Genomic DNA, 107,205 nt, shown 5'->3' on the forward strand with positions numbered 1-107,205 from the left:
ACCCGCTGCGTGGGTTGACCCCATTCCCCACTACACGAACGGGCTGGGGAAGGGGGAGTGGGCATCACAGTTCGCGCTTCAGATCATAGAGCAGATCGAGCGCGGCGCGGGGGCTAAGCGAATCGATATCGATCGAAGCCAGCTTCTCGCGCAGCGTATCGACTTTCTCCTCTGCCGCCTCGATCGCTGCGGCAAACAGCGGCAGATCATCCAGCCCCGCCGCCAGCCCGCCGGTCGCAGCGCGGCCCTTTTCCAGCCGGTCGAGCACCGACTTTGCGCGCTTGACCACCGGCGCCGGAACGCCAGCCAGCCGCGCGACCGCAAGGCCGTAGCTCTTGTCGGCGGGCCCCTCCGCCAGCTCGTGCAGCAGCACCAGATCGCCCTTCCACTCCCGCGCGCGGACGTGGTGGAGCGAGAGCGCGTCGCAGGTTTCAGCAAGGCGGGCGAGCTCATGGTAATGCGTCGCGAAGAGGCAGCGCGAGCGGTTGACTTCGTGCACCGCCTCGGCAACCGCCCAGGCGAGTGCGAGGCCGTCGTAAGTCGAGGTGCCGCGCCCCACTTCGTCGAGAATCACGAAACTGCGCTCGCCCGCCTGCGCCAGGATCGCAGCGGTTTCCACCATCTCGACCATGAAAGTGGAGCGCCCGCGCGCCAGATTGTCCGCCGCGCCGACGCGGCTGAAGAGGCGGTCGACGATTCCGATGTCCGCCGCCTCTGCAGGAACGAACCCGCCCGCCTGCGCGAGGATCACGATCAGCGCGTTCTGCCGCAGGAAGGTGGACTTGCCGCCCATGTTCGGCCCGCCGATCAACCATAGCCGGTCTCGCACAGCGAGTTGGCAGTCATTGGCGACAAAGCGCTCGCCGCGCGCCGCCAGTGCTGCTTCGACAACCGGATGCCGCCCGCCGAGAATGGTCAGCGCGGTGTCCTCCGAAAGGTGCGGCAGGCACCAGCCGCCTTCCGCCGCGCGCTCGGCCTGCCCGGCGGCAACATCGATCCGCGCCAGCGCCGCTGCCGTCGTCGCAATCGCCTCGCGCGCCGCCACTGCGCGGGCGGTCAGGTCCTCGAAATGCGCTTCCTCGGCGGCCAGCGCGTGCCCGCCCGCCTCGGCAATCCGGCTCGCTTCCTCGTGCAGCGCCAGCGCGTTGAAACGCACCGCGCCTGCCATCGTCTGGCGGTGGGTGAAGCCGCTGTCCGGCGCCATCAGCCGGTCGGCATGGCGCGCCGGCACTTCGATGAAATAGCCGAGCACGCCGTTGTGCCGGATCTTGAGCGCGGGCGTGCCGGTCTCCTCGCGGTAGCGCGCCTCCAGCGCGGCAATGGCGCGGCGCGAATTGCCCGCCGCATCGCGCAAGGCATCCAGTGCCGCGTCATAGCCCGCCGCGATAAAGCCGCCGCTGGCGCGTTCGGTGGGCGGCGCTGGAACCAGTGCGCGGGCGAATAGATCAATCAGCGCGCCATGGCCGCTGAGCGCGGGGATCAGGCTGTCCGCCAGCGCAGGGCGGTCGGCGCGCGCGGCGAGCAGCGCCTGCACCCGCTGCGCCTCGCTCAGGCCGTCGCGCAATTGGCCCAGATCGCGGGGAGAGCCCCGGCCCGCCACGATCCGCCCCAGCGCGCGGCCCACATCGGGCGCCGCCCGCAGCACGGCGCGCAGATCACCGCGCAGCAGCGGATCATCGTGCAGCCAGCTGACGAGTTCGAGCCGCGCGCGGATCGCGCCCAGATCGGTGAGCGGTGCGGCGAGATCTTCGGCGAGCAGGCGCGCCCCCGCGCTTGTCACGCAGCGGTCGATCGCCTCGATCAGGCTGCCCTTGCGGCCTCCCCCGGACGCAGCGAGGATTTCAAGACTGGCGCGCGTCGCCTCGTCCATCGCCATGAAGGCGCCCGCCTCGCGCACCACCGGGGGCAGCAGCAGCGGCAGGCTGCCGCGCCCGACATGCTCGAGATAGTCGATCAGCCCCGCCGCCGCCGCCAGCATCGCGCGGCTGAACGTGCCGAAACCGTCGAGCGTGGCGACGCCGTGAAGCGCCATCAGCCGGTCCGCTCCGCGCTGCGAATCGAAGGCGCGGGCAGGGCGCTCGGCGGCTTCGGGCAGGTCGAGCCCGCTTTCCTCCGCGACCACCAGTTCGGTCGCGCCCAGCCGGGCAAGCGCGGCGCCGATGGTTTCGGGCGTGCACTCCTCCAGCTCCATCCGCCCGGTCGAGATGTCGCAGGCGGCAATCCCCGCCACGCCCCGCACCGTGCAGACTGCCGCCAGCACATTGGCGCGGCGCGGTTCGAGCAGGGCGTCCTCGGTCAGCGTCCCCGCCGTCACGAAGCGGACGATGTCCCGCGCCACGAGCGCCTTGGAACCGGCGCGTTTGCGCGCTTCCTCGGGCGTTTCGGTCTGCTCGGCAATCGCCACGCGGCACCCCGCACGGATCAGGCGAGCAAGGTAGCTTTCCGCCGAATGGACCGGCACGCCGCACATCGGGATCGGCGCACCGCCATGCTCGCCCCGGCTGGTGAGCGCGATGTCGAGCACGCTCGCCGCGATCTTCGCATCCTCGAAGAACAGCTCGAAGAAATCGCCCATGCGGTAGAACAGTAGGCAGCCTTCGGCCTGCTGCTTCAGCGCAAGATATTGCGCCATCATCGGAGTTGGGGCATGGGAGGTCACAGCAGCCGTGGCTAGACCACGCGCGCAGGTTTCTCAAACGATCGACACCGGATATCGACACATCAAGTCGTAAATGGTCCGGGCATGGGCTGGGCGGATGCTTCGAGGGTTCTTGGGAGGCGAGTGCTTCCGGGGGGCTGACGGGATGATCAATCCGATCATCGCGACCGGCACTGATGCGAAAGTGAGCTGGGTTTGATGCAGGTCCGCGAGAAAACTCTGGCCATGAGCCTGCGGGGGCTGTGGGAGCGCTTGCTGGCGCTGCCATGGCTCAGCGCGCCCGGGATCGTTGTCATCGTGATGCTGGTGTGCCTGCCCTTCGCGCTTGTCGAGGTGCCGCCGCTGATCGACGTGCCGGGCCACATGGGTGCCGCCGCGATCGAGGCCGCGCGGCCTGGCAATCCGCTGCTCAAGTATTTCTCGTGGAAGTGGGTCTTCACGCTCAACATCGGCGGCGATGTGCTGGCGAAGCTCATCGGCGCACAGTTCGGCATTCTTGCTGCGGGCTGGTGGAGCACCGTGCTCGCGACGGGCCTCTTCGCCGGCGGCTGCCTTGCCACCATCCGCGTGCTCAATCCCAAGGGCGGGCACGGCGCACCCTGGGCGCTGATGTTCGTGTTCAGCTTCCCGCTGCTGACGGGCTTCCTCAACTATATCCTCGCCACCGGCCTTTCGCTGATGGCCTTCGCCACGGCGGTCTGGTTGGAAGACAAGCCGAAGCAGCGCGCGGCGCTGCTGATCGTGGCGCAGCCGGTGGCCATGCTCTGCCATGCCATCGGCGGCCTGCTGCTGGGGCTCCTTGTCGGCGCCAATGCGCTGGGGCGCGAGATCGACCGCCTTCCCGCCGGCTGGTGGCACCCGTCGCAGTGGCGCCGCCTGCGCGACGAGCAGGACTGGCGCGCGATTGCCAAGCGCCTGTTCATCCTGTGCTGGCCGCTGATCGCCACGGTGGTGACGATCCTTCTGTGGAAGGTCTTCTCGCCCGAACCGGCGCATAGCATGAACCGCTGGCGGTGGGACCAGAAGGCCTGGTACTTCGTCCTCACGCTGCGCGATCAATCGCTGCTGCTCGATGGCGCGACGACAGTCGCCTGCTTCGCGCTGATCCTGTTCGGCTGGCTGCTGGGCGCCCGCTGGAAGTGGCAGCTCGGCCTGCCGGGCCTGCTCGTGTTCCTGCTGTTCGTCGCCATTCCCAGCGACATCAACGGCAGCAACTTCGTCGACGTGCGCCTGCTGCCGGTGGCCTGCATGCTCGCGCTCGGCCTGCAGGACTGGAGCGCGGTATCGGCCGACCGCGCGCGCAAGATCGCGGTGATCGGCGCGCTGCTGCTGGGCACGCGGCTTGTCGTGACCGCCGCCAGCTTTGCCGATTATGCCGACGATTACCGCAAGCAGCTCTCCGCGCTCCACCATGTCGAGCCGGGCAGCCGCGTGCTCGCCTTTGTCGAGCATTCCTGCGTCGAGGAATCGTGGCGCAACACGCGGCGTGACCATCTCGCCAGCCTCGCCAGCCTCTACCGGCAGGCCTGGGTCAACGACAACTGGGCGGTGCCGGGTCTCCACATGGTGATCCCGCGCTTCCGTCCGGGGCGGAATTTTTCGGCCGATCCATCCGAATTCGTGTGGTCGCGCGCCTGCCGCGGTGGCCGCCTGCGCAGCGTTGATACCGCGCTCAAATATGCGCCGATCGAGCGTGTCGACTACGTCTGGCTGATCGATACCGGCATGCCGCGCCATCCGGATTCGCGGCTCCAGCTCGTCTGGCAGGAAGGCCGCAGCCTGCTTTTCGCGGTCCGGCCCTTGGGTTTTCCGAACTGGCGCTCTAAGGACTTGTAACCAGTCCGTATCCGCGGCGCGTACCCCGTGGCGACGGTCTTGCCACGGGCTTCCCGCGGGGCCACAGACGCCGCGCGCGCCAAGGGGGAATGAATGACTGACGAGAGCAATGTCCGCTTCACCGAACGTGAGGCGCTGTTCTATCACAACACGATTCGCCCCGGAAAGATCGAGATCATCGCCTCCAAACCGATGGCGACGCAGCGCGATCTCAGCCTTGCCTATTCCCCCGGCGTCGCCGTGCCCGTGCGCGCCATCGCCGAGAACCCGGCGACCGCCTACGACTATACCGCCAAGGGCAACCTCGTTGCGGTGATTTCCAACGGCACGGCCATCCTCGGTCTCGGCAACCTTGGCGCGCTCGCCTCGAAGCCGGTGATGGAAGGCAAGGCGGTGCTGTTCAAGCGCTTCGCCGACGTCGATTCGATCGATATCGAACTCGCAACCGAGGACCCGCAGGCCTTCATCGACGCGGTAACGCTGATGGAGCCGAGCTTCGGCGGCATCAACCTCGAGGACATCAAGGCCCCCGAGTGCTTCATTATCGAGCAGGCGCTGAAGGAGCGCCTCAAGATCCCCGTGATGCACGATGACCAGCACGGCACGGCGATCATTTCCGCCGCCGGCCTGCTCAATGCCTGTTTCCTCACCGGGCGCAATCTGGCCGACGTCAAGGTTGTGGTGAACGGCGCGGGCGCTGCCGCCATTGCCTGCACCGAGCTGATCAAGGCCATGGGCGTGCGCCACACCAACGTCACCATGTGCGACAGTAAGGGCGTGATCTATATCGGCCGCGCCGGGATCGATCAGTTCAAGTCCGCCCATGCCATCGATACGCCGCACCGCACGCTGGAAGAAGCGATGGACGGGGCCGATATCTTCCTCGGCCTTTCGGTGCAGGGCGCGGTGACGGCAGAGATGGTCAAGAAGATGGCGCCGCAGCCGATCATCTTCGCCATGGCCAATCCGGATCCGGAAATCACCCCGCCCGAGGCCAAGGCCGCGCGCCCCGATTGCATCGTGGCGACGGGCCGTTCGGACTATCCGAACCAGGTCAACAACGTGCTCGGCTTCCCCTTCATCTTCCGCGGCGCGCTCGATGTGCAGGCCACCGCGATCAACGAGGAAATGAAGATCGCCGCCGCCCGCGCCATCGCCGAACTGGCGCGCGAATCCGTGCCCGAGGAAGTCGCCGCGGCCTATGGCCAGAAGCACGCGTTCGGTCTCGACTACATCATCCCCGCGCCGTTCGATCCGCGCCTGATGGAAGTGGTTTCGTCCGCCGTCGCCAAGGCGGCGATGGATTCGGGCGTGGCGCAGAAGCCGATCGAGGATTTCGACGCCTATCGCACCCAGCTCAAGGCCCGGCTCAATCCCACCACCGGCGCGCTCACCAGCGTGTACGAACAGGTCAAGGAAAACCCCCGCCGCGTCGTCTTCGCAGAGGCGGAGAACGAGGTCGTGCTGCGCGCGGCGATCCAGTACCGCGATTTCGGCTATGGCACGCCGGTGCTCGTCGGCCGCACGCAGGCCGTGCACAACCTGCTGACCGAACTCGGCGTCGGCGATCCGGACAGCTTCGAGATCCACAACTCGGCGGTCTCGCCGCTTGTGCCGGAAATGGTGACCTACCTCTACGAACGGCTGCAGCGGCGCGGCTTCATGGAGCGCGACGTTCGCCGCATGGTCAATCAGGACCGCAACGTGTTCGCCTCGCTGCTTGTCGCGCTCGGCCACGGCGATGCGATGATCTCGGGCATGACCCGCACTTTCGCGCAGACGATCAAGGAAGTGCGGCAGGTGCTCGATCCCAAGCCCGGCAGCCTGCCCTTCGGTATCCACATGATGATCGCGAAGAACTACACCGTGTTCCTCGCCGATACGACGGTGAACGAGCGCCCGAACGCGGCCGAGCTTGCCCATATCGCGACCGAAACCGCCGCCGTCGCCCGCCGCATGGGGCACGAACCGCGCGTCGCCTTCCTGTCCTACTCCACCTTCGGCAACCCCAGCGGCCGCTGGCTCGACGATATCCGCGAGGCGGTTTGCATCCTCGACGAGCAGAAGCCGAACTTCGAGTACGAAGGCGAGATGGCGCCCGATGCCGCGCTCAATCCCAAGGTCATGGCAAGCTATCCGTTCAGCCGCCTTTCGGGCCCGGCCAACGTGCTGATCATGCCCGGCCTGCAATCGGCCAACATCTCCGCCAAGCTTCTGCGCGAACTCGCCGGCAATGCGGTGATCGGCCCGATGCTGATCGGCATGGAAAAGCCCGTCCAGATCGCCGCAATGACCTCGCTCGCGCCGGATATCCTGACCCTGGCGGTGCTGGCGGCAGCAGGGGTCGCGGGTTGATCGCAAGTCTGGATTGAAGACGTCGCACGTTGTGTTACATTGTGTTCAGCCTGGAGGAGCGCGCACAATGAATGCCAGCACGACGATGACGATCCGGGTCTCGCCCGATCTCAAGGAGAAGCTGGGCCGGTTGGCGCAGGGCACCCGCCGCTCGCGGTCCTATCTCGCGGTCGAAGCGGTCGAGGCCTATGTGAACCGCGAACTCGCGATCATCGAGGGCATCCACGCGGGCCTTGCCGATATGGCGGCTGGCCGCGTGACCCCGCATGAGGAGGTGATGGCCGAAGCCTCTCGGATCATTGAGGAAGCACGGCAAGGGAAGCAGTCCTGATCCGGCGGCGCGTCGTCTGGGCCGACCGCGCCCGCGATGATTTTCTCGCCATCGTCCGCCATATTGCCGCCGATGATCCCGATGCTGCCGAACGGGTGCAAGGTGCGATCCAGAGCGCCGGCAACGCCCTCGCCGAATTCGCCACTGGTCACCCGGGCCGCGTTGCCGGAACATACGAAAAGTCGGTCAGCCGCTTGCCCTATATCATCGCCTATGCGCTGGGTGCGGACGGTCGCGACCTTGTGATCTTGCGCGTCATCCACACCTCGCGGAACTGGGTGGCTGATCAGTGGCCGGAATAAGGTAAGATCGTTCCGGGGCTTGCCCCGGCACGCTCGGTTCGATTCGGGATGCAATGGGTGGGCAGCGAAAGGGGCGAATGGCCTCAACCGGCGCGGCTGGAATTGGGTGGGAAGCGGACTTAGCTCTCGACTGTTTCCAACTTCGCAACCGCAAATCCGCAGTCATGAGACAGGCGGGCGTACACTTGATTGAGAGCCTGATCGACCTGCCGTCTCTCCTGTGACGTGATTGGATCGCCTCGCTTACCCCATCCCAGCGTAATCGCGATTTTGCGCGTGTCGACCCGGCGCCAGTCTAGTGAATAGTTCCGCATTTCAGGTTTGAGACCGAAACCGCCCTTCGCCAGGTCAAAAAATAGACGCTGGACCATTCCGTTCGCGGTGGTGTCTGCTCTTGCTTCAATCAGGGCATATCCCTTCGACACCGCTTGCTCGATGCATGTTGGGTTGCCTGCGACAACCACCTGTTCGCGAGTTTCAATCGAATAAGCGTAGGTCGTCGCGCACCCAGCCAAGGAAACGACAAGCACTCCTGTAACAAAGCGGAAGGCGTGGTTTTGAATGCCCATGGCAGGGAAGCTACCACGGCATCCAACGTCCGCAACTGGGCGAATTCGGACAAAAGTCTCTTGATCAAATCAACCCCGCCAGCGGGCTGCTCGGATCAGCATACTTGCGCGTCCCCATGCGCCCCGCCAGATAGGCATCGCGCCCGGCTTCCACGGCCGCCTTCATCGCGCGGGCCATGCGGATCGGGTCCTTGGCTTCGGCGATGGCGGTGTTCATCAGCACGCCGTCGCAGCCCAGTTCCAGCGCGACGGCGGCATCGCTCGCCGTGCCCACGCCCGCATCGACCAGCACCGGAACCGTGGCGCCCTCCACGATCAGGCGGATGGTCACGCGGTTCTGGATGCCGAGGCCGGAGCCAATTGGCGCGCCCAGCGGCATGACTGCAACCGCGCCCGCGTCTTCCAGCTGCTTCGCCGCGATGGGATCATCGACGCAGTAGACCATGGGAAGAAAACCTTCCTTGGCCAGCACTTCGGTCGCGCGGATCGTTTCGATCATGTTGGGATAGAGCGTGCGCGCCTCGCCCAGCACTTCGAGCTTCACCAGATCCCAGCCCCCCGCCTCGCGCGCCAGCCGCAGGGTGCGGATCGCGTCTTCGGCGGTGAAGCACCCGGCCGTGTTTGGCAGATAGGTTATCTTCTTCGGGTCGATGTAGTCCGTCAGCATCGGGGCCTTGGGATCGCTCACGTTCACCCGCCGCACCGCCACGGTGACGATCTCCGCGCCCGAGGCTTCGACCGCCGCCGCGTTCTGCGCGAAGTCCTTGTACTTGCCGGTGCCGACGATCAGGCGCGAGCGGAACGTCCGGCCCGCGACGGTCCAGGTATCGTCGTCCTGCCCGCCGCCCACGAAATGCACGATCTCCAGTACATCGCCTTCCGCGATCTGCACCGCCGCGAGCGTGGAACGGGGGACGATATCGCCGTTGCGCTCCACCGCGACCTTGGCGGGATCGAGATCAAGGCTGCGGACGAGATCGGCAATCGAACCGGGCGCAGCGCGGCGCGGTTCGCCATTGAGAGTGAGAGAGAGTTCGGTCGACATAGGCCGGGGCTTTAACGCCGCTTACGCCCCTTGCAAGCCACCATGCGGGCAAGCTGTCAGCAGGTGTTGCGACGCAGGTTCACAATATGCGCGGAGGCAACGAGCATCACGCCGCAGATCGTCAGCAGCGCTTCGCCCGTGCCATGGTCGCTGACAATCGCGGCCGCCATCAGCGCCAGACCGGTGGTGCCAAGCGCCAGCGGCAGGCGGTGGCCGTGGCGCAGCGCGCCTGCGCCGATCGTGAACATCCCGACGAGAAACGCGGCGATCAGCCCGAAGCGGTGGATTGCCGGATTGAGCAGCACGCCGCCGCCCAGACCGAGCACGCTGATGAGGAACAGCCCCGCCACGCAATGCACCATGCACAGGCCGCTGATCAGCACGCCGAGCCGGTCAAACCGGCCGCGCAGGATGTCAGGCGAAGAGTCGGGGCGGTCGGTCATGGCGGTCGATATATGTAATAGTATCACATAACGCAATGCTCAAGCGCGGCTCCGGCGCAACCCCTATGGCCATGCCCCCATTGGCGCTTGCGTTTCAGCGTCTTGGCGAGCAGAGGCGCGCCCATGGAAGCTGTTGCCATGGCCCCGGCCCGTTCCCGCTCCGCCGCTCCTGCGCCGCTAGCGCTGTCGCGCTGGCTGCTCGTCGTCGCGCTGATGATCATCGCCATCGTGGTGGTCGGCGGCATCACCCGGCTGACCGAATCGGGGGTCTCGATCACCGAGTGGAAACCCGTCTCGGGCACGCTGCCACCGCTGACCGAGGCGGACTGGCAGGCCGAGTTCGCCAAGTACCAGCAGACCCCGCAGTATGTGCTGGTCAATGGCCCGGCGGGCATGACGCTCGCGACTTACAAGTTCATCTTCTTCTGGGAATGGGTCCACCGCCTGCTGGCGCGCGCGATCGGCATGGCCTTTGCGCTGCCGCTCGTTTGGTTCTGGCTGCGCGGGCAAATTCCGGCTGGCTACAAGCCGCGCCTGCTCGCGCTCCTTGCGCTCGGTGCACTGCAGGGCGCGATCGGCTGGTGGATGGTGAAGTCCGGCATCGTGCATGATGTGAAGGTCAGCCACTTCCGCCTCGCCGCGCATCTGCTGGTCGCGCTGACAACTTTGGCCGGTGTGATCTGGACCATGCTCGACTTGCGTGCCCTGGCCCGCGGCGAGCCGCGCGCGCGGCTGACAGGCTTTGCCGCGCTGTCGCTCGCCATGCTGCTGGTGCAGCTGTTCTATGGCGCACTGCTGGCCGGCATGCGCGCTGGCACCGTGGCGGGCGGCGGCTGGTTCAACTGGGATGTCTGGCCGCTGATGCAGGGTGCTTTCTTCCCGGCGGGCATCGAATGGTCGCTGGGTGCAGCGCACGCCTTGTTCTCCGATCCCTATCTCGTCCACTTCATCCATCGTTGGTGGGCCTGGGCGGTGGTCGCCGTCCTCGTCGTGATGGGCCGCAAGTTGCGCCGCGCAGGCGCAAGGCCCGTCTCGGTCGCGATCCACACTGCCTTTGGCACCCAGATCGTGCTCGGTATCGCGACAGTGATGAGCGGTGTGACGATCTGGATCGCGGTCCTCCACCAGCTCACCGGCGCGCTGCTGGTGGTCACGACGGCATGGGGCGCACACCGGCTCGGAAAGCAGGTTTAGGAGAAGGTATTATTTTACCTCTCCGAAAACGCCCGGTTTGCTTGACTCTTGCGCCCTTTTGCAACAAAGGCGCGCTTCCTCGCCATCGGTCGGGCTTCGGCCTGTTCATGGCGTACCACTATCCTAGGATGGGTTTCAGCCATGAAGGCGCTCACGAAAGTCACCCGGTCGATCAAGCCGGCCGAGGTGGAGAAGAAGTGGCATCTCATTGATGCCGATGGCCTCGTTGTCGGCCGTCTCGCGGTGATCATCGCCAATCACCTGCGCGGCAAGCACAAGCCGAGCTACACCCCGCACGTCGATTGCGGCGATCATGTCGTCGTGATCAACGCCGACAAGGTGAAGCTGACGGGCAACAAGCTCAAGGACAAGATCTACTACAAGCACACCGGTTATGCCGGCGGCATCAAGGAAGTGACTGCGGACAAGGTCCTCAATGGTCGCTTCCCCGAGCGCGTGCTGGAAAAGGCGGTCGAGCGCATGATCCCGCGCGGCCCCCTCGGCCGTGCCCAGATGCGCGCGCTGCATCTCTATGCCGGTGCTGAACATCCCCACGCCGGGACCCAGCCCCAGCCGCTCGACGTCGCCTCGATGAACCGCAAGAACAAGGTGGGTGCGTAAGACATGTCTGAAACCGATACCGTCTCCAGCCTCGCGGATCTCAAGGATCTGACCTCGGCTGCTCCCGCTGCTCCCGTCTCGGCTTCGCCCGAAGCGCCCCGCGCCCCCTCGGCTCCTGCCGCGCCGCTGCGTGAGCGTGAAATCGATGCCCAGGGCCGTTCCTACGCCACCGGCCGCCGCAAGGATGCCGTCGCCCGCGTGTGGATCAAGCCCGGCTCGGGCAAGATCACCGTCAACGGCCGCGATCAGGAAGTCTACTTCGCGCGTCCCACGCTGCGTCTCGTCATCAACCAGCCGTTCGAAGTCGCTGACCGTTCGGGTCAGTACGACGTGATCGCCACCGTCAAGGGCGGCGGGCTTTCGGGCCAGGCCGGCGCGGTCAAGCACGGCATCTCGCAGGCGCTCTCGAAGTTCGAGCCCGCGCTGCGCAGCGCCGTTAAGGCCGCCGGGTTCCTCACCCGCGACCCGCGCGTCGTCGAACGCAAGAAGTACGGCCGGGCCAAGGCGCGCAAGAGCTTCCAGTTCTCGAAGCGCTAAGGACTTTCGGGCAACCGGAAACAGAAAAGGGCGTCGGGGTTATCCCGGCGCCCTTTTGCTTTGTCTGCCGTCAGTGCCCGGGAGCGTTGCGCTTCACGCTTTCGGCCATGCGGGCGAGCTGCTCCGGCGTCGCCTCGGTCTGGCAGCGCGTCTTCCATTCGTCCGCCGGCAGCCCATGGATCACTTCGCGCGCAGCCGCCTTGTCGAGCCCCGCGCCGGCATCGTTGATCCAGTCTGCCAGGCAGTTGCGGCAAAAGCCGGCAAGGCCCATCAATTCGATGTTCTGCGCATCATGCCGATGGCGCAAGTGCCTGACGAGACGGCGGAAGGCAGCAGCGGCCACGGCATCGGGAAGTTCATCGAGAGCATCGCTGGATGTCATTTCTGCATTCGTATCCATTGGGTTCGTCCTTGGGTTTTGCAGGTAGGTAGGCCATAGGGCCAGCGCATTCAATTCGAGGTGATGGACGTGGCAAAACTGGATCCCCGTGGCCGCAAGGTGAAAATCCTCGCCACTGTCGGCCCGGCCAGCCGGTCGCCCGAAATGCTCGAGAAGCTGTTTCGCGCCGGGGCCGATGCCTTCCGCGTCAACATGAGCCACGGCGAACATGCCGTCCACGCCGAGACGATTGCCGCGATTCGCGCGCTGGAACGCAAGACGGGCCGGCCGATCACGATCCTCTGCGATCTGCAGGGCCCCAAGCTGCGTGTCGGCAAGTTCAAGGATGGCCGCGCGGTCATCCGTCATTCGGGCCACTTCACGCTCGATCGCAATCCCGAGCCGGGCGACGAAAACCGCGTCCAGCTGCCCCATCCCGAGCTGTTCGGTATCCTGAAGCCGGGCCAGCGCCTGCTGATCGACGATGGCAAGCTGCGCCTGCGCGTGATCCGGGCGGACGACAACGAAATCCTCTGCTCTGCCGAAGTCGGCGGCGTCATTTCGGATCGCAAGGGCGTCAACGTGCCCGACGCGGTGATCCCGGTCCCGGCGATGACTGACAAGGATCGCCGCGACCTTGCTTTTGCCGTGGCCAATGGTGCCGACTGGATCGCGCTGTCCTTCGTGCAGCGCCCTGAAGACGTTGCCGAAGCCCGCCGCCTGATGGGCGGCTACGGCGCGCTGATGGCCAAGATCGAAAAGCCCGCGGCGATCTCGCGGCTCGACGAGATCCTCGAGCTTGCCGATGGCCTGATGGTCGCGCGCGGCGATCTCGGCGTCGAGCTCAATCCCGAACAGGTTCCCCCGCTGCAGAAGCGCATTGTCGAGAAAGCGCGGCGCGAGGGCAAGCCGGTCGTCGTCGCGACGCAGATGCTCGAATCGATGATCGAGAGCCCGACGCCGACCCGCGCCGAAGTCTCCGACGTTGCCAACGCGGTCTATGACGGTGCCGACGCGGTCATGCTCTCCGCCGAAACCGCCGCCGGCGCCTGGCCCGAGGAAGCGGTCACGATCATGGACCGCATCGCCAGCGAGGTGGAGAACGATCCCGGCTACGCCGCGCGCGTCCACTTCATCGAAACGCGGCCCGATCCCACCACCGCCGACGCGCTCGCCGAAGCCTGCGCGAGCATCGCCAAGGCCCTGCCGATTGCGGGCATCATCGTGTTCACCGGCTCCGGCTCGACCGCCCGCCGCGTCGCGCGCGAGCGTCCGGGCGTGCCGATGCTGGTGCTCACACCCTCGACCATGACCGCGCGCAAGCTCGGCCTGCTGTGGGGCGCGCACGCTGTTGCCACCAAGGATATCGGCAGCTTCGAGGAGATGATCGCCAAGGGCAAGCGCATGGCCCTGCGCCACGCCTTCGGCACCGCCGGATCGCGGCTCATCACCCTGGCGGGCGTGCCGTTCGGCACCCCGGGCTCGACCAATCTGCTGCATATGGTGACGCTGAGCGGCGACGAACTCGCCAAGCATCACGGCTGAACGCGGTCAACGCAGGCTGGTCGCCATGCCCAGCACGCCGGCCGGATGTCAGTCACACTGAAATCAACATAACACTTATCGCACGCCTCTGTGTAAATAGGCCACACTCTTATGAAACGTTTCGTGTCATCGGCCAAAACGTATTGAATTAATGCCGCCGGTTGTCATGGACAGCGCCCCAACGAAAAACGGGAGCTGTGAATGCCAACCAGAACAACCAAGGTCGCACCTCGAATTACATCCGGATCGAGTGCTATTGCGCTCGCCATCGCCATTTCCGTCTTTGGCGTCGGCCCTGCCCATGCGCAGGAAGCGGCGCAGGCGGAGGAGCAATCGTCGATCGACGTGCTCAATGCCGATATCATCGTCACGGCCACCAAGAAGAAGGACGTCGAGAACGTCCAGAACGTTCCGCTCGCCATCACGGCCTTCAACGCCAAGAGCCTGCAGGCGCTGCAGGTGCGCGATCTCCAGACGCTGACCTACAGCGCGCCCAACGTCTCGCTCGATCAGGTCGGCACCTCGCGCGGCACCGCCAACTTCTCGATCCGCGGGCTTGGTGTGAACAGCTCGATCCCCTCGATCGATCCTACGGTCGGCGTCTTCGTCGATGGCGTCTACATCGGCGTCAACAACGGGCTGGTGTTCGACGTGTTCGATCTCGGCTCGGTCGAAGTCGCGCGCGGGCCGCAGGGCATCCTTTATGGCCGCAACACCACGGGCGGCGCGGTGCTCATCAACACCGGCGATCCCACACCCGATCTGCGCGTCAACTTCCGCGCCTTCTATGAAGGTCCGGTCGATTCCGGACGCGGCAGCGGCAACTTCGCCATGCAGGGCGTGGTGTCGGGCCCGATCGTCAAGGACGTGCTGAATTTCAAGATCGGCGCTTACGTCAACAAGGACGAGGGGTACTTCAAGAACCTCTTCGATGGCCGCAACTTCGGCAGGGCGGAGACCCAGATCGTGCGCGGCGCGCTCGAATTCCTGCCGACCGACGGGGTCCGCATGGTCGCCAAGGTCGAATACTTCAACAGCGACGGTGATGGCCCGGCAGCCCAGAACCACGGTGTCTACCGGCGCGATACCTTCGATTTCTCGGTCGACAATCGCGGCTTCTACCGCAATCGCACCTGGTTCGCGACGCACAAGACCGAGATCGACGTCGGCAACGGCAAGATCACCAACATCTTCGGCTTCCGCGATTACGATGCGGCGACCGGCGGCGACATCGACGCCAAGCCGATCTTCGTCTTCAACTCGAACACCCTGTTCAAGCAGCGCCAGTACTCGGACGAGATCCGCTACAACAACCGTTTCGGGGCGCTGGATTTCACCGCTGGTGGCTTCTGGTTCACGCAGAACCTCAAGTATGATGAGCTGCGCTTTTTCCCGAGCTTCATCAGCCCGCTGACCCAGATCGGCGGCGGTCGGCAGGATCATGACGTGCTCGGCCTGTTCGCCTCGGGCGATTTCGCCGCGACCGACAAGCTGACCCTGACGGCGGGCATCCGCTGGTCGCGCGAAACCAAGGACGTGGCAGTAACCTACATTCGCCCCCGCGCCGCCTGCTCGGTCGTAGCCGGAACCTGCCCCACCTCGGGCACGAATTCGCTGATCCCGACCGAGAACAACGGCTTCAAGGACAAGCGCTCGTGGGAGAACTGGAGCCCCAAGCTCGGCTTCCAGTACAAGTTCAACAGCGATGCGCAGGTCTACGGAAACTGGACCCGCGGCTTCCGTTCGGGCGGCTACAACTTCCGCATCACCAATGCGCGCGCGTTCGAAGCGGTGGCCGCCACGCGCGGCCTCTCCTTCGACGAGGAGCGGGTCGACAGCTTCGAACTCGGCGCCAAGTACCGCTCGCCGGATCGCAAGCTGACGCTGAACCTCGCGGCCTTCCGCACCGAGGTTCGCAATATGCAGCGCGAGGTGAACGAAGGCTCGGCTGCGGGCGTCGCTCAATCGATCTTCAACACCGCCGATGCGCGCATCGACGGTATCGAAGGCGAGGGCCGCTATGCGCTGGGCAAGCACTTCCTGCTCACCGCCAACTTCGGCTACATCAACGCGCGCTACACCAATGTGCTGTTCGACATCTCGAGCGACGGCAGAGTCGATGCGGCTGACAGGGCGCTGCAATTGCCGCGCACGCCCAGGTGGACCTATGGCTTCGGCGTGGTCGGTGATTTCAAGCTGCCGAGCGGCAATGCCATCGTCGCGCGGACCAATTTCCAGCACCGCGACCGGTTTGCCTATACCGACAACAACTTCGGCTGGATCACGGCGTCAGACAATCTCGACGCCTCGCTCAGCTACAAGGTCGGCGGCCTGACTTTCACGGTCTATGGCCGCAACCTGCTCGATCAGGTCCAGCATGGCGGCGATACGCAGCTGGGCACGGCGGCGCAGATCCCGATCTTCGGCGGTCCGCTTTCGACGGGCGTAGACCAGCCGTTTGCCGAAAACCCCAAGGCAGGCACGTTCTCGCCGCTGGTGCGCGGACGTGTGCTCGGCATCGAAGTGAACGCCGACTTCTGATGCGCGGTGCTGCGCGGGGGGGTGCCCTCCCGCGCAGCGCTTCGCCCGGCTCAGCCGCGCGCGCCGAACAGCGCCGAGCCGACGCGGATATGTGTCGCGCCCAGCATCACGGCGGTCTCGAAATCATCGCTCATGCCCATCGAGCGCGCGGGCAGGCCATGGTCATCCGCCAGCTTGGCGAGCAGCGCGAAGAACGGTGCGGCTTCGATCCCGGCGGGCGGCACGCACATCAGGCCGATCACCGGCAGTTCCGCCATGCGCGCCTCACCCAGCAGCGCGGGCAAGTCCGCAACCGCGCAGCCGCCCTTCTGCGGCTCGTCCCCGATATTGACCTGCACGAACAGCGGCACACGGCGCCCGCTCTTGTCCATTGCGCGGGCCAGCGCCGTCAGCAGCGAAGGCCGGTCGAGCGAATGGATGCAATCGAACCGGCGCACCGCCTCTTCCGCCTTGTTCGACTGGAGCTGGCCGACAAGGTGCAACGCGATATCGGGATGGGCTTCCTGCAGCGCAGGCCATTTGGCCTCGGCTTCCTGCACGCGGTTCTCGCCGAACACGCGCTGACCTTCGGCAATCAGCGGCAGGATCGCCTCGGCCGGATGGGTCTTCGAGATCGCGATCAGCGTCACGTCCCCGGCCTTGCGGCGGGCAATCGCGGCGGTGCGGGCGATGCGCTCGCGGATGGCGGCGAGCGGGGTCATGGCGGCCAATGCGGCCTCTGGATCGGTCATGGGCGGGTGCTATAGGGCGGGGATGCACCGGTGTCATCCTGTCCCGCGGGTCGTCCTGCTGAGCGATGCGCGCAATGATCACCGGCTCGAATCCGCCATTTCCCGCCTGCCGCCGGGCAGCGCGCTGGTGTTCCGCCACTACCACCTGCCGCCGCCCGCCCGCCGCGCGCGGTTCGAGGTTCTGCGCCGGCTCTGCACGCGGCGCGGCGTGCTGATCCTCACCGCCGGGGCGGCGCGTGGTTGGCCCGCACACGGTCGCTACGGCGTGCCGCGTGATCTCGGGCGCGCCTCCGGCCTCCGTCTCGCCACCGCCCATTCGCTGGCAGAGATCGGCGCGGCGGTCCGCGCGCGGGCCAGCGCCGTGCTGCTCTCGCCGGTCTTCCCCACCCGCTCGCACCCCGGCGCGACCGTGCTCGGCGCGGTCCGCTTCATGGTTCTCGCCCGCCGTTCGCCGCTCCCGGTCATCGCGCTTGGCGGCATGACGAAACGCCGCGCCGCGCGCCTCCCTGTCTGGGGCTGGGCGGCCATCGATGGTCTTGCGTAGAACCCGCAGAAACCCGCGACTCGCCGGGATTCCTTGGATTCTGTGCTCCATGGATTCTTGACGCCATCCCCCTAACGGGCGCATGAAGGGCGCAGGAAGGGACAGATTCCATGGCATCTCGCGCACTCGTTTCGCCCGCTGCAGGGCGTGCCGCCAAGGCTGCCGACTGGCGCGCGATTCTCCGTCGCAGCTTCCGCCGCAGCGCGGAGCTGATCGGCGCGGCGCTGCTGTTCGCCGCGATGATTGCGCTCGGCCTCGCGCTGGCGACCTATACCCAGACCGATCCTTCTGGCAGCACCGCTTCGGGCAGCCCGGTCGAAAACTGGATGGGCCTGCCCGGCGCCTGGGCGGCAGAGCGCGTGCTGCTGTTCTTCGGCCTGCCCGGCGTGCTGCTGCTGCCGCTGCTCTATGTCTTCGCGCGGCGGCTGTGGGATGCCGCCGGCGATCTGATCGACATCGACGAGGAAGACGAGGAGCTCCAGCCACTGCCTGCCTGGTGGCGCCTCACGGCGATGCTCGTGCTCGCCATGGCGCTCGTCGGGACGGCCTTCGCGCTGATGCTGACCGGGCCGGGCGGCACGCTGCCAGCCGGCGCGGGCGGGCTCGGCGGGCTCCTCGGCGCGGCGCTGGTTCGCGGCGCGGCGCATTTCGTGCCGGCCGCCGAACTGTGGATCGTGCGCGGAGTCGCCGTCATCACCGGGATCGGCGGCCTCTTCGTCACTGCGCAAGTCTTCGCGTTCGATTGGCACCGCCTGCCCCGTATGCCCGCTTTCCTGCGCCGCGGCGAACGTCCGGCGCTTCCCGCTGCGGCCGGTGTCGCCACGCTCTTGCCCAAGCGCCAGCCCAAACCGCGCGCCGATGCGGGCGAGGACGCTGCGGTCTTCCCTGCCGAGACGCCGCCCGCGCGCCGCCGCCCGACCGAGATCACCGATCCTTCGCGCCCGCCCGCCCCGGCGCAGCTTGCGGGCAAGGCGCGGCAAGGCGATCTGTTCGATCAATACGAGCTGCCCGGTCTCGACATTCTCGAACCGCTGCCCGCCGCCACCGGCCCGAAGATCGACAAGCTCGCGCTCGAGCGCAATGCGCGCCTGCTCGAGAACGTGCTGGACGATTTCAACGTGAAGGGCGAAATCACTGCGGTCCGCACCGGCCCCGTCGTCACGATGTACGAGCTGGAACCAGCGCCGGGCATCAAAGCAAGCCGCGTCATCGGCCTTGCCGACGATATCGCCCGCAACATGAGCGCGATCTCGGCGCGCGTGTCCTCGATCCCCGGCCGCACCGTCATGGGCATCGAACTGCCCAACGCGGTCCGCGACATGGTCTCGTTCCGCGAGCTCGTCTCCTGCAGCAAGTTTGTCGATTCGAAGGGCATGCTCCCGATCATCCTCGGCAAGGATATCGCGGGCGAACCCATTGTGGCAGACCTCGCCACTATGCCGCACCTTCTGGTCGCGGGCACCACCGGCTCGGGCAAGTCCGTGGGCCTCAACTGCATTCTGCTCTCGCTGCTCTACCGGCTGACACCGCAGCAGTGCCGCCTGATCCTCGTCGATCCCAAGGTGCTCGAGCTCAAGTCCTACGACGATATTCCGCACCTGCTCTCACCCGTGGTGACGGAGCCTTCGAAGGCCGTGCGCGCGCTCAAGTGGGCGGTCGAGGAAATGGAGCGGCGCTACCGCATGATGTCCTCGGTCAGCGTGCGCAACATCTCGGGCTTCAACGAAAAAGTCCGCGCTGCCGCCAGCAAGGGCAAGCCGCTGGGCCGCCGCATCCAGGTCGGCTTCGATCCCGATACCGGCGAGGAACTGTTCGAGGAGCAGCAGCTCGATTATCAGGTCCTGCCGCAGATCGTGGTGATCGTCGACGAGCTGGCCGACCTCATGGTCACCGTCGGCAAGGAGATCGAAGTCCTCATCCAGCGCCTCTCGCAGAAGAGCCGCGCCGCGGGCATCCACCTCATCATGGCGACGCAGCGCCCCTCGGTCGATGTCATCACCGGCGTAATCAAGGCCAACCTGCCGACCCGGATCAGCTTCGCCGTCACCAGCCGCATCGACAGCCGCACGATCCTTGGCGAACAGGGTGCCGAGCAGCTGCTCGGCAAGGGCGACATGCTCTACAAGCCGAGTACCGGCGCCATCGCGCGCGTTCACGGCCCCTTCGTCAGCGACGAGGAAGTCGAGCGCGTGGCCGATCACTGGCGCGGGCAGGGTAGCCCGGACTACGTCGACAGCGTGACCGAAGAGCCCGAGGATGGCGGCTTCGGCTTCGACGACCTCGACGCGACCGCCTCGGACAACCCGGAAGAGCGCAAGTACCGCCAGGTCTGCCAGCTCGTGTTCGAAAGCCAGAAGGCCTCGGCCAGCTGGGTTCAGCGCCAGATGGGCGTGGGCTACAACACCGCCTCCAAATGGATCGAGCGCATGGAAGCGGATGGCTTCGTGGGCCCCGCCAATCACGTTGGCCGGCGGGAAATTTACCGCGATAAAGACGGCAATCCGCTGTGAAGGGAACTGCTGCGCCCGCAGACCCTTAATGCGTTTCGCCTGCGGCCGTTCTCACTTCATGACTGGCGGGCTCGTGCTTTGCCCTTAGCATTGCCGCTGGTCACCGGGTCTGCACCCGGGGTCGATGTGCAACCCTCGCGAGAAAGGTTATGGCGTGCCCTATATAGCGCTGTCCCAGTGCTGGTTCACGCGTCAGCATCAGCCGACGCCGTGGCGCGCGCACGAGGATGACGGCTCGATCTATAGCATTTGCCGCCATTGCGGCCGGCGCATTGTCACCCGGGGCAAACACCGCTGGTCGATTGCAGATGGGCTCGATGTGGCGCACCTTGCCGAGAAAGCTACGGGGCGCTTCCTCACCGTGCTCGACAGCGCCGACGAACTCGTCGTCCGCCGCTTCACCGTCGATCATCTGGCCGACGAGGCGGCGATCAATGCCTTCAAGCTCGAACTGCGGGCGCGATATGGCATGGACGAACCGGGCAGCGATCTGACCCTGCTCGACAGTGCGGACAAGAAGGCAGAACGTCCGCGAAAGGCTCCGCCTATGCCCGTCCGCCGGGAACCGGATAGCCCGCGAACCGCTTGATCTGGCGCAGCGAGAAGCTCGAGCGCATCGACGAGACTCCCGGCAGCCGCGCGAGGCAATCGCGGTGGATGCGGTCGTACTGGTCAAGGTCCGCCGCCGCCACGCGCAGCAGGTAGTCCGCCCCGCCGGACATCAGGTGGCATTCGAGAATATCATCGAAATCCCCCACCGCGCGCTCGAAACGGTCCATTGCCTCGCGGCTCTGGCTGGTCAGGGTGATCTCGACGAAGACGAGTGCGGCAAGCCCGATCCGGCGAGGATCGACGCGCGCGGCGTACCCGCTGATCACCCCGGCTTCCTCCAGTGCGCGGATGCGGCGGTGGCAGGCCGAGGGGGAGAGCGCGACCGCCTCGGCCAGCGTGGCAATGGGTCGCGCCGAGTCGTGCTGCAGTGCATCAATCAAAGCGGCGTCAATTCGATCCATGCAAGATTTTCCTGATTTTCTGGCAATGGCCAGGAAATATCACCAAATCAGGCCACGCGATATGGCCAATCAGGTGAAACAGCGCGCGCGCGTGGGTGTATCCTTTTGGCAGCAGCCAGCGAAAAGGATCCTGCCATGCGTGTCGGTACCGTCCGTGAGATCAAGAACCACGAATACCGCGTCGGTCTGACGCCCGAGAGCGCGCGCGAACTTGCCGCACATGGCCACGAAGTCTGGGTCGAAACCGGCGCCGGGCTCGGCATCGGCGCGGCGGACCGCGATTACGAAGCCGCCGGCGCGGTGATCAAGCCCGATGCCGCCACGATCTTCGCCGAGTGTGAAATGGTCGTGAAGGTCAAGGAACCGCAGGCCGTCGAGCGCGCCCAGCTGCGCGAAGGCCAGATTCTCTTCACCTATCTCCACCTCGCGCCCGATCCGGAGCAGACCGCCGATCTCGTGAAGTCCGGCGTCACCGCGATTGCCTATGAAACCGTGACCGGCCCCGGCAACCAGCTCCCGCTGCTCAAGCCGATGAGCCAGGTTGCGGGGCGCATGGCGATCCAGGCCGGCGCCACCGCGCTTGAAAAGGCGCACGGCGGCCGCGGCGTGCTGCTCGGCGGCGTGCCCGGCGTGCTGCCAGCCAAGGTCGCGGTGATCGGCGGCGGGGTCGTCGGCTTCAACGCGGCGCAAATGGCTGCCGGCCTCGGCGCTGACGTCACCATTCTCGACCGCGATCCCGAAGTGCTCGAGCGGCTCGGCACCCATTTCGAAAGCCGTGCCAAGACGCGCTTTTCCAACCGCGCGAACCTTGCCGATTGTGTCGCCGAGGCGGATCTCGTCATCGGCGCCGTGCTGATCCCCGGCGCCGCCGCGCCCAAGCTTGTCACGCGCGACATGCTCGCGACGATGAAGCCCGGCGCGGTGCTCGTCGACGTCGCGATCGATCAGGGCGGTTGTTTCGAAACCAGCCGCGCGACGACCCATGCCGAACCGACCTTCGTGGTCGATGGCATCGTCCACTATTGCGTGGCCAACATGCCCGGCGGCGTCGCGCGCACCAGCACTTATGCGCTCAACAACGTGACCTTGCCGCATGCCCTCAGAATAGCCGATCTCGGCTGGAAGGCGGCGCTCGCCGCCAACCCCCATCTCGCCGCGGGGCTCAACGTCCATGCCGGCGAAGTGACCTACGAAGCGGTCGCGCGCGAACTGGGTTATGTTTACCGGCCGGTCGCGGAACTACTTGCCTGACTCCGGGGCGGAGTTAACTCCGCTCTAAGCCCATTTCGATAGAACCGGTCCCATGGACTGGATGTGGCGCAGATTTGTGCTGTTCGGGCTGGTGGCTTTGCTATCTGGCCTGTTCGGCATGCCCGCTGCCGCAGCGCCCGTTGTCGCAAGCCAGACCTGCCATGCTTCAGCCGCAGCGGGCGAGCGCCTTGCCGACCTTGATCGTGCGCCGCAGCGCTGGATCTGTTCCGATGCCTCCTACGATATCGGGCCGGACAGCCTGTTCCTGCGCTTCCGGCTCGACAATCGCGAGGCTCCGCGGGCGCAGAGTTTTGTCACCCATGCCTCGCCGTTTGCCGCGATCACCATCCGAGTGATCGATGCCAGGGGCGCCGTGAGTACGGCCCGCTACACCAAGGCTGATTCGCGCCACCTCGTCGCGGGGCCGATGATGGTGCTACCCCTCCCGCGGACCTCCGACGCCCCGCGCGAGGTTGCCGTGCGCATCGACAAGGCATGGAACAAGACCATCGCCAGCGAGGCCCGGCTCGACAGCACGCTCGAAGGTTCGGGCTGGGATATGGGCGTGGTTGTCACCATGGCCGCCATCTGCGGCATGCTGATCGTGCCGCTGCTGCTCAATTTCGGGTTCTACATCGTGCTGCGGCGCGAATTCGTGCTTTGGCACATCGCGATGGTCGGCCTGATGCTGGTCCAGTCGGTGTTCGGCACGGGCTTCATCCATATCCTCGCCAGTCCCGATGCCGCGACCGAGATTTCGATCAACAGTCTGTGCTTCGGCGCGGTCGCTGCCTCCGGGCTGATGTTCGTCGTCACGTTCCTCGAGCCCGATGCCTTGTCGCCGGCGCTGCGCCGCCTGTTCTTGACTTGCGCGCCGCTGGTCATGGCCGGCGGCGTGTTCACGTCGTTGCAGATCGATGCGCTGCGGCCGTGGAGCGCGCTCGGCATCTACTGCGCGGTGTCTTTTGCCATCTGCCTCATCTTCGGCGCGCTCGTCACGGCATGGCGGCGCGGCAGCAAACTGGTGATCTTCCTCATGGTCGGCTGGGCGCCCACGCTCCTGGTCGGGGTCTACCGCATCGGCAGCTATGTTCTGCCCGGCACCCGCCCAACCGAATCGGTCGTAATCTTCCAGCTGGCGCTCGCTGCCGAAGTGCTCGCCAATTCGCTCGGCATCGTGATCCGCTTCCTTGAACTGCGGCGCGAGCGCGACCTTGCCAATGCCCGCGCGACCGAGCTGGAAGGTGTTGCCGGCCGCGATGCGCTCACCGGCCTGTGGAACCGCCACTCGATCGAGCGCCGCTTCAACGATCTGTTCCGCCTCGGCTATCGCACCATGGCGGTGATCGATCTCGATCACTTCAAGCGGATCAACGACCGGCATGGCCACGCCGTGGGCGATGCCGTGCTCAAGGTTGTCGCGGCCACGCTGGCCGAAGATCCCGAAGCCTGCGCGATCCGCATGGGCGGCGAGGAATTCCTCATGCTGCTGCGCGGGCCCGGCAGCGCCGAACGCGCCGAACGCTGCCGCCGCGCGCTCAGCACGCGGATCGCCGCAGCCGTTCCGGGGCTGGAGCATGTCGTCACGGCCAGCATGGGTCTGGTCGAGCACGATCTTTCCGGCAACCTCGATGTGGAATTCGCGGTGCTCTACAGCCACTGCGACCGCCTGCTCTATGAGGCCAAGCGCCTCGGCCGCAACCGCACCATGCGCGAGCGGCTGACCGGCTTCACGCCCGATTTGCAGGCGCGGACCGCCTAGTCCACGAACAGCGCCGCCATCTCCGCCGGCACGCGCTGGATGCGCCCGCTGGCCAGATCGATCAGCACCCACTGCGTCCGTGCGCTGACGATCACCTTGCCGTCGGCATTGCGGAAATCCACGCGCCGGTCGAACCGCGCGCCGCGTGGCGGATCGGGCACGAAGGTTTCGCCCGTCACGCTCTCGCCCAGCACAATATTGCCGCGATAGTCGATCTCGTGCCGCGTCACGACCCAGACATAGGCCGCCTGCCACTCCGCCGGCGCCAGCGCTTCCCAGTGCGAGGTGGCAAGGGCCTCCATCCACTGCACCCACACCGCGTTGTTCACGTGGCCCAGCACGTCGATATGCTCGGGCCCTGCGGTGAAGGTCTTGGTGTGCATGATCACACAGCAACGCCCAGCTGTGCGAGGATGAAGGCGAACTCCTCCGCCGTCTCGCGCAGGCCCTCGAACCGCCCCGACTTGCCGCCATGCCCTGCGCCCATGTTGGTCTTGAGCAGCAGCTCGTTGCTGTCGGTCTTCAGCTCGCGCAGCTTTGCGACCCACTTGGCCGGTTCCCAATAAGTCACGCGCGGATCGTTGAGGCCCGCCGTCACCAGCATCGGCGGGTAGTCCTGCGCGGAGACCTGATCATAGGGCGAGTACGAGCGGATCAGCTCGAACGCATCCTTGTCCTCGATCGGGTTGCCCCATTCCGGCCATTCGCCCGGCGTGAGCGGCAGGCTTTCGTCGAGCATGGTCGCCAGCACATCGACAAACGGCACATGCGCCGCCACTGCGCCCCACAGCGCGGGATCCGAATTGATCACCGCGCCCATCAGTTCGCCGCCCGCCGAGCCGCCCGCAATCGCGATCCGGCCCGCCGCGGTGAACCCTTCCGCAATCAGACCCTTCGCCACGTCGACGAAGTCGTGGAACGTATTCGTCCGCTGCTCCAGCTTCCCCGCCTTGTACCAGCGCCGCCCGAGATCATCACCGCCCCGGATATGCGCGATGGCATAGGCAAAGCCGCGGTCTATCAGGCTCAGCCGCGTCGTCGAGAAACCCGGCCCGATGGCAATGCCATAAGCGCCGTAGCCGTAGAGATAGAGGGGGCCGCCTTGTTCCCGGCCCTTGCGCCACACCAGCGAGACCGGCACTGCCGTGCCATCGCGCGCGGTGATCTCCAGCCGCGCCGTCTCATAGAGCGATGCGTCGTAGCCGCTCGGGATTTCCTGCGTCTTCAGCAGCTCCAGCCGCCCTTCGGCCACGTGATAGTCATAGACCGAAGCCGGGCTGGTCATGGACTCGTAGCTCACGCGCAGCTTGTCCATCGCCCATTCCGGATTGTCACCCAGCGAGGCTTCATAGCTCGCTTCCGGAAAGGCAATCGGCTCGATCCGCGCCGGATCATCGTAGTAACGCACCTCGATCCGGTCGAGCCCGCGCACCCGGCCTTCAACCACATAGAAATCGCGGAACAAGTCGAACCCGGTCAGGTAGAAGTCATCCGTCCCCTCGATCAGCGTGGACCATTCGCCGGGATTGCCTAGCGGCGCGGTGGCGAGGCGGAAGTTCTCGTGCGTGTCGTTGGTGTGGATGAACAGCGTCTCGCCCCGCACATCCACATCATACTCGACGCCAGTCTCCCGCGCCTTCACCAGCAGCGGCGCAGCCAGCGGATCGGCAGCAGGCACCAGCCGCACTTCGCTCGTCTCGTGGTCGCCGGTCGCAATCACCAGCCACTCGTCGTTCGCCGAAAGCCCGGCGGAAACGCGGAAGCCCTCGTCGTGCTCATGATAGAGCTCGACATCGCTTTCCACCGGCGTCCCCAGCCAGTGCAGCCGCGCATTGTCCGTCCGCCACTGCGCATTGGCGAGGCTGTAGACCAGCGCCTTGTCGCCCGCTGCCCAGACAAGCGCGGACAGTGTGCCCGGGATCACATCGGGCAGTTCCTCGCCTGTCGCGATCACCTTGATCCGCGCGGTGAAGCGCTCCGAGCCATTGTCATCGACAGCCCAGGCGAGCAGCCGCCCGTCGCTGGAAACCGAAAGCGCGCCGAGCCGGAAGTATTCCTTGCCCTCCGCCAGCGCCACCTCGTCGAGGATCAGCTCGTCCGGCCCTCCGGCGACCGGGCGCCGCCACCACTTCTTGTACTCGGCGCCGTCTTCGTATTCGATCCAGTAGAGCCAGTCGCCGTCCTTCTGTGGCACCGACTTGTCGGCTTCCTTGATCCGCCCGCGCATCTCAGCGAGCAATGTCTCGACAGTCGGCTGCAGCGGCGCCATCCGCGCCTCGAACCACGCGTTTTCCACTTCCAGATGCGCCAGCACCTCGGCGTCCTTCACCTCCGGATAACCGGGATCGCGCAGCCAGTTGTAGGGATCCTCGATCGTCACGCCGTGGTGGGTGAACGTGTGGGGTTTCTTCGCGGCGACCGGAGGCGCTGCAGGGGTGGTGTCCGTCATGCCCCGCATCTATGGTGCTATCCATGAGCCTGCAAGGCAGGCAGCACGCTTCAGGACAGAACGCCATGCTGATGAACACCCATGAGGCCCGCCTCGATGCGCTGCGCAAGGAACTCGCGCGCCAGCAGCTCGACGGCTTTGTTATCCCGATTTCCGATGAGCACATGAGCGAATATGTCGGCGCCTATGCCCAGCGCCTCGCCTGGCTGACCGGCTTCGGCGGTTCGGCCGGCACGGCCGTCGTGTTGAAGGACAAGGCCGCGATCTTCGTTGACGGGCGCTACACGCTGCAGGTGCGCGAACAGGTCGATGGCCGCCTTTATGAATACCAGTCCGTGCCGCAAACGTCGGTCGCCGCCTGGCTGGGTGAAAACGCACCCGAAGGCAGCCGCATCGGCTATGACGCATGGCTTCACGGCAAGGGCTGGGCAGACAGCACCGCCGCCGCACTGAAAGCCCGCAAGGCCTCGCTCGTCGCCGTCGAGCAGAACCCGATCGATGCGATCTGGCAGGACCGCCCCGCGCCCTCCGCCGCCCCCGCGCTGATCCACCCGGATGAGTACGCCGGTGCCTCCGCCCATGAAAAGCGCGCCGAAGTCGCCGCCTGGCTCACTGCGCGTGGGCTCGACGCCGCCGTCATTTCCGCGCTCGATTCGGTCGCGTGGCTGCTCAACATGCGCGGCAGCGACGTGGACTGCACCCCCGTCGCCCTCTCCTTCGTGCTCGCCCACGCAGACGGCACCGCAGACCTCTTCATCGCGCCCGAGAAGGTGACGCCCGAACTCGCCCAGCACCTCGGCAACGCCGTGCGCGTGCAGGACCGGGCCGCCTTCACCCCCGCGCTCGCCGCGCTGGCGGGCAAGAAAGTCGCGGTCGATCCCGAACGCGCGGTCGCCGCGATCTACCAGCAGCTTGCCGCCGCCGGGGCCGAAGCCGTCTCGCTCACCGATCCCACCGTGCTGCCAAAGGCCTGCAAGAACCCGGTCGAACAGGCCGGCCACCGCGCCGCGCAGGCGCGCGATGGCGCCGCGATCACCCGCTTCCTCCACTGGCTTTCCAATACCGCGCCGCAGGGCACCGAAACCGAACTCTCCGCCGCCGCCGCCCTGCGCGCCGAGCGCGAGAAGACCGGCCTCCTGCGCGACCTGTCGTTCGATACGATCTCTGCCGCCGGGCCCAATGGCGCCAGCCCGCACTACAAGGTGGACGAGCACAGCAACCGCCAGATCGAGCCCAACAGCGTCTATCTCGTCGATTCCGGCGGCCAGTACCTCGATGGCACGACCGACATCACCCGCACCGTCTGGATCGGCCCTGATGCCCCTCCGGCGGAGGTCAAGGACCGCTTCACCCGCGTGCTCAAGGGCCATATCGCGCTCGATCTCGCCGTCTTCCCCGAAGGCACCAATGGCAGCCAGCTTGACAGCTTCGCGCGCCAGTTCCTGTGGTCGGCGGGCCTCGACTACGCCCACGGCACCGGCCACGGCGTCGGCAGCTTCCTCAGCGTGCACGAAGGCCCGCAGCGCATCGCCAAGGCGGTGGGCGGGCAGGCCGGCACTGGGCAGGCCCTGCTCCCCGGCATGATCCTCTCGAACGAGCCCGGCTACTACAAGGCCGGCGAATACGGCATCCGCATCGAGAACCTCGTCCTCGTCGAGGAACGTGCGATCCCCGGCGCCGAAGGCAAGTTCATGGGCTTCGAGACGCTGACCTTCGCCCCCATCGACCGCACCTTGGTCGAGCCTGCGCTGCTGCTGCCGCACGAGCGCGACTGGTGGAACAGCTATCACGCGAAAGTCCGCGATCTGCTGGCACCGCAGCTTTCGGGTGCGGACCTCGATTGGCTCGAGGCTGCCTGCGCCCCGTTGTAAGCGTTTTTGTTCGTGTTATGTTCTAGCTATCGCGACTCGCGGAAGAGGAGAAGGACATGATCGGCTACGTCACTTTGGGAACCAACGATCTCGCGCGCGGCGCGGCATTCTATGATGCGCTGGCGGCGGAAATGGGCACCAAGCGCATGTACGAATGGGACGGCGCGATTGCCTGGGGCGAAGCGGACGGCGCGGCCGGGATCGGCCTGATGAAGCCCTACAACGGCGAGCCGGCCACCGTCGGCAACGGCGTGATGGTCGCGCTGGAAGCGAAGGACCCCGCACACGTCGACCGGCTTTATGCCGCCGCGCTCGCCAACGGCGGCACTTGCGAAGGTCGTCCGGGGCCGCGCGGCGAGGGCGGGTTCTATGCCGCCTATTTCCGCGATCCTGATGGCAACAAGCTCAATGCCTTCGTGATGGGGGGCTGACGGCCATGGCGCACCGGCTCGATACGAACCCCATTCATATCGGGCTCGGTGCGCGCGCCGTGCCGCAACCCGCTTTCACCGGAATGGCGTGGTACGCCGATTACGTCACCCGCCACGCCGCTGATGGTGCGGAGGGGCGGCTGGTCAGTGCCTATGATTTCACCGCGAGCTGGGACAGTTGGGAAATGCACCCGGCGGGCGATGAAGTCGTCTTGCTGATGCGCGGCGAGGTGGTGCTTCATCTGGAACATGCCGATGGCACCACAGCTGAAGTCCGGCTTGTGGCGGGCGAATATGAGGTCGTCCCGCCCGGCGCATGGCACACCATGGATCTCGTCTCGGCCGAGGCCAGCGCGCTGTTCATCACGGCAGGCGTGGGCACCGAGCACCGCCCGCGTTGAAACCTGCGCGACAAAGTGCGACAAAACTCTGCGTCGGCGGCATAACCCTGCGACAACCCCGGTCTAGACGGCAGACAGCGGAAAGCCCCCGTTCCGCCCGCAACAAGGACCGAGATTCATGAAAAAGACCACGCTCGCCGCTTCAGCGGCCATAGCCCTTACCGCCGCCACGGCGCTCTATGCTGCCTACCCGGCCTTTGCGCAGTCCGGCCGCGATCCCATGGGCGACAAGGACGTGACCTGGGCCGATGCCAAGGCCAAGATCGACATGATGTGGACGAAGCTGGACGTGAACAAGGATGGTGTGCTCAATGCCGCCGACCGCGAGGCCAAGATGGCCGAGATGTTCGACACGATCGATGCCAACCACGATGGCTCGGTCAGCAAGGCCGAGTTCATGGCGCACCACAAGGCAATGATGGAAGGCGGCTGGAAGGGCCGCGACGGCGCAACAGGCGCCATGCCGCCCCCGCCCCCGGGCGCCGGGATGGGCATGATGATGGGCCGCGGCGCACACATGCTCCATGAAATGGCCGAGAAGGCCGATACCAACCACGACAAGACGATCACCCGCGCCGAGTTCGACGCCGCCGCCAAGGCGCGCTTCGATGCGGCCGATACCAACCACGACGGCAAGCTGACCGCCGCCGAACGCCGCGCCGCGTGGATGTCCATGCGCAAGGAGCACGGCGGCTGGGGCAAGGGCCGCGGCATGCGCGGCCATCACGGCATGGGCGGTGATATGGGCGACATGCCGCCCCCGCCGCCTCCCGGTGCCTGATCCATGGCGGTAACTCCGGCATCCCTTCCTGCCACGACCCGTGTGCTGGTGGTCGATGACGAAGCTGCCCTGCGCGAGCCCCTGTCGGACTATCTGGTCCGGCAGGGGTTTGCCGCGGAGCAGGCCGCCAGCGCGGCCGAAGCCCGCGCGCGCCTCGCCGCGGAAGTCTACGACATCGTCCTCCTCGATATCATGATGCCCGGCGAGGACGGCCTCTCGCTGTGCCGTCACCTTGTCGAGGCACGCCAGCTGCCGGTGATCTTCCTCACCGCGCGCGGCGAATCGACCGACCGCATCGTCGGGCTCGAGATCGGCGCCGACGACTATGTGGTAAAGCCCTTCGATCCGCGCGAGCTCGTTGCCCGCATCCGCTCCGTGCTGCGCCGCGCCGCGCGCGCGCCGGGCGTGGCGGAAAGCGCCGCCGCCGATCAGTTCCACTACACCTTCGAAGGCTGGCGGCTCGATCCGCTGCGCCGCCGCCTGACGGACAGCGAAGGTGCGGTCGTCGCCATCTCTTCCGCCGAGTTCCGCCTGCTCGTCGCCTTCCTCGATCACCCCCGCCAGGTGCTCGACCGCGACCGCCTGCTCGATATGGTGCAGGGCCGCGAGGCGCACTTGTTCGACCGCGCGGTCGACAACCAGATCAGCCGCCTGCGCCGCAAGATCGAGCGCGACAGCCGCAATCCCGAACTGATCCAGACGGTGTGGGGGGGCGGCTACATGCTCGCCGCCGAAGTGCGCAAGGTTCCAGCCGATGGCTGAAGCTCAAGTAAGCTTCAGGTTCTGGCCGCGCAGTCTGCAAGGGCAGATGCTGCTCGCCATCGCGCTCGCGCTGATGGTCGCACAGGGGCTCTCGGCCGCGCTGATGTGGCGCATGCAGCACGAGCGGCACTTCGCCGGCCTCGTCAACTACGCAGCGTTCAGCCTGCTCGGCCGCAACCCGCGCGCGCAGTTCGGCCCGCCCCCGCCCGATGCGCCTCCGCTTCCCAGCGGCGAGGGGCCCGAAATCGGCTTCCGCATGCCGCGCCCGCTGCGCGTGCAGGAAGAAGCGCGCTTCCCCCAACTCGCCGGTGATCGCCGCCGCCCGGAGATCGAACAGGCCCTGCGGCAGGTGCTCGAAGCGCAAGGTGTCGATGCCTCGCGCCTCTACGTGGCCGAGCGCGATCCGGCGCGCGATCCGGCCATCACCGAATGGCTTGCCCACCGCAAGGCGCGCATGGGCCGCCCGTCCGGCGCGCCGCGTCCGCGCCTGATCGTCGCAGCGATCGGCCGCACGGAAGGCACTTGGCTCACCGCGCGCCTGCTCGCCCCGCGCACCGAACGCGCGATGCTGACCACGCTGATCCTGCAGACGCTTTTCATCTACATCGTGCTGGTCGGCGCGGTCGCGCTGATCCTGCGCCGCATCGCGCGGCCGCTGAAGGCGCTCACCGCGCAAGTCGAAGCCTTCGCCCGTTCGCGCGCGCTGGCCGGGCAGCTCGAGCCGGAAGGGCCGGACGACATCCGCCGCCTGATCGTCGCGCACAATGCGATGGAGCGGCGCGTCGGTGCGCTGCTGGATGAGAAGGACGTCATGCTCGGCGCGATCGGCCACGATCTCAAGACGCCGCTCGCCGCGCTGCGTGTCCGCATCGAAGCGGTGGAGGACGATACCGAGCGGGGCCGCATGGCCGCCACCATCGAGGATATCAATCGCTCGCTCGACGATATCCTGAGTCTTGCCCGCGTCGGTCGCCCGTCCGATCCGCTGGAATCGACCGAACTCAGCGCTCTCGTCGCCGATGTCGTCGGCGAATACGAGGACATGGGCGAGGACGTCACGCTGGGCGATGCGACCCGCATCGTCATGCCGCTGCGCGCGACCTGGCTGCGCCGCGCACTGCGCAATCTCGTCTCAAATGCACTGCGCTATGGCATCCGTGCCCGGATCACGCTGCGGCGCGAGGGCGGCGAGGCCGTGCTCACGGTCGAGGACGATGGCCCCGGCATTCCCGAGCACGAGATCGCCCGCATGCTCGAGCCGTTCACCCGGCTCGAAGCCTCGCGCAATTCATCGACCGGCGGCGCGGGCCTAGGCCTCACGCTCGCCCGCGCCATTGCCGATCAGCACGGCGGCTCGCTCACTCTCGCCAACCGGCGGGATGGCGGCGAGACCATGGGCCTCACCGCCACCTTGCGCCTGCCGCTTACTTGAGCTTCGCGATCGCCGCGGTCAGTTCGGCTCCGCGCGCGTCCTTCAGCTTGCCGCAGGCGCGCACGCGTTCGATCGTGCGCTCCAGCTCCAGCGCGCCCGATTTGCCCGCAAACTTCGCGCGCAGCCCGTCAAACTCGTCAGCCTGCGCCACCGAGCAGAAGCCCGAAAGAATCTGCGGCAGCCGCGCGCCGAAGAAGATGCCCGCGCCGCCGTTCAGCAGCTCGTCGAGATGCGCCTTCATCCAGCTGTAGCCCCAGTCGCGCGTCTCGGGCGTGTAGACCACATAGCGCACGAAATTGAGCTTTTCAGACTGGCGCAGGCGCTTGTCCTGAAACTCGTCGAGCAGCCACCTGGCGGTCGCCGTATCACCGCTCGAACCGATCGCGCCGAGCGCTGCGGGGCGGAACAGCGGATCTTCCGAGGCCAGCGCCTTGTCCATCAGCGCCTTCGCGCCATCCAGCTTGTGCGCACCCAGCCACGCGTCGAACGCCGCGCCGAACAGCGCGGGATCGAGCGCGCCCGCATCGCCGCCCAGATAGGCATCGACCGCGCTCGAAAGCTTCGTCCGCAGGGCCGCGTCGCGCGCGGTGCCGGCCAACAGTTCGACCAGCTGGACGCGGCGCTGCTGCTTCTCCGGATCATCCCCGGCATGCGCGCCCGCCTTCGGATCGAGCCCCAGCGCCTTGAGCTGCGGCGCATAGAGCGCATCAACAAAGGCACGGAACTTCGGCTTCGCGCTTTCCGCAATCACACCGCGGTCGGCCATGGCCTGCAGCAGACCCGTGGCATCACCGCTGGCGTAGCTGTCCGGATTGGCCGCCAGCGCGCGCGAACCGGCAATCAGCTGATCGGAGGTCAGCCGCCCGGCGTAGAAGCTGGCATTCATGCTATCCATCACGGCCAGCGCCTCGCCGCCGCTCAGCGCTGGCGTCGCGGCGATGAGCGCGTCCCATTCCTTCGCGGGCAGCTCGAAGCGGTAATAACCGGTGCCGCCCGCGTTGGGCATGATCGGCCCCATGCTCTTCAGCGTCACCGTCGTGGTCTTGCCGGTCATCAGCGTGCACTGGCGCACATCGCTCTGGCGCAGGCACAGCGGGATGCCCCAGGCCGTGTCGGGGCCCTTCATGCCATAGCGCACGAAGCGGCTCTGCGTCACCTTCCAGCTGTGCGGGCCTGAACGTGCCAGCGTTACCAGCGGCACGCCCTGCTGATCGGTGAAGCTCTGCATCGCGGGCAGGATGCGCGGATCGCCCGCCGCTTCGGCCATGGCTTTGAAGAACTCGGCGCTCGTCGCGTTGCCATACTTGTGCGCCGCCATGTAGCCGCGCACGCCATCGCGGAACTTGGTATCGCCCATGAAGGCCGCGATCATCGCGACGACATGGCCGCCCTTGCCATAGGTGATCGTGTCAAAGGCGGCGTCGATCTGGGCGTTCTTCTCGATCGGCTGATGGATCGGCCGGCCCGCGACGAGCGCGTCGATACCCATCGCGCTGAACCCTTCGGCCAGCGCGCCCGCGCCGATGTTGAGATCGGGCCGCCACTCGTTGCCGATGCGGAAGCCCATCCAGTTGGCGAAGCTTTCGTTGAGCCAGATGTCGTCCCACCATGCCGGGGTGACGAGATCGCCGAACCACTGGTGGGCCAACTCGTGCGAAACGACCATGCCGAAGGTGCGCTTCTGCGCGGTCGAGGCCTTGTCATCCATCACGAGAATGCTGTCGGCATAGAGGTCCGCGCCTGCGTTTTCCATGGCGCCCGGCAGGATCGGCGTCGTGATCTGGTCGAGCTTGGGGTAGGGAAAGCTCTGGCCGAAATAGGCCTCGAGGTGCTCGACGATGCCCTTGGTGCCTTCGAGCGCGAAATCGAGCTTGCCGGCATTCTGCCTGGTCGAGACGATGCGGATCGGCAGCGGCGTCGCGCGCTGCGGGGTGGGGGGCACCACGCCTTCCACCGTCACGAACGGGCCGACCATCATCGCCACGAGGTAGCTCGGCAGCGGCAATGTCTGCCCGAAAGTGTGGACGGTCACGCCGCCGGCGGTTTCGGTCTTGATCTCGGGCGCGTTGCTGACAGCCTTGAGGCCCTCGGGCGTGCGCAGGGTGACATTCCACGGCACCTTGAAGCCGGGCTCGTCAAACGAGGGGAAGCTCGCGCGCGCATCGATAGATTCGTGCTGGGTCCAGGAATACCAGTCGTCGCCCACCTTCACGCGGAACATGCCGGCGGGGCCTTCACCGAACGGCGCGTCGTAGTCGAAAGCGAACGTGGTCTTGCCCGCAGGCAGCGGCGCATCGAACGTCAGCAGCGCGACGCCGGTCGGATCGACCTGCCGGAAGGTGCCGGCAACCGGCTGGCCGCCGACCATCGCGGTGACCTTGCCGACCTTCAGATCACGCCCATGCATCCACACGTAGCGCCCGGCCTTCTTCACCTCGACGTCGATCTCGACGTGGCCGGAGAAGCGCTCCTTGGTGGGATCGACGGTGAGATCGAGCCGATAGACCTGCGGCACCACCGCGCCATCGAGCTTGCCTGCGGGCATCACGCCGGCTTCGGCGGGGATCGGAGCTTCGGCAGCCGGCTGCTGGGCCAGCGCGGGGGAAACGAGGAAAGTGCCGGCGAGCAGGGTCGCAGCCAGAAGTGCCGCCTTGGGCATGATCGAACGCATGGAAACCTTTCAGGTCAATCCGGGCAGGCCCGGGATGGAATGCCGCTTGCCTGCCCCGATCCTGTTGCTGTCGCAACCGGATTCGACGAACCGCGCCTCCCCGTCGTTGAACGACGGGGGCCGGAAGCGCCACCGTCCGCGATCACGGATCGGGATTGACCCTAGCGCAGCAGTCCGCCCAGCAATCCGCGAGCGAACCGCCCAAAGGCCGCGCCGCCGATCTGCGTCGCGATCGTGCCGACTATCGCGCTAGCGCCGGACTCGATCGGCGATGCGCGCGACTTCTTGCCGGTGATCTGCGCCGCGATCACCGATCCGGCGGACGCGGCAATCGCGCCGACTGCGGCCTTGCCCGCCTTGCCCCACATCGAGGGCGTCTGCCGTGCCGAAGCCTGCTGGGCGGCCGCGCCCTCGGCTTCGATCTGCTGCGCCGCCGCTGCGGCATCGGCGGCTTTCTGCGCCAGCACTTCCGCTGCGGATTCGCGGTTCACCGCGGCGTCGTACTTCCCGTCGAACGGGCTGACCGACTGGATCACCGCGCGTTCCTTGGGCTCGAGCGGCCCCAGCCGCGAGCGCGGCGGCGCCACCAGCGTGCGCTGCACGATCCCCGGCGCGCCATCGGCATCGAGCGTGGAAACCAGCGCCTCGCCCACCTTGAGTTCGGTAATCACCGTTTCGACATCGAGATCGGGGTTGATGCGGAAGGTCTCAGCCGCCGCGCGGATGGCCTTCTGGTCGCGCGGGGTGAAGGCGCGCAGCGCGTGCTGCACCCGGTTGCCCAACTGCCCGGCGATCTTCTCGGGAATGTCGATCGGATTCTGCGAGACGAAATAGACGCCGACGCCTTTGGAGCGGATCAGGCGCACGACCTGCTCCACCTTGTCGAACAGCGCGGGTGGTGCATCGTCGAACAGCAGGTGCGCCTCGTCGAAGAAGAACACCAGCTTGGGTTTTTCCGGATCGCCCACTTCGGGCAGCGCCTCGAACAGCTCGCTCAGCAGCCACAGCAGGAATGTGGCGTAAAGCTTGGGGCTCTGCATCAGTTTCTCGGCGCTGAGCACGTTGACGTACCCGCGTCCCTGCTCGTCGATCTTGATGAAGTCGTTGATTTCGAACGCCGGTTCGCCAAAGAACCGGTCCGCGCCCTGGCTTTCGAAGGCGAGCAACTGGCGCTGGATCGTGCCGACGCTGGCCTTGGAAACATTGCCGTACTTCCCGGCAAGCTCGCTCGCATTCTCGGCGCAGGCCATCAGCGTGGATTGCAGGTCGGGCAGATCGAGCAGCAGCAGGCCGTTGTCGTCGGCATAGCGGAAGGCGATGTTGAGCACACCTTCCTGCGTGTCGTTGAGGCCCATCAGCCGTGCCAGCAGCAGCGGGCCCATTTCCGAAATCGTCGTGCGGATGGGATGCCCAGCCTCGCCATAAAGGTCCCAGAACACCACCGGATTATCGGCATAAGTAAAGGGATCTATGCCCAGCTCCTTGGCGCGGCTCTCGATCTTGTCGGCATGCTTGAACGTCGGGCTGCCGGGCATCGCGATACCCGCAAGATCGCCCTTCACGTCGGCCAGGAACACCGGCACGCCGCGCGCGGAAAACTGCTCGGCCATGCCCTGAAGGGTGACAGTCTTGCCGGTGCCTGTGGCGCCCGCCACAAGTCCATGCCGGTTCGCGCGGTCCAGCCGCAGCACCTGGCGTTCACCGCTTGCACCAAGACCAATGTAGATGTCGTCCATATGCAGTACTTTCGCGCCTCTGCTGGTTTCGTCCTCGTCCCGGATTTCTTGTCCTCCGGAATGCCAGAGTAGGAAAGCGCTTTTTGCATCCGGACCAGTCCGCCGCTAAAGGCCGCCGACCAGCATGACACAGGCGCCCTTCATCCTGCTCGACGATGCCCGTGAGGAAGGGGCAGGTCCGGCGCGGCTCTACACCGCGCCGGAGGACATCGTTGTCGCGCGCCGGCCGGACGAAGTGGAAGCCGCGCTCGCCCGCATCGGCGATGCGCCCGGCCATTGGGCGGGGATGATCGCCTATGAAGCTGGCCTCGCGCTGGAGCCGCGTCTGGCATCGCGTCTCCCCGCCCGCACCGGCGCGGCGGGCCCGCTCGTCTGGTTCGCGCGCTTCGCCGAAATGCGCGAGATGAGCGAGGGCGAGGTGCAAAGCTGGCTTGATGCCGCTGCCGGAGGCACCGGGCGGCTTGGCCCGCTCGATCCGCAAGTCTCGCCGGGGGGCTATGCTCTGGGCTTCGATCGCCTCAAGTCCGCGATCACGGCGGGCGATATCTATCAGGCGAACTACACGTTCGAACTGGGCGGCGCGTGGGCGGGCGATCCGCTCGCCATCTACCGCGCGCTGCGTGCCGATGCCCGCTCCGGCTATGGCGCGGTCCTTTGGGACGGTGCGCATTGGCACCTTTCCGTCTCGCCCGAGCTGTTCTTCACGCTCAACGAAGGCCGCGCCGAAGTCCGCCCGATGAAGGGCACCGCCCCGCGCGGCCGCACGCCGGAGGAAGACGCCGCGTTCAAGGCCGCGCTCGCCGCCAGCGTCAAGGATCTCGCCGAAAACCTGATGATCGTCGATCTCATGCGCAACGATCTCGCCCGCGTGGCCGAACCGGGCAGCGTGCGCGTGGCTGAGCCTTTCGCGGTCGAGACATATCCCACCGTCCACCAGATGGTCACGACCGTCCACGCCCGGCTGCAGCCCGGCGCCGATGCGCGCGATCTGTTGCGCGCGATTTTCCCCTGCGGCTCGATCACCGGCGCGCCCAAGATCCGCGCGATGGAATTGATCGACGAAGTCGAGCGCGATGCCCGCGGTGCCTATTGCGGCGCCATCGGCCGGATCGACGTGCCCGAGAATCAACAGGCTGGCGAGGCTGCCTTCAATGTGGCAATCCGGACGGTGCGGCTGCTTCCGGACTATCCGGGGGCGGGCCGGGGGCGCGCCACGATGGGGGTCGGTTCTGCAATCGTTGCGGATTCGGCCGCGCTCGCAGAATGGCGCGAATGCCTGGTGAAAGGGGATGTCTTGCGTCTGGAGGCCAGCAGCGCCGATCTGATCGAGACGATGGCGTTCGATCCGGCCCAGGGCATCACGCTGCTCGAACTCCACCTCGAACGCATGAAGGCGAGCGCTGCGGAGCTCGGCTTCGAATTCGATCGCCACGCGCTGCGCAATGCGATCCACGTGCTCTGCTTTGATCTTGATGCGCCCTCGCGCGTGCGGCTCGTTGTCTCGCGAAGCGGCGCCCATGCGCTCGATGCGTCCCCGATGCCGCCTGCGCTCCCCGATCCCGCGATCTGCGCTGTCCTGCCGTTGCCGGTTGCCGAAGGCGACTGGCGTCTGCGCCACAAGACGAGCGACCGCCATTTCTACGAAGACGCCTTGCGCGCCGCCAAAGCCGCCGGAGCGCACGAGGCGCTGCTGCTGCGCGATGATGGCCGCCTCACCGAAGGCAGCTTCACCAACATCTTCGTGCCGCGCGGCGACGTGCTGGTGACGCCGCCCGCCGCGCTCGGCCTGCTCCCCGGCGTCCTGCGCCGCAGCCTCCTTGAAAGCGGCCGCGCGGTCGAAGGCGACGTGACCATGGACGATCTCGAACCCGGCTTCTTCATCGGCAACGCCTTGCGCGGCCTCATGCCCGCAAAGCTGCTCGGCGCATGAGCGAACCGCACTACAGCGCGGCGCTCAGCCGCATTGCCGCCTCGCGCACCACGGTGATGACCGACCGCGCCATCGCGCTGAGGGCGGAAGGTCGCGATATCATCTCGCTTTCGGTGGGCGAGCCCGATTTCCCCACGCCGCCGCACGTGATCGAAGCCGCCAAGGCCGCGCTCGATGCGGGCGATACGCGCTACACCGCCGTCCCCGGCACCGCCACCTTGCGCGAAGCCGCCGCGCTCCACTTCGCCCGCGATCTCGGCATTGAGGTTCCGCCCGCGCAAGTCATCGTCAGCGCGGGCGGCAAGCAGGCGATCTTCCTCGCGATCGCCGCCACCGCCGGCCCGGGTGACGAAGTTCTGATCCCCGCGCCGTGGTGGGTCAGCTACCCCGAAATCGTCCGCTTTGCAGGCGCCGAACCGGTCGCGATCCCCGCCACGCCCGCCACCGGCTACCGCATCAGCGCCGATCAGCTTGCCGCCGCGATCACGCCGCGCACGCGCTGGCTCCTCCTCAACAGCCCCGGCAACCCGACCGGCGCGGTCTATTCCGCCGAAGACCTCGCCGCGATGGGCGAAGTGCTACGCCGCCACCCCCAGGTGCTCGTCCTCAGCGACGATATCTACGCCCCGCTGCGCTATGGCGAAGGCGCCCATGCCACGCTCGCCGTGGTCTGCCCTGATCTTGCGGACCGCGTGCTCACCGTCTCCGGCGTCTCCAAAAGCCACGCAATGACCGGTTTCCGCATCGGCGTCTCCGCTGGCCCGCAATGGCTGATCGGCGCGATGGCCAAGCTGCAGTCGCACGCTTCAGGCAATCCCTGCTCGATCAGTCAGGCCGCTGCCGTGGCCGCTTTCACCGGCCCGCAGGCGTTCCTCCTCGATTGGCGTGAGCGCTTTCGCGTGCGGCGCGATGCCGCTGTCGCCGCGCTCAATGACGTGCCCGGCCTCTCCACCCCCGTGCCCGATGGCGCTTTCTACTGCCTCGTCGATGCCGGCCCGCTGATGGCGCGGTTCGGCGAGGACGAGGCGCTCGCGCTCCACCTCCTCGACCACGGCGTCGCAGTCGTCGCGGCCTCCGCGTTCGGCGGGCAAGACGGTTTCCGGATCAGCTTTGCGGCAGACGATGCCCGCCTTGCCGAAGCCCTTTCCCGCATCGCCAAGGCTCTTCAATGACCAAGCTTCCCATCCTGTTCGAGGACGCCGAAGCGCTCGTCATCGACAAGCTTGCGGGCCTCCCCATCGACCCGCCGCGCGCTGGTGGCACCAGCCTCGAAAACTACCTCGATGCCCTGCGTCTCGGCTTCCAGCGCCTGCCGCTGGCGGTCCACCGGCTCGATCAGGATACTTCGGGCTGCTTGCTGCTCGCGCGCAATGCCAAGGCGCACCGGCGCTTTGCCGCCGCGTTCGAGGCGCGGCAGGTGGAGAAAGTCTATCTCGGCGTCGTCGCCGGGCCGGTCGCGGAGGATGAGGGCACCATTTCGCTCAATCTCTCCAAGATCAGCAGCGCCGAGAAAGGCTGGCGGATGATCCCCGCGCGCGCGGGCAAGCCTGCCGTCACGCATTGGCGGGTGGTGACCCGCAAGGAGGGGATGACCCTCGTCGAGTTCCGCCCCGAGACCGGGCGCACCCACCAGATCCGCATCCATGCGCTGGCCGGCCTTGGCGCCGCGCTGCTCGGCGATCCGGTCTATGGCAGCGGAGAAGGCGCCCGCCGGACCATGCTCCATGCGGCCGCGCTCACCGTGCCGCGCGAAGGCAAGGCGCCGATTGCCGCCACCGCGCCATTGCCTGCCGATTTCGCGGCTCTCGGGTTCTCATGTCCACCGACGATCTGATCGCCCGCGCCCTGGGCCTGATCGAGGAGAGCTTCATCGCCTCGGCCGGCCCCGGCGGCCAGAACGTCAACAAGGTGGCGACGGCGGTGCAGATCCGCCTCGATGTCTTTGCGCTGCGGCTCGAACCGCAGGTGTTCCATCGGCTGAAGGAACTCGCCGGAAGCAAGATGACCGCGCGCGGCGAGATCGTGATGACCGCGCGCAGCTACCGCACGCAGGAGCAGAACCGCGAGGATGCGAGGGCCCGCCTCGCCGATCTGCTGCGCGAAGCGGCGACACTCCCCGCCCGCCGCGCCAAGACCCGCCTCAACCGCGTGGGCAAGACCGAACGTCTGGCAGGCAAGAAGAACCGCAGCGCGATCAAGGCCGGCCGCGGCAAGGTGCGGCTGGACTGACGCTCCTTCGCCGCCGTCCTGTCCCAACCCCCGTCATTTCCGCCCAAACTCCGTCATTCCAGCCCCACCTTCGTCATTCCCGCGCAGGCGGGAATCCAGGGCCAGCCGACCGACCTATGCGCAAACGCGCTCTGGCCCCCCGCCTGCGCGGGGGTGACGAAGAAGGATGGGCCGATTCGGTCGGTGAAAGTCCGTCTGGATTAGGGCTTCGCGCTCGCGTCGCTCGCCGCCTCGGAAGCCGGAATCGTCGCCAGATCCGCTGGCACCGTCGCATCCACCAGCGGCGGGGCAGGGCGCTTTTCCAGCATTCCCGCCGCCTCGTCGAGCGCGCGGGCTTCGCCGACCGTCACGCCGCCGGGCCCCGGGTCGGTGTCCTGCTGACAGCCGCCAAGGCACAGAGCGGCGGGGAGCAGCGCCGCCGCGGCAAGCGCCGTGCGCATGCTCCCCATGCCGGTCATTACTGCGGCTTCTGCTGCGATTCTTCCGCAGCGGCAGCCGCCGCAGCCTTGGCTTCCTCGGCAGCCGAAACCGCGCTGTCCGCAGCGCTCTTGGCAGCATCTTCGGCGCTGAGTGCGGCCTGCGAGGCATCGGCGGCAGGCGCCGGGGCTGCCGCCGAAGGCTCGGCCGAAGGCAGTTCATCCGCGGGCATCTCGACGTTGTCGGCAGTGGCGCCGGCCGAGGCATCATCGGTCTTGCCGCAGGCGCTCAGCGCGAAGGCGGCCGCGCAGGCCAGCACAGTGGCGAGGCGCTTGATCTCACTGGTCTTGGTCATGATAGTCCCTCAGGCTGATCGGTATGGTCTGTCTTGCGGCACCGGGCCGCATTGCCTGGGCGTTCTAGTGCGCCCTCCCGGCCATGGCAAATCTCAAACCGCCAGCCTGCAGCGTTATCCGACTGTTATACGACATAAGGAATTCCTTATATGGCTTGCATCATATAAAGAAGTCTTTATATGCCTCTTGTGATGCTCGTCCTCGAAACCCTCCGCGCTCTTGCCGATCCGACCCGGCTTCGCATCATGCGGCTTCTCGCCAGCATGGAGCTCGCGGTGGGAGAGCTTGCGCAAGTGCTCGGCCAAAGCCAGCCCCGCGTCTCGCGCCACATCAAGATCCTTTGCGATGCCGGCCTTGCCGAGCGCCGCCGCGAAGGTGGCTGGGTGTTTCTGCGCGCGGCGGTGAGCGAGACCGGCGCGCCCGATGCGCTCGGCACCGCGCTTGCCCGCGTGCTCGTCAGTGCCGAGACCGATGATGCCGCTTTCGGGGCGCAATGCGCCGAAGATCGCCAGCACCTCGGCGTGATCCGCTCCGCGCGTGAAGCCAGCGCGGCGGACTATTTCGCCCGTCACGCCGCGGAATGGGACGAACTGCGCAGCCTCCATATCGCCGATGGCCCGGTCGAAGCTGCGCTTGGTGAGATGCTGTCCGGCCAGATCGGCCGCTTGCTCGATGTCGGCACCGGCACGGGCCGCATTGCCGAACTCTTCGCCGCGCGCGCACAGCATGTCACCGCGCTCGACAAGAGCCCGGAAATGCTGCGTCTCGCGCGCACCCGGCTGCAGCATCTGCCCGCCGGGCACGTCAGCCTCGTCCAGGGCGATTTCGCACAGCTGCCCTTCCCGGACGCCGGAATCGACGGGGGTTTCGATACCGTACTGTTCCATCAGGTCCTGCACTATGCGCTCGCACCGCAGGCGGTTCTGGCAGAGGCCGCGCGCGTCACTGCGCCGGGTGGCCGCGTTGTGATCGTCGATTTCGCACCGCACGAGCGCGAGGAACTGCGCACCGCGCATGCCCATGCCCGCCTCGGTTTTTCCGATGCGCAAGTGGCCGCGCTGCTCACTGCTGCCGGGTTTGATCCGGCTGGCGACCGCGCGCTTCCGGGGCACGAGCTCATCGTCAAGATCTGGACCGGCGTGCGCCGCGAGGGCCGCGCTTCCGTAACCGAGTTTCCAAGACTGGCAGCACAATGACCACAACCTTCGATCAACTGCGTGAAGCCCGCACCGCACTCGATACCCCGCTCTTCGCCGGGCTTCCGGGCGATATCCGGGTCAGTTTCGAATTCTTCCCGCCGCGCACCGATCCGCTGATGGAGCAGCTGTGGGATGTCGTCACGACGCTCGCCCCGCTGCGCCCCAGCTTCGTCTCGGTCACGTATGGCGCGGGCGGCTCGACGCGGGATCGCACCCACGGCACCGTCGCCCGCATCATCAAGGAAGCGCGCCTCCCTGCTGCTGCCCACCTCACTTGCGTCGAGGCGAGCAAGGCGGAAATCCGCGAAGTGGCGGAAAGCTACTGGGAAGCGGGCGTGCGCCACATCGTCGCGCTGCGCGGCGACATGGGCGCGCCGGGCGTGCCGTTCACCCCGCACCCCGATGGCTATGCCAATGCGGCAGAGCTTGTCGCGGGCCTGAAGCAGATCGCCCCGTTCGAAATCTCGGTCGCCGCCTATCCCGAAAGCCACCCGGATTCGCCCAGCGTTGAAGCGGATGTCGACAACCTCAAGCGCAAGCTTGATGCCGGGGCCACCCGCGCGATCAGCCAGTTCTTCTTCGAGCCGGAAACCTTCTTCCGCTTCCGCGACCGGCTTGCCGCCGCCGGGATCACCGCGCCGGTGCTACCAGGCATCCTCCCCGTCTCCAACGTCGCGCAGACGCGCAAGTTCGCCGCGGCCTGCGGGGCGCACATCCCGGCGTGGATGGATGGCCTGTTCGAAGGGCTCGATCATCACCCGTCCTCGCGCCAGCTCGTCGCCGCCACCGTCTGCGCCGAATTCTGCCGCCGCCTCTATGCGGGCGGTGTGCGCGATTTCCACTTCTACACCCTGAACCGCGCCGAGCTGTCCTACGCGATCTGCCACCTGCTCGGCCTGCGCCCCGAACGCGCCCCGCTGGAGCAAGCTGCATGACGATTACCCCCTCCGCTGCCCGCGCCGCTCTGCTCGAGCAGGCCGGCCAGCGCATCCTGATCACCGATGGCGCTTTCGGCACCGAAATCCAGAACTGGAAGCTGTCCGAGGCCGACTATGCCGGCAATCTCGGCCTTTCGCGCGATCAGAAGGGCAACAACGACATCCTCGCGCTGACGGCACCTCACGTGCCCGAATCGATCCACCGCGCCTACTTCGCGGCGGGCGCGGACATCGCCGAGACCAACACCTTCTCCGCCAACCGGATCAGCCAGGCCGATTATGGTGCCGAGCATCTGGTGCGCGAGATCAATCTCGAAAGCGCGAAGCTCGCCCGCCGCGTGGCGGACGAGTTCCAGTCCGACGATGGCCGCCCCCGCTTCGTGGCCGGCGCCATCGGCCCGACCAACAAGACGCTCTCGCTCTCGCCCGACGTCAACGATCCCGGTTTCCGCGAAATCGACTGGGACTTCCTTGTCGAGGTCTACCGCGAACAGGCCGAAGCGCTCGTCGAAGGCGGCGCGGACTTCATCCTTGTCGAAACGGTGTTCGATACCCTGAACGCCAAGGCCGCGATCATGGCCGTCCGCCTGCTCGAACAGCAGCTTGGCCGCGAAGTGCCGATCATGCTCTCGATGACGCTGACGGATTTGTCCGGCCGCAACCTCTCGGGCCACACGGTCGAGGCGTTCTGGTATGCGGTGCGCCATGCGCGCCCCGTCACCATCGGCCTCAACTGCTCGTTCGGCGCCGCGCAGCTGCGCCCGCATGTCCGCGCGCTGTCGCAGATCGCGGACACGCTGATCATGGTCTACCCCAACGCGGGCCTGCCCAACGAACTTGGCCAGTACGACGAGATGCCTGCCACTACCGCCGGGCTCGTCCACGAATGGGCCGAACATGGTCAGGTCAACGTGCTCGGCGGCTGCTGCGGCTCGACCCCAGAGCACATCGCCGCGATCGCCCGCTCGGTGCAGGGCCTGCCGCCGCGCACGCTGCCGCAGCACCGGACGGCAACCGCCCTCGCCGGCCTCGAACCCTTCGTGATGGCCTGACCAACCTCCCCTCCCGCTCGCGGGAGGGGCCGGGGGAGGGCATGTTGCCTCTCGCCTAAGCCAAACACACCCTCCCCTAGCCCCTCCCGCCAGCGGGAGGGGAATCGGAAGCAGACATGACCACCGAAACCGCCACCCGCCCTTCCGGTTCCTCCTTCGTCAACGTCGGTGAACGCACCAACGTCACCGGCTCCGCTGCGTTCAAGAAGCTGATCCTCGCGGGCGACTACACCAAGGCGGTCGAAGTCGCGCGCCAGCAGGTCGAGAACGGCGCGCAGATCATCGACGTCAACATGGACGAGGGCCTGCTCGATGCGGTCCACGCCATGACCACGTTCCTCAAGCTGATCGCCGCCGAGCCCGATATCGCCCGCGTGCCGGTGATGATCGACAGCTCGAAGTGGGAAGTGATCGAAGCGGGCCTCAAGTGCGTCTCGGGCAAGCCCATCGTCAATTCGATCTCGATGAAGGAAGGCGAGGAAGCCTTCCTTGCCCACGCGCGCAAGTGCATGGATTATGGTGCCGCCGTCGTCGTCATGGCCTTCGACGAAAAGGGCCAGGCCGATACCAAGGTGCGCAAGGTCGAAATCTGCGAGCGCGCCTACAAGCTGCTCACCGGCATCGGCTTCCCCGCCGAAGACATCATCTTCGATCCCAACGTATTCGCGGTCGCCACCGGCATCGAGGAGCACGACCGCTACGCCCTCGATTTCATCGAAGCCGCGCGCGAGATCCGCGCCCGCTGCCCGCATGTCCATATCTCGGGCGGCCTTTCGAACCTTTCGTTCAGCTTCCGCGGCAACGAAACTGTCCGCCGCGCGATGCACTCGGTGTTCCTCTACCATGCGATTCCCGCCGGGATGGACATGGCCATCGTCAATGCAGGCCAGCTCGATATCTACGACCAGATCGACCCCGTGCTGCGCGAGGCCTGCGAGGATGTGCTCCTCATGCGCCATCCTGACGCGACGGAGCGCCTGATCACGCTGGCTGAAAGCTACAAGGGCAAGGACGCGGTCGCCGAAAAGGCCGCCGAGGAATGGCGCGGCTGGGACGTCGTCCGCCGCCTTGAACACGCTCTCGTCAAGGGCATCGACCTGTACGTGGTCGAGGACACCGAAGAAGCCCGCGCCGAAATCTTCGCGCGCGGCGGCAGGCCGATCGAGGTGATCGAAGGCCCGCTGATGCAGGGCATGAACACGGTCGGCGACCTGTTCGGCTCGGGCAAGATGTTCCTGCCGCAAGTCGTCAAGTCCGCGCGCGTGATGAAGAAGGCGGTCGCCCACCTCATTCCCTTCATCGAGGCGGAAAAGGAAGAAGGCGCGCGCCCCAAGGGCCGGATCATCATGGCCACCGTCAAGGGCGACGTCCACGATATCGGCAAGAACATCGTCGGCGTCGTGCTCCAGTGCAATGGCTACGAAGTGATCGACCTCGGCGTCATGGTGCCGTGGTCGAAGATCCTCGAAGTCGCCAAGGCCGAGGATGTCGACATGATCGGCCTCTCAGGTCTGATCACCCCCTCGCTTGACGAGATGGTGACCGTGGCCGAGGAAATGCAGCGCGCCGGCTTCACCATTCCGCTTCTGATCGGCGGGGCGACCACCAGCAAGGTCCACACCGCGCTGCGCATCGATCCGGCTTATGACGGCCCTGTCGTCCACGTGCTCGATGCCAGCCGCGCGGTCGGCGTCGCCAGCCAGCTCCTGTCAGACACCCAGCGCGACGGGTTCGTCGAGGCAACTGCGGGCGAATACCAGCACGTGCGCGATCTGCGCGCGGGCAAGGAAGCCTCGGTCCTCCTCAGCCTCGCCGATGCCCGCGCCAACGCCTATCTCCCGGATCTTTCGGAAAAGGCCCCGCCGCCGGAGCAGCCCGGCATCCACGTCTTCCCCGAATGGGACCTCGCGGACCTCGCCGAATGCATCGACTGGACCCCATTCTTCCGCGCCTGGGAACTGGCTGGAAACTACCCCGCCATCCTCGATGACGAGATCGTCGGCGAGAGCGCCCGAAGCCTCTACGCCGATGCCCGCAAGATGCTCGATCAGGTCATCGCGGAAAAGTGGTTCACCGCGAAGGGCGTCGCCGGCTTCTGGCCCTGCCACCGCGAGGAAGACGATGTCGTGCTCTACCTCCCCGAGGAAGAGCGCCACGTCCGCCTCCCCTTTCTGCGCCAACAGATCCGCAAGAGCCGCGATCGCAAGAACATGTGCCTCGCCGATTTCATCGATCCGCAGGGTGATTGGCTCGGCGGCTTCGCGGTCGGCATCCACGGCATTGAGCCGCACCTCGCCCGCTTCCAGGCAGCCCACGATGACTATAACGACATCCTCCTGAAGGCGCTGGCCGACCGCTTCGCCGAAGCTTTCGCCGAGCGTCTGCACCAGCACGTGCGCACCACGCTCTGGGCCTATGCGCCGGGCGAACAGCTCACCAACGAAGCGCTGATCAAGGAACAGTACCGCGGCATCCGCCCCGCGCCCGGCTATCCCGCTTGCCCCGATCACACGCTTAAGCCGATCCTGTTCGATCTCCTCAATGCAACCGAAAACACCGGGATCACGCTGACCGAATCGCAGGCCATGCTGCCCACCGCCGCCGTCTCGGGCTTCTACTTGGCGCATCCCGAAAGCGAGTATTTCGGCGTCGCGCGCATCGGCCGCGATCAGGTGGAAGACTATGCTGTCCGGCGCGGGTTCGATCTCGCCACCACCGAACGCTGGCTGCGCCCTAATCTGGATTGAGCCGGTCCTGACCCAACCCACCCTCGTCATTCCCGCGCAGGCGGGAAGCCAGAGCGGCAAACGCTAACGTCTGACTTTATCCCCAAACACCAGACGCTCGGGATGCAAGGGCAGTGGCCCTTGCCCGCCGGAGGCCCTAATCCTCCACCCATGCCCACCATGAGCACCTCCGAGATCTTCCTGATTGCGCTGACGATCATCCTCGCCGTGCCCTACGCTGTCTGGCGTCTGCTGCGGACGGACCACTATGCCCCGCTCGTCGTGGTGCAGATCGTCGGCGGCATCATCCTCGGCCCCGGCGTGCTGGGTGCCGTGTTCCCGGCCTACTACAGCTTCGTGTTCAACCCGCAGGTGATCGGCGCGCTCAATGGCGTCGCATGGTGGGCGGTGATGATGTTCGTCTTCGCCGCCGGGCTCGAACTCGATCTCGGCGATGCTCTTGGCAACTGGCGCGAGACCGCGATCACGGCCGGTTGCGCACTGATCTTCCCGCTCCTGCTCGGCGCGGCCGCGGCGGCAGTGCTGTTGCAGCAGCCCGGCTGGATCGGTCCCAAGGGCACTTACAGCCAGGCCGTGCTCGGCATCGGCATGGCCTGCGCCGTCACCGCGCTGCCGATCCTGGTGCTGCTGATGGAGAAGATGGAGTTCTTCCGCACTTCCTTCGGCCAGCGTCTGCTGCGCTATGCCAGCCTTGATGACGTGCTGATCTGGGGCGTACTCGCGCTGATCCTGCTCGATTGGGAACGGGTCGGGCGGCAGGGCCTGTTCCTCGTGATGTTCGCGCTCGCGGCCTGGGCGGTGCGTCAGCTTGTCGCTCGCATCAGCGAGAATGACCGCTGGTACGTCAGCCTCGTCTGGCTCTCCGCCTGCGGTTTCGCCGCAGACTGGTCGGGCCTGCACTTCATGGTCGGTGCGTTCCTTGCCGGTGCGGTGCTCGATGCCAAGTGGTACAGCCGCGAGCGGCTCGATGGCTTCCGCGAATTCCTGCTGCTCGCGGTCATGCCGGTGTTCTTCCTCTCGACCGGCCTGCGCACAAACTGGGGCGTCGGCGGGGCGGCCGTCTTCGGCGCGGCGGCGCTGTTCCTTGCAGCAGCGGTGATTGGCAAGCTCGCCGGCGTGCACCTCGCTGGCCACATTCTCGGCTGGAGCAAGGGCGAGGCCGCGGTGATCGGCTGGATGCTCCAGACCAAGGCGCTGATCATGATCATCTTCGTCAACGTGCTGCTCGACAAGCAGATCATCACCGCGGAAACCTTCACCGCCATGCTGCTGATGGCCGTCGCCAGCACCATGCTCACCGTGCCCAACGTCCGCCCGCGTCTGGCGAGGCTGGGGCTGGGGGCCGGTCAGGGGGCCGGGCAAGGGTGAGGGGCTTGCTGCGTCTCGGCGCGGCGCTGCTGCTGCTGCTTGCTTCGCCGGCGGTGCGCGCGCAGGGGCCGGTGATGTTTCCGGCCGCCGTTGCGGTCCAGTTCGATCGCCAGACCATCCGTCCGGCCTTGGCCGAAGGTACTGCCGATCTCATGTCCGGCCGCGCAGTTTCAGCCGATGATCCGGTGCGCGTCGCCTCGATTTCCAAGCTCGTCACCGCCATCGGCGTGCTGCGGCTGCTCGATGCCGGTGTCCTCGATCTCGATCGCGACGTATCGGACTATCTGCATTGGCAGCTGCGCCATCCGCAGTTTCCGGATCGCCCGATCACGTTGCGGCTGCTGCTCTCGCACCGCTCCGGGCTGACGGACGGCGCGGACTACATCATCCCCCTCGGCGAAACGATCCGCCAGCGCCTCGCCGATCCCCGCGCATGGGATTCGCAGCACGGGCCCGGCGACGACTGGTTCCACTACACCAATCTCAATTTCCCGGTCATCGCCTCGGTGATGGAGGCGGCGACCGGACAGCGCTTCGACCGGCTGATGCGCGAAGTGGTGCTGGCCCCGCTGGGGCTCTCCGCCTGCTACAACTGGTCCGGTTGTGATGCGGCAGTCGCTGCCAGTGCCGTGGTGCTCTATCGCGCTGACGGCAGTGTCGCCCGCGATGATCTGCGCGGGGTCCTGCCCGCCTGTCCGGTCGTGGTGATGGCGGGCAAACCCTGCGACCTTGATGGCTACGTGCCCGGCTGGAACGGCGCGCTGTTCTCGCCGCAGGGCGGCCTGCGCATTTCCATGATCGATCTTGCGCGCGTGGGCCAGATGCTCGCGCGCGGCGGACGCGGGTTTCTCTCCCCCGCCAGCTACGCCGCGCTCATCACCCCGGAGTGGCACTTCACCGGCCACAACGGGGTTGGCGAGAATGGCGATCCCGATGGCTTTTTCTGCGCTTATGGCCTCGGGCTCCAGCTGATCGGAAACAAGACGGCCGGCTGCCACGATGATCCCTTCGGCGATGGCGTCCCCCGCCTCGGCCATCCCGGCGAGGCCTACGCCTTGCGCTCCGGCCTCTGGTTCGATCCCCGGACCGGGCGCGGCATCGCCTTCTTCACCTCCGCCATTCCGGATGATGCCCCGAAAGGCGCGAGCGCTTTCACTGCGGCCGAGGAGGCGGTGATCGCGCGGGCACGCGGCCGATAAGCCGGGGATAATCCGGCGCGGAGCCAATAGGGCTTTTCCTTAGGCGGCGCGATCTGCCATGGCGTTCGGGTGTTGACGATCGGCTCCGAAACTCTGGACGACGCCCAGTCTGCGCCTTTGGCTGCGCTTGCTCGAATATTCGGCTTTGCAAGCTTCCGCGGCGTGCAGGATCAGGTTGTCAGCCGCGTGCTGGCGGGCCAGTCCACGCTCGCCGTCATGCCCACCGGTGCGGGCAAGTCGCTCACCTACCAGCTTCCCGCAGCGATGCTCCCGGGCACCTGCGTTGTCGTCTCCTCTCTGATCGCGCTGATGCACGATCAGCTGCGCGCCGCGAACGCCAATGGCCTTGCCGCCGCCGCGCTCACCAGCGTCGATATGGACCGTGAGCAGACGATCGAGCGCTTCCGCAATGGCCAGCTCGATCTGCTCTACGTCGCGCCCGAACGCGCCAGCCAGCCGCATTTCCGCGAACTGCTCACCCGCGCGCCCATTGCGCTCTTCGCGATCGACGAAGCGCATTGCGTCTCCGAATGGGGCCACGATTTCCGCCCCGACTACCGCCTGCTGCGTCCGCTGCTCGATTCCTTCCCGGACGTGCCGCGCCTTGCCCTCACCGCCACGGCAGACCGGCACACCCGTGCCGATATCCTGGCCCAGCTCGGCATTCCCGATGACGGCCTGATCATCGCCGGGTTCGATCGGCCCAATATCCGCTACCGCATCACCCCGCGCGACAACGCGCTGCGCCAGTTGAAGGCCCTGCTGGCCGAGCAGCGCGGCCCCGGCATCGTCTATGCGCCGACCCGCAATGGCGTGGAAAAGCTGGCCGCACAGCTGGCGGAAGGAGGACGCCGCGTGCTCCCCTATCACGCCGGCCTCCCCGCCGATGTGCGCGCCGCCAATCAGGCCGCGTTTGTCGCTTCGGAAGACATGGTCATGGTCGCCACGGTCGCGTTCGGCATGGGGATCGACAAGCCGGACGTGCGCTTCGTCGCCCACGCGGGCCTGCCCAAGTCGATCGAGGGCTACTATCAGGAAACCGGCCGCGCCGGCCGCGATGGCGACGATGCCGTGGCGCTCATGCTCTGGGGGGCTGACGATTTCGCCCGCGCCCGCATGCGCATCAGCGAAGTCGAGGAGCACCGCCAGCCGAGCGAACGCGCCCGGCTCGATGCCCTCGCCAATCTGGTCGAAACGCCCACTTGCCGCCGCGCGGTGCTGCTGCGCCATTTCGGCGAGCATCCCCCCGAAACCTGCGGCAATTGCGACAATTGCCTCCACGCGCCGGGGGTGACGGACGCGACGCAGCTCGCCCGCAAGCTGCTCTCCGCCGTTTATCGCACCGGGCAGATGTTCGGCCTCGGCTATCTCGAAAAGGTGCTCACCGGTGCCGCTGACGAACGCGTGACCGAGCGTGGGCACGATCAGCTCTCGGTCTTCGGCATTGTCCCCGGCGACGAGGCCCCGCTCCTGCGCCCGGTCGCCCGCGCTTTGCAGGCCCGCGGTACGCTCGTCACCAACGAACACGGCGGCTTCATGCTGGGCGGCGATGCCCGCGCGCTGCTCAAGGGCGAGGGCCGGCTTGATCTCGTCGTCGCGCCCAAGGCCGAGCGCACCAGCCGCCGCAGGCGCGGCGCAGAGACCGAGCCCAATCCCATCGGTGATCCCTTGTTCGAGGCTCTGCGCGCGCTCCGCCGCGAATTGGCGCAGGAGGCCGGGGTCCCGCCCTACGTGATCTTCCACGATTCGGTGCTGCGCGACATGGCCGCGCGGAGGCCGACATCACAGCTCGATCTTGGCCAGATCGGCGGCGTCGGCGCGCGCAAGCTGGAAGCCTACGGGGATCGTTTCCTTGAGGTGATCCGGCAATTCTGAAGGTCATTCAGAACGGCAGGCGCGCGCCATCCCAGGCAAACAGTCCCCCGCTGTCCGCAGGCGCCAGCCCCTCCAGAACCCTCAGCAGTGCTCCCGCTGAAAAGGCCGGCGTGAACAGCTTTCCCTCTGCCACTCCGCGCTGGAAGGGCGCGGATAGCCCGGTATCGACCGTGCCCGGATGCAAGGTCACCGCAATCGCTTGCGGGTGCGTCCGCGCCAGTTCCAGCGCAAGGTTCTTCACCAGCATGTTGAGCGCCGCCTTGCTGGCCCTGTAGGCATGCCAGCCGCCCAGCCGGTTGTCCGCAATCGAACCCACCCGCGCCGAAAGTGCGGCAAATACCGAGCGTCCGTCCCGCCGCAGCAGTGGCAGCGTGTGCTTCGCTATCAGCGCCGGGCCGATGGTGTTCACCGCAAACAGCTCGGCCATCCCCTCCGCGCTCAGCGCGCGGTACGATTTTTCGGGGCCGGCCCCGTCCGCCCGCGTTAGCCGGCCTGTTGCGATCAGCACCATGTCGAGCGGACCACCGATGCCGGTGCAGGCAGCGGCAATGCTCGCCTCGTCCTGCAAGTCGAAGGCAAACGGCCGCACCTTGCCCACGCCCGGCGTATCGCCCCGGCGCGATCCGGCATGGACTTCGGCCACATCGGCGCGCGCGGCCAGGGCTTCCGCCAGTGCGCCGCCAATGCCGCCGGAAGCTCCGAAAACCACACAGCGCAGCGCAGGGGAAAGATCGTTCATGCCGCCCGATTGGGCGCTCGGCCGTCCGCTGTCGAGCAGGTCGGAAGGGCAGTTGCTGTATTATCTTGCCAATACAGCTTGCGAAGCGGCCTTTGGCACGCCACATTGCCAGTACAAGCGCCCGCCGAATATCGCGGGGGCGGGAGTGAGACGTTACGCCATGGCCAGCAACTCGACCGATACCGTTTCCCCGATCACCCTGACCCCGCCCGATCCGGTGCCGGTCGTCGCGCCGACGCAGGCGGCCGGTCTCGTGCCGGTCGCGGACGATACCAAGTCGAAGCTCGAAGCCCGCGCGGAAGCCTTCGTCGCCGATCTCGTCGCGCAGGATGCGGCGAGCCCCGAATTCGGCAAGCGCGTCGATCAGCTGTCCAACATGGGCCGCAAGGAAATCGCGGCGGCGGCGGGCATGTCGAACCGCTTCCTCGACCGGCCCGTCCGCGCGATGGACAAGGACAGCGGCGTCGGCGCCGATCTCGCCGCGCTGCGCCGCACGGTGGAGGAGCTCGATCCCGGCCGGCAGGGCAATCTTTCCGCCCCGCGCAAGATCCTCGGCATCATCCCCTTCGGCAACAAGCTGAAGAACTACTTCGACAGCTACACATCCTCGCAAGGCCACATCAAGGCGATCCTCGACCGGCTTGCCTCGGGCAAGGACGAGCTCCTGATGGACAATGCCGCGATCGACGTGGAGCGCGGCAAGCTGTGGGAAGCCATGGGCAATCTCGAGCAGATGATCCACATCTCCAAGGTGCTCGATCAGAAGCTGGAAGATGCCGCGAACGATCTCGACCACACCGATCCCGCCAAGGCCAAGGCGATCCGCGAGACGGCGCTGTTCTACACCCGCCAGCGCACACAGGACCTGCTGACCCAGATGGCCGTCACCGTGCAGGGCTACCTCGCGCTCGATCTGGTCAAGAAGAACAACGTCGAGCTGGTGAAGGGCGTCGACCGTGCCGGCACCACCACCGTCGCCGCGCTGCGCACCGCGGTCACCGTCGCGCAGGCGATGACCAATCAGCGCCTCGTGCTCTCGCAGATCACCGCGCTCAACACGACGACCGCGAACATCATCGATTCCACCGGCAAGCTGCTGCGCGAACAGACCGGCAAGATCCACGAAATGGCGGCCTCGTCGACGATCCCGCTGGAAACGCTGCAACGCGCCTTCCAGAACATCTACGAGACGATGGACACCATCGACACGTTCAAGCTGAAAGCACTCGATGCGATGAAGCAGACGGTCGATACGCTTTCGGGCGAGGTCGAGAAGTCCAAGGGCTATATCGCCCGCGCCGAAGGGCAAGCACAGGCGAAGCTGGAAGGCGGTGCCACTTCGCCGCTGCTGAGCCTGGAGGGCTGACCCACTCATGGCGGAAAGCGCGAGCGAGAGCAGCCGCATCCTTGCCGAGGCGCGCGCCAGCCTGCAGCGCCAGCAGGCCGGCGGACGGCGCGTCGGCGGGCGTTCGATCGGGCGGCGCTCGGCGGAGCTGAAGCGGCTCCACATGGCGCGCAAGGCCGCGCGGATGGCCTTTGCGGTCATGGCGATCCTGCTCGGCGCGCTGGTCACGGGGCTGGCGATCGATGGCATCGGCTTCACCGGGATTGTCGTGACGTTCCTTGCCGTCGTCGCGGCGCTTGCCGTGCTCGGCACCTACCCCCGCATGAAAGTGCCCGAACTCGGCATGCTCAATCGCGGCGACGTCCGCTCGATGGTGGCGCGCACTGAGCTCTGGCTCGAAGCCCAGCGCCCGGCGCTCCCCGCGCCTGCCGTGAGCCTCATCGATCAGATCGGTGTGCAGCTCGATGGCCTTGGCCTCCAGCTCGAAGGCGTCGATCCCGCCGAACCCGCCGTTTCCGAAGTGCGCAAGCTGGTGGGCGAGCATTTGCCCGGCATGGTCGAAAGCTATCGCCGCATCCCGGCGAACCTGCGCCGCGAGACCCGCGACGGACGCAGTGCCGATCAGCAGCTGACCGACGGGCTCGGCAAGATCAGCCAGGAAATCGACGCGGTGACGCGCCAGCTCGCGGCAGGCGATCTCGATGCCCTCGCCGTGCGTGGGCGCTTCCTCGATTACAAATACGGGGATGGGCTGGAGCAGGTCGCCCCGCAGCTTGCGGCCCCCAAAGCGGAAAGCTGATGCGCGTCTCGATCCCCCACACCCTTGGCAAGGACGAACTGCGCCGCCGCATCGCCGCGCGGCTGGGGCAGGCGGAAGACAAGGCCAAGGGCATGCTCGGCAGCCTCGCCACGGTCGAGACCAGCTGGGCCGATGAGGACACGCTTGCGCTGGTGGTCAGCGCCATGGGCTACACCATCCCGTGCAGCGCCACGATCACCGAAGCTTCGCTCGATTTCGAGGTGGAGATTCCCGCCGGCGCCGGCTTCGCCCGGCGGATGATCGAGGCTGCGGTGCGCGAAAAGGGCGAGAAACTGGTCGGTTGACCGGCGCGTCTCAGGCGAGGCGCGCTTCCATTTCCGCAATCAGCGCATCAAGCGTGCCGAGGCTGTCGAGCGTCGGCGCGTCGATCAGGACTTCGACTTTGCCGCCGCGTTCGCGCAGGACTGCCGGAAGCGGGACGCTCTTGTGCGGCGTATCGTCCTTGTGCTGGAACACAACCGGCATTGGCAGCCCCGCCAGCCACTTCCGCCACTTCGGGTCCATCCGCAGCGAGCCGTAAGTCACCGCGCAGAGGCTGCACGGGTAGGTCGAGGGCGAAAGCGTCTTGTGCAGCGAATCGAGCGCCATCTGCACCAGCCCGCCATTGGCGTTGTAGATGAAGATCAGGCGGTCCGGTGCAGGCGGGGCGGACGCGTTCACGCCGCCAGGCTATACGGTTCGATCTCGCCGCTCAGATACTGCTTCTTCGCCTTGGCGCGGCTCAGCTTGCCCGAGCTGGTGCGCGGCAGCGTGCGCGGGGGCACGAGCTCGATCACGCAGTTCATGCCGGTGATCGCGCGCACCTTCTCGCGGATCGCATCGCGCAGTTTCACGCGCTCCTCGGGGTCCGAAACGCGGCAGTGGACGAGCACCGCCGGGGTTTCCTCGCCGCTTTCGGTCTCGACCGAGAACGCCGCGATATCGCCCTGGTGGAATCCCGGCAGCTGCTCCACCGCCCATTCGATATCCTGCGGCCAGTGGTTCTTGCCGTTGATGATGATCATGTCCTTGGCGCGGCCGACGATGAACAGGTAACCCTCTTCGTTGAGGTAGCCCATGTCGCCGGTATCGAGCCAGCCATCAACCATGCAGGCTTCGGTCGCTTCGGGATCGCGGAAATAGGAGTGCATGACCGAGGTGCCGCGGCACCACACCTTGCCGATATGGTGGTGGGAAAGGGCCTCGCCATGTTCGCCGCGCACTTCGATTTCCATGCCGCGCACGGGCACGCCGCAATTGACGATCGCGCGGTAGCGGGCAGGCCGCGAAAGATCGCGCGGGGTGCCGGAAAGGCGCTCTTCCTCGACGAGCTCGACACGGATGCCTTCGCCCGGCGGCATCAGCGTGACGGCGAGGGTCGCCTCGGCAAGGCCATAGCTCGGCAGGAAGGCGCTCGCCTTGAAGCCGGCGTCGGCAAAGGCGTTGACGAAGCTCTGCATCACGTCGGGCCGGATCATGTCCGCCCCGTTGCCCGCCACCCGCCAGCGCGAAAGGTCGAAGCGTTCGGCGACATTGCTCTGGCTCGAGATGCGGCGGGCGCAGATGTCGTAACCGAAGGTCGGCGAATAGGAGAGCGTGGTGCCCTGGTTGCGGCTGATCAGATCGAGCCACGCCAGCGGGCGCCGTGCGAAGTCCTCGGTCTTGAGGTAGTCGGCCGAGACCTGGTTGGCGATCAGCGAGAGGAAGCAGCCGACGAGGCCCATGTCATGGTACCACGGCAGCCAGCTCACCGCGCGGTCGCCGGGCTGGAACTTCATGCCATTGGAATGGCCGGCAAGGTTCGCCAGCAGCGCGCGGTGGGTGACGGCGACGCCGTGGGGGAAGCGGGTCGAGCCGCTTGAATACTGCAGATAGGAAATCGCGTCCGGGTCGGGCGTCGGCAGCGGCGCGTCCGAAGGCTCGGCGGCGGCTTCGAATTCCTGCCAGGTCAGCCCCTTGCAGCCGCAGCGCTCTGCCGCTGCAGCGCAGATCGCAGCAATCTCGTCCGGATAGAGCAGCATGGCCGGGTCAGAGCTGGTGATCTGCACCGCCAGCTGATCGATGTAGTTTTCCTTGCCGCCGAAGCTGGTCGGCAGCGGCAGCGGCACTGGCCAGGCGCCCGCATACATCGCGCCGCAGAACAGGGCGGCGAAATCGGGGCCAGTCTCGGCAATCAGTGCAATGCGGTCGCCCGGCTGGACGCCCATCGCGATCAGCCGCCGCGCGGCGACCAGCGCATCGGCGCGCAGCTCGGAATAGGGATAGACGTGGGCCAGGTTGCCGCGCGCGTCGTGGAAATTGAGCCCGCAGGCGCCTTCTGCGGCGAAATCGAGCGCCTCGCAGAAGGTGTTGAAATCGGCAAACCGACGCGGACGCCCGTCATCGTTGGGCGTGGGAACCAGAGCGGCCTTGGTGGCGGCTTCCAGGACAGTCATGCGTTACCCCGTTTATTGGTCTGGTTGATCTTGAAAGGGGCCTTGGCGGCCTGTTCTGTTCCCGCAACACCTTGCGGGATGTTCCCATTTACGCGGGACTGTGGCACGAATGAGGCATGTCGCCACGAAACTCCGACACCAGTTTCGCGCGCGGGCCGGGCCGGGCCGGGGGCAGACGGCAGAAAACCCAGCCACCTCCGCTGGATAAAGCTGCTCTCGATGCGCTGGCACTGACCTATGTTGCGCGATTTGCGACAAGTTCGGGGCGGCTGGCAGACTATCTCAAACGCAAACTGCGCGAGCGCGGCTGGGCGGAAGAGACCGCTCCGGACGTGGCCGCGGTCGTTTCCCGCATGGCCGAGCGCCGCTACCTCGATGATGCCGCCTTCTCCGCCGCGAAGGGCGAAAGCCTCAGGCGGCGGGGCTATGGCGCGCGGCGGATCGACGATACGCTCAGCCATGATGGCATTGCCGAGCCCTTGCGCGCCGCCGCGCGCGGCAGCGAGACCGAGCGCCGCCATGCCGTCATGGCCTTTGCGCGGCGCAAGCGGTTCTGGCCTTATTCAGGTGAACCCTGTCTTGATCCTGCCCTGCGCCGCAAGCAACTCGCGGCCTATCTTCGCGCCGGACACGGGCTTGACCACGTACGCCGGGTGATGGATGCGCGGGACCTTGATGAACTCGAAGAATGGGCTGACGAACATGCCGAAGACGCTTTGGAATAGGGCCGCCGGCCTGGCGCTGGTGATTGCCGCCGTAGGCTGCTCGCCGCTCGGCGCCGGTTCGACCAGCGCGCAGGGTACGGTCACCACGGCGCCCGCTGCGCAGTCGGCGGTCCATCCGGTCTCGGGCCTCAAGGTCGTGCCGCTGACTGTCACGACCGCTGGCGGGGCGCATGTGTTCAAGGTCGAAGTCGCCGCCAGCCCCGCCGAGCAGGAGCGCGGCCTGATGTTCCGCACCACGATGGGTGCGGACGAGGGGATGATCTTCCCGATGGATCCGCCGCGCCCCGCCGCGTTCTGGATGAAGAACACGGTGATCCCGCTCGACATCATCTTCGTCGGCGCGGACCACAAGGTGCTCAACATCGCTGCGAATGCGGTGCCCTATGATCTTTCGCCGCTGCCCTCGTTTGGCAATGCGGCGGGCGTGCTGGAGCTCATTGGCGGGCGCGCCGCGCAGATTGGCCTCAAACCGGGCGACACGGTCAACTGGTAGGCTTTTGTCCACTAACGCGGAAGGCGGCACCGGCCCGCCGAACCGGGCAATCTCGATATGTTCCCACGCCACGCCGCTACCCTGCGCAAGGGGCTTTGCTGTGCAGACTATGAAGGCAGGGCCTCAATGCAACCACTTATGCGGACACATCGTGCCGGAACGATGCATCCGCCGCTTGCATGGCCCCCCTCTGAGACGCTAAGCGCGCATGCCATGAGCATCCTCGGCAAGATCTTCACCTGGTGGGACGGCGCCACTTTCGGCACCATGGTCGACAGCGCGCGCAATGGCGTGAAAGTCGGCCAGGACGCGCAAGGCAACACCTACTACCGCGCGCGCAAGCCCTATCCGAAGGGCCACCCCTTCGCCGGACGCGAACGGCGCTGGGTGATCTACAACGGCGCCAATGATGCCAGCCGCGTGCCCGCCGAATGGCACGGCTGGCTCCATGGCAATTTCGATGGCACGCCGGAAAGCAACCTTCCCCCGGCACGGATCTGGGAAGTGGACTTCACCCCCAACGCCACCGGCACTTCTGCCGCCTATCGCCCGCAGGGCGCGCTTGAGCGCGGCGGCAAGCGGGCCCGGGCTACGGGCGACTACGAAGCCTGGTCGCCCGAAGGCTGATGCGCCACATCGCACCGCTGCTGCTTGTGCCGGCACTGCTGGCGCTCGGCTCATGCGGCGGCAACAAGAACGCCGAAGCCCCGCCGCCGAGCGAGGCGACGCAAGGGGCGGGCCCCGCCGCCGATGCGTCCGGCGTGGTCGAAAACGAGTTCGGCACCCCGGTCAAGGACCGCGTGGCGACACTCGGCTTCCTCAACAAGCGCAACAACATCACCCAGATCGTCCAGCTGAAGACCGGCGAATCGCGCCGCATCGGCAATGCAATCATCAAGCTCGCCACGTGCGAGCGCACCGCCCCGTGGGAAGATCCGCCCGAGACCGGCGCCTTCGTCCAGCTCTTTGTCGAGGAGCGCGCGACCACCCGGGAAAAGCTCGCCTGGCACAAGGTCTTCTCGGGCTGGCTCTACAGGAATTCGCCCGCGCTCAATGTGGTCGAGCACCCGGTCTATGACGTCTGGGTCAAGGACTGCGCGATGAAGTTCCCCGGCGAGGAGGACAGCCCCGCCGCCGCCGCGTCCACCAGCAGCGCGGCAAAGCCCGCCGGCAAGCCGCTTGCGCCCGCAGCAGCACCCGCCGCGCCGGACGCTGTTCCGGCCGACGATACGCCTCCGGCCTGAGCGCTGTTGCCTGGCCCCAGTGCGGCCTGCAGCAGATCGAGATAGCGCGCCTGCGGAATTTCCACCGCGCCCAGCGAGGCAAGGTGCGGCGTGGTGAACTGGCAATCCAGCAGCTGCGCCCCTGCGCGCCGCAGCGCCGCGACCAGCCACGCCAGCGCGACCTTGGACGCATCGCTCGTGCGGCTGAACATGCTTTCCCCGCAGAACACCCGGTCGAACCCGACCCCATAGAGCCCGCCGACGAGCACTTCGGTCCCGCCCGGCCCTTCCTGCCAGGTCTCGATCGAATGGGCATGCCCGTGGCGGTGCAGCTCGCGATAGCTTTCGGCGATGCGCAGGCTGATCCAGCTGTCCTCCGCATCGATGCGCGGCGCGGCACAAGCGTCGATCACCGCGTCGAACGCCTCGTTGCAGGTCACGCGGAAGCGCCCACGGCGCAAGGTGCGGGCAAGGCTGCGCGACAAGTGGAACCCGTCGAGCGGCAGGATCGCGCGCATGCGCGGCTCCACCCAATAGACATCTGGATCGTCACGGCTGTCCGACATCGGAAAAATGCCGGCGCGATAGGCCTGCAGCAAAAGCTCGGGCGGAATGATCGAGGTCTCGTGCCGTGACATCTTTCCAGCATTGTTCTTTGGTTGCGCTGGCCGCGTCAACCCACTAAGGGCGCTTCTCCGGCACAGGAGTGTAGCTCAGTTGGTAGAGCATCGGTCTCCAAAACCGAGGGCCGGGGGTTCGAGTCCCTCCACTCCTGCCACTTCGTGGCAAAAAGGCGCCTAATTCAGGCGGTTAGGGCTGGGTTAGACAATCAGCGCTTTGGACAGTTAGCCAAATCGAAGGCGATCACCGGGGTAATGGCCTGCTCGGCCATGCGCTTTTGCTCCACGGCGGCGGTGTAGGTTGCGACCTGGCGGTCGGTGGTCCAGCCTCCCACCGCCTTCAATTCCTGATTGCTCGCGCCCGCTTCGGCCGCCCGGCGCGTGATCGCCTTGCGCAGGCCGTGGGCGCTGCAGTGGGGCAGGCCGGCATCGTCGCACCATTTGCGCATGCGCTGGCCGAGCCCGGCGCGGGTGAAGGGTTTGCCATAATCCGTCACCAGAAAGGTCTCGGTCCCCGTCACCGGCATCGCCTCGATCGCTTCCATGAGCTGCGGCGCGGCGGGCAGCCAGATGGTCTGCCCGGTGCTGTCCTTCGTCTTCGCCGGCGTCACCTCGATCATGCCGTCCTTCAGGTGCTTGCGCCCGAAGGTAGAGGCATCGCCCCGGCGCAGCGCGGTCCACAGGAAGATTTCGAGCGCGAGGCGCGGCTTGGTGCCCAGCGGGTGGTGGGCGCGATACTGCGCGATCTCTGCCTCGGTCCATGTGTGGAAGCCGCCCTTGGGCACCGCGATCGATTCGGCCTGATCGACCGGGTTGGGCCGCTGCAGGCCAAGCAGCTTGATCGCATAGTCGAAGAACGGCTTCATCTCGCCGCGCAGGTTGGCGGCGGCGCTCGGCCCGCCGATCGTGCGGCCCTTGGCATCGGTGCGCTTGGTTGCCGCGCGCAGCAGCAGGGCCTCGATATGGTCGAACCGGAAGTTCACGATCAGATCGTGCTGCACCTCGGCCACGAACTTTTCGAGGATCAGCCGCGCCGTGCGCGCCGTCGCCTCGCTCTTCCCGCCGAGGAAAGCCGCCGATGTGTAGTAGCGCGCGGCCACCCAGCCCACCGTTCCATGAGCATAGCGCGGCGCAGGCTCGGCCTTCGTGTTCGCAGCAAAGGCTGCCAGCTCGGTCTGCCCCTCCGGCGAGTTCGGATGCGCCTTGAAATAGGCCGAGCGCCCGGCATGGCGCCAGCGATAGTGGCGCTTGCCATGGCGATCGACAAACGAGCTGACGTAGGGCGGGAGCTTTTCTTTACGAGCCATTCGGAAGGAAACGATCGAGCGGGTTGGCGGCGCCCGGTGCGGGGCCGTCCGATTCGCCGATGATGATCTCGATCCGCTGATTCGCCAAATCCAAGACGATCCGAGCCCGCTGAAATCCGGCTTCGGCAACGGCCTTGCAGGCGCGCGCCGTCTCGGCCTGCGGGATCATGGCCGGTTTCGTCATGGTGCGCTCACCTCGGGCAGCCGCCGCACGGCGTAGCGGCTGACGATGTGGTTCACGCCGTCCGCAAACTCGATCTGGATGCTGTTCATCCGGCCCCGCGCGATCACGCGGCAGGGCTGGCCGAAGCGCTCGGGCAGGGTGGCGCGGATCCGCCAGTAGTGGGTCATGGGCTCCGTCATGCCGCGCACCGTTCCTCCCACGCCGCGGTGATCCGGCGGACGGCCGTCTCAAAGTGCGCGGGGTTGTGCTCGATGCCGGTGAAGACCTTGCCGGCGCGGATCGCGGCGACGCCGGTGGAGCCGGTGCCCATGAAGGGATCGCAGACGGTCTCGCCCGCCACGTTGCGCAGGATCTTGTTCATTAGCGCATCGGGCTTCACCGTCGGGTGATCGAAGGCGGCGGTGCGCACGGTGCCGGTGTGCGTCCAGCGGTGCTTGTCATGGTGCTCGCCCTGCGGGTGCCAGCCCCGGTTCCAGGCGTGGATGTAGGGCTCCATGTCCGCCAGATAGTTCTTGTTGGCCATCGGCGAGGGGTTCGGCTTGGTCCAGACGCAGAGCGTGGCGCGGTGGAAGCGCGGGCGCAGATGGGCGAACATGTCGGCCACGATCAGGGCATCGGCATCGCCCCGGTCATCCTCGGCGATTTCGGGGATCAGATCGCCGAGCTGGTCCTGGTGGCAGAACACCACCACCGCGCCGCTCCACGCCGGGTTGATGATCGAGCGATCGAAGCCGCGATCGAGCCCTTCTTCCACGATGCGATTGGCCCCCTCGCGCGTCTTGCGGAAGGCGCCTCCCCCGGCGTTGTTGAAGGCATAGGGCGGGTCCATCACATCGGCATCCTGCCACCCCAGCGTGGGCCGGATGCGATAGGCATCGCCGAGGAACAGGCGGTGCGGGCCGATCTCGACGGGCGTCATGCGGCCCTCCACAGGATCGGCTTCTGATCGGGCGCGATGCGGTGGGCGCCGCGCGCCATCGGATGCTTGGGGGCGCCGCTCGCGGTCTTTCCCCAGCACCAGAGATCGGGATGCTGTCCCTCGCCGTTCTGAATTTCATCGATCACGTGGTCGAGCCACTGGCACTCGCGCGCGATCGCGCCCCAGCAGACGAAGACCTGATCGGCCGCCTTTGCCCAGTGCGTCACGCATTCGAGGTTGCTGTAGTAGAGATCATCGCGCGCGCCCCAGTCGCCGCCATCGATGCCGTCCACCCGGCGATAGACCTCGGCAGGGTCCGAGCTGCGCCACGGGTAGAGGTTCACCGCGACATAGCCGCCGAAGCCGAACAGCGCGAACCAGGCGTTCCACCAGCGGGTGGTGGGATCGTCCTGCAGGCCGTCTGCGGTCGACGGGTTGTGGCCGATCACGCAGGCGAGCGGGCCGGGGCCCCACTTGCGGCTGAGCGAATAGCGGCAATCCCCTGCAATGTACGCGCTGCGGTGAATGATCGGGTGGCCGAAGAGGTCGAGAGGTTCGCTCATCGCGCCTTCCTCCCATGCTGCGCGCCGCCCTTGAGCGCGAGGCCGAGGGGGGTGAGGCGGATGGCGGGGCGGCCGCGCGTCTGCACGAACTCGGCGCGGCCTTCGTCGACCAGGCGCTGCATGGCGCGCTGGAGGATGGCTTGGGGGATGAGGGGCTGGTTCACCGCGCGGCCTCCTGAAACCAGCGCGGCTTATAAAAGCGCGAGGTGAAGGTGTACTCGGTCGCCTCCTCGGAATCGATATCGGTGGCCTCGGGCCAGTTCGCGAGGATCTCGGCCTCATCATCGGCATAGGCCACGATGATATGATAGCCGTGGCCTACGCCGCTCACCCAATAGGGGTGCTTGATCGGCCAGTTGACCGGGCGCGGATCTTCGGTGGGCTGCTTGAAGCGACTGCGGATCATGCTGGCAATCCCTCAGGTTCGGGCAGTTCAAGCAGCGGGGCATGGCTGAAAGTCCAGCAAAACCGGCTCTTCCCGTCCGAACAGTTCACGGTCTTGTCGCGGATGAAGCGGGGTGACTGGCACAGCCGCAGTGCGTTCATGAGCGGCGTATCGATCTCGATAGGCACGCCGACCTCCGCAAAAACCTTCTGCACCTGCGGCAGGTTGAGCGCGATGAGGTGGTTGCGCCTGCTCTGGTTGAGCTTGATCCCTGCCTCTTCAACCTCGGTCACCGCGCTCCAGAATTGGGCGAGCAAGCCGGAAACATCGGGCGCGGCGTGGCCGATATCGCGGCCACAACGGGAAATGCCCCAGCTATCGGTGATCTGGTCAAGCCGTTCGAACAGGCCTGCGCGAAGATTTGGGTCGGTCTCCCGCTTGAGCGCCGTGCCGACGCGCATGAACTCGGCGACTGACAGCGGCCTTTGCTTGGCAATCCTGAGCGGTCCATGGAAATGCTCGAACACCGCGCGGAAGGCGCGGCGCTGGTAAGCCAAGACGCGCTCGCGAACCCCGGGATCGGTAATCCGGTCGGGGTGCAAAGTGACCAAGAAGGTATGAAACCCTTCCAGCGTCATGACCACCATGGACTGGGGGCCACCTGCCGAAGGGACCTCCATTATGGAGGTCCCTTCGGCCATGATCGGGTGGCGCTCGATGCGCTTGCGTTGAGGCTCCCAGTCAAGCCCGATCTGCTTGACCACGGCTGGCATGACGACGCGAATGTTGTCGCCCTCGCAGACGGTGAGAATGTCGCCATGGGCGAACGGGACGATTTGCAGATTGGTGCTCATGCGGATTTCCTCTTGCCGGGGAATTGGACCTGCATCTCGTCCATCACGCGCTGGCCGTGTCGCGCGAAGCTGGCGAAGATGGGGGCGACGGTGCTGGGGGTGATTTCCGCCGCATCCTGATCGGGCGGCGTGTCCATGATCAGGCCCAAGGCTTCGATCGCGGCGAACAGGTCGCGCAGTTCGAGCTTGGCGTCTTCAGAGACGGCAAAATGGGTGTTCTTGGCGGGATCGAACAGGCGAGTGACGTTCTCGCCAAAAGCGGGGTCGCTCATGGTCGTGGTCCTTTTGTCTGGACCCGGCCCACAGCTTCTAACCTGGTGGCCGGGGAACGCCGGGTTAGAAGACCGGTGGACCACGCGGGGCCGGCGTTCCTTGCGGAACCCCGACGCCCCCGACCATAGAAAAACGCGCCCGGAATCATCCAGCGGCGCGCCTTGTCGGCGTGATCCATTGCGGCTTCTAACCCGCGCCACCGCCGTATCTGCGGTGACGGGGCGAAAGCTGCTCCGGGTTTCGCCGAATGTCAAGATCACTGGATCTGCCCTTTCGCGGCGAGGCAGCCACGGCTCCAGTCGCTATCGCGGACAAGGGAGGGCAGGAGTTCCACGCCGGCCGCATGGTTGGCCTGAAACTCGGCCATGGCAGCCGGTTCGTAATCGTAGGAGTGATCGTTCGGCGCGGCGATGACGCGCGGGGCTTCATCATGTGCGAAGTAGGCAACGGTCAGCGGATGGAAGCACTTCTGGCAATCATCGCCAAGTATCCACGGGTTGGGATAGTTGCCGTGGTGGTCGACGCCATCGTGCAGCGCCTTGTTCCAGCTATCGATGCCGGGCTCGTTGCAAAGCGGGCATAGCCAGCGGGTGAATTGATCGAAGGTGGTGTTGTCGCTCATGTCAGTTTCCCTGTTGGCGGGGGGAGAGGGACTGCAGGCGCGCGATTTCGCGGCGTGCGGCTTGCAGTTCGTGGGTGAGGGAGCGGACCTGCCGCTCGGCCACCTCGCGCTCGCGGATGGCAACCTCGCGCTCGTGCCGCGCGGCGCGGAGCTGGCCCTCCTGCGTGGCGATGCGCTTGATGGCCTTCAGGTAATCGGTGGGTGGCTTGTTGCTCACGGCACCACCCTTTCCGGCTCGGGCCAGTTCCAGAGGCCCTGCGCGCCGCGCATGGGGATGGGGGTTGGCCAGGCTTCGATTTCGAGCATGGGCCAGCCCCAGTTGGCGTGTTCGTCGCGGTCGGAATCGTTCGCGCGGGGGACGCCGAATTCCTCGGCGATCTCGCTGCCGAGACGGGGTTCGCCCACCACGGCGGTGCCGATGCCGCAGGCCATGGGCATCCGATCGCCGCTGAAAAGCGCATCAGCCAGGATTGGCAACGCCTTCTCCGTGATCAGGCAGGTTTCGCGCGCGGCCAGATCGATGTCATCACTAGCGCCTCGGTAGTAATGGACGTGCAGCAGATCGCGCGTTTCGAGAAAATCGATCTTGCGCGCGGCCGCGTGGATCACGATGCGCTGGCCGATCAGCGCGCGCGGCGGGCGCCAGCCCCGGAACTCATAGGGCTTGGCGCCAGCGATGATCAGGCTGGCCCACGGCTGCCAGATGGTGAGGGCCTTCATGCCGCACCGCCTTCCTGCGCTTTGATCGCATGGACCAAAGCCCACCCAGCGCGGGTGAGGCGAACGTATCCACTATATGGATGCAGTAAACCGAGGCCGGTGCCCGGGCGGGTCGGGTCTTCGCCTTTCCGATGAGTGCCGAGCCGCTTGTAGGCCAGATACGCTGAGCGCGACCGCGGCCAGAACATGCCGCCACTGCAATACTTGAGCTGCGGCGCGCACGCGTCACCCCTTTCGACAGCTGCCCGTTCGGCCCTCGCCACAGCCAGAATGAGCGCTGTTTCATCATCGGTGAGGCGAGGCTCATTAAAGCCGGTATCAAGGCGTGCGCACTGCACGGCCCGAACAACATCAGCGCTAAAGTGGAACTTCAGGGCGACCTTGATTTCCGGGTTGCTCTTGCCCTTGAGCGATAGCTTGAGGGCCTCATGGGCGATGGCGAGATAGTCGTTTCTCATTCCGCACCGCCTTCCCGAAGCCGCTTGGCCTCGGCGTTGTGAAGCTCGACCGCGAGCATGAACTGGCTCTCGGGCAGGGCGCGTAGCAGCGCTTCGTCGGGCTCAAAGCCATCATTGGCGAAGCGTGGCAGGCGCAGGAACGTCCGCCGCTCGGGGAACTCGGTGCGAAGGTCGGTCGGGAAGTAGATGCGCCCGCCGTCAATCGCCCATTCCTTCGGGTTGTAGCCGTAGGCAGAGGCCAGCTCGTGCGACTGGGGGGCGCAGGGCAGGGCGGCGATGCGCGCGGCAAGTTCCTTGCCGATCTTGCTGCCCTTGCGCGGGCGCGCCTCGATCCTTTCGCGGTCCCTGCCGACTTCGCGCCACCCGGTCGGAAGCGTGCCAAAGAACAAGCTCTGCACGCCGCCGTTGTGGCCGGGGCGGAAGCTGACGCCGCCGATCTCAATGACGAAAGCCCACTGGGCCTCTCGCGCTGCATCGATGCGGGCGTAGTAATCATCGGCCAGCTCGTGCGCGCCGATGATCTCATAAGTGGTGACGTAGACGGACATTTGGCGGGTCCTTTCGTGGTGGTCAGTCGAAGAGCATCCAGGGCGGTGGTGGCTGGCCCTCGGGTGCGGGTGGCGGGGGTGGTGGCGGTTGGCAGGGGCGCCCGTTCATCTTCGCCTGCAGGCGGGCGTTGCTCGCTTCCCAGCGGGCGCGGGCTTCGCGGCGGGCGAGTTCCTGCGCCGCCTCTGCCGGGGTGCAGCGCAGTTCGAGGGCGAGGGTGAAGGCGGCGCGGTGCTGGCGCCAGCGCTCGGCCGGGGAGAGGCGCTCACGCGACATGACGCCTTGGCCCCGGAAGAGCCTGCTGCGCGGCGAGCCGGGCAAGGTGCTGCTCTGCCTCGCGCTGCTGCGCGCGCCAGACGCGGTGGTAGAGCCGCTGTTCGAGGTTATCGAGCTCGGCCGCTTCGGCATCGGTCAGCACGCGCCGGGCATTCAGCTCGTAAAGTTCCCGGCGGCGCGCATCCTGCACGTGGTTGGGGATCTGGCGCTTCACGATTGCCACCATGCGCAAAGGCCGGTGACGAGCGCGGTGAGCAGCATCAGGCCGAGGTAGACCGCGATGAAGCGCAGGCGGTGCGGGCGCGGTTCGGGTTCGAGGGGGATCAGAGCCATGGGCAGGTCTCCAGAAGCGGGCACTGCGCCACGCCGGCGATGATCCGCTCGGCAAAGTGCAGCACGGTGAGGGTGAGGAGGGCGAAGAGGAGCTTGGCGCTCATGCCGCTGCCGCCTTCTGCGGGGCCGCATCCGCGCGCAGCAGGCGCGAGAGGCGGGCGAGGCGGTGCACCTTGGGTGCGCCATGCTCGGTGCGCTGCAGGTGCCAGAGGAGGGCGCCGAGGCGCTCCTGCTGATCGATCAGCTCGGGGCTGCGGCGGCGGCGCGCTTCGGCCTCCACGCGTTCGAGCGAAAGCTCGATCGCGGCGCGCCGGGCGGTGAGGGTGTGCGGCGGCGGCAGTTCGCCGTCTCCCCGCACGATCCAGCGCCATTCGGCCACGATCAGGCGCCAGGCGGCGATATCTGCCTCGGCAGCGTCGCTGGCGATGCGGCCGCTGCGTATCCACTCCGGATAGGCCTGCTCGCGCCGGGTAAGGCTTTCCTCGGCCTGGCATAGCAGCGCGGCATAGTTCCACGCCCATGCCGGCGCGGCAGGCCAGATATCGAGCGCGGCGGGATCGCCGAACACGAGCACCTCGGGGACGGGTTTGAGCTTCATGGCCGGGCTTCCCTCGCCTCGGCCAGCGCCAACACGAAGGCGCGGTTGTTGCGGTGCGCCTCGGCCCGGTTGAGCCGTTCGATGACCACCGGGTTCTCCTCGCACTCGAACTCGCCGCGATTGCGCTCGGCAAGCGCTTCGTGGCGCATGACAACGGCCATGGTGCGGTGCTGGCGATAGGGCCAGCAGGCCGGGGCGGCAGTAGGCCCGGCGGGGCGCGGGATATCGATCACCCAGCCCATCACGCGGCCGCCTTGCTGCGATTGCGGCGGGGGTGCCCGCCGGAAAGCATGGTGCGCGTGGGGATGCCGAGCCGGGTGCAATCGGCGCACCAGACGGTGCCCTGCCGCTGGGTCCAGCCCACCGGAAGCTGGCCATCGGCGCTGTTGTGGATCTGGCCACAACCACATTCGAAGCTGGGAAGGATCAGGCGCGTTTTGGGAGGCAGTCGCATCGATATGCTCCTCTTCAGATCACGGGGTTTTCGGAGAGCGGGCGCTGGAAGACCCAGCAGTGGAAGAACTTGCCGCTGGGGCTGTTGACCGACTTCTGGCCGACGAATTTCCGCGCCTTGCTCGCCTTCAGGTGGCGGCGCAGATCGTCCTCACTCGGCGGGTTCTGGCCGTGGGCGCGGCAGCGTTCGAAGAACTGCGGCAGGTTGACCGCGATCTCGCTCTCGGCCTTGCGGCTGTTGTTGAGCGGGCGGGCGGTATCGTCCGCCTCGATCTCGGTCAGGTAATCGAAGATGTGCCAGAACTTCTCGACCACCGGGTGTTCGCTGGAGGAAACGAGCTGGCGCTGCCTGGTCATCTCGGCGATGAATTCGAGGCCGGCACGGTGCAGCCCCTCGCTCATCGGCAGGATGCAGCGCATGGCGGTGAGCGCGGCGGCGAGCTGGGCGTGGTTGCGCAGCAGGCGCACGTTGTTGACGCCGGTGGCGCGCTGCAGCTCATCAACGTAGCGCGGGTAGCATTCGCGCCAGATCTTCAGGAACTCGCCCTCGCGCCGCAGCAGGTGCACGATGAAGCCGGAAAGGTCCTCCACCGGCCAACGCTCCAGCTTTTCCGCCGCTGCCTTGGTTTCCGGGCTGAAGCGGGCCTTGTCGAAATGCAGGCCCATGATGCGTTCGAGCACCGCCGGGGTGGCCATGACGGGATCGTTCTGGGCAATGATGATCGCGCCGCGAAACAGCGGCTCGAACGTTTCCATGCCGCCGTTCTTCACGCCGCGGCTGCGGGTGGCGCGGCCGTTGTAGAGGCTCTTGAGCTCCTCCCATTCAAACCGCCTGGAATGCGGCGCGCTGTCGCTGCGGTCGCCCTCGATGAGGACAACGGGGAGGTTGGAAACCTTGCCGAGGTTGCGCGCGATCGCGGCGGCGGTGGCCTTGGTGGGGTCGAAGCCTTCGTAATTCTCGCGCCCCGCCGTCTTCCACAGGAATTCCAGCAAGGTCGATTTGCCGGTGCCGGGCAGGCCGGACATTTCGAGGAAGCCGAGGCTCTTGGTCTCATGCCGGATCTGTTCGGCAAACAGGCTCATCGCCCAGAAGGCGGTGGTGACGAGGCCGTTCTCGCCAAAGGCATCGATCACCACCGGGAACCAGTCGGTCGGCACCTTCTGGCTGTCGTATTCGATATCGAGCAGCCGCTCGGTGGTGGCGAGCTTCAGCGAGCAATCGCCGAAATCGAAGAAATCCTCTTCGTTGAGGTCATGGACCCGGCCCCGGCGCACCGCGATATCGCCGAGCACATAGACCTCGCGCGCGCGGTCATATCCGGTGAACTCCAGCGTCTCGACCGTCTTGATGCGGCGGGTCTGCGCTTCCAGCAGCCGGTCAAGCTGCTCGCCCGTCCCGCGCCAGACCGCGCCCGAGGCGACCGAAATCAGGCGCTTCTTGAATTCGGCGCTGGCGGCCATGCTGCCGCCCGAAAAGCCTGCCTTCACCGCCGGCTTGTCGACCGGGAAATCGATGCGCAGGTAGTAGAGCGATTCCTCGGTCGCGGGGTTGCGCTGGAAATAGAGCGTGCGGAAGCTGGCGTTGCAGATCCGGGTGATCGCGCCAGCCTGCTCGGCGGCTTCCTGCCGGACTTCCTTGGGATCGCGGTCCGCCCAATCCGGGTTTTCCATCAATTCCTTGTAGGTATCGGCGATCTTCTTCGGGCTGAATTCGGCCCAGTACATCTCGTTATTGAAGGTGAGCGGGAAGCTGGTGCGCTCCCGCTGCTGCCACATCATCCACGCCTTCTCGAAGGCATCCTCGGCGATCAGCACCGCGCCGTTCTGGCGGTATTCCTCAAGGTGCTTGGCGGTCAGCCGCTCGCGCACCAGCAGGTTGTTCCAGTCGAGCTTGTCGTCCTCCCCTTCCGGCCGGGGCTGCGCGGCGGTGGCTTCCCAGCCTTCATCGCGCGCGCGCTTGACGTATTTGCGGGTGTATTCCGTGCCCGCCTTGCCGATATCGAACGCGAAGACCAGGCGGGGCTGGTGCGTGGGGTTTGGCCCGTTGGCAATCGCCTTGCGCAGGGCATCGAGCGCATGTTCGGGATAGTTGTTGACCGACATCGCAGAAACGGCCGCGAGGCCCTTCTCGTGCAGATCGGCGTGGCCGAAGGCCTGCACCAGCGCGGAAGCGTCGAAAATCCCTTCCGCGATCCAGATTTCCCTGGCCTGGGCAAGGTCCTCGATCGTGTGCGCGGGGTGCTGCCACCACTGGCCCTTGTAGCTTTTGCCCCAGGCGAAATGGGCTTTCTTCTCGAACCGGCCGGGCTGATCGATCAGGCGTTCCCAGTGGCTGCCGCCGGGAAGGGGAAAGCGCACCGTCGCGCTGGTGATATTGCGCTGGCGATCGACGTAGGTTTCCTGCGTGTAGCACCCGCGCAGCAGCCGCAGATCGAGGCCGCGCGCGTGGCTGAGATAGGCATCGGCGGCAGCGTGGGGGTTCGTCTCGGTCTGCTGGTGGCGGTTCGACCAGTTGTCGAAAATCTCCGGGTAAAGGTCGCGGACTTCGCCTTCCCATCCGCAGCGGTTCTGCCGCCCGCAGCGCAGCACCCACGGGCTCTTGGCCGAGGTATAGAGCTCGCGCTTGCTGCACTGGGGGCACTTGCCCTTCTGCAGCCAATCGCCCTCCTCCGCGTCGAACCTGAAGTCGCGCTTGATGTTGGTGAGGACTTCCTGGCGGATATCATCGCGCATGAAAAACGGGGGCTTTCAGAAAGGCGGCGGGCATGGAGAGGGCGTCGCCGGAAGCGGGGTCCAGCGGGCGGGCAGGGTTGGCGGGGCTTGATTGGGAGGCGGGCCGGGGATCAGCCCCAGAAATCAGGGGGGCGGCTCGTAAGGCGGGCTTGGCGCGAAGAGCTCGGGCTGCGCGGGATCAACCGGGCGCAGCATTTCGAGCACTTCCTGCCGGGTGGGGACGCGCAGGGGCAGATCGACCTTGGGGTTCGGAATCGCGCTGGGGGTCAGGCCCCAGTCATAGTGCTCGCTGGCGCGCCATGCGTGGCCGCAAAACAGGTTTGAGCACTGATAGTAGATCTCGCGGTGCGTCGGCGTGATCTCGCGGCTCGTGCGGCGGCGGCCGACGCAGCCGCAATGCGGGCAGCGCAGCGCGCCGGATTTTCCGGGCTGATCGGAAATGTCAGCCGGGGTGTGCTCGGCGGGGATGAGGGCTTCGGCTGCCATGGTCATGCTTCCCCCACTTCGTGACGATCGAGCGCGGCAATGCCGTCCGTCAGGGCCTCGATCGCTTCCTCGGCCTCGCGGCGGGCGGCGCGGCGCTTCGCCGGGTCGCGGCAAGTCGCCGCTTCGATCAGGGCGCTGATCGCCTCTCCGCTTTCGCGCGCAGCATTGGCGGCGGCGAAGGCGAGATCGGCAGAGGTGCCATCGCGCGCGGCGAGTTCAAGCTGGGTGGTGAAGACGCGGTGGAACGGGCCATGGTCCCCGCCGGCGGCGATGAAGGCGCCATCGAGCCGCAGCGCATCGATGATCGAAATCTCGCTGTCCGCATCGGGATCGGACCACATGCGCACGAGCCGCTCGCTGCGGCCCACCAGCATGGCGCACTTGTCCCACCCGATGCGCGCCGCAATCACGGTGAGCGCGCGGTGGAAAGTGAGGGGCTCGCGGCGCTTGGTCATGCTGCGCGGCCCTGCAAATCGCTGTTCCGATTGAAAGAGACGCGTTCGCCGCCCCGGTCTACGCCGTGCCATGCCGGGGGTGCAGCGGGCACCTCCACCGGATAGAGATCAGGACGCAGCAGATGCCGGGAAACACCATAGAGCTGTTCGCAGAGCAGCACCTTCTCACCGGGCAGGGTGCCGAGCCCCCTCATCCAGCGCGAGACGCTGGCTTGGGAAACCTTGATCCTGTCGGCCAGCGGAACCTGGCCACCGGCGCGCTTGGCGCATTCGGAAAGGGCATCGGCGGGTGTCATGCATGGGTTAATATGCACAAACGCATGACGCGTCAAGCGCAAACGCATGAACCATGCTGTAGGGGCGGTCGGTAGAACGGAGGCGATGGTGAAGCTTCGCTCGATCACGGCCGTTCGCCTGCAGGAACGCATGGACGAGATAGGCGTCTCGCAGGATCAGCTTGCGGCTGCCATCGGCTGCACGCAGGCCACGATCAGCCGAATATTGACCGGCGCGTCCCAGAATTCGCGGTGGCTGCCCAAGATCGCAGTCAACCTTGCGGTCAATCTCAACTGGCTGATGGGGGTGACCGATCAGAAGATCGACATGGTCGACGTCGATGGCGAGCAGATCAGCGAGGATACGCTGGCCGCGATGCGCGCCGGCGTGATCGCGAACCGGCTGCAGCGGCCCGAGCAGCTCGGATCAGGAGCGGGCATCGAGGACAAGCGCCTCGGATTTCGTGGTTTCCCAAGCGAGGAGACGTTTGATCCCGCAGCGCAGGCTGCGGAGCTGGGCATGGTTGCCGTGCGCGAACTGAATCTCGCCTTCGGCATGGGCGCTACGTTCCTTGATGTGCCGGTGACCGAGCAGGTGCGCTATTTCCCGCGCGAATGGCTGCGCCAGTTTACCAAGGCCGCGCCGGAGCATCTGGCATGGGTGCAGGGCGTGGGCGATTCGATGGCGCCGACGCTGCTGGACAGCGATACGCTGCTGCTCGACCTTTCGAAGAAATCGCTCAGCATGTCCGATCAGATCTGGGCGCTCGCCTATTGCGGGCTCGGGATGGTCAAGCGGCTGCGGCCAACGCCGGACGGCGGCTTGCGGCTCCTGTCAGACAATCCCGCGGTGCCCGAAGAGACCTCGCACGATGGTGAGGTGCAACTGATCGGCCGGGTGGTGGCGTTCACGCGGAAACTGTGAGGGTATCGTGATTATCCTAGTCGCTGCGCTAGCAACGTCGCCACTGGATAGCTGCATAGCAGCGGTGCGAACTGATTTGTCCAACGCCATGATGGCATGCGCCGCCCCGAAACCTGAACTCGTGCCGGGAGCCGATCCGACAGACCCGTCTAGCTATCGCGCACGAGAAGACCTTTCGCAGGCTTGTGCCGATGCGATGCGGGCGGGGGAAATGGCTGGCAGGTTTGGGCCGCGGCTGCCCTCGACCGCCCGGGAGGGGTTTATTCGCCAGTTCGAGCAGAAACTCGCCCTGTGCCGAAATCCTGACTTAACGAAGGCTGTCCCAGTTCTGAAAACCACTAATCTGTGGGATTGAATAGATGAGCAGCCAATTGCCAAGGGGGACGAATGGCTGGTTTTCTTGATCGCCTCGCCGCTGCCGTCGCGGGCAAGGCCGTGCCGGTGCCCATGCCCGCATGGGTGCAGCCGAGCGTGCCGGACGTCGAGGAAATCATCGCGGCCAAGGAGCGCGATGCCAGCTCGAGCTATGCCGGGTTCATCCGCTACACCGATGCCGATGGGGTGATGACCGCGCGGCGCATCGTGTGCCGATCGATCACGGGCTATGGACGGCCCGAGACTGTCACCGCCTGGTGCTGCGAGCGCAAGGCAATGCGGTCCTTCAAGATCGAGCGGATCAGCGAACTAGTCTGCCTTGAAACCGGCGAGGTGCTGGATCCGGCGGGGCATTTCGATCAGCTTTGGATGCACGGCGCGCTGAAGGTGGCTGACAAGGCGCTCAACGATTTCGGTCGGGTTCTGGCCTTCATGGCGCGCTGCGATGGCTCGGTGCACCCGCTGGAGGCAGACAGCATCGAGCATTCGCTGGAACGCTACATCGTCCGGTTTGGCGGCGATGATCGCATGCTGGGAAGTGCGCTGGCGAACATCGGCAAGATCGCGCCCGATGGCGATGATCTGGTCATCTCGCTCGGGCGGCTTGTCCGCCATGCCGAAGCACGCAAGCTTGCCCGCCTCCTGCTCGATTGTGTGGGCGAGGTGACCGCTGCCGATGGCCGCTATGCGCCGAGCGAGATCGAATGGGCCGAGGTGGTGACCGAGGGCCTGAAGGAAACGGCACGGTGAGCCGCGCGGCTCATGCCTGAGGGAAATCATGCGCAAAGTTCTGATCGTACTCGCAGCCGTGGTGCTGGTGGTTGGCCTGTGGTTCTATGCCTCGCCCAGTCTGGCGCTCAACGGGCTGAAGGAAGCCGCGCTTGCCGGTGATCGCGATGCGTTGGAGCAAAAGGTCGATTTCCCCTCGGTCCGCGATTCGCTGAAGAGCCAGTTCAAGGCGAAGATGGTTGCCGAGATGGCCAAGGACGAAAACGCCGAGAACGGCTTTGCGACGCTCGGCATGATGATCGGCTTTGCCATGGTCGACCAGATGATCGACGGCATTGTCAGCCCCGATGGCATGAAGGCGATGATCAGGAACGGGCGCTTCACCAAACCGGGCGAGGCCGGTGCCGAACCGGCCAAGCCGACAGAGTGGATCATCGAGCGCGACGGCCTCGACAAGTTCAGGGCACGGCCCAAAGGCGAGCCTGCCGACAAGGTGCCGATGCTGGTGTTCAAGCGCGATGGCTTGGGCTGGCGGCTGAAGTCGATCGATCTTGTGGAAGGATCCTGAGATGCATCGCCGCATGTTCCTCGCCGGGCTGTTGGCACTCGCGGCGAGTGGGGCCCCGGTGGATGCGCTGGCCGGAAGCAAACCCAAGCGCCGCCGGCGGATTCGCGGGATGAGCGGGGGCGCAGGCGCGCGCGGCACCGCAGATGATGGGAAGTGCCCCTGCAACGGGGGCAAGGTCTGCGTGGGGCCGCGCGGCGGGCGCTATTGCATCACGAGCAGCGGCGGAAAGAGGTACGGGGTTTAGCGCATGACGGCGGTAACGCGCCTCCGGTTTGCCTGTGATGAGGCGGCTCTACCTTGTCGCAGGAGTCGAGCCCATGCCCTGGAATATCATCCCCAAGATCGTTGAGTTGTTCGTTCGCGCCGAGAAGCCGGGCCACGCGCTGGCTGCCCTCCTCATCATCATGATCAGCGTGACAGCGATGTATGCCTTGCGTTGACGCTAAATCGCCACTTCCATCGACACCCGCGTCTTCAGGCCGCTGCCGTCCATCGTGTGTTCGGCGCTGGCGATCTGCCAGCCTTGCGCATCGATGTGGGGGCGGAAGCCCACCGCCGCGATTCGCGTGCCGGGGGTGAGCAGGGGGTTGCCCCATGCGAGCGAGGCTTCCAGCGTGGCGCTGGCGCGCTGCAGGCGGCTTGTTTCAGACCGGGCGGCGGTCCGCGCATCTTCCTCGCTGGCGTAGATGCCCTTCAGTCGTTTCTTGCGCTCGCCGCCGGTGGCGACGGTCTTGCGCTTTCCGGCCTCGGGATCGTGCCACTGGGCTTCGGCGCCGTCCTGATCCTTGTCGCGGCTCGCGCGGCGCCAGCTCACGCTCTCGCACGCGCTGCGGGTGAGGGTGGCGGCGGGCATGGCCTTGCCGGTGGCGGTGGTGGCGGCGCTGCGCGGGGCGAAGATGAGCGCGCCGCCCTTGACCGTGGCGGTGGCATCGTGAAGCCGCCCGAGATCGCGCAGAAACTGCATGTCAGACTTGTTGTGCTGTTCGGCCACGCCCACCGCGCGGCCTGCCAGATCGGGATGGCAGCGCGGGGTAAGCGCATTGTCCCCCGCGAGCTTGCCGATCACCGCGCCCACCGTCTCACCCACCCAGGTGCGCGTCTTGCGGGTGCGGAAGGTGCCTTTCATGTCCGCGCTGCGGGCCGTGATGGTGACGGTATCGGGCGGGCCTTCCCAGCTCACTTCGTCCACCGTGAAGCTGCCCTTCTCGACCAGCCCCACGGCCACCGGCGTGCCGCGATCCCAGCCCAGCGCCACGGTGATCGTCGCGCCCTGTGGCGGCGGAGCGAACAGGCCATCGGAATCGTCGACCGCGATCTCCAGTTCGTCCGCCTCCTCGCCCAGCTTCTCCGAAAGGCGCAGCGAGCGCAGACGCGGGGCATAGGCGGCGGTGAGGTCCTGCCCGTCCAGCGTCACCCGCCACGCGGCACGGGGCTGCACATAGGCGGCGGTGAGGTCCGGCAGGCTGGCCATCAATCCACCCGGCTGAGTTCAAGCGTGAAATCGGTTCGCCGCGCCTCGCCGCGATCGAGCAGGTTGCCCCGGTCTTCGGTGAGCCGCTCGATCGTGAAGGTGCCGATCACATAGCCGTTGCCATCGACCAGCGGCCACGCCTCCCCCTCTGCCGCCATCTGGGCAAGGGTTTCCAGCGCGTAGTAGCTGCCCACCAGTTCGGGCACGAGCGTGCCGGAAAGTGTGATGCGGTCCTCCCCCGGCCCGGCAAACTGCGCCGCCGGCCGCGCGCCGAAACGATCGGTACGCGGGTGCCGCCAATCGCGCTCGCGCCGGATCTGCTCGAACAGCGTGGTATCGGTTTCGAAGACGAAGAGGCCAAGGGCAGCGAGCATCAGTAATCGTCCTGAAAGCTGGAGCGGCGGGCACTGGCGGCGCGCTTGTCGAGCAGGCGGGCGACACGTTCGGCGAGGGCCTGCGCATCCTCGCCGGGCTGCTGCACGATCGTGATGTTGATCGTATTGCCGCCGCGCGCGGCCACGCCGCTGCCTGCGCTGGCAGGGGCGGCGAAGGATGGTACGGCGAGGGAAAGCGCCCCGGCCCCGGCCACCGCGCTGGCCATGCGGCCCATCGAGCGGAGCGGCGCACCGCTGCCGCCATCGATGCCCGCGGCGAGACCCGCTGTCAGATGCCCGCCCATCGCCATGAAAACGCGCGAGGGGGACTTGATCCCGAAGAAGGCCTTGAAGGCGTTGATGCCGTTGCGTGCGACCTCCAGCAGGCGGTTTCGCAGGCCGAAGGGATCGATGGCGGAGAGCAGGCCGCTCATCATCATCCGGCCAAGGTTCGAGAGCCATGCCGGGGCGCCCGCGAGGGTGTTCTGCACCCATTGCCACCCGGCGAAGAAGGTGGCGCGGATCTGGCCCCAGTTCGCATAGACCAGGTACGTCAGCCCGGCGAGCGCGGCGCCGATCGCGACGATGGCGAGGACCATCGGGTTTGCCAGCAGCATCAGCCCGGCCTGCATGATCCCGCGCGCCATGAACAGCGCCGCCACGCGCAGCACGCCGAAGGCCTGCGCGACTTGCGGGAACACGGCGGCGAGCGAGCCCAGCGCGCGCCATTTCATCACCACGCCCCAGAGCGTGGAGAACGGCCCCAGCACCGAGCCCAGCACATATTGCAGCGCGCCGAAGCCGATGCGCGCGGCGATGAGCCCGCCGAGGAGCGAGGTGAGCGCGCTGGCTGCCCGAGGGTTGGCCTGCGCCCAGCGGCTGACAGCGCCGATCACGCTGTTGACCGTGCCGAGGAACTGCGTGGCGGCGGGCAGCACCGTGGTGCCGAGCGTGATGGCGAGCTGGCTGGCGCTGCCGGTGAAGGCCTTCCATGCGATGCTGGCATCCTGCGCCTCGCGCTGGCGGAACGCCGCATCGACGGTGCCGGCGGAGCCGGTGCTGATCTGGTCGCGGATCCTGCGATAATCGCCCATGTCGAGGATGAGCTGGCGCAGCGCGCCCTGGGCCTGCATGTCCTCGAACGCGAAGGACAGGCGGGAAAGGTCGCCGCCGGTGGCGCGCTGCGTGATCTCGGCAATCGCCTCCAGCGGGGTCTTCCCCTCGGCATAGGCGCGCTTCAGGGCATTCGGGAGGTCTACCCCGAAGTTCTTGCGGAAGGCGTCCGCCGTGCCCTTGCTGTTGATCTTCGCCAGCAGGTTCTGGACGTTGTTGGCAGCCGTCGCGGAATCGCCGGTGCCGCGCCGGGCGATCTGCAGCGCGGCGGAAAGATCGGCCACCGCGCTCACGCCCTGCTGCCCCAGCGCGCGGGCCTGCGCGGTGAGCGCGGGGAAATACTGCGCCATGTCGCGCACTTCGAAGGCGCCTGCCTTGCCCGCTGCCGCCATCACATCGAGCGCGCGCGCCGTCTCGCCGATGGGAACCTTCAGGTTGTTGAGGTTCGAGAAGGCGGCGTTGGCACCATCGGCGATATCGACCTTGAACGCGGTGCCGAGCCGCCCGATCGGGCCGATGAGCGCCACGGCCTGCCGGGGATCGAGGCCCATGCCGGCGAGCACATCGACACCGCCGCGCAGATCCTCGGGGAGCTGGTGCGCGGCCTCGGCAGCGGCAAGGATGTTACGCGCCATCTGCGCGGTCTGCGCGTTGGTGAGGTCCGCCTTCTGCTGGATATCGACCAGACCGCTGCTGAAATCGAACGCGGCGCGGGTGGCGAGCACGAAGGGCGCGGCGAGCGAAGCGCCGCCCACCACGTTAGAGGTGCCGCTCGAGCGGAGGGCCTGCCCGCGCGCGGCGATGCGGGCGCTATCCGCATCGATCACGTTGATGCGCTTTTGCCGCTCGATCTGGGCATTCACGCGCGCGAGGGCATCGGCAAGGGCGCGCTGCCGCTCGATCAGCGGGGTGATGTTGCCGGTGGCCTTCTCCAGCTCGCGGTCAAGCCCGGCCAGCTCGCCCTTCAGCTTCTTCGCCTCGGCAAACATCGGGCGCAGGGCCTGGCTGCCGCTGCGGCCAAGGCCGATGATGTTGCGCAGCGCGCCCGAGAGCCGATCCTGCCCGATGAAGGAAACGATCAGGGAAAGCTTGTTGTCGGCCACCGGGCTACTCCGTTCGGTGCATCTTGTTCCAGCGGTCGACGGCGAGGCCCCGCCACATGATCAGATCCTCCAGATTCAGCGCGGCCAGTTCGGACAAGGGCCAGTGAAAGATGGCGGCGATATCGGCCATCAGTCCTTCGACACTGATCCCCCCATCACTTCCTCGACCATCCGTTTCTGGGCCTTGCTCATAAAAAAAAGCGAGATCGTCCCTGCCGCTTCAGCGATGTCCTCCGCTTCGAGCTGGCTGGCTTCGTGCGCGGTGATGATGGGCATCGAAATGCGCGGCAGCAGCGTGATCACCGAAACCACATCCCCGGCCATGAGGCTCTGGATATTGAGGCCGCGCAGCTCGCCGCCCTTGGGTTTGCGGAGGGTGAGCTGGGCGATCGGACCGCCTTCGCGCTGGATCGGATACTCCAGCGTCAGGGTATGGAACTGGTTCGAAGGGGGTGCGGGGGGCGTGGTTTCAGTCATGGCAGCGGGCCTTTCGTTTGCGGCGGGCCGGGTGTTCCTACCGGTGTGCCCGCCAGCCACCGGTAGGAACTCTGTCAGGCGCCGATGGCGGCGCGGATCTCGGCGTAGCGATCGACGCCGAAGACCACGTAGATGCCGTTGACGAGATCGACCTCGACCCACTCCACGCCATCGACGGTGAGCTTGTAGTAGCTGCAGCCGAGCTTGTACTTGTGCTGGGTGTTGTCGCCCGACTTCGCGTTGCCCCAGTCCACTTCCTTCCAGCGGCCAAGGCAGGCGATTTCCACCGCCTGGACCGTGCCGGTCTGATCATTCTGGAAGGCGCCGGCGAAGCGGGTGAGCGCGGCATCGATGGCGGGGGCGCCGAACTGGGCAAGCACGCCCGCGATCAGGCCGGCCATCGTGATGCCGAGCTCGATCTTGTCGAGCCCCATGTCGATATCGACGGGGCCGATCATGCCGCCGCCGCGATATTCCTCGACCTTGAGCATGAGCTTGGGGAGTTCGACTTCCTCGATCTCGCCCAGATAGCCGCTGCCATCGATGTAGAAATTGAGGTTCTTGAGCTTGGAGGGGAAACCCATGGCGTGTTCTCCGGGTGAGGGGGCTTAGGCGGCGACCTGCTGGGCGAGCGTCGCGTAGTAGCGATCGGTGATCCGCTGGTTGAGTTCGAGCCCTTCGAGCGGCGCGGCGGGGGTGAAATCGTAATCGATCACCAGCTTGCCTGCGGCGAGATCGGTGGGGCTGTTGAGCGCAGGATCATACCAGGCGCGGGCGCCGATCAGACGGCCCTGGCTCACCAGCTTGCGCAGGCGGGCGTTGATCGTCTCGACGATATCGCGCACGAGCCGCGCGGTCATCGGCTTGTCCACCGCCCATGCGAGGCCATAGGCGATCTCATCCGCGATGACCTGGCTGGTGCGGGTGGCCGATTCGAAGGCGAACAGCGGCTCGGCCGAGCGGGTGCGGTTGCCCCAGAAGCGGAAGCCGCCGCTGAAGCGCACCAGCGTTGTGACGCCGGCGGTGTTGAGCAGGGCCGCATCGGTGCTCTCGCTCTGGAAATCGAAGCTGACGTCTTCCGAAATGCCCGTCACGCCGCCGACCGGCACGTTCGAGAGGGTCTTGTGCCAGCCCTGCGCCTCATCGATCTGGGCGCGCAGGCCGAGCGCGCGGGCGACGGCATCGCCTGCAAAGGTGCCGGTGAAGTTCGGCCAGATGAGCATCAGCTCGCGGTCGCCGAAGTCTCCGGCATAGTCCGTCACGGCGGCGACGTTGGCGCCGATCGCGGCGGCATAGACCATGCCGCGCAGCTTCTTGGCCACAGTGACGAGGTGCGCGGTGACCGCAGCGGTATCGAGGCCGGGGGCACCGATGATGCGCGGGCGCACGCCGATCTGGGTTTCGGCGGAAAGCAGGAGATCAGCACCGGCGTTGACGAGGTCTGCCTGGTCTGCCGGATCCGCATCGGCGGCGACGCGCACCAGCACGATCACCGGGCTGGCCTGATCGGCGATGGCCGCGAGCGCGGCGGGCAGCGTGCCGGTGGTGCCGATATCGGCCAGCGCGGCGCGCACATCGGTGATCAGCACGCGGCTATCGAGCGGGAACGCATCGCCATCGGCGAGCGGGGCGGTGCCGATCAGGCCAATGACGGCCGTCGAGGCAGCGGCGATGGCGCGGGTGCCTTCGGTGAGGATGTTGGTCTTGATGCCGTGCAGCATGACGGGCTCCTGTCAGGTGGCGAGAAGGTTCGGGGTGAGCGGGATGGTGAGCCGGGTGAGGGCATTGGCGGCCTGATCGACGCGGGCGCCGATGATGGTGACGGTGAGCTGCCCGGCAGCGAGCGCGCCGCCGAGCTCCACCTTGCGCACGCTGATGCGCGGCTCCCACCGGGCGAGCGCCATGGCGATGGCGACCGAGGCGAGCAGGCGCGTGGTGCGGGTGAGCGGGCGATCGATCAGTTCGGGCAGCAGGCAGCCATAATCGCGGCGCATGGGCCGGGTGCCAAGCGGCGTGGAAATGATATCGGCGATCGACTGGGCGAGGTGTTCATCGCCCGAGAGCACCGCGCCGGTGCTGCGATTCATGCCAGTCAAGCTGGTCATGACGGTGCCCCGGTCTGGCTGCTGCCAGCCTGCACGCCGCCGTGGGTGTGGTTCTTGAGGCTCTTGCCGCTGGCAATCACATCGTCGGACGCGGTGAGGCGCCCGGTGAGGGTGATATCGCCTTCGATGGCAATGCCGGCGGTGGCCTTGATCGCCATCGTGGCACCGGCGGGCAGGATCAGGGCGAGCGCGTGGCCTTCCGGATTGTAGGAGAGGACCGCGCCGTCCGCGAAGGTGATCATTTCGGTGCGGGTGGTGTTCGCGGGCGGATTGTCCGCATTCGCCAGACCGCGCAGGGCGACGGCGATGCCGAGCTGGCCGCCGGGGCAGAGGAGGACGACTTCCTCGCCCACGCTGGGCGGCGACCAGGTGCGGGTCTGCCCCGCGCGGCCTTCGACCCAGCGGATGGGGCCGGTGACGGCCTCGCCGCTCGCGCCATCCTCATCAATCGTGACAGTGCAGCGCGCGGCGGCGAGATCGACCGAGGCGATCCGGCCAAAGCGGATCAGCTCGTCAGGATCGCTGGGGGTGGATTCGGGGCTGCGCATGGGGCGCACAAAGACCGAGCGCGGCGCTGCGCGCCACCCGCGCGCGTTGTGCCCCTGATCCACACAACGCTGTCAGCCAGTGATGAGGCCCATATCGATCTTGTAGGCGACGCCGCTTGCCACTTCCTCGACGCGCTCTGCAGTGGCGGCAGCGTCGTAATTCCCCGCATCGTCAAGGCAGGCGTTGACGGGGCGGCGGTGCCGCACGCCGCCGTGGTTGAACGTGACGGGGACGGTGCGGGTCTCTGCGTTGAACCTGCCGATGGTGGTCTTCATGGGTGACGATCCTTGTCAGTTGCCGAGAGCGAAGATGGTGACGGTGGAAGGTACGCCGCCGCCGTTGTTGCCATAGACGAAGCCGCCATCCTGATTGGCGCCGTTGAGATAGGCCGAATAGGAGCCGCTGAAGTTGAGGCCCTGCCGCCCGCCGGGCACCGCGCCCAGCAGCGCGTTGGGGAAGGGCTTGGGCCAGGTGAAGGCCGAGGCACCGCCGGCGGTGCAGGCAACGTTGCGCCACTGGAAGATGATGTCCGGTCCGAACAGGGCGTGCGCAAGCTGGATGTAGCCGCTGGCGCCAATGCTGGCCTCGGTGACGCGCAGGAACTGGCTGGCATGGAGGCCATCGAGCAGATCGGCATCAAGGCCCGATCCCGAACCATCGACGCCGAGCAGGCGGGCGAGGATCGCCGCGCCGGTGGTGAGGGCATCGACATAGCTTTTGCGAGCGGCGTGGCCGGTGGCGGTGGGATCGCCCGGCAGGGTGAGCGCGCCGGTCATCGTATCGCCCGCCCTGTTGACGGGGGTATAGCCGAGCCGGGCGGGGATGTTGGTGAAGAAGCTGCTGTCCTGCCCATCGAGCAGATCGGCATCGAGGCCGGAGCCCGCGCCATCGTTGCCGCCATGCCAGAGGGGCGCCTCGCTGCTGCCGATGCCGAGCAGCAGGCGGTTCAGGCTGCGATCGAAGGTGAGGTAATCGTTGGTATCGAAATTGATCGTCACGCGGGTGCCGGAACCGGCCGCCCAGAAGTTCGGCAGATTGAAGCCGAGCGTCCCGGTCATCGCGTCGCCCGCCTTGTTGAGCGGGGTATAGCCGAGGCGCGCGGGGATATTGGCGTACCATGCGCCCTGCTGGCCATCGAGCAGATCGGCATCAAGGCCCGAACCGGCGCCATCGCGGGCGAGGAGGAGCGGCAGCAGCGCGGCGGCGAGCGCGGCGGGGGTGACGGCCCGCGCGGCATCGGCCCCGGCCTGCGCTTCGGCATTGGTCGCGATCTCGATCAGGCCCTTGCGGGCGGTGGTCGCGTCGGGATCGGTGAAGTTCGTCGCGCCGAATGCCAGCGATGCGGCGCTGATATCGGCGAAGACGCAATCGATGGCGATCAGCGCCGCGCTTTCCGCCGTCTTGATCAGGATCGGATCGGCCTGCCCGTAGATCGCGAAGAGCGTGCCATCATCAAGGTAGAGCGCGAAGGACCGCAGCGAGTAGGCCGCGTTGCTATCGTCCAGCATGGAAACGTGGATGATGTCGTCCGCCGTGCTGGTGCCGCCCACGGTGGTGATGCGGCGCAGCTCGCCCGCGAGCGCGGTGAGGCCGGGGACCGGCGCGACGGCCGTGGCCGAAAGCCCCGCTTCGGTGATGGTGACCGCATCGGTGCCGGTCTGCTGGGCGTTGAGCAGCGCGGCGCGGCCAGCCTCGGTGATGATCAGGTTGAGCGACATGTCAGGCTCCGAGAGTGAGGATTTCGCCGGAAAGCGAGAGCGGCATCCCGCGCAGGGTCAGTGCGTTGTCAGGCGGGGGTGATGCGTCTGCGGGGCTGGCAAGGGCGAGGCGGGCATAAGTGACCGGGCGCGAGACGGCGCGCAGGCCCACGCCGCCCTGCGCGCGCTGCGCCAGCGTGAAGGTGAAATGGCTGCGCAGCGGCTTGGTCGCGGTGATTTCGCTGATCACGGCATCGACCAGCGAAGCCGCCGGGGCGCCCGTGCCATCGCCGGGCAGTGAAAGGATCACATCGAAGGTGTGCGGGGTGCCGGGGGGCGAGGTCTGCCACCATTCGCGCAGCGCGAGGTTGCCGCCGAATGCGGTGATCACGCGGCGCACCGAATCGAACGTGCCCTTGCGCCGCTGCACCGCGATGGCCTGCGCCACGCGGGCGCGGCGCGTCGCTTCGGGCCATGCCGGGTCCCATTCGTCGATCGAGAGCGCCCAGGCGAGCCATGGCAGCAAGTCCGCCGGGCAATCCTGCGCCGACCACAGCGTGCGCAGCGGCGAGCCTATGTCACCAAGCCGCTGGGCGGCGAGGAGATCGGTCGCCAGCTCCAGCGCGGTGCTGTTCGGGGGCAGGATGGGCGGTGAAGGCATCGATCAGGACGCCGTGCCGCCATCGGCGAGCGTGATGCCGGTGCAGATGGCCACCTGCAGCGCGGTGGGTTCGAGATCGGCGGCAGGCTCGGCCAGTTCGACGTTCTGGACGCCATTGGCGAAGAGCGCGGCGATCACCCCGGCGCGGGTGACCGAGCGGCCAAGGCGGCGCGAGACGGCGAGGTAATCGTCAAGCGCGGCCTGCGCAGCGGCGAGCACCACGGCCTTGTCCGGCCCGGCGCGATAGGTGATCGTCGCATCGACCGTGAATTCCAGCAGCTCGGCCGCAGCAACGTTGACCAGATCGGTGAGCGGGGGACGGTGGAAGCATTGAGCGCGGCGGCAACGGTATCGAGCAGGCCTGCGGACGGGGTGCCATCGCCGCTGCGGGCCAGCACGGTGACGACAACCTCGCCCGGCGCGGGGCTGGTGGCGCTGGCATCGGCCACATCGCCCGAGGCATTGAGGGCGTGGAAGATGTAGGCGCCGGCCGGACCCGCCACCGAATAGCCTTCGGGCGCGAGCACCACGCGGCGGCGGAAATCATCATCGGATTCCAGCACGGCGGGGGTGCCGGCTTCGGGATCGGCGGGGGTGATGACGTATCGCTCGACCTGAAACAGCGCGCCCAGCGCATCGAGATCGGCGCCGCGCGCATAGGCGACCATGACCGCGCGGGCCGCGTCGTTCACCCGCTGGCGCAGGATCATCTCGCGGTAGGCGCCGACTTCGCAGAGCTTGACGATGGGATCGCTTTCCACCGCCGCGTCGAAGGCGGGGAACTTGGCCTGAAAATCCGCGATCCACGCCGCGCGCAGGGTTTCGAAGTCCAGCGCCTCGATCACATCGGGTGCGGGCAGACGGCTGAGATCGACCCCGGTGAAACTGTCTGTGCTGCTTGCCATGGCGGCTGTTTCCGCCGGGGGAGGCCCGCGCGCCTAGTCGCGCGCGTTGTGCGGGGCAGGGCCACAACGCCGCACGGTGGCGGGGGCAGCCGCAGGGCGGCGATGCAGGGGCGCAACGCCGCCCGACGCGCGGCTCATCAGGAGCATGCCTTGCCAAAACCCGTCGAAAACCTGACCGGCGCGGATGCGACGGCCTTCCAGCAAGCGCTTACCCCGTTCGTGAGCGCGATCGTCGATAACGAGGACATCCCCGCAATCACTGCGGCGGTCGCGCAGGCCGAGGCGGCTGCTGCGAATGTGAACAACGGGGTAGCGGCAGCGGCAGACAGCGCCAACACGGCAAGCCTTGCCGCCTCGGCCATGCTCGGCATCAACCGCGTCTTCACCACCACCGCGCTCGGTATCGCAGGGACGACGAACGGGCAGGGCTTCGTGGTGATCCCGGCGACGGGCGCGACCTCGGCAATCCACTACTACAACCAGTCCGGCGTGGCGGCAGCCAGCGGGTTCCAGTTCGCGAGCGAGGCCACCCGCATCGCGTTCAACGTGATCATCACCACGAGCGTCACGAACAGCGGCAACGCCTATTCGGCAACTGCGGCGGGGCTTGGCACGCTCGCGGCGGGCCAGCGCGTCAAGATCGTGCCCTCGGCCACCAATACCGGCGTTGTGACCCTCGCGCTCAATGGCGGATCGGCGCGCACCGTGGCCGATGCCAAGGGGCAAGCCCTGCAGGCGGGCACGTTCGAGGCGGGGCAGGATTACGAGCTGGTTTACACCGGCACGCAGTGGCGGCTGCATTGGGCCATCCGGCAGCAATTCTTCGAAGTCACGGCGCGCAGCCGGCTGTTCCTCGGCACTGCCGGTCTCGTCTCGCTTTCGGCCAGTGCCAATGGCGAGCTGATCGTCACGAGTTCGCTGAACGGCGTTGCCACCGAACTCGCCCGTTTCGACTTTGCGACGGGTTTCCTGCGTGTCGTCAACGGGCTGCGCATTGGCGCCACGGCGGGTTCTGGGGTCGATGTCTACTGGCGGAACAACCCGCAGCCGTTCATCCCCGGATTGGCCAACTCGGACGCTCTTGGCGAGACGGCGGCGTTCACGCAGTCCATCGAGCGGCCCGATGACAGCGATCCGGTCATGATCGGCTCGACCAAGCCATACTGCGTTACCGCATTCGATCTCGGCCGCACGATCATGGTGACGGCCGCCGGCGCGACGATTGACCTGCAGAAATGGACCGATGGGCAGTCGATCAAGATTGCGACCAGCGCGGCCTGCACGCTCTATTCCGGGCCGGACAAGACCTGGTTCGGGCAAAGCTCGACCAACCGCAACATGGCGCTGCCGGCGAACAGCATCGTCACGGTGACGCGGGTGGGAACCGTGCTGTTTTACGAGACGGCGGCCGGCATCACCTTCAACGCCGCTGCGCAGGCCGCGCGCGACATTTCCATCGCCGCGATCGGGCAGTCGCTCGCCGCCTATTTCATCGAGCACGCGGGGGTGGGCGGCTATCAGGCGCAGCAGGCGCTGCTCGCCGGATCGAGCGCAGCGTGGCCTGCTGCGGGATGGGACGCCTCCCGTTCCTCGATCTGGCCGATCAATGCGGCCCTCGGCGCTTCCGCGCTGCTCGAGGCGAACAATCCCTCGAACTTCTGGTGGACGACTGCGGGCGGGCCGGGACCGCGCGCGACCGAGGCAGTGACCAAGATCAATGAGGCGGTGGCGCTGGGCCAGCCCATGCCCGCGCTGCTGCACTGGGTGCAGGGAGAGGGAGATCGCGCTGGCCTGGCGGCGGGCACAACCACCTTTACCCAGTATCGCAACGCGCAGGTCGCCCTCTTCAACTGGCTGCGGTCCCAGCTTTCGCGGCCCAATCTGCCGATCGTGATCTCGCCGCTCGGCGCGGACGATACCAACGCCATCGCGCGCGGTGCCTACATCGCCATCCGCGAGGCGCAGGTCTGGGTCTGCGGGCAGCTTTCGAACGTGAGCCTCGCGCCCGAGAAGTACGACTTGCCCCGCAAGTACACAGACGTCCACCTGACCTACAAGGGGACCGGCATGATGGGCGCGCGGCTTGCGCTGGCAGCCGGGAACATCCTGAGCGGGCAGAACAACAACCTTGGCCCGGCGATCCAGAGCTTCGTCGGCGGTTCATTCACGCACACGATCACGTTCAGCGGAACCGCGCAGCCGGATCGCCCCGGCGCCAGCACGAACCCCGGCCAGCCCCCCGTTGGCTTCGTTCTGCGCTCTCCGGGCGATCCGGTAACGGCGACCTACTACACGATCCCGAGCTACGGCTATGCATGGTCGACCAATGGCAACGGCAACCCCGTTCTGACGCTGACCACGCTTGAGGACGCAACCGGGTGCGTCCTCGCCTACCCCGGCACCTCGCTTCAGGACGTCCGCACCCGCCGCATCGTGCGCGGGCTCTTTTCGCCGTTCCTGCCGCTTCGCACGTGGGGAGGGTAAGCGCCATGGCACCCGAACCACGCTGGCTCACCATCGCGCGCGGCCATATCGGCGTGCGCGAGATTCCGGGGCCGCGCCATAGCCCGACCATCATGGGCTGGCTGCGCAGGCTCGGCTCGTGGATCAAGGATGACGAGGCAGCCTGGTGCGGCACGTTCGTGGCCGCCGTGATGCAGGAAGCGGGGCTGCCAGTGCCGAAGTATCACATGCGCGCGCGGGCATGGGCGGACTGGGGCGCGAACCTGCGCGAGAGCGTGGTGGCGCCGGGCGCGGTGCTGGTCTTCGCGCGCGAGGGCGGCGGGCACGTGGGCTTTTACGTGGGCGAGGATCCCGCAGCCTATCATGTGCTGGGCGGCAATCAGGGCAATGCCGTTTCCATCGTGCGGATCTCCAAGGCGCGCTGCATCGCCATCCGCTGGCCGCGCGGCGAGCCGGTGCTGGGGCGCCCGGTGCTGCTGGCGGCGAGCGGCGAAACTTCGAAAAACGAGGCGTGAAAAGGACTTCGCATGACTGAGGCTGTAAAGCTCAATGAAGGCACCGGCGGCGCGAGCATCGTCGTCGACGAATTGGAAACGCTCAACGGCGAGCCTGTTCCTTCCGAGACGACGCCGCCTACCGGTCCGGTTGTCCAGCGCATGAAGGTCGGCTTCGGCCCGGATGGCGCGCTGAGAGACGTGGATGCCGACAACCCGCTGCCGATTGCGGGCGCTGTCACCATCTCGGGCGTGGCGACGGCAAGTAAGCAGGACACGGGCAACTCCATCCTCGACGCGATCCTGGCCGCGCTGCAGAGCACCCTGGGCATCGGCGGTGCCGTCACGGTCTCCAATCTTCCAGCGACACAGCCGGTGAGCGGGCCCTTGACCAATGCAGAGCTTCGCGCCTCTGCCGTGCCGGTTTCGGGAACGGTCGACGTTTCAGGCTCGGTCGCTGTCACCGGCACTTTCTGGCAAGCCACCCAGCCAATCAGCGCAGCAAGCCTTCCTTTGCCCACGGGCGCAGCGACAGCCGCATTGCAGACCACGGGCAACGCCACGCTGACAAGCATCCTGACGGCTCTCGGCTCTCCGCTGCAGGCAGGCGGATCGGTAAGCATCGCGGGTACGGTGGATGTCTCGGCCGCAAGCCTGCCCCTGCCCACCGGTGCGGCCACGGCGGCCAATCAGACGACCGGCAACACCTCGCTCGCCAACCTCGATACGGACGTGGGCGCGATCGACGCCACTCCCGCTGCGGCGGACGGCACCGGCAATTACAGCCTCGTGGCGGCGGCCAAGCGCGCGCTGCTCAACTGGGCCAACCTGCTTGCGATCCTGCCATCCTCGCTTGGCCAGAAGACGATGGCGGGCAGCTTGTCGGTTGCGCTGGCGAGCGATCAGTCTGTCGTTCCCGTCGCGCTGCCCAACATGACGCCGTTCACTTACAACGGTTCAGGCCCCATCCCGATCAATACCGACTTGATCGTGGTCGATTGCCGAGGTTTTGCGGCGGTGTCGATCCACTGTGTTTCCATGGGCACAAGCGGCGTCGCCACCTTCGCGTGGTCGAATGACGCCACGAACTATTCAAGTGGCAACGTAATCGCTTCGAGCGGCAATCCCGCTGGTTCAATCAATGCCGCAGGTTTGTTCAACACGCCGGTTTTTGCCCGCTACCTTCGGGTCCGGCTCACCACCGCAACAACCGGCGGGACCACGACGTTTGCGGTCCATGGGATGGTGCAGCCGGGCAACCTGCCAACCATTAACCAGCAAGTCTTGCTTACGTCAGGCAGCTTCACCTTTGGCAACCTTGTCCGCGTCAACGGCTTCACCGACAGCAGCACACCACTCAGCAGCGCGGGCGTTTTCACCGGCACAGGCCGCGTCACGACCAACGCTAACTATCCATGGTTTTGCGCAAGGGCTTTTGCCGATCAGGCGGGCACGCTGTTTATCGAATGTTCGGTGGACAGCGGCACCACGTATCGCGTTGCAGACAGCATTGCCTTGGCAGCCGGCGAAACCAAGAGCCTTGCCGTTCGAGCAACCGGCGCTGCGGGCACGGCCACGCTCTACCGCGTGCGCTATGTCAACGGCGGCAGCGCGCAGGGCGCGTTCCAGCTCAGTTCCATGTTCCACGCGTGAGGCCCGCCATGTCCAAGCCCCCGACCTGCAATCCGAACATCGCGCACATAACCGCAGAGGATGGCACTGTATTTCAGGTGCTCAACGAAGCGGGCGACGACTACGACGAAGCTGCCACGCGCGCCGAATACGAGGCATGGCTGGCAGAGCAGGACGGCGGCGCATGAGCCTGCTGACGCTGTTTCAGCTCAATCTGGTCGCGGTGAGCGTGCCGGTGACGGTGTTGCCCCAGCATGCCTACACCGCGACAGGCCGGGAGCGCGCCAGCACGGCGACACCGCGTCAACGCGCGGACAAGGCAAAAAGGCGCAATCGCAGTTTTGCCGCTACCAGTCGTCGCCGCGCTTTCACTGCAGGACATTGAGATATGAGCATCACATTGCAGAACATGCTCCCGGGTGCAGATATCCGCTATTCGCTGGACATGACGCCGATGCTGCCGGAGGGCGCAACCTTGACAGCAGCGGCGATCACGATGCGGCTTGGCGAAGATCGCGCGAGGGTGACGGCGAGCGTCCAGGGCACGAAAGCGATCGTGCGCGTGGAAGCTCGCGAGCTCGGTCCGGTGTCGTTCGATGTGATCGGCGTATTCAGCGACGGCCAGAAGGATGGCGAAACGATCCGCGTCCAGATCGTTTGACGAAAATCGCCACTCAGCGCGCCAGCCAGTCGGCCACTTCCTTGTCGATCGCCTCCAAGTCCGCCGGGGCGAAGCCGAGCAGGGGGCGGGCGGGATAGCGCACCTTGATCGAGTTCGGGATCTTCGGATCGACCGGGGCGGTGAGGCCATAGTGGTGGATCTCGGCGGTGCCGGCCACCAGCGGGCGGAACGCTACCTCGATCTCATCCGGCCGGGCGAAGGCGCGCAGGTTTCGGGCGAGGCTGGCCTTGGGGAACATGCGGCCCCGGCGCTTGCGCAGACGGCCGCGCCTGTCTCGCTTCGATTTGCGCGGTTCCATGGGGGCGCCATCGGGCGTCACGTTGTCGCGGATGCGGGCGGCGTTGGCATCGCGCAGGGCCTTGCCGATCTTGCGGGTGAGGCCGATCCGCTCACCCGGTTCCAGCTTCTGCAGCACGCCGCCGAGCCAGGGGGCGAGGGCGTCCAGGCTGTCCGCCTGCGTTTCGCTCATGATTCGGGGAGGGGCGCGAGCTGCTGGCCGTCATGCCAGATCGAGAGGACCGGGCCGGGGCGCGTGGGCTCGCCATCGGGATCGATGGGGACGGGCTGCGCGATGGGGGTGAGGTGCCACTGCCCTTCGCCCTGCGGCGCCGCGGCGACGCATTCATCGAGGGTGAGCACGATCTGCACATCGAAGGTCTTGTCGTCGAGGATATCGACTTCGAACGGGAAGCCGTTCTGCCCGCCGGGGGCGAGCACCTCGGGCTGCTGCTGCCGCAGCCATTCGGTGACGGCGAAGAAGGGGACGGCGGGATCGCCTGCGAATTCCTTGAGCAGAACGGTGAGTTGGTATTCCCACGCGAAGCCGTGCGCGCCGAGCCGGCTGCGGACGCGGCCTTTCTCGATCCACATCGCCAGCGCATCGGGATTGCGCCCCAGTTCGGGCATCAGCGCCACCAGCATGGCGCGCAGCGAGGCGGGCTTTTTCATTCGCCCGGTTCGGCCTGGTCGACCGGCTGCGGCGCGTGCTGGCCCGAGAGCAGGTGCCAGTGCGACTGGAAGGCGACGCCGAGCGCGGTGGCGGCGCTGAGGCCGCTGACGATCGAGATCAGCGCGAGGATGAAATCACCCATTGCTTGTGTCCTGCGATAGCCCGATGCGGCGCTTGAACAGGAAGGCGGCGCCATCGAGCAGAAGGGGGAAGCCGACGAAGCCCTGCGCCATGGCGAGGAGCACGGCGGCGACCGGGTTGAGGTGATAGTAGCTCACCAGCACAACCGAGGCGGTGGCGAAGGCGGGAAGGGCCGAAAGCTCTGCAATCGCGATGTAGCGGCGGCGGCGCACCCAGTGGACCGCGAGCGCGGGATCGGTGGGCGCATCGGCGCTATCGCCATAGAGCTTGAGGCCAAGCTTGGCGACCACGATGGTGGTGCTGGCGAAGAGGCTGGCCATCCACCAGAACAGGAATTCCAGCCAATCGTCAAAGTCGCTGCCCATATCAATCCCACAGGTTCACGGTTTCGAGGGTGCTGGAGGTGGCGGCCTGCGGCGGGTCTGGCAGAAGCACGGTTGTGCCTTCCGCGATCACAGTGCCCAGTTCGGCGATGCTGGCCCCGCCGTTACGATTGAGCTCGAACGCGGCCTCGACCACGCCGCCGGCGGTGGTGCCGAGCTCGCGCCAGCAGATGAGATCCAGCGTATCGCCCTCGCGCGCGGGTGCGGTGATCGTCATCAGATCAGCTCCACGGTGCAGCGCGGGGTGCCGATCAGATCGCGGATGGCCTGCGTGCAGAGGCGGCGATAATCGGCGGCGGTGAGGCGTTCGTCTTCGGCCACGGTCTGGCCGTGGGCGGTGGCGCTCATGTCGCGGTGAAGGTCCGCCAGCTCGGCGGCCGCGGCGAAGCGGACGGCGCGGGTGAAGAGGAGGACGCCGCGCGGCTTGCCGCCGAGGGTGCGGTCGGGCTGGAATTCGGCCAGGGCGGTGATCCCTTCGCCCTCGCGCGCGGCGCGCCAATCGGCCAGTTCGCCATCGACGGTGAGGAGGCCGCCCTCGATCGCGGCGATGAGTCGGGCGTGGGGCACGGTATCGCCCAGGCGCAGCTCATCGCGCATGGCGTTCACATCGATGGACGGCCAGAAGCCATCGCCCGCGACCTCGGCATTCTCGGGCGATGCGGAGGGCGGAGGGACGGTGACGAAGGACATCGGGCTCGGTTCCTAACGGGGGGTGAGGGTTAGGGCCTTGCGGCTGCTGCCTCCGGCCCTGCCCGCCCCCCGGCGCGGGTGGCGCAGCTTGTTCAACTCGGTTCGGCAGGCGCGAGCTTGCCGAGATCGCGGGTGAGGGCCTCGATCAGCTTCTTGACGCCCACCGCCTTGTTGAGGCCGAGCGCAGCCTGCAGGTGGGTGAGGGCGGCTTCGATCAGCGCGCGCTTGCCGCCGGCGACGGCGCTTTCCGCTTCGGGATCGAAGGCTTCGGCGCGGGCGTGGAAGGCGAGGCCGAGTGCCTTTTCCAGCTTGGCGCGCACCTGATCGTGCATGTCTGCATCGGCGACCAGCGCGGCGACGGCCTGCAGCGTTTCGAGATCCACCTGCGGCGGGGACTTGAGCCCGGCCTCGGCGAATTCCTCGGCGATCAGGGTGGCAGGCTTGCGCACGTAGCGTTCGGGCAGCGCCAGGCCGTGCTGCAGCACGTGGGCGGCGAGGCGCAGGGCATAGGACCAATCGGCAACGTCGATCGCCCAGATCAGCATGGTGGTGACGATCTCATCCTGCGCGGCGGTTTCGGCAGAGAGCGCGCCTTCGACCCACGGGCGGTAGCGATCGATCATGCCGCGCTTGGCTTCGATCTTGCGCTCGACGCTTTCGATATTGCGCAGTTCGTTGAGATCGATGCCCAGCGCGGCGAGGAGGAGCTGGTATTCGGTGGCGACGGGGCCATCGACAGGCATGGCAGGCGCGCCGCTGGCGGCCTCTGCCGTGCCCGAGGCGAGGCTGGCGAGGACGCGCTGGCGGTGGGCGAGGGCGGGGCTGAAAGACATGGGCGCGGGTTCCTGCTGGGGGGTGGGCACGCTATCCGGCGCTTGCCCGACCGGTTTGGTTATGCGGCATCCGCCACCCTCCCCGGCCTCTGTCTGGGCTCTTGCGGTCCCGGCCCGAATGCCAGAAACCGCCGTCAAAGCCTCTCGGGTTGTCCCTTAGACCGGGCGAGCCGGGGCGGCGCCGATGACGATGTTCTCGACCAGCGCGACCAGTTCGTAATCCTCGACCACGTAGTCTTCGTTGACGCTCTCGTAGTTGGCGATCCGGTTGTATTCCGGTTCGTCCTTCAGGTAGCGGCGGCGGGTGCCCTCCTGATAGTAGATCGAGAGGTTCTTGAGCGTGGTGATCAGGATTGCATTGGCCGGGAAGAACGGCACCGTCACAGCCTGAAGACCGCCGATCGTTTTGTTGGAGCGGATGATGCGATCCGTCGCTTCAACTTCGGTAGCCGTCGCGCCGGTGGTCTGTGCGATGGTGAAGTACTTGTCATCGACCAGATCGCTGCCAATGATCACCACCAGATCGGTGCGATTGCGGTGCCATTCGGGCAGGAGGCGCTTGGCATCGAGCACGAGGGCATCGAGCGAGCTGTAGTCCGCGGCGGCCGTAGTCGAATGACCGGGCTGCGCGGAAGTCGCGTTGGGATCGAACAGCACCACGCCGGGCTTGACGTAGATCGCGCGCAGAGCGGCGTTGTTCGTGCCATTGGTGCGGACGGTGAGCGCGCCATCGTTCATCACCTGAGCGGGGGCGCGATCGCGGATCTTCTTGAGCCAACCGATGTTGACATCCTGCAGCAGCGGGTTGGCGACGCGATCGGTGGTGGCGGCGGCGGAAGTGCCGTTCCAACCGATCATGATGCGGTCGCGCGCCTGCTGGCGCAGGATTTCATCGCGCAGCAGCGTCTCGAATTCCGGACGGTGGCGCCAGGCATCGAGCAGGCCGTAAGCCATCGCCCAATCGAAATCGGTCTTGCGGCAGAAATAGGTGTTGGTTTCCGCGCTGCCGGTCGGATCGGCCGGATTGCGCCGCGCGCCGCCCGAGGTGTCCGTCCGGCCCGCCATGCTGCGGGTGGTGCCGAGGCCGAGGGTCTGCTCGGTCTGATCGACGACCGGAGTGACGTTGATCATGTTCAGGAATTCGGACGATTCGCGCATCTTGACTTCGAGGCGCTGCTCGACCGCCGGATCGACCGAGAACTTGGTGGTGGCATCCTCGACGCCGTTGAGCAGCGCGATCTGGCTGACGTAGGCGTTGAAGCGGAGCCGGGTTTCGTTGCGCATTGTCTCTTCCTTGGTGCGGGTGGCGCGGGGCTTTGGCGGATCGGCGGGAGCGTTTGAGGGGCGGGATCAGCAGTCGGTCTTGATCGTGTCCGGTGCGCCGCCGGTGGCGGGGGCGCGCTGCTGGAACTTGTTGGCGGGGGTATTTTCGAGCAGCTCGCGGAAGGTCTTCACTTCGGCCTCCAGCGCGGCGGTGCGGGCCTGACTGGCTTCGGTGAAGGCCTTTACGGTGCTGGCCATCTCGGTCATCACCGCGCCGATCTGGGCGAAGGCGGCAGCGGTGGCCGCTTCACCTTCGGGTGCCGCCGCCGGTGGGGAGGGGGGCGCCGGCGGCGACTTCGGTTCGGCAGGCTTGCCGGAAAGGCTGTCCACGAAAGCGCTGATCTTGGCGAAGAGGCCGGTGGTCGGATCGGCGGGCGGGGTTTCCTCGGCGAGTTCGATCATCACTTCCTCGGCGGCGGTGAAGAGGTTCGCCTTGTCCTGCTTGCGGTGGGCGAGGGGGTTGTTCTCCCCCTGCGAGGCGGCGAACTGCAGCATTTCGGTGCCGAGGCTGGCCGGGCTGTCCGTGACGGCGAGGCCGACCAGGTAGGCCTTGCCGGTGCCGGCGAAATTGGGCGCGATCTCGACCGAAGAATAGAGCTTCTGGCCCTTCTTGTTCATCGCGATCAGGGGATCGAGGGCATCCACCTCGGCGAAGAGGGCGAGAAGCTTCTTGGGCTTGCCGCCCACATTCAACTCGACGGTATCGGTCTTGAGGCTGAGCACATCGCCATAGGCCTGGAACGGGCCATCGGCGGTGATCCCGCGCACATGTTCGAGGTTGACCCGCGCGGCATAGGTTTCGCGGTTGTAGGTCTCGGCCGCGTCGAGCAGCCACTGGCGGTCGATCGCGCGGCCATCGGTGGTGGCGCCTTCGACTGCGACGCGGAAGAAACGGGTCTTGGCCATCGGTATGCTCCGGTTCGGGTGTGGCTGGCTGGTGGCGGATCAGCCGGGCCGGACGGGTGCAAAAGGCATTCGGCGCGGCAACCTTGCAACGCGGGCGCGTTGTGAGGGCAGGGGTCACAACAGGGCGACATGGGCCGCGCGGGCGGCGCGGGCATAGCGTGCCGCCGCATGGAGCTGCCGCCCGACAACGATAATCCCCTGCCCGAGGAGGACGACGCGCCCGAGGCCGATGCGGCAGCGGGCGGTCTTGCCGCGCCGGTCGTTTCGCTGCCGGCGGTGGTGGCGAAGCGGCTGCAGGCCCGCTCGCTCTACTGGCGGGGCTGGTCGATCACCCAGATCGCGGACGAGCTGGCCATCCCCTACACCACGGTGGCGAGCTGGAAGGTGCGGCATGGCTGGGACAAGGCGAGCCCGGTGGAGCGCGCGGAGGAATGCCTCTGGGTCCGCTACAGCCAGCTCATCGCGAAGGAGAAGAAGACCGGGCACGACTTCAAGGAGATCGACCTCCTCGGGCGGCAGTTCGAGCGGTTTGCCCGGCAGCGCAAGTATGAGGGCGAGGGCGGGAACGAGGCGGACCTAAACCCGAAGCGCAGCAACGGGGCCAAGGCGGCGAACGCCAAGAAGGACGCCGAAAAGAACCTGATCACGCCGGACATGACCGCGCTGCTGCGCGCGGACATGGAGGCAAACCTCTTCGGCCATCAGGAAGACTGGCTGAATACCACCAGCCTGCGCACGCGCATGATCGTGAAGAGCCGCCAGATCGGCGCGACCTGGTACTTCGCGCGCGAGCGCCTGCTGGTGGCGCTGGAGACCGGCAAGAACCAGATCTTCCTTTCGGCGAGCCGGGCGCAGGCCAACATCTTCCGCGCCTACATCGTGCAGTGGGTGCAGAAGGTTTGCGGCGTCACCCTGAAGGGCGACCCGATCGTCATCCAGCGCGGGGTGATCGAGGGCGAGGATATCGGCAGCAAGGTGCTGGAGCCGGTCGAGCTTTACTTCCTCGGCACCAATTACCGCACCGCGCAGGGTTATCACGGCGACGTGATCATTGACGAATGTTTCTGGATCTACGGGTTCGAGGAGCTGTTCAAGGTCGCCGCCGCGATGGCGACGCACAAGATCTACACGCGCACCCTGTTCTCGACGCCCAGCACTCTGGCGCACGAAGCCTATGCGATGTGGAGCGGTGACCGGTTCAACCGGCGCCGCGCCAAGGCGGACAAGGTGCGGATCGACCTTTCGCACGATGCCCTCAAGAACGGCGCGATGGGGCCGGACGGGATCTGGCGCCAGATCGTCAACCTGTTCGATGCGATCGCCAAGGGTTTCGACCTGGTCGACGCCGAGGAGCTGCAGCGCGAGTATTCGGTCGACGAATTCGACAACCTGTTCCGCTGCATCTTCCTCGATGACAGCCAGTCGATGTTCCCGTTCGAAGTCATGCGGCGCTGCATGGTCGATAGCTGGGAGGTGTGGCGCGATTTCCAGCCCTATGCGCAGCGGCCCTATGCCGGCGAGGTGTGGCTGGGGTACGATCCGAACGCGAGCGAGAGCGCGACCGGGGACGACGCCGCGCTGGTGGCGCTGGCGGCGCCCACCAAGCCCGGCGGCAAGTTCCGCGTGCTGGAAAAGCAGCGGCTGAAGGGCCTGCAGTTCGATGCGCAGGCGGACGCGATCAAGGCCATGACGGCCAAGTACAACGTGACGCGGATCGCGATCGACACCACCGGCGCGGGCAAGGCCGTCCACCAGCTCGTGGCCAAGTGGTTCCCGACGGCCGAGGCGATCCACTATTCGCCGCTGGTGAAGAGCCAGATGGTGCTGAAGGCCAAGAACGTGATCACGGCCGGGCGGCTCGAATTCGATGCCGGTTGGCTGGATGTGATGGCCAGCTTCATGGCGATCCGGCCCGAGATCACCAAGCAGGGCATCACTTATACCGCAGGCCGCGCCGGGGGCGTGGGCCATGCCGATCTTGCCTGGGCGATCATGCACGCCCTCTATTTCGAACCGCTCGATGCATCGGATCCGGGCGGTGGTTCCACGCTGGAGATTTTCGATGGCGAATCCTGAGACCCTTCCGGCCCCTTCGGGCGTTTCCGCGTTTGCCTTTGGCGATGCGGTGAGCGTGCTCGATCGGCGCGAGCTGTTCGACATGTTCGAGGTGGCGCACAACGGGCGCTGGTATGAGCCGCCGATCAATCCGGCAGGCCTCGGCCGGGCCTATCGCATGGCGCCGCACCACCAGAGCCCGATCCTGCTGAAGCGGAACATGCTGGTGGCTTCGTTCGTGCCGAGCCGCTGGCTGAGCAAGGCCGATTTTTCGCGCTGGGCGCTGGACTGGATCATCTTCGGCAACGCCTATCTGGAAAGCGTGCCCAACCTGGCCGGACGCCCCGCGATGCTGCGGCCTTCACCGGCGGCATGGACGCGCGTGGGCGTGAAGCCGGACACCTTCTGGTTTGCCCCGCGCACCTATAATTCGGCGGACGCGACACAGTTTGCACCCGGCACCGTGCACCACATGGCCGAGCCCGATCCGATGCAGGAAATCTATGGCATGCCCGAATATCTGAGCGCGCTGCAGAGCGGCCTGCTCAACGAGAGCGCCACCCTGTTTCGCCGCAAGTTCTACATCAACGGCAGCCATGCCGGGTACATCCTCTATGTGGGCGAGGAGAGCTTTTCCGAGAAGGACAGCGAGGCGCTGCGCAAGGCCATGCGCGAATCGAAGGGTCCGGGGAATTTCCGCAACTTCTTCCTGCACATCCCCAAGGGCAAGCCGGAGGGGGTGAAGATCCTGCCGATCGGCGAGGTGGGTGCGAAGGACAACTTCCTCGATATCAAGAACGTGACGGCGGAGGATATGCTGGCCGCGCACCGCACGCCGCCGCAGCTTTGCGGCATCGTGCCCAAGAACACCGGCGGCTTTGGCAACGTGGTGGATGCCGCGCGCACGTTCTACCATCTCGAAATCGTGCCCATTCAAGACCGCATGCTGGAAGTGAACGACTGGCTGGGGCTCCCCGCGATCGCCTTTCAGGAGCCGGATTTTGCGAGGCTGGTGGCGGCGCCGGCGTCGAACCCCTGATTTCACGAGTTCCCCCGTGAAAGCGGGGGCCAGGCTGTTAGCGCAGCCCAAGCCGGCGGACTGGACTCCGCCACGAACCGATCGAGCTCGAATCGATCCGTCCCGCTCCCCGGCCGGGGATGGAACGGATGCGGAACAAATGAAGCGGAGTCCAGTCCCCATGATGATCGAAAATGATGCAATCGAAGCCCTGCAGCCGGTGGCGCCGGTGCGGCCGCTGGCGCCCTACATCGGCGGCAAGCGCAACCTCGCCAAGCGGGTGGTGGCCCGCATCAACGCCTTGCCGCACGAGACTTATGCCGAGCCCTTTGTGGGCATGGGCGGGGTTTTCTTCCGGCGCGACCGGCGCCCGGCGGGGGAAGTGATCAACGACTGGTCGGAGGACGTTTCGACGTTCTTCCGGGTGGTGCAGCGGCATTACGTGCCGTTCATGGAAATGCTGCGCTGGCAGATCACGAGCCGCGCGGGGTTCGAGAAGCTGCTGCGGCAGGATCCGGCAAGCCTCACCGATCTGGAGCGATCGGCGCGGTTCCTTTACCTGCAGAAGCTGGCCTTCGGCGGGAGGGTGCGGGGGCGGACGTTCGGCGTGGTGCATGGCGCGCCTGCGCGGTTCGATGTGACCAAGGTGGGGCCGATGATCGAGGCGGCGCACGAGCGGCTTGCCGGCGTGATCATCGAGCGGCTGCCGTGGGCCGAGTTCATCGCGCGCTATGATCGGCCGGGCACGCTGTTCTACCTCGATCCGCCCTACTACGGGTGCGAGCGCGACTATGGCGAAGGGATGTTCACCCGCGAGGAGTTCGCCGCCATGGCGGAGCTGCTGCGGGGCGTGAAGGGGCGCTTCCTGCTCTCGCTCAATGACCACCCGGATGTGCGCGAGATCTTCGCGGGGTTCCGCTTCGAGGAAGAGGCGGTGCGCTACACGCTGGCGGGAATGGCGAACAGCAAGGTGGTAGGCGAGGTGATCATCTCGAACTAGCGCCAGCGGCGGGCGAGGCCGCGGCTGATGAGGTAGCGGCCCGCATCGACGCCATTGACCCAGATCCGCGCGAGCGTGCGGCCATAGCGATCGGTGCCGGTGCGTTTCAGCTTCACCGGGCCATGCGCGAGGAAGAGGGCGAGTGCGTCTCGGGCGCGCTCGCCCTTCGTGTAATCGCACCAGGGCGGGTTGCGGCTGCCTTCAAGGCGGCGCGCGGCGGCGGGGCTGCAACGCTGGGAGCGGAACAGCTCGGGCGCGTCGATATCCTCGATCCGGATGCGCTCGCCGCTGCAGAGGCGGACGGTGTCGCCATCATGCACGCGGGCGATGCAGACGGGCGCGGCGGCGAGCGAGAGGGCGAGGAGGAGCACGGGGCCTAGCGCTTTCGTTCGAGCTGGTAGAGCGCGGGGAGGACTTCGCGCTCGATGAGCTGGCGCATGTCGAGGAAGGCGACGAAAGCGCGGGGATTGAGGTGGGTGCCGTGCTCGCACCGCCCGGCTTCGGGGAAGTCGCGGAGCTGGTCGTAGAGGCCCTTCAGGCGATCGTGCAGCGAGGTGTCGTCCATGGGGGCGATATGGGCGCTGCGGGGGTCGCTGTCAGCCCCAACGGCGGCAGGATGGCTGGCTGGGCGCGATAGGCCGCGCGAGGCCCCGCCTCGCCCCCGCGCGCCGCGCTTGCCCCCACACCTCGCCCGCGCGCTTCAGGTGCTGGAACTACGCAGTCCCAGGCTGATCGATGCGGTAGATTTGCTGATTAAGTGGGAGGTTTGGCCAAGCGCGAATTGACGCGTGTTGTCTCTCGCTTCTTAACACAGCCAACGACTTGGGGGAATAGGGGGAGGTCGGGAAACGCCTCACATTCCTCACATGCCAAATTATGGGCACTCAAACCCGCAGAAATCTGCCGTTTCTTATGTGATGACTAGAACATCACCTCACCTCACATTGCTCCTCACCTTTCTCAAGAATGGCGGATTTCCGCGCTTTTTCATTCCTCACATGTGATGATCGATAAACCTCACATGATGATGAATAGGTGAGGCAGTTTGTGAGGCTCCAAACCCGCAGAAATCAGCCAATGTGATGAATGTGAGGAGCTTCCCGATACCCCCCTGCACCTTTGGCGCGGAGGTACGCATGCGCATAAGCAAGAGAATGCCTCGGCATCTCTCATCGGCCATCGGAAGGTTAGACAAGCGGATCGGGAAGTGGCGGGATTGCGTAGGTCAGGCTTGGTCGGTTAGCCAACGTAAGTGTCGGAGACCAAAGGGGATGCGCAGACCCTCCACTCCTGCCACGTTCCGCTGAGGAACGCTGCGCCGTTTCCCACTTTCGTGAGTTTGCCGTGGCCTGCGCCGCCTGCATGGTGCGGCGGCAAGCCACCCCTCCTGCCGAAAGCCCCAGCCATGACCGTCAAAGCCTATGCCGCCGAGGCCGCCGACAAGCCGCTCGGGCCTTTCGCCATCGAACGCCGGGAAGCCGGCCCCAACGACGTGGTGATCGAGATCGCCTATTGCGGCGTCTGCCATTCGGACCTGCACACCGTGCGCAGCGAATGGGGCGGCACGCTCTACCCTTGCGTTCCGGGGCACGAAATCGTCGGCACGGTCAGCGCGGTCGGCAGCGCCGTCACCCGATTCGCGGCTGGTGACACAGTCGGCGTCGGCTGCATCGTCGATAGCTGCCGCACCTGCGCCGCCTGCGGTGAGGGGTTGGAGCAGTTCTGCGCCAGCGGGATGACCGGCACCTACAATTCCCCCACCCCCGATGCGCCCGGCCATACGCTGGGCGGCTATTCCGAGCGGATCGTCGTCGATCAGGCCTATGTCCTCGCCATCCGCCACCCGAAGGAACAGCTCGCCGCCGTCGCGCCGCTGCTCTGCGCCGGGATCACCACCTGGTCGCCGCTGCGCCACTGGCAGGCGGGTCCGGGCAAGCGCGTCGGCGTCGTCGGCATCGGCGGGCTCGGCCATATGGGCATCAAGCTCGCCCGCGCGCTCGGCGCCGAAGTGACCGGCTTCACCACCAATCCCGCCAAGGCGCAGGCCATCCACGATCTCGGCGCGCATCATGTCGTCGTCTCGACCGACAAGGCCGCGATGAAGGCCGCGCGCGAGAGCCTCGATCTCATCATCAACACTGTCTCGCACAGCCACGATCTCGATCCCTTCCTCCTCACCCTGAAGCGCGACGGGACGATGGTCATGGTCGGCGGCCCCGAAAAGCCGCACCCGATGCCCACGCTGTTCCATTTCCTCACGCGCCGCCGCAGCCTGGCCGGCTCGTTGATCGGCGGCATCGCGGAGACGCAGGAAATGCTCGATTTCTGCGCGGAGCACGGCGTCGTCTCCGATATCGAACTGATTCGCATGGAGGAAATCGAGGCCGCCTATGCGCGCATGCTGAAGAGCGACGTGCGCTATCGCTTCGTGATCGATACGGCGACGATCTAGCCGCGTCCTGCGGTTGCCCGGGCCGGACACGAACAAGGCTCCGCCCATGCTCTTGCCAAATTCCGGCCTTGCGCCTAAATGCGTGGCTCTTCCGACATCGGAAACTTCACCTGCCCCTCCCGGACCTGTCCGGGGCGGCGATGAGGCCTAGGCGGAAGCCGTGAAGGCGCCCCTCCCGGCGCAAGCGAGAGCAGGACGACGTGATGGCAAAGTTGAGCCCCGGTGAATTCATCAATCAGGTCCGCGCCGAAGCGCGCAAGGTGATCTGGCCGACCCGCGCCGAGACGACCACGACCGCCATCTTCGTCGGCATCATGATGCTCATCCTCGCGGTGTTCTTCCTCGGCATCGATTCGATTTTCAGCCTGATCGTGCGCTCGCTGCTGTCGCTGGCCTGATCTTCGGCGCCTGATCACACGACCCAATTCAAGGACTGCCCCATGGCCCGCTGGTACATCATCCACGCTTATTCCGGCTTCGAGAACAAGGTGAAGGAAGCGATCCTTTCCGAAGCCGAACGCATCGGCCTCTCGCAGCTGGTCGAAGCGGTCGAAGTGCCGACCGAAACCGTGACCGAAGTGAAGCGCGGCAAGAAGGTCCAGGTCGAGCGCAAGTTCATGCCGGGCTACGTCCTCGCCAAGCTGGCGATGAACGACGATATCTACCACCTTGTGAAGAACACCCCCAAGGTCACCGGGTTCCTCGGCAACAACAACAAGCCGCAGCCGATTTCCGACAAGGAAGCCGCCCGCTACTTCGGCGCGCGCGAAGCTGCCGCCGCCGAACCGCGCAAGCAGGTGCTGGTGGATTACGAGATCGGCGATTCGGTCAAGGTCAACGCCGGCCCGTTCGCCTCGTTCAACGGCACGGTGGAAGAACTCGATTTCGAGAAGCAGCGCGTCAAGGTCGCCGTCTCGATCTTCGGCCGCGCCACGCCGGTGGAACTGAGCTTCGAGGAAGTCGAACTGGTGAAGTGAGGGGTGGGGGCAGCTGCCCCCGCTTCAACTTGGCGACCAGCCGCCGATTTCCTCATCGTTCAGCGGCTCGTCGAACGAACCGGCCAACGCGATCCGCCCTTTGAGCGCGCCAAACTGGCGTTGCCCGCGCGGGGTGATCGGCACCAGCCGAACCGCCGGGATGTCGTCCCGAGCAATCACCACCACTTCATGTGCGAGGGCCTCGTCGATTAGACGAGACAGGTTGGCTGCGGCTTCAGGAACCGAGTAAAGCGTCATGGACTGCTCCTTGGCCAGCCATCATCTCAGCGTGCGCCAGGCGCTTCACGAGTCATCCCCAAACCGGAAGTTCCGTTCCGCGACATGGCCGAGCCTTAGCTCGTCAGGAACATGAAGCCCGCATAATGAGTGAAGTTCAGGTATTCTGGGCAATACATCGCTGAGTGATCGATGAAGCCGGTCTGTATTGCGATGCCACTTTACCAAATCCGGATAATCCGTGCCACCGCAGGAGCCCGAATTAGGGTTCACATAAGCTGTCGCTGTTATCCGCAAACCCTAAGTAAGCTGTCACCATAACTCCAGGCGATTTCGCCAATGGATGCGAATTTAAGGGACGTGTATGATTAGAAATCATTTGGCATTACTTATATCGCTTCACCGAGAAGGAATATCTTCTGCTCAGTGGATGTTCCAAATCTTATATCAAGAGACTTAAATACGATTTCTTGCTCAGAAAGATTTGATTGTCCCTTTGGAGGCTCTTGGCAATCTTCGCCTATGGCCTTAAACTTAATGTGATCTCCGATGGAAACATCTCCTTCGGGGAAAACAAACTTCTCTCCGGTTTGTTCATCTTTGAACTCAGGGGCAATAATGAAAGTCGCAACAACTGAATTTTTTTCCGATCTCACAAGGCAATGCGCAGTTGCCAGCCACGTTCTCTGCTGGCGTCCTGCTGGAACAGGATCTGGAATAACCTCATTAGTTCCAATTTGCTGTGTCTTTGGCTGACTCAGGGACAAGTCCGCGAACATTATGACCGGATTACCGTCTAATGCGAAAAACACCCACCCCCGACCAACAATGCGCGAAAGTACAGCCTCGTCCTTCTTCGCAAGTATTTCCCCGGCAGTGACAGTGCATACAGGACAAGATGCCTTTGTGACGAGACTTCCCACCCCCTCATAAAACTTATCTTTATCAAGTGTAACTGCGCCAGCGACGGTTTTGATAGTCGCTGGGATAGGGTTTAGGCTGTCTACTGTATTTTGTCCGATTCGTATTTCTGGAATATAATCTTTAGGCTTGCTCGGAAGGGTGATCTTGGGACCCTTTATTTTAATTCTCCATCCAGCATTTGCAGCAGAGGAAGAAATAAAAAGCGCCCCAATCAACAAAGAAGCAAATATGCGCTTCATTTGGTCACCCTCCTATCTTACCGAATCTTTATAGCGCTTCATATTTTTGCCGTCAATCGGCGCAAATAGTGCTTTGCTAAATATTTGGATTACGGTGACACTTTACTAAATCCCCAAACCCATCCACCACCCGCACCTCTTAGCTAACCTCGGCAAGTCAGGCTGAGCAAGCCTGCTTCCTCAAGTCCTTTAGTGCAGCGCTGCGCCCTTGCCCTCCTCCCCATTTGTGCGTGCCGCAAGAATGGGGAGGATTGTCGCCTTGTTGCTCTGGATTGCTTCGCTCCGCTCGCAATGACGAAGGGTGAAGGACTGACGAAGAGTTTGAAAATTCGCGGGAAAAGTATGGGGATGCAAGGTTGGTAACCCTTGCCCGCCGGAGGCCATCACCGCCCCTCTGCCCTCGCCGAAGCCGCAGCGCAGGCGCCATTTTCCTACTTCGCCCGAATCTGCGATAAGGTGCCTCGCGCTCCGGCGCGGCTCTTTCTGATCGTCAGCCAGCCCGGAAAATGCGCGCGCAAAGCGTGTCCGGTTGTCGCCTTGGGCAAAAGCGCAATCATATCAAGGAAATACAGGAAAAATTTGTAGGTGACACTGGTGTAACTTGTGTCACCCTGGATCTGTCCCGCAATGGGCCGCCCCCTTCACGGCTTGATCCCATAATGCGCGTAGAAATGCCCCACATCCGGGAACACCGTCTTCGCCGCCTTGCTCAGCGCCGCTGCCTTGGCCTTGTCGCCCATACGGTCTGCCACGATTGAAGCCATGAACAGCGATGCCGTTTGCTCCGGCTCCGCTGCCAGCGCGGCTTCGTAGTCCGCCATAGCTTCCTTCAGGCGGCCGGCGCGGAAGTGCACCAGCGCGCGGCTGTCCATGTACATGGCCGGATCGGAATCGAGCTCGATCGCCTTGTTGCAATCGCTGAGCGCGGTATCGAGCGCGGTGTTGCGAAGGCCCAGATACCAGCAGCGCGCATTGCGCAGCTTGGCGGATGAGCCGCGCTTCTCGAGCGCCTCGTCGAGCATCGCCAGCGCCTCGTCATGCCGGTCGGCCTGTTCCAGCCGGTCGACTTTCTCGAGGAAGTTCGAAAGCCCGTCGTCGGTGGTGATGTCGAGGTCGGTCGGCAGCAGCTCCAGCCCTTCGTCGATCTTGCCCGCCTCGATCAGATCATGGGCAAGGCTGCTGCGCGCATCGGCATTGCCCTGTTCGAGGTCATAGGCCGCTTGCGTATCGGCCAGCGAACCCGCGCGGTTGCCCAGCTTGGAGCGCAAGGAAGACCGCTTGAGATGGCGATCCGCCGAGGCATCGAGCGCGATGGCGCGGGTATAGTCGGCTTCGGCGGCGGCCCAGTTGAACAGGGTCCGCTCGAACCAGGCGCGGTCGGTCAGGCGGGTCGCGTCGTCGGGCTTGTCGGCAATGCGCGCGTCGAAAATCGCGCGGACCTTGGCCAGCGCCGGGCTGCCCTTGCGCCGCGCCACATCGTCCCACCACTTCGGGTAGGAGGGATCGAGCGAGAGGCGCGCGGTGCGCTCCATCGCATCGGAAATCGCCTTGGCGGTGCTGCTCGCCTTGTCGGGCGCGATCTCGGCCCCGCTTTCGCGTGAGACGATCTCTTCGGAAAGCGTGCCCCCCGCCAGCGTCAGGCGGCGCTGCCAGTTCGCGGCGGGCAGGTCGAGGCTGCCGGGATCGCCGCCGCTCAGCGTCACGCCCTTGCCCGCATCGGGCAGGATCCAAGACGTGCGCAGCCGCGCGTGCCACGGCTCGCTGATCAGCGCCGGGATCGCGCGCCAAGCCGCCCGGTCGCGCGGGGCATCGTAGCTGATCTTGAGGCCCGGCGGCACGGCGAGCGCATAGTGCCCGTCGCGGTACTTCCAGTCCGGATAGGCGATGCCGTCGAAGTCCAGCGTCCACACGCCGGCCTCGGCAT

At 66.3% G+C, this 107,205-nt stretch carries 120 protein-coding genes, 1 tRNA gene and 2 pseudogenes (1 of these 123 only partly in view); 55 read left to right on the plus strand and 68 right to left on the minus strand.

The genetic code is table 11. The features are described 5' to 3' along the window. Positions 1-64: 64 nt before the first annotated feature. On the minus strand, positions 65-2,635 hold the full coding sequence (gene mutS, locus K5Q19_RS00700; protein WP_292939820.1) for a DNA mismatch repair protein MutS: 2,571 nt from the start codon (positions 2,633-2,635) through the stop codon (positions 65-67). 249 nt (positions 2,636-2,884) lie between these two features. Between mutS and K5Q19_RS00705 the strand changes: the two genes are divergently transcribed. The 4 genes from K5Q19_RS00705 (at position 2,885) to K5Q19_RS00720 (ending at position 7,483) form a co-directional block, all read left to right on the plus strand. Continuing rightward, the gene (locus tag K5Q19_RS00705; RefSeq protein ID WP_292939822.1) at positions 2,885-4,495 is read left to right on the plus strand and encodes a hypothetical protein; all 1,611 of its coding nucleotides are present in this window, start codon (positions 2,885-2,887) and stop codon (positions 4,493-4,495) included. Positions 4,496-4,588: 93 nt separating this feature from the next. Continuing rightward, positions 4,589-6,850, plus strand: a complete 2,262-nt coding sequence (locus tag K5Q19_RS00710; protein ID WP_292939824.1) for an NADP-dependent malic enzyme — start codon at positions 4,589-4,591, stop codon at positions 6,848-6,850. A gap of 67 nt (positions 6,851-6,917) precedes the next feature. Beyond that, on the plus strand, positions 6,918-7,181 hold the full coding sequence (locus K5Q19_RS00715; protein WP_292939826.1) for a CopG family ribbon-helix-helix protein: 264 nt from the start codon (positions 6,918-6,920) through the stop codon (positions 7,179-7,181). Then, positions 7,181-7,483, plus strand: a complete 303-nt coding sequence (locus K5Q19_RS00720; RefSeq protein ID WP_292940114.1) for a type II toxin-antitoxin system RelE/ParE family toxin — start codon at positions 7,181-7,183, stop codon at positions 7,481-7,483. The genes K5Q19_RS00715 and K5Q19_RS00720 overlap by 1 nt, the downstream gene beginning before the upstream one ends. 119 nt (positions 7,484-7,602) lie before the next feature. Here the strand turns inward: K5Q19_RS00720 and K5Q19_RS00725 are convergent, their stop codons facing one another. The 3 genes from K5Q19_RS00725 to K5Q19_RS00735 form a co-directional block, all read right to left on the minus strand. Next, on the minus strand, positions 7,603-8,052 hold the full coding sequence (locus K5Q19_RS00725; protein ID WP_292939828.1) for a hypothetical protein: 450 nt from the start codon (positions 8,050-8,052) through the stop codon (positions 7,603-7,605). Positions 8,053-8,116: 64 nt separating this feature from the next. Next, positions 8,117-9,097 carry a sulfur carrier protein ThiS gene (gene thiS, locus K5Q19_RS00730; protein ID WP_292939830.1) on the minus strand — a complete coding sequence of 327 codons (981 nt, stop codon included), beginning with the start codon at positions 9,095-9,097 and terminating at the stop codon, positions 8,117-8,119. Positions 9,098-9,153: 56 nt separating this feature from the next. Further along, the gene (locus K5Q19_RS00735; protein WP_292939832.1) at positions 9,154-9,540 is read right to left on the minus strand and encodes a MerC domain-containing protein; all 387 of its coding nucleotides are present in this window, start codon (positions 9,538-9,540) and stop codon (positions 9,154-9,156) included. Positions 9,541-9,663: 123 nt separating this feature from the next. Between K5Q19_RS00735 and K5Q19_RS00740 the strand changes: the two genes are divergently transcribed. From K5Q19_RS00740 to rpsI, 3 genes are all read left to right on the plus strand, one after another. Then, the gene (locus K5Q19_RS00740; protein ID WP_292939834.1) at positions 9,664-10,734 is read left to right on the plus strand and encodes a COX15/CtaA family protein; all 1,071 of its coding nucleotides are present in this window, start codon (positions 9,664-9,666) and stop codon (positions 10,732-10,734) included. A 141-nt stretch (positions 10,735-10,875) separates the two neighbouring features. Continuing rightward, positions 10,876-11,355, plus strand: a complete 480-nt coding sequence (rplM, locus tag K5Q19_RS00745) for a 50S ribosomal protein L13 (protein ID WP_292939836.1) — start codon at positions 10,876-10,878, stop codon at positions 11,353-11,355. Between the two features lie 3 nt (positions 11,356-11,358). Beyond that, positions 11,359-11,892 (plus strand): 30S ribosomal protein S9, encoded by a 534-nt coding sequence (rpsI, locus tag K5Q19_RS00750; RefSeq protein WP_292939838.1) that lies wholly within the window; start codon positions 11,359-11,361, stop codon positions 11,890-11,892. A 70-nt stretch (positions 11,893-11,962) separates the two neighbouring features. Here rpsI and K5Q19_RS00755 read toward each other — a convergent pair whose 3' ends face one another. Beyond that, a complete protein-coding gene (locus K5Q19_RS00755; protein ID WP_292939840.1) occupies positions 11,963-12,292 on the minus strand; it encodes a DUF1244 domain-containing protein in 330 nt (109 codons plus the stop codon). Positions 12,293-12,355: 63 nt separating this feature from the next. On the opposite strand from K5Q19_RS00755, the gene pyk reads away from it, so the two are divergent. Further along, the gene (pyk, locus tag K5Q19_RS00760; protein ID WP_292939842.1) at positions 12,356-13,816 is read left to right on the plus strand and encodes a pyruvate kinase; all 1,461 of its coding nucleotides are present in this window, start codon (positions 12,356-12,358) and stop codon (positions 13,814-13,816) included. 201 nt (positions 13,817-14,017) lie between these two features. After that, positions 14,018-16,357 carry a TonB-dependent receptor gene (locus K5Q19_RS00765; RefSeq protein ID WP_292939844.1) on the plus strand — a complete coding sequence of 780 codons (2,340 nt, stop codon included), beginning with the start codon at positions 14,018-14,020 and terminating at the stop codon, positions 16,355-16,357. Between the two features lie 50 nt (positions 16,358-16,407). Here K5Q19_RS00765 and K5Q19_RS00770 read toward each other — a convergent pair whose 3' ends face one another. After that, entirely contained in the window at positions 16,408-17,088 is a 681-nt protein-coding gene (locus tag K5Q19_RS00770) for a YggS family pyridoxal phosphate-dependent enzyme (RefSeq protein ID WP_292939846.1), read from the minus strand. Between the two features lie 22 nt (positions 17,089-17,110). Between K5Q19_RS00770 and K5Q19_RS00775 the strand changes: the two genes are divergently transcribed. The 3 genes from K5Q19_RS00775 to K5Q19_RS00785 all read left to right on the plus strand — a co-directional run bounded on the left by K5Q19_RS00775 (position 17,111) and on the right by K5Q19_RS00785 (position 20,731). Beyond that, positions 17,111-17,632: a thiamine phosphate synthase gene (locus K5Q19_RS00775; RefSeq protein ID WP_292939848.1), complete on the plus strand. Its 522-nt coding sequence runs from the start codon at positions 17,111-17,113 to the stop codon at positions 17,630-17,632. Positions 17,633-17,742: 110 nt separating this feature from the next. Next, complete coding sequence (locus K5Q19_RS00780) at positions 17,743-20,142, plus strand: DNA translocase FtsK 4TM domain-containing protein (protein WP_292939850.1); 2,400 nt, start codon at positions 17,743-17,745, stop codon at positions 20,140-20,142. 154 nt (positions 20,143-20,296) lie between these two features. Continuing rightward, the gene (locus tag K5Q19_RS00785) at positions 20,297-20,731 is read left to right on the plus strand and encodes a hypothetical protein (RefSeq protein WP_292939852.1); all 435 of its coding nucleotides are present in this window, start codon (positions 20,297-20,299) and stop codon (positions 20,729-20,731) included. Here the strand turns inward: K5Q19_RS00785 and K5Q19_RS00790 are convergent. Further along, positions 20,688-21,155: an Lrp/AsnC family transcriptional regulator gene (locus K5Q19_RS00790; protein ID WP_292939854.1), complete on the minus strand. Its 468-nt coding sequence runs from the start codon at positions 21,153-21,155 to the stop codon at positions 20,688-20,690. The two genes, K5Q19_RS00785 and K5Q19_RS00790, sit on opposite strands and share 44 nt — an antisense overlap. 135 nt (positions 21,156-21,290) lie before the next feature. Here K5Q19_RS00790 and ald point away from each other — a divergent pair, with 135 nt between their 5' ends. Both ald and K5Q19_RS00800 read left to right on the plus strand, forming a co-directional pair. Next, positions 21,291-22,406: an alanine dehydrogenase gene (ald, locus tag K5Q19_RS00795; protein ID WP_292939856.1), complete on the plus strand. Its 1,116-nt coding sequence runs from the start codon at positions 21,291-21,293 to the stop codon at positions 22,404-22,406. A 52-nt stretch (positions 22,407-22,458) separates the two neighbouring features. Beyond that, a complete protein-coding gene (locus K5Q19_RS00800) occupies positions 22,459-24,168 on the plus strand; it encodes a diguanylate cyclase (protein WP_292939859.1) in 1,710 nt (569 codons plus the stop codon). On the opposite strand, the gene K5Q19_RS00805 is transcribed toward K5Q19_RS00800, so the two are convergent. Together K5Q19_RS00805 and K5Q19_RS00810 are read right to left on the minus strand one after the other, a co-directional pair. Beyond that, positions 24,165-24,551, minus strand: a complete 387-nt coding sequence (locus tag K5Q19_RS00805) for an acyl-CoA thioesterase (RefSeq protein ID WP_292940116.1) — start codon at positions 24,549-24,551, stop codon at positions 24,165-24,167. The genes K5Q19_RS00800 and K5Q19_RS00805 overlap by 4 nt on opposite strands. Before the next feature lie 2 nt (positions 24,552-24,553). Continuing rightward, a complete protein-coding gene (locus K5Q19_RS00810) occupies positions 24,554-26,617 on the minus strand; it encodes a S9 family peptidase (protein WP_292939862.1) in 2,064 nt (687 codons plus the stop codon). 71 nt (positions 26,618-26,688) lie between these two features. Between K5Q19_RS00810 and K5Q19_RS00815 the strand changes: the two genes are divergently transcribed. The 6 genes from K5Q19_RS00815 (at position 26,689) to K5Q19_RS00840 (ending at position 32,295) form a co-directional block, all read left to right on the plus strand. Then, positions 26,689-28,488: an aminopeptidase P family protein gene (locus tag K5Q19_RS00815; RefSeq protein ID WP_292940119.1), complete on the plus strand. Its 1,800-nt coding sequence runs from the start codon at positions 26,689-26,691 to the stop codon at positions 28,486-28,488. A gap of 56 nt (positions 28,489-28,544) precedes the next feature. Next, a complete protein-coding gene (locus K5Q19_RS00820; protein WP_292939865.1) occupies positions 28,545-28,919 on the plus strand; it encodes a VOC family protein in 375 nt (124 codons plus the stop codon). Positions 28,920-28,924: 5 nt separating this feature from the next. Beyond that, entirely contained in the window at positions 28,925-29,320 is a 396-nt protein-coding gene (locus K5Q19_RS00825) for a cupin domain-containing protein (RefSeq protein ID WP_292939867.1), read from the plus strand. Between the two features lie 118 nt (positions 29,321-29,438). Continuing rightward, positions 29,439-30,101, plus strand: a complete 663-nt coding sequence (locus tag K5Q19_RS00830) for an EF-hand domain-containing protein (protein WP_292939870.1) — start codon at positions 29,439-29,441, stop codon at positions 30,099-30,101. 3 nt (positions 30,102-30,104) lie between these two features. After that, positions 30,105-30,863, plus strand: a complete 759-nt coding sequence (locus K5Q19_RS00835; RefSeq protein ID WP_292939873.1) for a response regulator — start codon at positions 30,105-30,107, stop codon at positions 30,861-30,863. Further along, positions 30,856-32,295, plus strand: coding sequence for an ATP-binding protein (locus K5Q19_RS00840; protein WP_292939875.1), 1,440 nt, complete (start codon positions 30,856-30,858; stop codon positions 32,293-32,295). Before K5Q19_RS00835 ends, K5Q19_RS00840 begins: the two co-directional genes overlap by 8 nt. Here the strand turns inward: K5Q19_RS00840 and K5Q19_RS00845 are convergent. Together K5Q19_RS00845 and K5Q19_RS00850 are read right to left on the minus strand one after the other, a co-directional pair. Then, complete coding sequence (locus K5Q19_RS00845; protein ID WP_292939878.1) at positions 32,288-34,966, minus strand: M1 family metallopeptidase; 2,679 nt, start codon at positions 34,964-34,966, stop codon at positions 32,288-32,290. The two genes, K5Q19_RS00840 and K5Q19_RS00845, sit on opposite strands and share 8 nt — an antisense overlap. A 161-nt stretch (positions 34,967-35,127) precedes the next feature. Continuing rightward, complete coding sequence (locus K5Q19_RS00850; protein ID WP_292939881.1) at positions 35,128-36,702, minus strand: helicase HerA-like domain-containing protein; 1,575 nt, start codon at positions 36,700-36,702, stop codon at positions 35,128-35,130. A gap of 124 nt (positions 36,703-36,826) precedes the next feature. Between K5Q19_RS00850 and pabB the strand changes: the two genes are divergently transcribed. From pabB to arfB, 4 genes are read left to right on the plus strand one after another with little or no spacing between them, the layout of a single operon-like run. Continuing rightward, the gene (gene pabB / locus K5Q19_RS00855) at positions 36,827-38,632 is read left to right on the plus strand and encodes an aminodeoxychorismate synthase component I (protein WP_292939884.1); all 1,806 of its coding nucleotides are present in this window, start codon (positions 36,827-36,829) and stop codon (positions 38,630-38,632) included. After that, positions 38,629-39,804: a pyridoxal phosphate-dependent aminotransferase gene (locus K5Q19_RS00860; RefSeq protein ID WP_292939886.1), complete on the plus strand. Its 1,176-nt coding sequence runs from the start codon at positions 38,629-38,631 to the stop codon at positions 39,802-39,804. The genes pabB and K5Q19_RS00860 overlap by 4 nt, the downstream gene beginning before the upstream one ends. Beyond that, complete coding sequence (locus K5Q19_RS00865) at positions 39,801-40,466, plus strand: RNA pseudouridine synthase (RefSeq protein WP_292939888.1); 666 nt, start codon at positions 39,801-39,803, stop codon at positions 40,464-40,466. Before K5Q19_RS00860 ends, K5Q19_RS00865 begins: the two co-directional genes overlap by 4 nt. Beyond that, positions 40,448-40,861: an alternative ribosome rescue aminoacyl-tRNA hydrolase ArfB gene (arfB, locus tag K5Q19_RS00870; RefSeq protein ID WP_292939890.1), complete on the plus strand. Its 414-nt coding sequence runs from the start codon at positions 40,448-40,450 to the stop codon at positions 40,859-40,861. The genes K5Q19_RS00865 and arfB overlap by 19 nt, the downstream gene beginning before the upstream one ends. A 200-nt stretch (positions 40,862-41,061) precedes the next feature. Here the strand turns inward: arfB and K5Q19_RS00875 are convergent, their stop codons facing one another. After that, positions 41,062-41,319 carry a hypothetical protein gene (locus K5Q19_RS00875; protein WP_292939892.1) on the minus strand — a complete coding sequence of 86 codons (258 nt, stop codon included), beginning with the start codon at positions 41,317-41,319 and terminating at the stop codon, positions 41,062-41,064. After that, positions 41,319-41,633, minus strand: a complete 315-nt coding sequence (locus tag K5Q19_RS00880; RefSeq protein WP_292939894.1) for a hypothetical protein — start codon at positions 41,631-41,633, stop codon at positions 41,319-41,321. Before K5Q19_RS00880 ends, K5Q19_RS00875 begins: the two co-directional genes overlap by 1 nt. A gap of 180 nt (positions 41,634-41,813) precedes the next feature. Between K5Q19_RS00880 and K5Q19_RS00885 the strand changes: the two genes are divergently transcribed. The 7 genes from K5Q19_RS00885 to recQ all read left to right on the plus strand — a co-directional run bounded on the left by K5Q19_RS00885 (position 41,814) and on the right by recQ (position 52,012). After that, a complete protein-coding gene (locus K5Q19_RS00885; protein WP_292939896.1) occupies positions 41,814-42,830 on the plus strand; it encodes a metalloregulator ArsR/SmtB family transcription factor in 1,017 nt (338 codons plus the stop codon). Then, entirely contained in the window at positions 42,827-43,768 is a 942-nt protein-coding gene (metF, locus tag K5Q19_RS00890; protein ID WP_292939898.1) for a methylenetetrahydrofolate reductase [NAD(P)H], read from the plus strand. The genes K5Q19_RS00885 and metF overlap by 4 nt, the downstream gene beginning before the upstream one ends. Beyond that, positions 43,765-44,823 carry a homocysteine S-methyltransferase family protein gene (locus tag K5Q19_RS00895; RefSeq protein ID WP_292939900.1) on the plus strand — a complete coding sequence of 353 codons (1,059 nt, stop codon included), beginning with the start codon at positions 43,765-43,767 and terminating at the stop codon, positions 44,821-44,823. The genes metF and K5Q19_RS00895 overlap by 4 nt, the downstream gene beginning before the upstream one ends. A 116-nt stretch (positions 44,824-44,939) precedes the next feature. After that, positions 44,940-47,570, plus strand: coding sequence for a methionine synthase (metH, locus tag K5Q19_RS00900; RefSeq protein WP_292939902.1), 2,631 nt, complete (start codon positions 44,940-44,942; stop codon positions 47,568-47,570). A 159-nt stretch (positions 47,571-47,729) separates the two neighbouring features. After that, positions 47,730-48,938 carry a cation:proton antiporter gene (locus K5Q19_RS00905; RefSeq protein WP_292939904.1) on the plus strand — a complete coding sequence of 403 codons (1,209 nt, stop codon included), beginning with the start codon at positions 47,730-47,732 and terminating at the stop codon, positions 48,936-48,938. 5 nt (positions 48,939-48,943) lie between these two features. Continuing rightward, positions 48,944-50,137 (plus strand): serine hydrolase domain-containing protein, encoded by a 1,194-nt coding sequence (locus K5Q19_RS00910; RefSeq protein WP_292939906.1) that lies wholly within the window; start codon positions 48,944-48,946, stop codon positions 50,135-50,137. Positions 50,138-50,215: 78 nt separating this feature from the next. Continuing rightward, the gene (recQ, locus tag K5Q19_RS00915; protein WP_292940122.1) at positions 50,216-52,012 is read left to right on the plus strand and encodes a DNA helicase RecQ; all 1,797 of its coding nucleotides are present in this window, start codon (positions 50,216-50,218) and stop codon (positions 52,010-52,012) included. A 7-nt stretch (positions 52,013-52,019) separates the two neighbouring features. On the opposite strand, the gene K5Q19_RS00920 is transcribed toward recQ, so the two are convergent. Further along, positions 52,020-52,751 carry an SDR family NAD(P)-dependent oxidoreductase gene (locus tag K5Q19_RS00920; protein WP_292939908.1) on the minus strand — a complete coding sequence of 244 codons (732 nt, stop codon included), beginning with the start codon at positions 52,749-52,751 and terminating at the stop codon, positions 52,020-52,022. 160 nt (positions 52,752-52,911) lie between these two features. Here K5Q19_RS00920 and K5Q19_RS00925 point away from each other — a divergent pair, with 160 nt between their 5' ends. From K5Q19_RS00925 to K5Q19_RS00935, 3 genes are read left to right on the plus strand one after another with little or no spacing between them, the layout of a single operon-like run. Further along, complete coding sequence (locus K5Q19_RS00925) at positions 52,912-54,117, plus strand: toxic anion resistance protein (RefSeq protein WP_292940125.1); 1,206 nt, start codon at positions 52,912-52,914, stop codon at positions 54,115-54,117. A 7-nt stretch (positions 54,118-54,124) separates the two neighbouring features. Beyond that, the gene (locus K5Q19_RS00930; RefSeq protein ID WP_292939910.1) at positions 54,125-54,895 is read left to right on the plus strand and encodes a hypothetical protein; all 771 of its coding nucleotides are present in this window, start codon (positions 54,125-54,127) and stop codon (positions 54,893-54,895) included. Then, a complete protein-coding gene (locus K5Q19_RS00935) occupies positions 54,895-55,200 on the plus strand; it encodes a hypothetical protein (protein WP_292939912.1) in 306 nt (101 codons plus the stop codon). Before K5Q19_RS00930 ends, K5Q19_RS00935 begins: the two co-directional genes overlap by 1 nt. 10 nt (positions 55,201-55,210) lie before the next feature. On the opposite strand, the gene K5Q19_RS00940 is transcribed toward K5Q19_RS00935, so the two are convergent. Both K5Q19_RS00940 and K5Q19_RS00945 read right to left on the minus strand, forming a co-directional pair. Next, positions 55,211-55,576 carry a hypothetical protein gene (locus K5Q19_RS00940; RefSeq protein ID WP_292939914.1) on the minus strand — a complete coding sequence of 122 codons (366 nt, stop codon included), beginning with the start codon at positions 55,574-55,576 and terminating at the stop codon, positions 55,211-55,213. Next, positions 55,573-57,330, minus strand: a complete 1,758-nt coding sequence (locus tag K5Q19_RS00945; RefSeq protein WP_292939916.1) for a fatty acyl-AMP ligase — start codon at positions 57,328-57,330, stop codon at positions 55,573-55,575. The genes K5Q19_RS00940 and K5Q19_RS00945 overlap by 4 nt, the downstream gene beginning before the upstream one ends. A 116-nt stretch (positions 57,331-57,446) precedes the next feature. On the opposite strand from K5Q19_RS00945, the gene K5Q19_RS00950 reads away from it, so the two are divergent. The 4 genes and pseudogenes from K5Q19_RS00950 to K5Q19_RS00965 form a co-directional block, all read left to right on the plus strand. After that, positions 57,447-58,055 carry a RecX family transcriptional regulator gene (locus K5Q19_RS00950; RefSeq protein ID WP_292939918.1) on the plus strand — a complete coding sequence of 203 codons (609 nt, stop codon included), beginning with the start codon at positions 57,447-57,449 and terminating at the stop codon, positions 58,053-58,055. Next, positions 58,033-58,548: a DUF192 domain-containing protein gene (locus tag K5Q19_RS00955; protein ID WP_292939920.1), complete on the plus strand. Its 516-nt coding sequence runs from the start codon at positions 58,033-58,035 to the stop codon at positions 58,546-58,548. Before K5Q19_RS00950 ends, K5Q19_RS00955 begins: the two co-directional genes overlap by 23 nt. A 213-nt stretch (positions 58,549-58,761) precedes the next feature. Then, entirely contained in the window at positions 58,762-59,175 is a 414-nt protein-coding gene (locus K5Q19_RS00960) for an NADH:ubiquinone oxidoreductase subunit NDUFA12 (protein ID WP_292939922.1), read from the plus strand. Continuing rightward, positions 59,175-59,585: pseudogene (locus K5Q19_RS00965) on the plus strand (DUF2155 domain-containing protein); the annotation flags it as partial. The gene K5Q19_RS00960 and the pseudogene K5Q19_RS00965, both read left to right, overlap by 1 nt. Before the next feature lie 35 nt (positions 59,586-59,620). On the opposite strand, the gene aat reads toward K5Q19_RS00965, so the two are convergent. Then, the gene (aat, locus tag K5Q19_RS00970; RefSeq protein WP_292939924.1) at positions 59,621-60,409 is read right to left on the minus strand and encodes a leucyl/phenylalanyl-tRNA--protein transferase; all 789 of its coding nucleotides are present in this window, start codon (positions 60,407-60,409) and stop codon (positions 59,621-59,623) included. A 64-nt stretch (positions 60,410-60,473) separates the two neighbouring features. Here aat and K5Q19_RS00975 point away from each other — a divergent pair. Further along, a tRNA-Trp gene (locus tag K5Q19_RS00975) sits at positions 60,474-60,549 on the plus strand. A gap of 51 nt (positions 60,550-60,600) precedes the next feature. Here K5Q19_RS00975 and K5Q19_RS00980 read toward each other — a convergent pair. The 24 genes from K5Q19_RS00980 to K5Q19_RS01095 all read right to left on the minus strand — a co-directional run bounded on the left by K5Q19_RS00980 (position 60,601) and on the right by K5Q19_RS01095 (position 72,960). Continuing rightward, positions 60,601-61,698: a tyrosine-type recombinase/integrase gene (locus tag K5Q19_RS00980; RefSeq protein WP_292939926.1), complete on the minus strand. Its 1,098-nt coding sequence runs from the start codon at positions 61,696-61,698 to the stop codon at positions 60,601-60,603. Further along, positions 61,688-61,882, minus strand: coding sequence for a hypothetical protein (locus tag K5Q19_RS00985; RefSeq protein ID WP_292939928.1), 195 nt, complete (start codon positions 61,880-61,882; stop codon positions 61,688-61,690). Before K5Q19_RS00985 ends, K5Q19_RS00980 begins: the two co-directional genes overlap by 11 nt. Continuing rightward, entirely contained in the window at positions 61,879-62,061 is a 183-nt protein-coding gene (locus K5Q19_RS00990; protein WP_292939930.1) for a hypothetical protein, read from the minus strand. Before K5Q19_RS00990 ends, K5Q19_RS00985 begins: the two co-directional genes overlap by 4 nt. Beyond that, the gene (locus K5Q19_RS00995) at positions 62,058-62,801 is read right to left on the minus strand and encodes a DNA methyltransferase (RefSeq protein ID WP_292939932.1); all 744 of its coding nucleotides are present in this window, start codon (positions 62,799-62,801) and stop codon (positions 62,058-62,060) included. The genes K5Q19_RS00990 and K5Q19_RS00995 overlap by 4 nt, the downstream gene beginning before the upstream one ends. Then, a complete protein-coding gene (locus tag K5Q19_RS01000; protein WP_292939934.1) occupies positions 62,798-63,364 on the minus strand; it encodes a DUF1643 domain-containing protein in 567 nt (188 codons plus the stop codon). The genes K5Q19_RS00995 and K5Q19_RS01000 overlap by 4 nt, the downstream gene beginning before the upstream one ends. Beyond that, a complete protein-coding gene (locus K5Q19_RS01005) occupies positions 63,361-63,528 on the minus strand; it encodes a hypothetical protein (protein ID WP_292939936.1) in 168 nt (55 codons plus the stop codon). The genes K5Q19_RS01000 and K5Q19_RS01005 overlap by 4 nt, the downstream gene beginning before the upstream one ends. After that, positions 63,525-63,770 carry a hypothetical protein gene (locus tag K5Q19_RS01010; RefSeq protein WP_292939938.1) on the minus strand — a complete coding sequence of 82 codons (246 nt, stop codon included), beginning with the start codon at positions 63,768-63,770 and terminating at the stop codon, positions 63,525-63,527. Before K5Q19_RS01010 ends, K5Q19_RS01005 begins: the two co-directional genes overlap by 4 nt. Further along, the gene (locus K5Q19_RS01015; protein WP_292939940.1) at positions 63,767-64,603 is read right to left on the minus strand and encodes a phage antirepressor N-terminal domain-containing protein; all 837 of its coding nucleotides are present in this window, start codon (positions 64,601-64,603) and stop codon (positions 63,767-63,769) included. The genes K5Q19_RS01010 and K5Q19_RS01015 overlap by 4 nt, the downstream gene beginning before the upstream one ends. Next, complete coding sequence (locus tag K5Q19_RS01020; protein ID WP_292939942.1) at positions 64,600-64,875, minus strand: hypothetical protein; 276 nt, start codon at positions 64,873-64,875, stop codon at positions 64,600-64,602. Before K5Q19_RS01020 ends, K5Q19_RS01015 begins: the two co-directional genes overlap by 4 nt. 257 nt (positions 64,876-65,132) lie before the next feature. Continuing rightward, complete coding sequence (locus K5Q19_RS01025; RefSeq protein WP_292939944.1) at positions 65,133-65,498, minus strand: hypothetical protein; 366 nt, start codon at positions 65,496-65,498, stop codon at positions 65,133-65,135. 1 nt (position 65,499) lies between these two features. After that, complete coding sequence (locus K5Q19_RS01030) at positions 65,500-65,715, minus strand: hypothetical protein (protein WP_292939946.1); 216 nt, start codon at positions 65,713-65,715, stop codon at positions 65,500-65,502. Beyond that, positions 65,712-66,218 (minus strand): ASCH domain-containing protein, encoded by a 507-nt coding sequence (locus K5Q19_RS01035; RefSeq protein ID WP_292939948.1) that lies wholly within the window; start codon positions 66,216-66,218, stop codon positions 65,712-65,714. The genes K5Q19_RS01030 and K5Q19_RS01035 overlap by 4 nt, the downstream gene beginning before the upstream one ends. Next, complete coding sequence (locus K5Q19_RS01040; protein WP_292939950.1) at positions 66,215-66,676, minus strand: hypothetical protein; 462 nt, start codon at positions 66,674-66,676, stop codon at positions 66,215-66,217. The genes K5Q19_RS01035 and K5Q19_RS01040 overlap by 4 nt, the downstream gene beginning before the upstream one ends. After that, the gene (locus K5Q19_RS01045; protein WP_292939952.1) at positions 66,673-67,224 is read right to left on the minus strand and encodes a hypothetical protein; all 552 of its coding nucleotides are present in this window, start codon (positions 67,222-67,224) and stop codon (positions 66,673-66,675) included. Before K5Q19_RS01045 ends, K5Q19_RS01040 begins: the two co-directional genes overlap by 4 nt. A 22-nt stretch (positions 67,225-67,246) precedes the next feature. Continuing rightward, the gene (locus K5Q19_RS01050) at positions 67,247-67,498 is read right to left on the minus strand and encodes a hypothetical protein (protein WP_292939954.1); all 252 of its coding nucleotides are present in this window, start codon (positions 67,496-67,498) and stop codon (positions 67,247-67,249) included. After that, positions 67,488-67,712, minus strand: a complete 225-nt coding sequence (locus K5Q19_RS01055; protein WP_292939956.1) for a hypothetical protein — start codon at positions 67,710-67,712, stop codon at positions 67,488-67,490. The genes K5Q19_RS01050 and K5Q19_RS01055 overlap by 11 nt, the downstream gene beginning before the upstream one ends. Further along, positions 67,709-67,831, minus strand: a complete 123-nt coding sequence (locus K5Q19_RS01060) for a hypothetical protein (RefSeq protein ID WP_292939958.1) — start codon at positions 67,829-67,831, stop codon at positions 67,709-67,711. Before K5Q19_RS01060 ends, K5Q19_RS01055 begins: the two co-directional genes overlap by 4 nt. A 100-nt stretch (positions 67,832-67,931) precedes the next feature. Next, positions 67,932-68,429, minus strand: a complete 498-nt coding sequence (locus K5Q19_RS01065; RefSeq protein WP_292939960.1) for a hypothetical protein — start codon at positions 68,427-68,429, stop codon at positions 67,932-67,934. Further along, entirely contained in the window at positions 68,426-68,671 is a 246-nt protein-coding gene (locus tag K5Q19_RS01070; RefSeq protein ID WP_292939962.1) for a hypothetical protein, read from the minus strand. Before K5Q19_RS01070 ends, K5Q19_RS01065 begins: the two co-directional genes overlap by 4 nt. Beyond that, entirely contained in the window at positions 68,671-68,883 is a 213-nt protein-coding gene (locus tag K5Q19_RS01075) for a hypothetical protein (protein WP_292939965.1), read from the minus strand. Before K5Q19_RS01075 ends, K5Q19_RS01070 begins: the two co-directional genes overlap by 1 nt. A gap of 14 nt (positions 68,884-68,897) precedes the next feature. Continuing rightward, complete coding sequence (locus tag K5Q19_RS01080) at positions 68,898-71,615, minus strand: toprim domain-containing protein (RefSeq protein ID WP_292939968.1); 2,718 nt, start codon at positions 71,613-71,615, stop codon at positions 68,898-68,900. A 123-nt stretch (positions 71,616-71,738) separates the two neighbouring features. Beyond that, positions 71,739-72,101, minus strand: a complete 363-nt coding sequence (locus K5Q19_RS01085; RefSeq protein ID WP_292939971.1) for an ogr/Delta-like zinc finger family protein — start codon at positions 72,099-72,101, stop codon at positions 71,739-71,741. Positions 72,102-72,103: 2 nt separating this feature from the next. Continuing rightward, entirely contained in the window at positions 72,104-72,556 is a 453-nt protein-coding gene (locus K5Q19_RS01090) for a hypothetical protein (protein WP_292939974.1), read from the minus strand. Then, positions 72,553-72,960 (minus strand): YdaS family helix-turn-helix protein, encoded by a 408-nt coding sequence (locus K5Q19_RS01095; RefSeq protein ID WP_292939977.1) that lies wholly within the window; start codon positions 72,958-72,960, stop codon positions 72,553-72,555. Before K5Q19_RS01095 ends, K5Q19_RS01090 begins: the two co-directional genes overlap by 4 nt. On the opposite strand from K5Q19_RS01095, the gene K5Q19_RS01100 reads away from it, so the two are divergent. From K5Q19_RS01100 to K5Q19_RS01115, 4 genes are all read left to right on the plus strand, one after another. Further along, positions 72,938-73,756, plus strand: a complete 819-nt coding sequence (locus K5Q19_RS01100) for a LexA family transcriptional regulator (RefSeq protein WP_292939979.1) — start codon at positions 72,938-72,940, stop codon at positions 73,754-73,756. The two genes, K5Q19_RS01095 and K5Q19_RS01100, sit on opposite strands and share 23 nt — an antisense overlap. A 387-nt stretch (positions 73,757-74,143) precedes the next feature. Then, positions 74,144-74,881, plus strand: coding sequence for a hypothetical protein (locus K5Q19_RS01105; RefSeq protein ID WP_292939981.1), 738 nt, complete (start codon positions 74,144-74,146; stop codon positions 74,879-74,881). Positions 74,882-74,909: 28 nt separating this feature from the next. Then, positions 74,910-75,428, plus strand: a complete 519-nt coding sequence (locus K5Q19_RS01110) for a DUF2939 domain-containing protein (RefSeq protein ID WP_292939984.1) — start codon at positions 74,910-74,912, stop codon at positions 75,426-75,428. Positions 75,429-75,745: 317 nt separating this feature from the next. Then, positions 75,746-75,868: a hypothetical protein gene (locus K5Q19_RS01115; protein WP_292939986.1), complete on the plus strand. Its 123-nt coding sequence runs from the start codon at positions 75,746-75,748 to the stop codon at positions 75,866-75,868. 2 nt (positions 75,869-75,870) lie between these two features. Here K5Q19_RS01115 and K5Q19_RS01120 read toward each other — a convergent pair whose 3' ends face one another. The 13 genes and pseudogenes from K5Q19_RS01120 to K5Q19_RS01180 form a co-directional block, all read right to left on the minus strand. Further along, positions 75,871-76,899: a contractile injection system protein, VgrG/Pvc8 family gene (locus K5Q19_RS01120; protein WP_292939988.1), complete on the minus strand. Its 1,029-nt coding sequence runs from the start codon at positions 76,897-76,899 to the stop codon at positions 75,871-75,873. After that, positions 76,899-77,273, minus strand: a complete 375-nt coding sequence (locus K5Q19_RS01125; protein WP_292939991.1) for a phage tail protein — start codon at positions 77,271-77,273, stop codon at positions 76,899-76,901. The genes K5Q19_RS01120 and K5Q19_RS01125 overlap by 1 nt, the downstream gene beginning before the upstream one ends. Beyond that, entirely contained in the window at positions 77,273-79,489 is a 2,217-nt protein-coding gene (locus K5Q19_RS01130) for a phage tail tape measure protein (RefSeq protein WP_292939994.1), read from the minus strand. The genes K5Q19_RS01125 and K5Q19_RS01130 overlap by 1 nt, the downstream gene beginning before the upstream one ends. A gap of 4 nt (positions 79,490-79,493) precedes the next feature. After that, positions 79,494-79,619 carry a GpE family phage tail protein gene (locus K5Q19_RS01135; protein ID WP_292939997.1) on the minus strand — a complete coding sequence of 42 codons (126 nt, stop codon included), beginning with the start codon at positions 79,617-79,619 and terminating at the stop codon, positions 79,494-79,496. Beyond that, a complete protein-coding gene (locus K5Q19_RS01140; RefSeq protein WP_292940000.1) occupies positions 79,619-79,966 on the minus strand; it encodes a phage tail assembly protein in 348 nt (115 codons plus the stop codon). Before K5Q19_RS01140 ends, K5Q19_RS01135 begins: the two co-directional genes overlap by 1 nt. A 74-nt stretch (positions 79,967-80,040) precedes the next feature. Beyond that, complete coding sequence (locus K5Q19_RS01145) at positions 80,041-80,550, minus strand: phage major tail tube protein (RefSeq protein WP_292940003.1); 510 nt, start codon at positions 80,548-80,550, stop codon at positions 80,041-80,043. A gap of 24 nt (positions 80,551-80,574) precedes the next feature. After that, positions 80,575-81,687, minus strand: coding sequence for a phage tail sheath subtilisin-like domain-containing protein (locus K5Q19_RS01150; protein ID WP_292940006.1), 1,113 nt, complete (start codon positions 81,685-81,687; stop codon positions 80,575-80,577). A gap of 12 nt (positions 81,688-81,699) precedes the next feature. Then, the gene (locus K5Q19_RS01155; protein ID WP_292940009.1) at positions 81,700-82,071 is read right to left on the minus strand and encodes a GPW/gp25 family protein; all 372 of its coding nucleotides are present in this window, start codon (positions 82,069-82,071) and stop codon (positions 81,700-81,702) included. Beyond that, a complete protein-coding gene (locus tag K5Q19_RS01160; RefSeq protein WP_292940012.1) occupies positions 82,068-82,619 on the minus strand; it encodes a phage baseplate assembly protein V in 552 nt (183 codons plus the stop codon). The genes K5Q19_RS01155 and K5Q19_RS01160 overlap by 4 nt, the downstream gene beginning before the upstream one ends. Before the next feature lie 72 nt (positions 82,620-82,691). After that, positions 82,692-82,895, minus strand: coding sequence for a hypothetical protein (locus K5Q19_RS01165; RefSeq protein ID WP_292940015.1), 204 nt, complete (start codon positions 82,893-82,895; stop codon positions 82,692-82,694). A gap of 15 nt (positions 82,896-82,910) precedes the next feature. Continuing rightward, positions 82,911-84,338, minus strand: coding sequence for a hypothetical protein (locus K5Q19_RS01170; protein ID WP_292940018.1), 1,428 nt, complete (start codon positions 84,336-84,338; stop codon positions 82,911-82,913). A 1-nt stretch (position 84,339) separates the two neighbouring features. Then, positions 84,340-84,978 (minus strand): phage tail protein I, encoded by a 639-nt coding sequence (locus K5Q19_RS01175; RefSeq protein ID WP_292940021.1) that lies wholly within the window; start codon positions 84,976-84,978, stop codon positions 84,340-84,342. 3 nt (positions 84,979-84,981) lie between these two features. Further along, positions 84,982-85,883, minus strand: a pseudogene (locus tag K5Q19_RS01180) (baseplate J/gp47 family protein). 150 nt (positions 85,884-86,033) lie between these two features. On the opposite strand from K5Q19_RS01180, the gene K5Q19_RS01185 reads away from it, so the two are divergent. Genes K5Q19_RS01185 through K5Q19_RS01210 form a run of 6 tightly spaced genes read left to right on the plus strand, consistent with a single transcriptional unit; the run spans position 86,034 to position 91,133 of the window. After that, the gene (locus K5Q19_RS01185; RefSeq protein WP_292940024.1) at positions 86,034-88,367 is read left to right on the plus strand and encodes a sialate O-acetylesterase; all 2,334 of its coding nucleotides are present in this window, start codon (positions 86,034-86,036) and stop codon (positions 88,365-88,367) included. Between the two features lie 5 nt (positions 88,368-88,372). Continuing rightward, positions 88,373-88,861, plus strand: a complete 489-nt coding sequence (locus tag K5Q19_RS01190; RefSeq protein ID WP_292940027.1) for a TIGR02594 family protein — start codon at positions 88,373-88,375, stop codon at positions 88,859-88,861. Between the two features lie 12 nt (positions 88,862-88,873). Next, positions 88,874-90,493 (plus strand): hypothetical protein, encoded by a 1,620-nt coding sequence (locus tag K5Q19_RS01195; protein WP_292940030.1) that lies wholly within the window; start codon positions 88,874-88,876, stop codon positions 90,491-90,493. An 8-nt stretch (positions 90,494-90,501) separates the two neighbouring features. Beyond that, on the plus strand, positions 90,502-90,660 hold the full coding sequence (locus K5Q19_RS01200) for a hypothetical protein (RefSeq protein WP_292940033.1): 159 nt from the start codon (positions 90,502-90,504) through the stop codon (positions 90,658-90,660). Beyond that, positions 90,657-90,857 (plus strand): hypothetical protein, encoded by a 201-nt coding sequence (locus tag K5Q19_RS01205; RefSeq protein WP_292940036.1) that lies wholly within the window; start codon positions 90,657-90,659, stop codon positions 90,855-90,857. The genes K5Q19_RS01200 and K5Q19_RS01205 overlap by 4 nt, the downstream gene beginning before the upstream one ends. A 3-nt stretch (positions 90,858-90,860) precedes the next feature. Then, positions 90,861-91,133 carry a hypothetical protein gene (locus tag K5Q19_RS01210; RefSeq protein WP_292940039.1) on the plus strand — a complete coding sequence of 91 codons (273 nt, stop codon included), beginning with the start codon at positions 90,861-90,863 and terminating at the stop codon, positions 91,131-91,133. A gap of 13 nt (positions 91,134-91,146) precedes the next feature. On the opposite strand, the gene K5Q19_RS01215 is transcribed toward K5Q19_RS01210, so the two are convergent. From K5Q19_RS01215 to K5Q19_RS01255, 9 genes are all read right to left on the minus strand, one after another. Further along, positions 91,147-91,623, minus strand: coding sequence for a phage virion morphogenesis protein (locus tag K5Q19_RS01215; RefSeq protein ID WP_292940042.1), 477 nt, complete (start codon positions 91,621-91,623; stop codon positions 91,147-91,149). After that, positions 91,620-92,102: a phage tail protein gene (locus tag K5Q19_RS01220; protein WP_292940045.1), complete on the minus strand. Its 483-nt coding sequence runs from the start codon at positions 92,100-92,102 to the stop codon at positions 91,620-91,622. The genes K5Q19_RS01215 and K5Q19_RS01220 overlap by 4 nt, the downstream gene beginning before the upstream one ends. Next, the gene (locus K5Q19_RS01225; protein WP_292940048.1) at positions 92,099-92,245 is read right to left on the minus strand and encodes a hypothetical protein; all 147 of its coding nucleotides are present in this window, start codon (positions 92,243-92,245) and stop codon (positions 92,099-92,101) included. Before K5Q19_RS01225 ends, K5Q19_RS01220 begins: the two co-directional genes overlap by 4 nt. Further along, entirely contained in the window at positions 92,238-92,609 is a 372-nt protein-coding gene (locus K5Q19_RS01230; protein WP_292940051.1) for a hypothetical protein, read from the minus strand. The genes K5Q19_RS01225 and K5Q19_RS01230 overlap by 8 nt, the downstream gene beginning before the upstream one ends. A gap of 1 nt (position 92,610) precedes the next feature. Beyond that, positions 92,611-92,844 carry a tail protein X gene (locus tag K5Q19_RS01235; RefSeq protein WP_292940054.1) on the minus strand — a complete coding sequence of 78 codons (234 nt, stop codon included), beginning with the start codon at positions 92,842-92,844 and terminating at the stop codon, positions 92,611-92,613. Next, the gene (locus tag K5Q19_RS01240) at positions 92,844-93,317 is read right to left on the minus strand and encodes a head completion/stabilization protein (protein WP_292940057.1); all 474 of its coding nucleotides are present in this window, start codon (positions 93,315-93,317) and stop codon (positions 92,844-92,846) included. Before K5Q19_RS01240 ends, K5Q19_RS01235 begins: the two co-directional genes overlap by 1 nt. Before the next feature lie 92 nt (positions 93,318-93,409). Beyond that, the gene (gene gpM / locus K5Q19_RS01245) at positions 93,410-94,150 is read right to left on the minus strand and encodes a phage terminase small subunit (RefSeq protein WP_292940061.1); all 741 of its coding nucleotides are present in this window, start codon (positions 94,148-94,150) and stop codon (positions 93,410-93,412) included. A 156-nt stretch (positions 94,151-94,306) separates the two neighbouring features. Continuing rightward, positions 94,307-95,434, minus strand: a complete 1,128-nt coding sequence (locus K5Q19_RS01250) for a phage major capsid protein, P2 family (protein ID WP_292940064.1) — start codon at positions 95,432-95,434, stop codon at positions 94,307-94,309. 66 nt (positions 95,435-95,500) lie between these two features. Further along, complete coding sequence (locus K5Q19_RS01255) at positions 95,501-96,379, minus strand: GPO family capsid scaffolding protein (protein ID WP_292940067.1); 879 nt, start codon at positions 96,377-96,379, stop codon at positions 95,501-95,503. Positions 96,380-96,547: 168 nt separating this feature from the next. Here K5Q19_RS01255 and K5Q19_RS01260 point away from each other — a divergent pair, with 168 nt between their 5' ends. From K5Q19_RS01260 to K5Q19_RS01270, 3 genes are all read left to right on the plus strand, one after another. After that, positions 96,548-98,455 carry a terminase family protein gene (locus tag K5Q19_RS01260; RefSeq protein ID WP_292940070.1) on the plus strand — a complete coding sequence of 636 codons (1,908 nt, stop codon included), beginning with the start codon at positions 96,548-96,550 and terminating at the stop codon, positions 98,453-98,455. Next, the gene (locus K5Q19_RS01265) at positions 98,442-99,473 is read left to right on the plus strand and encodes a phage portal protein (protein ID WP_292940073.1); all 1,032 of its coding nucleotides are present in this window, start codon (positions 98,442-98,444) and stop codon (positions 99,471-99,473) included. Before K5Q19_RS01260 ends, K5Q19_RS01265 begins: the two co-directional genes overlap by 14 nt. 160 nt (positions 99,474-99,633) lie before the next feature. Beyond that, positions 99,634-100,452 (plus strand): DNA adenine methylase, encoded by an 819-nt coding sequence (locus K5Q19_RS01270; protein ID WP_292940076.1) that lies wholly within the window; start codon positions 99,634-99,636, stop codon positions 100,450-100,452. On the opposite strand, the gene K5Q19_RS01275 is transcribed toward K5Q19_RS01270, so the two are convergent. Both K5Q19_RS01275 and K5Q19_RS01280 read right to left on the minus strand, forming a co-directional pair. Then, a complete protein-coding gene (locus K5Q19_RS01275) occupies positions 100,449-100,823 on the minus strand; it encodes a thermonuclease family protein (protein ID WP_292940079.1) in 375 nt (124 codons plus the stop codon). The genes K5Q19_RS01270 and K5Q19_RS01275 overlap by 4 nt on opposite strands. Before the next feature lie 5 nt (positions 100,824-100,828). After that, positions 100,829-101,017, minus strand: coding sequence for a hypothetical protein (locus tag K5Q19_RS01280; RefSeq protein ID WP_292940082.1), 189 nt, complete (start codon positions 101,015-101,017; stop codon positions 100,829-100,831). Between the two features lie 840 nt (positions 101,018-101,857). Here K5Q19_RS01280 and K5Q19_RS01285 point away from each other — a divergent pair. From K5Q19_RS01285 to nusG, 3 genes are all read left to right on the plus strand, one after another. Further along, the gene (locus K5Q19_RS01285) at positions 101,858-102,904 is read left to right on the plus strand and encodes an NAD(P)-dependent alcohol dehydrogenase (RefSeq protein ID WP_292940085.1); all 1,047 of its coding nucleotides are present in this window, start codon (positions 101,858-101,860) and stop codon (positions 102,902-102,904) included. Between the two features lie 203 nt (positions 102,905-103,107). Then, a complete protein-coding gene (secE, locus tag K5Q19_RS01290; RefSeq protein WP_292940088.1) occupies positions 103,108-103,302 on the plus strand; it encodes a preprotein translocase subunit SecE in 195 nt (64 codons plus the stop codon). Between the two features lie 42 nt (positions 103,303-103,344). Then, positions 103,345-103,881 (plus strand): transcription termination/antitermination protein NusG, encoded by a 537-nt coding sequence (gene nusG / locus K5Q19_RS01295; RefSeq protein ID WP_067906232.1) that lies wholly within the window; start codon positions 103,345-103,347, stop codon positions 103,879-103,881. Between the two features lie 24 nt (positions 103,882-103,905). Here the strand turns inward: nusG and K5Q19_RS01300 are convergent, their stop codons facing one another. The 3 genes from K5Q19_RS01300 to K5Q19_RS01310 form a co-directional block, all read right to left on the minus strand. After that, entirely contained in the window at positions 103,906-104,139 is a 234-nt protein-coding gene (locus tag K5Q19_RS01300; protein ID WP_292940091.1) for an antitoxin, read from the minus strand. Between the two features lie 368 nt (positions 104,140-104,507). Further along, entirely contained in the window at positions 104,508-105,281 is a 774-nt protein-coding gene (locus K5Q19_RS01305) for a hypothetical protein (protein WP_292940094.1), read from the minus strand. A 641-nt stretch (positions 105,282-105,922) separates the two neighbouring features. Further along, positions 105,923-107,205, minus strand: partial view of a DUF3857 domain-containing protein gene (locus K5Q19_RS01310; protein ID WP_292940096.1) — the 3' end only. The gene runs 1,513 nt beyond the window's last position; only the last 1,283 of its 2,796 coding nucleotides appear in the window; the start codon falls outside the window, past its right edge — the gene reads right to left on this strand; the stop codon is at positions 105,923-105,925.

The sequence above is a fragment of the Novosphingobium sp. genome, from assembly GCF_019748365.1.
GTDB lineage: Bacteria > Pseudomonadota > Alphaproteobacteria > Sphingomonadales > Sphingomonadaceae > Novosphingobium.

Excerpts from the sequence above, each read along its gene's own strand:
- K5Q19_RS01115 (WP_292939986.1), top strand. The coding sequence starts at position 75,746 with ATGCCCTGGAATATCATCCCCAAGATCGTTGAGTTGTTCGTTCGCGCC.
- K5Q19_RS01135 (WP_292939997.1), bottom strand. The coding sequence starts at position 79,619 with ATGGCCGATATCGCCGCCATCTTTCACTGGCCCTTGTCCGAACTGGCC.
- K5Q19_RS00960 (WP_292939922.1), top strand. The coding sequence starts at position 58,762 with ATGAGCATCCTCGGCAAGATCTTCACCTGGTGGGACGGCGCCACTTTC.
- K5Q19_RS01285 (WP_292940085.1), top strand. The coding sequence starts at position 101,858 with ATGACCGTCAAAGCCTATGCCGCCGAGGCCGCCGACAAGCCGCTCGGG.
- K5Q19_RS01210 (WP_292940039.1), top strand. The coding sequence starts at position 90,861 with ATGAGCATCACATTGCAGAACATGCTCCCGGGTGCAGATATCCGCTAT.
- K5Q19_RS00810 (WP_292939862.1), bottom strand. The coding sequence starts at position 26,617 with ATGACGGACACCACCCCTGCAGCGCCTCCGGTCGCCGCGAAGAAACCC.
- aat (WP_292939924.1), bottom strand. The coding sequence starts at position 60,409 with ATGTCACGGCACGAGACCTCGATCATTCCGCCCGAGCTTTTGCTGCAG.
- K5Q19_RS01205 (WP_292940036.1), top strand. The coding sequence starts at position 90,657 with ATGAGCCTGCTGACGCTGTTTCAGCTCAATCTGGTCGCGGTGAGCGTG.
- K5Q19_RS01175 (WP_292940021.1), bottom strand. The coding sequence starts at position 84,978 with ATGCCTTCACCGCCCATCCTGCCCCCGAACAGCACCGCGCTGGAGCTG.
- K5Q19_RS01065 (WP_292939960.1), bottom strand. The coding sequence starts at position 68,429 with ATGAAGCTCAAACCCGTCCCCGAGGTGCTCGTGTTCGGCGATCCCGCC.
- K5Q19_RS01160 (WP_292940012.1), bottom strand. The coding sequence starts at position 82,619 with ATGCGCAGCCCCGAATCCACCCCCAGCGATCCTGACGAGCTGATCCGC.
- K5Q19_RS00835 (WP_292939873.1), top strand. The coding sequence starts at position 30,105 with ATGGCGGTAACTCCGGCATCCCTTCCTGCCACGACCCGTGTGCTGGTG.
- K5Q19_RS00880 (WP_292939894.1), bottom strand. The coding sequence starts at position 41,633 with ATGACCAAGACCAGTGAGATCAAGCGCCTCGCCACTGTGCTGGCCTGC.
- K5Q19_RS00905 (WP_292939904.1), top strand. The coding sequence starts at position 47,730 with ATGAGCACCTCCGAGATCTTCCTGATTGCGCTGACGATCATCCTCGCC.
- K5Q19_RS01300 (WP_292940091.1), bottom strand. The coding sequence starts at position 104,139 with ATGACGCTTTACTCGGTTCCTGAAGCCGCAGCCAACCTGTCTCGTCTA.
- K5Q19_RS00790 (WP_292939854.1), bottom strand. The coding sequence starts at position 21,155 with ATGGATCGAATTGACGCCGCTTTGATTGATGCACTGCAGCACGACTCG.
- secE (WP_292940088.1), top strand. The coding sequence starts at position 103,108 with ATGGCAAAGTTGAGCCCCGGTGAATTCATCAATCAGGTCCGCGCCGAA.
- K5Q19_RS00865 (WP_292939888.1), top strand. The coding sequence starts at position 39,801 with ATGACCAAGCTTCCCATCCTGTTCGAGGACGCCGAAGCGCTCGTCATC.
- K5Q19_RS00980 (WP_292939926.1), bottom strand. The coding sequence starts at position 61,698 with ATGGCTCGTAAAGAAAAGCTCCCGCCCTACGTCAGCTCGTTTGTCGAT.
- K5Q19_RS01270 (WP_292940076.1), top strand. The coding sequence starts at position 99,634 with ATGATGATCGAAAATGATGCAATCGAAGCCCTGCAGCCGGTGGCGCCG.
- K5Q19_RS01190 (WP_292940027.1), top strand. The coding sequence starts at position 88,373 with ATGGCACCCGAACCACGCTGGCTCACCATCGCGCGCGGCCATATCGGC.
- K5Q19_RS00775 (WP_292939848.1), top strand. The coding sequence starts at position 17,111 with ATGCACCGGTGTCATCCTGTCCCGCGGGTCGTCCTGCTGAGCGATGCG.
- K5Q19_RS00710 (WP_292939824.1), top strand. The coding sequence starts at position 4,589 with ATGACTGACGAGAGCAATGTCCGCTTCACCGAACGTGAGGCGCTGTTC.
- K5Q19_RS00725 (WP_292939828.1), bottom strand. The coding sequence starts at position 8,052 with ATGGGCATTCAAAACCACGCCTTCCGCTTTGTTACAGGAGTGCTTGTC.
- rpsI (WP_292939838.1), top strand. The coding sequence starts at position 11,359 with ATGTCTGAAACCGATACCGTCTCCAGCCTCGCGGATCTCAAGGATCTG.
- K5Q19_RS00705 (WP_292939822.1), top strand. The coding sequence starts at position 2,885 with ATGAGCCTGCGGGGGCTGTGGGAGCGCTTGCTGGCGCTGCCATGGCTC.
- K5Q19_RS01230 (WP_292940051.1), bottom strand. The coding sequence starts at position 92,609 with ATGGGCAGCGACTTTGACGATTGGCTGGAATTCCTGTTCTGGTGGATG.
- metH (WP_292939902.1), top strand. The coding sequence starts at position 44,940 with ATGACCACCGAAACCGCCACCCGCCCTTCCGGTTCCTCCTTCGTCAAC.
- K5Q19_RS01125 (WP_292939991.1), bottom strand. The coding sequence starts at position 77,273 with ATGCTCGCTGCCCTTGGCCTCTTCGTCTTCGAAACCGATACCACGCTG.
- K5Q19_RS00840 (WP_292939875.1), top strand. The coding sequence starts at position 30,856 with ATGGCTGAAGCTCAAGTAAGCTTCAGGTTCTGGCCGCGCAGTCTGCAA.
- K5Q19_RS00850 (WP_292939881.1), bottom strand. The coding sequence starts at position 36,702 with ATGGACGACATCTACATTGGTCTTGGTGCAAGCGGTGAACGCCAGGTG.
- K5Q19_RS01145 (WP_292940003.1), bottom strand. The coding sequence starts at position 80,550 with ATGGGTTTCCCCTCCAAGCTCAAGAACCTCAATTTCTACATCGATGGC.
- K5Q19_RS01140 (WP_292940000.1), bottom strand. The coding sequence starts at position 79,966 with ATGACTGAAACCACGCCCCCCGCACCCCCTTCGAACCAGTTCCATACC.
- K5Q19_RS01235 (WP_292940054.1), bottom strand. The coding sequence starts at position 92,844 with ATGACGATCACCGCACCCGCGCGCGAGGGCGATACGCTGGATCTCATC.
- K5Q19_RS01170 (WP_292940018.1), bottom strand. The coding sequence starts at position 84,338 with ATGTCGCTCAACCTGATCATCACCGAGGCTGGCCGCGCCGCGCTGCTC.
- K5Q19_RS01025 (WP_292939944.1), bottom strand. The coding sequence starts at position 65,498 with ATGAGCGACAACACCACCTTCGATCAATTCACCCGCTGGCTATGCCCG.
- K5Q19_RS01110 (WP_292939984.1), top strand. The coding sequence starts at position 74,910 with ATGCGCAAAGTTCTGATCGTACTCGCAGCCGTGGTGCTGGTGGTTGGC.
- K5Q19_RS00895 (WP_292939900.1), top strand. The coding sequence starts at position 43,765 with ATGACGATTACCCCCTCCGCTGCCCGCGCCGCTCTGCTCGAGCAGGCC.
- K5Q19_RS00990 (WP_292939930.1), bottom strand. The coding sequence starts at position 62,061 with ATGACGGAGCCCATGACCCACTACTGGCGGATCCGCGCCACCCTGCCC.
- mutS (WP_292939820.1), bottom strand. The coding sequence starts at position 2,635 with ATGATGGCGCAATATCTTGCGCTGAAGCAGCAGGCCGAAGGCTGCCTA.
- K5Q19_RS01105 (WP_292939981.1), top strand. The coding sequence starts at position 74,144 with ATGGCTGGTTTTCTTGATCGCCTCGCCGCTGCCGTCGCGGGCAAGGCC.
- K5Q19_RS00755 (WP_292939840.1), bottom strand. The coding sequence starts at position 12,292 with ATGGATACGAATGCAGAAATGACATCCAGCGATGCTCTCGATGAACTT.
- K5Q19_RS00735 (WP_292939832.1), bottom strand. The coding sequence starts at position 9,540 with ATGACCGACCGCCCCGACTCTTCGCCTGACATCCTGCGCGGCCGGTTT.
- K5Q19_RS01280 (WP_292940082.1), bottom strand. The coding sequence starts at position 101,017 with ATGGACGACACCTCGCTGCACGATCGCCTGAAGGGCCTCTACGACCAG.
- K5Q19_RS00860 (WP_292939886.1), top strand. The coding sequence starts at position 38,629 with ATGAGCGAACCGCACTACAGCGCGGCGCTCAGCCGCATTGCCGCCTCG.
- pyk (WP_292939842.1), top strand. The coding sequence starts at position 12,356 with ATGGACGTGGCAAAACTGGATCCCCGTGGCCGCAAGGTGAAAATCCTC.
- K5Q19_RS00955 (WP_292939920.1), top strand. The coding sequence starts at position 58,033 with ATGCCGAAGACGCTTTGGAATAGGGCCGCCGGCCTGGCGCTGGTGATT.
- K5Q19_RS00845 (WP_292939878.1), bottom strand. The coding sequence starts at position 34,966 with ATGCGTTCGATCATGCCCAAGGCGGCACTTCTGGCTGCGACCCTGCTC.
- K5Q19_RS01200 (WP_292940033.1), top strand. The coding sequence starts at position 90,502 with ATGTCCAAGCCCCCGACCTGCAATCCGAACATCGCGCACATAACCGCA.
- K5Q19_RS01000 (WP_292939934.1), bottom strand. The coding sequence starts at position 63,364 with ATGAGCGAACCTCTCGACCTCTTCGGCCACCCGATCATTCACCGCAGC.
- K5Q19_RS01155 (WP_292940009.1), bottom strand. The coding sequence starts at position 82,071 with ATGACCAGCTTGACTGGCATGAATCGCAGCACCGGCGCGGTGCTCTCG.
- K5Q19_RS00815 (WP_292940119.1), top strand. The coding sequence starts at position 26,689 with ATGAACACCCATGAGGCCCGCCTCGATGCGCTGCGCAAGGAACTCGCG.
- K5Q19_RS01220 (WP_292940045.1), bottom strand. The coding sequence starts at position 92,102 with ATGAAAAAGCCCGCCTCGCTGCGCGCCATGCTGGTGGCGCTGATGCCC.
- K5Q19_RS01150 (WP_292940006.1), bottom strand. The coding sequence starts at position 81,687 with ATGCTGCACGGCATCAAGACCAACATCCTCACCGAAGGCACCCGCGCC.
- K5Q19_RS00950 (WP_292939918.1), top strand. The coding sequence starts at position 57,447 with ATGTCGCCACGAAACTCCGACACCAGTTTCGCGCGCGGGCCGGGCCGG.
- K5Q19_RS00740 (WP_292939834.1), top strand. The coding sequence starts at position 9,664 with ATGGAAGCTGTTGCCATGGCCCCGGCCCGTTCCCGCTCCGCCGCTCCT.
- K5Q19_RS01080 (WP_292939968.1), bottom strand. The coding sequence starts at position 71,615 with ATGCGCGATGATATCCGCCAGGAAGTCCTCACCAACATCAAGCGCGAC.
- K5Q19_RS01120 (WP_292939988.1), bottom strand. The coding sequence starts at position 76,899 with ATGGCCAGCCTGCCGGACCTCACCGCCGCCTATGTGCAGCCCCGTGCC.
- K5Q19_RS01085 (WP_292939971.1), bottom strand. The coding sequence starts at position 72,101 with ATGGCAGCCGAAGCCCTCATCCCCGCCGAGCACACCCCGGCTGACATT.
- K5Q19_RS01260 (WP_292940070.1), top strand. The coding sequence starts at position 96,548 with ATGGAGCTGCCGCCCGACAACGATAATCCCCTGCCCGAGGAGGACGAC.
- K5Q19_RS00985 (WP_292939928.1), bottom strand. The coding sequence starts at position 61,882 with ATGACGAAACCGGCCATGATCCCGCAGGCCGAGACGGCGCGCGCCTGC.
- K5Q19_RS00875 (WP_292939892.1), bottom strand. The coding sequence starts at position 41,319 with ATGACCGGCATGGGGAGCATGCGCACGGCGCTTGCCGCGGCGGCGCTG.
- K5Q19_RS00830 (WP_292939870.1), top strand. The coding sequence starts at position 29,439 with ATGAAAAAGACCACGCTCGCCGCTTCAGCGGCCATAGCCCTTACCGCC.
- gpM (WP_292940061.1), bottom strand. The coding sequence starts at position 94,150 with ATGTCTTTCAGCCCCGCCCTCGCCCACCGCCAGCGCGTCCTCGCCAGC.
- K5Q19_RS00995 (WP_292939932.1), bottom strand. The coding sequence starts at position 62,801 with ATGACGCCCGTCGAGATCGGCCCGCACCGCCTGTTCCTCGGCGATGCC.
- K5Q19_RS01070 (WP_292939962.1), bottom strand. The coding sequence starts at position 68,671 with ATGGGCTGGGTGATCGATATCCCGCGCCCCGCCGGGCCTACTGCCGCC.
- nusG (WP_067906232.1), top strand. The coding sequence starts at position 103,345 with ATGGCCCGCTGGTACATCATCCACGCTTATTCCGGCTTCGAGAACAAG.
- metF (WP_292939898.1), top strand. The coding sequence starts at position 42,827 with ATGACCACAACCTTCGATCAACTGCGTGAAGCCCGCACCGCACTCGAT.
- K5Q19_RS00805 (WP_292940116.1), bottom strand. The coding sequence starts at position 24,551 with ATGCACACCAAGACCTTCACCGCAGGGCCCGAGCATATCGACGTGCTG.
- K5Q19_RS00925 (WP_292940125.1), top strand. The coding sequence starts at position 52,912 with ATGGCCAGCAACTCGACCGATACCGTTTCCCCGATCACCCTGACCCCG.
- K5Q19_RS01240 (WP_292940057.1), bottom strand. The coding sequence starts at position 93,317 with ATGTCCTTCGTCACCGTCCCTCCGCCCTCCGCATCGCCCGAGAATGCC.
- K5Q19_RS01040 (WP_292939950.1), bottom strand. The coding sequence starts at position 66,676 with ATGAGAAACGACTATCTCGCCATCGCCCATGAGGCCCTCAAGCTATCG.
- K5Q19_RS01195 (WP_292940030.1), top strand. The coding sequence starts at position 88,874 with ATGACTGAGGCTGTAAAGCTCAATGAAGGCACCGGCGGCGCGAGCATC.
- arfB (WP_292939890.1), top strand. The coding sequence starts at position 40,448 with ATGTCCACCGACGATCTGATCGCCCGCGCCCTGGGCCTGATCGAGGAG.
- K5Q19_RS00780 (WP_292939850.1), top strand. The coding sequence starts at position 17,743 with ATGGCATCTCGCGCACTCGTTTCGCCCGCTGCAGGGCGTGCCGCCAAG.
- K5Q19_RS01010 (WP_292939938.1), bottom strand. The coding sequence starts at position 63,770 with ATGATCCGCAGTCGCTTCAAGCAGCCCACCGAAGATCCGCGCCCGGTC.
- K5Q19_RS00770 (WP_292939846.1), bottom strand. The coding sequence starts at position 17,088 with ATGACCGATCCAGAGGCCGCATTGGCCGCCATGACCCCGCTCGCCGCC.
- rplM (WP_292939836.1), top strand. The coding sequence starts at position 10,876 with ATGAAGGCGCTCACGAAAGTCACCCGGTCGATCAAGCCGGCCGAGGTG.
- K5Q19_RS01090 (WP_292939974.1), bottom strand. The coding sequence starts at position 72,556 with ATGACCAAGCGCCGCGAGCCCCTCACTTTCCACCGCGCGCTCACCGTG.
- K5Q19_RS00930 (WP_292939910.1), top strand. The coding sequence starts at position 54,125 with ATGGCGGAAAGCGCGAGCGAGAGCAGCCGCATCCTTGCCGAGGCGCGC.
- K5Q19_RS01250 (WP_292940064.1), bottom strand. The coding sequence starts at position 95,434 with ATGCGCAACGAAACCCGGCTCCGCTTCAACGCCTACGTCAGCCAGATC.
- K5Q19_RS01050 (WP_292939954.1), bottom strand. The coding sequence starts at position 67,498 with ATGTCGCGTGAGCGCCTCTCCCCGGCCGAGCGCTGGCGCCAGCACCGC.
- K5Q19_RS00800 (WP_292939859.1), top strand. The coding sequence starts at position 22,459 with ATGGACTGGATGTGGCGCAGATTTGTGCTGTTCGGGCTGGTGGCTTTG.
- K5Q19_RS00765 (WP_292939844.1), top strand. The coding sequence starts at position 14,018 with ATGCCAACCAGAACAACCAAGGTCGCACCTCGAATTACATCCGGATCG.
- K5Q19_RS01045 (WP_292939952.1), bottom strand. The coding sequence starts at position 67,224 with ATGTCCGTCTACGTCACCACTTATGAGATCATCGGCGCGCACGAGCTG.
- K5Q19_RS01020 (WP_292939942.1), bottom strand. The coding sequence starts at position 64,875 with ATGAGCGACCCCGCTTTTGGCGAGAACGTCACTCGCCTGTTCGATCCC.
- K5Q19_RS01060 (WP_292939958.1), bottom strand. The coding sequence starts at position 67,831 with ATGGCTCTGATCCCCCTCGAACCCGAACCGCGCCCGCACCGCCTGCGC.
- pabB (WP_292939884.1), top strand. The coding sequence starts at position 36,827 with ATGACACAGGCGCCCTTCATCCTGCTCGACGATGCCCGTGAGGAAGGG.
- K5Q19_RS00885 (WP_292939896.1), top strand. The coding sequence starts at position 41,814 with ATGCCTCTTGTGATGCTCGTCCTCGAAACCCTCCGCGCTCTTGCCGAT.
- K5Q19_RS00945 (WP_292939916.1), bottom strand. The coding sequence starts at position 57,330 with ATGACTGTCCTGGAAGCCGCCACCAAGGCCGCTCTGGTTCCCACGCCC.
- K5Q19_RS00715 (WP_292939826.1), top strand. The coding sequence starts at position 6,918 with ATGAATGCCAGCACGACGATGACGATCCGGGTCTCGCCCGATCTCAAG.
- K5Q19_RS01035 (WP_292939948.1), bottom strand. The coding sequence starts at position 66,218 with ATGAAGGCCCTCACCATCTGGCAGCCGTGGGCCAGCCTGATCATCGCT.
- K5Q19_RS01015 (WP_292939940.1), bottom strand. The coding sequence starts at position 64,603 with ATGAGCACCAATCTGCAAATCGTCCCGTTCGCCCATGGCGACATTCTC.
- K5Q19_RS01225 (WP_292940048.1), bottom strand. The coding sequence starts at position 92,245 with ATGGGTGATTTCATCCTCGCGCTGATCTCGATCGTCAGCGGCCTCAGC.
- K5Q19_RS00825 (WP_292939867.1), top strand. The coding sequence starts at position 28,925 with ATGGCGCACCGGCTCGATACGAACCCCATTCATATCGGGCTCGGTGCG.
- K5Q19_RS01265 (WP_292940073.1), top strand. The coding sequence starts at position 98,442 with ATGGCGAATCCTGAGACCCTTCCGGCCCCTTCGGGCGTTTCCGCGTTT.
- K5Q19_RS00935 (WP_292939912.1), top strand. The coding sequence starts at position 54,895 with ATGCGCGTCTCGATCCCCCACACCCTTGGCAAGGACGAACTGCGCCGC.
- ald (WP_292939856.1), top strand. The coding sequence starts at position 21,291 with ATGCGTGTCGGTACCGTCCGTGAGATCAAGAACCACGAATACCGCGTC.
- K5Q19_RS01075 (WP_292939965.1), bottom strand. The coding sequence starts at position 68,883 with ATGCGACTGCCTCCCAAAACGCGCCTGATCCTTCCCAGCTTCGAATGT.
- K5Q19_RS00920 (WP_292939908.1), bottom strand. The coding sequence starts at position 52,751 with ATGAACGATCTTTCCCCTGCGCTGCGCTGTGTGGTTTTCGGAGCTTCC.
- thiS (WP_292939830.1), bottom strand. The coding sequence starts at position 9,097 with ATGTCGACCGAACTCTCTCTCACTCTCAATGGCGAACCGCGCCGCGCT.
- K5Q19_RS01100 (WP_292939979.1), top strand. The coding sequence starts at position 72,938 with ATGGTGAAGCTTCGCTCGATCACGGCCGTTCGCCTGCAGGAACGCATG.
- K5Q19_RS01165 (WP_292940015.1), bottom strand. The coding sequence starts at position 82,895 with ATGAAGACCACCATCGGCAGGTTCAACGCAGAGACCCGCACCGTCCCC.
- K5Q19_RS00820 (WP_292939865.1), top strand. The coding sequence starts at position 28,545 with ATGATCGGCTACGTCACTTTGGGAACCAACGATCTCGCGCGCGGCGCG.
- K5Q19_RS01305 (WP_292940094.1), bottom strand. The coding sequence starts at position 105,281 with ATGAAGCGCATATTTGCTTCTTTGTTGATTGGGGCGCTTTTTATTTCT.
- K5Q19_RS01215 (WP_292940042.1), bottom strand. The coding sequence starts at position 91,623 with ATGAGCGAAACGCAGGCGGACAGCCTGGACGCCCTCGCCCCCTGGCTC.
- K5Q19_RS01255 (WP_292940067.1), bottom strand. The coding sequence starts at position 96,379 with ATGGCCAAGACCCGTTTCTTCCGCGTCGCAGTCGAAGGCGCCACCACC.